The organism is Bradyrhizobium sp. I71 (assembly GCF_022354745.1).
GTDB lineage: Bacteria > Pseudomonadota > Alphaproteobacteria > Rhizobiales > Xanthobacteraceae > Bradyrhizobium > Bradyrhizobium liaoningense.
In genome coordinates this window covers 839,519-949,707 of the sequence record NZ_CP059398.1, presented here as the reverse complement: position 1 = coordinate 949,707, position 110,189 = coordinate 839,519, and the positions used below count along the sequence as shown (strand labels likewise).

Annotated in this window: 115 protein-coding genes (1 of these 115 cut by a window edge); 59 read left to right on the top strand and 56 right to left on the bottom strand. The window is 65.0% G+C overall.

Annotated features, from left to right (window positions below; genetic code table 11):
- Positions 1-51: 51 nt before the first annotated feature.
- Complete coding sequence (locus FJV43_RS04780) at positions 52-1,266, bottom strand: NADP-dependent isocitrate dehydrogenase (RefSeq protein WP_239625011.1); 1,215 nt, start codon at positions 1,264-1,266, stop codon at positions 52-54.
- Between the two features lie 334 nt (positions 1,267-1,600).
- Between FJV43_RS04780 and FJV43_RS04775 the strand changes: the two genes are divergently transcribed.
- Both FJV43_RS04775 and FJV43_RS04770 read left to right on the top strand, forming a co-directional pair.
- Positions 1,601-2,809, top strand: a complete 1,209-nt coding sequence (locus tag FJV43_RS04775) for a TrmJ/YjtD family RNA methyltransferase (RefSeq protein WP_239625010.1) — start codon at positions 1,601-1,603, stop codon at positions 2,807-2,809.
- Between the two features lie 199 nt (positions 2,810-3,008).
- On the top strand, positions 3,009-3,452 hold the full coding sequence (locus FJV43_RS04770; protein ID WP_239625009.1) for a DoxX family protein: 444 nt from the start codon (positions 3,009-3,011) through the stop codon (positions 3,450-3,452).
- A 6-nt stretch (positions 3,453-3,458) separates the two neighbouring features.
- Here the strand turns inward: FJV43_RS04770 and FJV43_RS04765 are convergent, their stop codons facing one another.
- Together FJV43_RS04765 and FJV43_RS04760 are read right to left on the bottom strand one after the other, a co-directional pair.
- The gene (locus tag FJV43_RS04765; RefSeq protein WP_239625008.1) at positions 3,459-3,608 is read right to left on the bottom strand and encodes a hypothetical protein; all 150 of its coding nucleotides are present in this window, start codon (positions 3,606-3,608) and stop codon (positions 3,459-3,461) included.
- 303 nt (positions 3,609-3,911) lie between these two features.
- Positions 3,912-4,565: a TetR/AcrR family transcriptional regulator gene (locus FJV43_RS04760; protein WP_239625007.1), complete on the bottom strand. Its 654-nt coding sequence runs from the start codon at positions 4,563-4,565 to the stop codon at positions 3,912-3,914.
- Between the two features lie 247 nt (positions 4,566-4,812).
- On the opposite strand from FJV43_RS04760, the gene FJV43_RS04755 reads away from it, so the two are divergent.
- From FJV43_RS04755 to FJV43_RS04745, 3 genes are read left to right on the top strand one after another with little or no spacing between them, the layout of a single operon-like run.
- Positions 4,813-5,355 carry an OsmC family protein gene (locus FJV43_RS04755; protein ID WP_239625006.1) on the top strand — a complete coding sequence of 181 codons (543 nt, stop codon included), beginning with the start codon at positions 4,813-4,815 and terminating at the stop codon, positions 5,353-5,355.
- Positions 5,356-5,390: 35 nt separating this feature from the next.
- On the top strand, positions 5,391-6,524 hold the full coding sequence (locus FJV43_RS04750; RefSeq protein ID WP_239625005.1) for an acyl-CoA dehydrogenase family protein: 1,134 nt from the start codon (positions 5,391-5,393) through the stop codon (positions 6,522-6,524).
- A 52-nt stretch (positions 6,525-6,576) separates the two neighbouring features.
- Positions 6,577-7,455 carry a sulfurtransferase gene (locus FJV43_RS04745; RefSeq protein ID WP_239625004.1) on the top strand — a complete coding sequence of 293 codons (879 nt, stop codon included), beginning with the start codon at positions 6,577-6,579 and terminating at the stop codon, positions 7,453-7,455.
- Between the two features lie 203 nt (positions 7,456-7,658).
- Here the strand turns inward: FJV43_RS04745 and FJV43_RS04740 are convergent, their stop codons facing one another.
- Entirely contained in the window at positions 7,659-9,593 is a 1,935-nt protein-coding gene (locus FJV43_RS04740; RefSeq protein WP_239625003.1) for a sigma 54-interacting transcriptional regulator, read from the bottom strand.
- Positions 9,594-9,753: 160 nt separating this feature from the next.
- Here FJV43_RS04740 and FJV43_RS04735 point away from each other — a divergent pair, with 160 nt between their 5' ends.
- The 4 genes from FJV43_RS04735 (at position 9,754) to cynS (ending at position 13,580) form a co-directional block, all read left to right on the top strand.
- A complete protein-coding gene (locus FJV43_RS04735) occupies positions 9,754-11,136 on the top strand; it encodes a CmpA/NrtA family ABC transporter substrate-binding protein (RefSeq protein WP_239625002.1) in 1,383 nt (460 codons plus the stop codon).
- Between the two features lie 172 nt (positions 11,137-11,308).
- Complete coding sequence (gene ntrB / locus FJV43_RS04730) at positions 11,309-12,148, top strand: nitrate ABC transporter permease (RefSeq protein ID WP_239625001.1); 840 nt, start codon at positions 11,309-11,311, stop codon at positions 12,146-12,148.
- Positions 12,149-12,153: 5 nt separating this feature from the next.
- Positions 12,154-13,077: an ABC transporter ATP-binding protein gene (locus tag FJV43_RS04725; protein WP_239625000.1), complete on the top strand. Its 924-nt coding sequence runs from the start codon at positions 12,154-12,156 to the stop codon at positions 13,075-13,077.
- 14 nt (positions 13,078-13,091) lie between these two features.
- The gene (gene cynS / locus FJV43_RS04720; RefSeq protein WP_239624999.1) at positions 13,092-13,580 is read left to right on the top strand and encodes a cyanase; all 489 of its coding nucleotides are present in this window, start codon (positions 13,092-13,094) and stop codon (positions 13,578-13,580) included.
- 98 nt (positions 13,581-13,678) lie between these two features.
- Here cynS and FJV43_RS04715 read toward each other — a convergent pair whose 3' ends face one another.
- On the bottom strand, positions 13,679-14,002 hold the full coding sequence (locus tag FJV43_RS04715) for a DUF1476 domain-containing protein (RefSeq protein WP_239624998.1): 324 nt from the start codon (positions 14,000-14,002) through the stop codon (positions 13,679-13,681).
- Positions 14,003-14,325: 323 nt separating this feature from the next.
- On the opposite strand from FJV43_RS04715, the gene purC reads away from it, so the two are divergent.
- Complete coding sequence (gene purC, locus FJV43_RS04710; protein ID WP_173015815.1) at positions 14,326-15,093, top strand: phosphoribosylaminoimidazolesuccinocarboxamide synthase; 768 nt, start codon at positions 14,326-14,328, stop codon at positions 15,091-15,093.
- A 14-nt stretch (positions 15,094-15,107) separates the two neighbouring features.
- Entirely contained in the window at positions 15,108-15,350 is a 243-nt protein-coding gene (purS, locus tag FJV43_RS04705) for a phosphoribosylformylglycinamidine synthase subunit PurS (protein ID WP_007602264.1), read from the top strand.
- Between the two features lie 158 nt (positions 15,351-15,508).
- On the opposite strand, the gene FJV43_RS04700 is transcribed toward purS, so the two are convergent.
- On the bottom strand, positions 15,509-16,525 hold the full coding sequence (locus FJV43_RS04700; RefSeq protein ID WP_239624997.1) for a magnesium and cobalt transport protein CorA: 1,017 nt from the start codon (positions 16,523-16,525) through the stop codon (positions 15,509-15,511).
- 169 nt (positions 16,526-16,694) lie between these two features.
- Between FJV43_RS04700 and purQ the strand changes: the two genes are divergently transcribed.
- From purQ to FJV43_RS04685, 3 genes are all read left to right on the top strand, one after another.
- On the top strand, positions 16,695-17,396 hold the full coding sequence (gene purQ / locus FJV43_RS04695) for a phosphoribosylformylglycinamidine synthase subunit PurQ (protein WP_061882961.1): 702 nt from the start codon (positions 16,695-16,697) through the stop codon (positions 17,394-17,396).
- The gene (locus FJV43_RS04690; RefSeq protein WP_239624996.1) at positions 17,393-18,367 is read left to right on the top strand and encodes a tripartite tricarboxylate transporter substrate binding protein BugD; all 975 of its coding nucleotides are present in this window, start codon (positions 17,393-17,395) and stop codon (positions 18,365-18,367) included. The genes purQ and FJV43_RS04690 overlap by 4 nt, the downstream gene beginning before the upstream one ends.
- Before the next feature lie 191 nt (positions 18,368-18,558).
- Entirely contained in the window at positions 18,559-20,607 is a 2,049-nt protein-coding gene (locus FJV43_RS04685) for an FG-GAP-like repeat-containing protein (RefSeq protein WP_239624995.1), read from the top strand.
- A 220-nt stretch (positions 20,608-20,827) separates the two neighbouring features.
- On the opposite strand, the gene FJV43_RS04680 is transcribed toward FJV43_RS04685, so the two are convergent.
- The 3 genes from FJV43_RS04680 to FJV43_RS04670 all read right to left on the bottom strand — a co-directional run bounded on the left by FJV43_RS04680 (position 20,828) and on the right by FJV43_RS04670 (position 22,832).
- Positions 20,828-21,253, bottom strand: a complete 426-nt coding sequence (locus FJV43_RS04680; RefSeq protein ID WP_239624994.1) for a GFA family protein — start codon at positions 21,251-21,253, stop codon at positions 20,828-20,830.
- A gap of 59 nt (positions 21,254-21,312) precedes the next feature.
- Complete coding sequence (locus FJV43_RS04675; RefSeq protein ID WP_239624992.1) at positions 21,313-22,278, bottom strand: DMT family transporter; 966 nt, start codon at positions 22,276-22,278, stop codon at positions 21,313-21,315.
- 74 nt (positions 22,279-22,352) lie between these two features.
- Positions 22,353-22,832, bottom strand: coding sequence for a PaaI family thioesterase (locus FJV43_RS04670; RefSeq protein WP_239624991.1), 480 nt, complete (start codon positions 22,830-22,832; stop codon positions 22,353-22,355).
- Between the two features lie 185 nt (positions 22,833-23,017).
- Here FJV43_RS04670 and purL point away from each other — a divergent pair, with 185 nt between their 5' ends.
- Positions 23,018-25,228, top strand: a complete 2,211-nt coding sequence (purL, locus tag FJV43_RS04665) for a phosphoribosylformylglycinamidine synthase subunit PurL (RefSeq protein ID WP_239624989.1) — start codon at positions 23,018-23,020, stop codon at positions 25,226-25,228.
- Positions 25,229-25,382: 154 nt separating this feature from the next.
- Here the strand turns inward: purL and FJV43_RS04660 are convergent, their stop codons facing one another.
- On the bottom strand, positions 25,383-26,573 hold the full coding sequence (locus FJV43_RS04660; RefSeq protein WP_239624987.1) for an acyltransferase: 1,191 nt from the start codon (positions 26,571-26,573) through the stop codon (positions 25,383-25,385).
- A 154-nt stretch (positions 26,574-26,727) separates the two neighbouring features.
- On the opposite strand from FJV43_RS04660, the gene FJV43_RS04655 reads away from it, so the two are divergent.
- Complete coding sequence (locus FJV43_RS04655; RefSeq protein ID WP_061883064.1) at positions 26,728-26,901, top strand: DUF1328 domain-containing protein; 174 nt, start codon at positions 26,728-26,730, stop codon at positions 26,899-26,901.
- Positions 26,902-27,017: 116 nt separating this feature from the next.
- Here FJV43_RS04655 and FJV43_RS04650 read toward each other — a convergent pair whose 3' ends face one another.
- Positions 27,018-27,377, bottom strand: coding sequence for a DUF427 domain-containing protein (locus FJV43_RS04650; protein ID WP_239624985.1), 360 nt, complete (start codon positions 27,375-27,377; stop codon positions 27,018-27,020).
- 199 nt (positions 27,378-27,576) lie between these two features.
- Between FJV43_RS04650 and FJV43_RS04645 the strand changes: the two genes are divergently transcribed.
- Both FJV43_RS04645 and FJV43_RS04640 read left to right on the top strand, forming a co-directional pair.
- Positions 27,577-27,813, top strand: coding sequence for a BolA family transcriptional regulator (locus tag FJV43_RS04645; RefSeq protein WP_008139419.1), 237 nt, complete (start codon positions 27,577-27,579; stop codon positions 27,811-27,813).
- A gap of 24 nt (positions 27,814-27,837) precedes the next feature.
- Positions 27,838-29,031, top strand: a complete 1,194-nt coding sequence (locus FJV43_RS04640; protein WP_239624983.1) for a low temperature requirement protein A — start codon at positions 27,838-27,840, stop codon at positions 29,029-29,031.
- Between the two features lie 9 nt (positions 29,032-29,040).
- Here the strand turns inward: FJV43_RS04640 and egtD are convergent, their stop codons facing one another.
- Both egtD and egtB read right to left on the bottom strand, forming a co-directional pair.
- Entirely contained in the window at positions 29,041-30,012 is a 972-nt protein-coding gene (egtD, locus tag FJV43_RS04635; protein WP_239624981.1) for an L-histidine N(alpha)-methyltransferase, read from the bottom strand.
- Positions 30,013-30,146: 134 nt separating this feature from the next.
- Positions 30,147-31,445, bottom strand: coding sequence for an ergothioneine biosynthesis protein EgtB (gene egtB / locus FJV43_RS04630; RefSeq protein ID WP_239624979.1), 1,299 nt, complete (start codon positions 31,443-31,445; stop codon positions 30,147-30,149).
- Positions 31,446-31,682: 237 nt separating this feature from the next.
- On the opposite strand from egtB, the gene grxD reads away from it, so the two are divergent.
- The 3 genes from grxD to FJV43_RS04615 all read left to right on the top strand — a co-directional run bounded on the left by grxD (position 31,683) and on the right by FJV43_RS04615 (position 33,953).
- Positions 31,683-32,009 carry a Grx4 family monothiol glutaredoxin gene (gene grxD, locus FJV43_RS04625; protein WP_194393118.1) on the top strand — a complete coding sequence of 109 codons (327 nt, stop codon included), beginning with the start codon at positions 31,683-31,685 and terminating at the stop codon, positions 32,007-32,009.
- A 3-nt stretch (positions 32,010-32,012) separates the two neighbouring features.
- Complete coding sequence (locus tag FJV43_RS04620) at positions 32,013-32,582, top strand: O-acetyl-ADP-ribose deacetylase (protein WP_239624977.1); 570 nt, start codon at positions 32,013-32,015, stop codon at positions 32,580-32,582.
- A gap of 108 nt (positions 32,583-32,690) precedes the next feature.
- Positions 32,691-33,953: a serine hydrolase domain-containing protein gene (locus FJV43_RS04615; protein ID WP_239624975.1), complete on the top strand. Its 1,263-nt coding sequence runs from the start codon at positions 32,691-32,693 to the stop codon at positions 33,951-33,953.
- Here FJV43_RS04615 and FJV43_RS04610 read toward each other — a convergent pair whose 3' ends face one another.
- The 9 genes from FJV43_RS04610 to FJV43_RS04570 form a co-directional block, all read right to left on the bottom strand.
- Positions 33,954-35,021 (bottom strand): threonine aldolase family protein, encoded by a 1,068-nt coding sequence (locus tag FJV43_RS04610; RefSeq protein ID WP_239624973.1) that lies wholly within the window; start codon positions 35,019-35,021, stop codon positions 33,954-33,956.
- A 12-nt stretch (positions 35,022-35,033) separates the two neighbouring features.
- Positions 35,034-35,291 (bottom strand): type II toxin-antitoxin system RelE/ParE family toxin, encoded by a 258-nt coding sequence (locus tag FJV43_RS04605; protein WP_239624971.1) that lies wholly within the window; start codon positions 35,289-35,291, stop codon positions 35,034-35,036.
- Between the two features lie 31 nt (positions 35,292-35,322).
- On the bottom strand, positions 35,323-35,538 hold the full coding sequence (locus FJV43_RS04600) for a hypothetical protein (protein ID WP_239624969.1): 216 nt from the start codon (positions 35,536-35,538) through the stop codon (positions 35,323-35,325).
- 69 nt (positions 35,539-35,607) lie between these two features.
- Positions 35,608-36,225: a 30S ribosomal protein S4 gene (rpsD, locus tag FJV43_RS04595; protein ID WP_239624967.1), complete on the bottom strand. Its 618-nt coding sequence runs from the start codon at positions 36,223-36,225 to the stop codon at positions 35,608-35,610.
- Between the two features lie 236 nt (positions 36,226-36,461).
- A complete protein-coding gene (locus FJV43_RS04590; protein WP_239624965.1) occupies positions 36,462-37,229 on the bottom strand; it encodes an acyltransferase in 768 nt (255 codons plus the stop codon).
- Positions 37,230-37,551: 322 nt separating this feature from the next.
- Entirely contained in the window at positions 37,552-38,325 is a 774-nt protein-coding gene (locus FJV43_RS04585; protein WP_239624963.1) for an aldolase/citrate lyase family protein, read from the bottom strand.
- Positions 38,326-38,388: 63 nt separating this feature from the next.
- Entirely contained in the window at positions 38,389-39,186 is a 798-nt protein-coding gene (gene murI, locus FJV43_RS04580; protein WP_239624961.1) for a glutamate racemase, read from the bottom strand.
- A gap of 108 nt (positions 39,187-39,294) precedes the next feature.
- Positions 39,295-40,101 carry a cyclic nucleotide-binding domain-containing protein gene (locus tag FJV43_RS04575; protein ID WP_239624959.1) on the bottom strand — a complete coding sequence of 269 codons (807 nt, stop codon included), beginning with the start codon at positions 40,099-40,101 and terminating at the stop codon, positions 39,295-39,297.
- A 253-nt stretch (positions 40,102-40,354) separates the two neighbouring features.
- Entirely contained in the window at positions 40,355-41,437 is a 1,083-nt protein-coding gene (locus tag FJV43_RS04570) for a preprotein translocase subunit SecD (protein ID WP_239624957.1), read from the bottom strand.
- A 228-nt stretch (positions 41,438-41,665) separates the two neighbouring features.
- On the opposite strand from FJV43_RS04570, the gene FJV43_RS04565 reads away from it, so the two are divergent.
- Positions 41,666-43,573: an acyl-CoA synthetase gene (locus FJV43_RS04565; RefSeq protein WP_239624955.1), complete on the top strand. Its 1,908-nt coding sequence runs from the start codon at positions 41,666-41,668 to the stop codon at positions 43,571-43,573.
- A gap of 211 nt (positions 43,574-43,784) precedes the next feature.
- Positions 43,785-45,587: a caspase family protein gene (locus FJV43_RS04560; protein ID WP_239624953.1), complete on the top strand. Its 1,803-nt coding sequence runs from the start codon at positions 43,785-43,787 to the stop codon at positions 45,585-45,587.
- 103 nt (positions 45,588-45,690) lie between these two features.
- Here FJV43_RS04560 and FJV43_RS04555 read toward each other — a convergent pair whose 3' ends face one another.
- On the bottom strand, positions 45,691-46,863 hold the full coding sequence (locus FJV43_RS04555; RefSeq protein WP_239624951.1) for a M20 aminoacylase family protein: 1,173 nt from the start codon (positions 46,861-46,863) through the stop codon (positions 45,691-45,693).
- Between the two features lie 113 nt (positions 46,864-46,976).
- Complete coding sequence (gene purB / locus FJV43_RS04550) at positions 46,977-48,284, bottom strand: adenylosuccinate lyase (protein WP_239624949.1); 1,308 nt, start codon at positions 48,282-48,284, stop codon at positions 46,977-46,979.
- Between the two features lie 581 nt (positions 48,285-48,865).
- Here purB and FJV43_RS04545 point away from each other — a divergent pair.
- A complete protein-coding gene (locus FJV43_RS04545; protein ID WP_239624947.1) occupies positions 48,866-49,453 on the top strand; it encodes a TetR family transcriptional regulator in 588 nt (195 codons plus the stop codon).
- A gap of 452 nt (positions 49,454-49,905) precedes the next feature.
- Here FJV43_RS04545 and FJV43_RS04540 read toward each other — a convergent pair whose 3' ends face one another.
- Positions 49,906-50,559, bottom strand: a complete 654-nt coding sequence (locus FJV43_RS04540; protein WP_239624946.1) for a response regulator transcription factor — start codon at positions 50,557-50,559, stop codon at positions 49,906-49,908.
- Between the two features lie 7 nt (positions 50,560-50,566).
- Positions 50,567-51,934, bottom strand: coding sequence for a histidine kinase (locus FJV43_RS04535; protein ID WP_239624944.1), 1,368 nt, complete (start codon positions 51,932-51,934; stop codon positions 50,567-50,569).
- A 199-nt stretch (positions 51,935-52,133) separates the two neighbouring features.
- Between FJV43_RS04535 and FJV43_RS04530 the strand changes: the two genes are divergently transcribed.
- From FJV43_RS04530 to FJV43_RS04510, 5 genes are all read left to right on the top strand, one after another.
- A complete protein-coding gene (locus FJV43_RS04530; RefSeq protein WP_239624942.1) occupies positions 52,134-52,904 on the top strand; it encodes a MotA/TolQ/ExbB proton channel family protein in 771 nt (256 codons plus the stop codon).
- Complete coding sequence (locus FJV43_RS04525) at positions 52,901-53,587, top strand: hypothetical protein (protein ID WP_239624940.1); 687 nt, start codon at positions 52,901-52,903, stop codon at positions 53,585-53,587. The genes FJV43_RS04530 and FJV43_RS04525 overlap by 4 nt, the downstream gene beginning before the upstream one ends.
- Positions 53,580-54,185, top strand: a complete 606-nt coding sequence (locus FJV43_RS04520) for a hypothetical protein (protein ID WP_239624938.1) — start codon at positions 53,580-53,582, stop codon at positions 54,183-54,185. Before FJV43_RS04525 ends, FJV43_RS04520 begins: the two co-directional genes overlap by 8 nt.
- A gap of 115 nt (positions 54,186-54,300) precedes the next feature.
- Positions 54,301-55,041, top strand: coding sequence for a metallophosphoesterase family protein (locus FJV43_RS04515; protein WP_239624937.1), 741 nt, complete (start codon positions 54,301-54,303; stop codon positions 55,039-55,041).
- Positions 55,042-55,046: 5 nt separating this feature from the next.
- On the top strand, positions 55,047-56,486 hold the full coding sequence (locus tag FJV43_RS04510) for a bifunctional serine/threonine-protein kinase/universal stress protein (protein ID WP_239624935.1): 1,440 nt from the start codon (positions 55,047-55,049) through the stop codon (positions 56,484-56,486).
- 26 nt (positions 56,487-56,512) lie between these two features.
- Here the strand turns inward: FJV43_RS04510 and FJV43_RS04505 are convergent, their stop codons facing one another.
- From FJV43_RS04505 to rpe, 5 genes are all read right to left on the bottom strand, one after another.
- Positions 56,513-56,710: a hypothetical protein gene (locus FJV43_RS04505; RefSeq protein ID WP_239624933.1), complete on the bottom strand. Its 198-nt coding sequence runs from the start codon at positions 56,708-56,710 to the stop codon at positions 56,513-56,515.
- A 10-nt stretch (positions 56,711-56,720) separates the two neighbouring features.
- Positions 56,721-56,900, bottom strand: a complete 180-nt coding sequence (locus tag FJV43_RS04500; protein ID WP_239624932.1) for a hypothetical protein — start codon at positions 56,898-56,900, stop codon at positions 56,721-56,723.
- A 4-nt stretch (positions 56,901-56,904) separates the two neighbouring features.
- Entirely contained in the window at positions 56,905-57,039 is a 135-nt protein-coding gene (locus FJV43_RS37135) for a hypothetical protein (RefSeq protein ID WP_256456900.1), read from the bottom strand.
- Between the two features lie 131 nt (positions 57,040-57,170).
- Positions 57,171-57,731, bottom strand: a complete 561-nt coding sequence (locus FJV43_RS04495; protein WP_239624930.1) for a hypothetical protein — start codon at positions 57,729-57,731, stop codon at positions 57,171-57,173.
- 49 nt (positions 57,732-57,780) lie between these two features.
- A complete protein-coding gene (gene rpe / locus FJV43_RS04490) occupies positions 57,781-58,482 on the bottom strand; it encodes a ribulose-phosphate 3-epimerase (RefSeq protein WP_239624928.1) in 702 nt (233 codons plus the stop codon).
- A 250-nt stretch (positions 58,483-58,732) separates the two neighbouring features.
- Here rpe and FJV43_RS04485 point away from each other — a divergent pair, with 250 nt between their 5' ends.
- On the top strand, positions 58,733-59,518 hold the full coding sequence (locus FJV43_RS04485) for an EF-hand domain-containing protein (protein ID WP_239624926.1): 786 nt from the start codon (positions 58,733-58,735) through the stop codon (positions 59,516-59,518).
- 13 nt (positions 59,519-59,531) lie between these two features.
- Here the strand turns inward: FJV43_RS04485 and FJV43_RS04480 are convergent, their stop codons facing one another.
- The 3 genes from FJV43_RS04480 to FJV43_RS04470 are packed head-to-tail and all read right to left on the bottom strand — an operon-like array spanning position 59,532 to position 63,684.
- A complete protein-coding gene (locus FJV43_RS04480) occupies positions 59,532-59,744 on the bottom strand; it encodes a KTSC domain-containing protein (protein ID WP_239624924.1) in 213 nt (70 codons plus the stop codon).
- Between the two features lie 60 nt (positions 59,745-59,804).
- Positions 59,805-60,800, bottom strand: a complete 996-nt coding sequence (locus FJV43_RS04475; RefSeq protein WP_239624922.1) for a P1 family peptidase — start codon at positions 60,798-60,800, stop codon at positions 59,805-59,807.
- Between the two features lie 58 nt (positions 60,801-60,858).
- Positions 60,859-63,684, bottom strand: coding sequence for a PAS domain S-box protein (locus FJV43_RS04470; RefSeq protein ID WP_239624920.1), 2,826 nt, complete (start codon positions 63,682-63,684; stop codon positions 60,859-60,861).
- A gap of 238 nt (positions 63,685-63,922) precedes the next feature.
- On the opposite strand from FJV43_RS04470, the gene FJV43_RS04465 reads away from it, so the two are divergent.
- A complete protein-coding gene (locus FJV43_RS04465; RefSeq protein WP_239629313.1) occupies positions 63,923-64,309 on the top strand; it encodes a response regulator in 387 nt (128 codons plus the stop codon).
- Between the two features lie 82 nt (positions 64,310-64,391).
- Here the strand turns inward: FJV43_RS04465 and FJV43_RS04460 are convergent, their stop codons facing one another.
- From FJV43_RS04460 to FJV43_RS04440, 5 genes are all read right to left on the bottom strand, one after another.
- Positions 64,392-65,510 carry a branched-chain amino acid ABC transporter substrate-binding protein gene (locus tag FJV43_RS04460; RefSeq protein ID WP_061882924.1) on the bottom strand — a complete coding sequence of 373 codons (1,119 nt, stop codon included), beginning with the start codon at positions 65,508-65,510 and terminating at the stop codon, positions 64,392-64,394.
- 158 nt (positions 65,511-65,668) lie between these two features.
- Positions 65,669-66,412: an ABC transporter ATP-binding protein gene (locus FJV43_RS04455; protein WP_239624919.1), complete on the bottom strand. Its 744-nt coding sequence runs from the start codon at positions 66,410-66,412 to the stop codon at positions 65,669-65,671.
- Positions 66,409-67,242, bottom strand: coding sequence for an ATP-binding cassette domain-containing protein (locus FJV43_RS04450; protein ID WP_061882922.1), 834 nt, complete (start codon positions 67,240-67,242; stop codon positions 66,409-66,411). Before FJV43_RS04450 ends, FJV43_RS04455 begins: the two co-directional genes overlap by 4 nt.
- On the bottom strand, positions 67,239-68,540 hold the full coding sequence (gene livM, locus FJV43_RS04445; RefSeq protein WP_239624917.1) for a high-affinity branched-chain amino acid ABC transporter permease LivM: 1,302 nt from the start codon (positions 68,538-68,540) through the stop codon (positions 67,239-67,241). The genes FJV43_RS04450 and livM overlap by 4 nt, the downstream gene beginning before the upstream one ends.
- Before the next feature lie 27 nt (positions 68,541-68,567).
- Positions 68,568-69,485 (bottom strand): branched-chain amino acid ABC transporter permease, encoded by a 918-nt coding sequence (locus tag FJV43_RS04440; RefSeq protein WP_028179275.1) that lies wholly within the window; start codon positions 69,483-69,485, stop codon positions 68,568-68,570.
- A gap of 290 nt (positions 69,486-69,775) precedes the next feature.
- On the opposite strand from FJV43_RS04440, the gene FJV43_RS04435 reads away from it, so the two are divergent.
- Positions 69,776-69,961 carry a hypothetical protein gene (locus FJV43_RS04435; RefSeq protein WP_239624915.1) on the top strand — a complete coding sequence of 62 codons (186 nt, stop codon included), beginning with the start codon at positions 69,776-69,778 and terminating at the stop codon, positions 69,959-69,961.
- 201 nt (positions 69,962-70,162) lie between these two features.
- Entirely contained in the window at positions 70,163-70,717 is a 555-nt protein-coding gene (locus tag FJV43_RS04430; RefSeq protein WP_239624913.1) for a hypothetical protein, read from the top strand.
- Here FJV43_RS04430 and FJV43_RS04425 read toward each other — a convergent pair.
- The 3 genes from FJV43_RS04425 to FJV43_RS04415 form a co-directional block, all read right to left on the bottom strand.
- A complete protein-coding gene (locus FJV43_RS04425; RefSeq protein ID WP_212288797.1) occupies positions 70,679-71,071 on the bottom strand; it encodes a carboxymuconolactone decarboxylase family protein in 393 nt (130 codons plus the stop codon). The two genes, FJV43_RS04430 and FJV43_RS04425, sit on opposite strands and share 39 nt — an antisense overlap.
- 108 nt (positions 71,072-71,179) lie before the next feature.
- Positions 71,180-71,962 (bottom strand): 3-oxoadipate enol-lactonase, encoded by a 783-nt coding sequence (gene pcaD, locus FJV43_RS04420; RefSeq protein WP_239624912.1) that lies wholly within the window; start codon positions 71,960-71,962, stop codon positions 71,180-71,182.
- 27 nt (positions 71,963-71,989) lie between these two features.
- Positions 71,990-73,345, bottom strand: a complete 1,356-nt coding sequence (locus FJV43_RS04415; RefSeq protein WP_239624910.1) for a 3-carboxy-cis,cis-muconate cycloisomerase — start codon at positions 73,343-73,345, stop codon at positions 71,990-71,992.
- A gap of 171 nt (positions 73,346-73,516) precedes the next feature.
- On the opposite strand from FJV43_RS04415, the gene FJV43_RS04410 reads away from it, so the two are divergent.
- The 11 genes from FJV43_RS04410 to adhP all read left to right on the top strand — a co-directional run bounded on the left by FJV43_RS04410 (position 73,517) and on the right by adhP (position 82,665).
- Positions 73,517-73,963 (top strand): carbon monoxide dehydrogenase subunit G, encoded by a 447-nt coding sequence (locus tag FJV43_RS04410; protein WP_200455919.1) that lies wholly within the window; start codon positions 73,517-73,519, stop codon positions 73,961-73,963.
- Between the two features lie 134 nt (positions 73,964-74,097).
- Positions 74,098-74,583 carry a (2Fe-2S)-binding protein gene (locus FJV43_RS04405; protein WP_014494194.1) on the top strand — a complete coding sequence of 162 codons (486 nt, stop codon included), beginning with the start codon at positions 74,098-74,100 and terminating at the stop codon, positions 74,581-74,583.
- Positions 74,584-74,610: 27 nt separating this feature from the next.
- Entirely contained in the window at positions 74,611-75,417 is an 807-nt protein-coding gene (locus tag FJV43_RS04400; RefSeq protein ID WP_239624908.1) for a xanthine dehydrogenase family protein subunit M, read from the top strand.
- Between the two features lie 62 nt (positions 75,418-75,479).
- Positions 75,480-76,403, top strand: coding sequence for a MoxR family ATPase (locus tag FJV43_RS04395; RefSeq protein ID WP_061882914.1), 924 nt, complete (start codon positions 75,480-75,482; stop codon positions 76,401-76,403).
- 99 nt (positions 76,404-76,502) lie between these two features.
- Positions 76,503-77,705: a VWA domain-containing protein gene (locus tag FJV43_RS04390; RefSeq protein ID WP_239624906.1), complete on the top strand. Its 1,203-nt coding sequence runs from the start codon at positions 76,503-76,505 to the stop codon at positions 77,703-77,705.
- 9 nt (positions 77,706-77,714) lie between these two features.
- Positions 77,715-78,038 (top strand): XdhC family protein, encoded by a 324-nt coding sequence (locus FJV43_RS04385; protein ID WP_007602422.1) that lies wholly within the window; start codon positions 77,715-77,717, stop codon positions 78,036-78,038.
- Between the two features lie 2 nt (positions 78,039-78,040).
- Complete coding sequence (locus FJV43_RS04380) at positions 78,041-78,742, top strand: XdhC family protein (RefSeq protein WP_239624904.1); 702 nt, start codon at positions 78,041-78,043, stop codon at positions 78,740-78,742.
- Entirely contained in the window at positions 78,739-80,343 is a 1,605-nt protein-coding gene (locus FJV43_RS04375) for a molybdopterin-binding/glycosyltransferase family 2 protein (RefSeq protein WP_239624902.1), read from the top strand. The genes FJV43_RS04380 and FJV43_RS04375 overlap by 4 nt, the downstream gene beginning before the upstream one ends.
- Before the next feature lie 196 nt (positions 80,344-80,539).
- Complete coding sequence (locus tag FJV43_RS04370; protein ID WP_239624901.1) at positions 80,540-80,929, top strand: DUF4189 domain-containing protein; 390 nt, start codon at positions 80,540-80,542, stop codon at positions 80,927-80,929.
- A gap of 162 nt (positions 80,930-81,091) precedes the next feature.
- Positions 81,092-81,502: a DUF2000 family protein gene (locus FJV43_RS04365; protein ID WP_239624899.1), complete on the top strand. Its 411-nt coding sequence runs from the start codon at positions 81,092-81,094 to the stop codon at positions 81,500-81,502.
- Positions 81,503-81,639: 137 nt separating this feature from the next.
- A complete protein-coding gene (gene adhP / locus FJV43_RS04360; protein ID WP_239624897.1) occupies positions 81,640-82,665 on the top strand; it encodes an alcohol dehydrogenase AdhP in 1,026 nt (341 codons plus the stop codon).
- Positions 82,666-82,669: 4 nt separating this feature from the next.
- Here adhP and FJV43_RS04355 read toward each other — a convergent pair whose 3' ends face one another.
- From FJV43_RS04355 to FJV43_RS04345, 3 genes are read right to left on the bottom strand one after another with little or no spacing between them, the layout of a single operon-like run.
- Positions 82,670-83,083, bottom strand: a complete 414-nt coding sequence (locus FJV43_RS04355; RefSeq protein ID WP_239624895.1) for a GFA family protein — start codon at positions 83,081-83,083, stop codon at positions 82,670-82,672.
- A gap of 15 nt (positions 83,084-83,098) precedes the next feature.
- The gene (locus FJV43_RS04350; RefSeq protein ID WP_239624894.1) at positions 83,099-83,560 is read right to left on the bottom strand and encodes an SRPBCC domain-containing protein; all 462 of its coding nucleotides are present in this window, start codon (positions 83,558-83,560) and stop codon (positions 83,099-83,101) included.
- On the bottom strand, positions 83,557-83,892 hold the full coding sequence (locus FJV43_RS04345; RefSeq protein ID WP_239624892.1) for a metalloregulator ArsR/SmtB family transcription factor: 336 nt from the start codon (positions 83,890-83,892) through the stop codon (positions 83,557-83,559). The genes FJV43_RS04350 and FJV43_RS04345 overlap by 4 nt, the downstream gene beginning before the upstream one ends.
- A gap of 109 nt (positions 83,893-84,001) precedes the next feature.
- On the opposite strand from FJV43_RS04345, the gene FJV43_RS04340 reads away from it, so the two are divergent.
- The 6 genes from FJV43_RS04340 to FJV43_RS04315 all read left to right on the top strand — a co-directional run bounded on the left by FJV43_RS04340 (position 84,002) and on the right by FJV43_RS04315 (position 90,050).
- A complete protein-coding gene (locus FJV43_RS04340; protein ID WP_239624890.1) occupies positions 84,002-84,697 on the top strand; it encodes a TetR/AcrR family transcriptional regulator in 696 nt (231 codons plus the stop codon).
- Entirely contained in the window at positions 84,694-85,482 is a 789-nt protein-coding gene (locus tag FJV43_RS04335) for an efflux RND transporter periplasmic adaptor subunit (RefSeq protein ID WP_239624889.1), read from the top strand. Before FJV43_RS04340 ends, FJV43_RS04335 begins: the two co-directional genes overlap by 4 nt.
- On the top strand, positions 85,479-86,411 hold the full coding sequence (locus tag FJV43_RS04330; protein ID WP_239624887.1) for an ABC transporter ATP-binding protein: 933 nt from the start codon (positions 85,479-85,481) through the stop codon (positions 86,409-86,411). Before FJV43_RS04335 ends, FJV43_RS04330 begins: the two co-directional genes overlap by 4 nt.
- Positions 86,408-87,571, top strand: coding sequence for an ABC transporter permease (locus FJV43_RS04325; protein WP_239624885.1), 1,164 nt, complete (start codon positions 86,408-86,410; stop codon positions 87,569-87,571). The genes FJV43_RS04330 and FJV43_RS04325 overlap by 4 nt, the downstream gene beginning before the upstream one ends.
- 104 nt (positions 87,572-87,675) lie before the next feature.
- Entirely contained in the window at positions 87,676-88,983 is a 1,308-nt protein-coding gene (locus FJV43_RS04320) for an adenylate/guanylate cyclase domain-containing protein (protein WP_239629312.1), read from the top strand.
- A gap of 152 nt (positions 88,984-89,135) precedes the next feature.
- The gene (locus FJV43_RS04315; protein ID WP_239624883.1) at positions 89,136-90,050 is read left to right on the top strand and encodes a PhzF family phenazine biosynthesis protein; all 915 of its coding nucleotides are present in this window, start codon (positions 89,136-89,138) and stop codon (positions 90,048-90,050) included.
- A 109-nt stretch (positions 90,051-90,159) separates the two neighbouring features.
- Here FJV43_RS04315 and FJV43_RS04310 read toward each other — a convergent pair whose 3' ends face one another.
- Positions 90,160-90,621 carry a DUF488 domain-containing protein gene (locus FJV43_RS04310; RefSeq protein WP_239624882.1) on the bottom strand — a complete coding sequence of 154 codons (462 nt, stop codon included), beginning with the start codon at positions 90,619-90,621 and terminating at the stop codon, positions 90,160-90,162.
- Positions 90,622-90,628: 7 nt separating this feature from the next.
- A complete protein-coding gene (locus FJV43_RS04305) occupies positions 90,629-91,450 on the bottom strand; it encodes a DUF72 domain-containing protein (protein WP_239624880.1) in 822 nt (273 codons plus the stop codon).
- Positions 91,451-91,564: 114 nt separating this feature from the next.
- Here FJV43_RS04305 and FJV43_RS04300 point away from each other — a divergent pair, with 114 nt between their 5' ends.
- The 4 genes from FJV43_RS04300 (at position 91,565) to FJV43_RS04285 (ending at position 95,190) form a co-directional block, all read left to right on the top strand.
- On the top strand, positions 91,565-91,945 hold the full coding sequence (locus tag FJV43_RS04300; RefSeq protein ID WP_239624878.1) for a hypothetical protein: 381 nt from the start codon (positions 91,565-91,567) through the stop codon (positions 91,943-91,945).
- 165 nt (positions 91,946-92,110) lie between these two features.
- Positions 92,111-92,308: a hypothetical protein gene (locus FJV43_RS04295; protein WP_239624876.1), complete on the top strand. Its 198-nt coding sequence runs from the start codon at positions 92,111-92,113 to the stop codon at positions 92,306-92,308.
- A 239-nt stretch (positions 92,309-92,547) separates the two neighbouring features.
- Positions 92,548-93,681: a glycosyltransferase family 2 protein gene (locus tag FJV43_RS04290; RefSeq protein ID WP_028177350.1), complete on the top strand. Its 1,134-nt coding sequence runs from the start codon at positions 92,548-92,550 to the stop codon at positions 93,679-93,681.
- 6 nt (positions 93,682-93,687) lie between these two features.
- Positions 93,688-95,190: a glycosyltransferase family 39 protein gene (locus tag FJV43_RS04285; RefSeq protein WP_239624875.1), complete on the top strand. Its 1,503-nt coding sequence runs from the start codon at positions 93,688-93,690 to the stop codon at positions 95,188-95,190.
- A 6-nt stretch (positions 95,191-95,196) separates the two neighbouring features.
- Here FJV43_RS04285 and FJV43_RS04280 read toward each other — a convergent pair whose 3' ends face one another.
- Both FJV43_RS04280 and FJV43_RS04275 read right to left on the bottom strand, forming a co-directional pair.
- Complete coding sequence (locus FJV43_RS04280; RefSeq protein ID WP_239624873.1) at positions 95,197-97,086, bottom strand: adenylate/guanylate cyclase domain-containing protein; 1,890 nt, start codon at positions 97,084-97,086, stop codon at positions 95,197-95,199.
- Between the two features lie 60 nt (positions 97,087-97,146).
- Complete coding sequence (locus tag FJV43_RS04275; RefSeq protein WP_239624871.1) at positions 97,147-97,671, bottom strand: FecR domain-containing protein; 525 nt, start codon at positions 97,669-97,671, stop codon at positions 97,147-97,149.
- Positions 97,672-98,292: 621 nt separating this feature from the next.
- Between FJV43_RS04275 and FJV43_RS04270 the strand changes: the two genes are divergently transcribed.
- Positions 98,293-99,381, top strand: a complete 1,089-nt coding sequence (locus FJV43_RS04270) for a tlde1 domain-containing protein (protein WP_239624869.1) — start codon at positions 98,293-98,295, stop codon at positions 99,379-99,381.
- A gap of 31 nt (positions 99,382-99,412) precedes the next feature.
- Here the strand turns inward: FJV43_RS04270 and FJV43_RS04265 are convergent, their stop codons facing one another.
- From FJV43_RS04265 to FJV43_RS04255, 3 genes are all read right to left on the bottom strand, one after another.
- Positions 99,413-100,765: a caspase family protein gene (locus FJV43_RS04265; protein ID WP_239624867.1), complete on the bottom strand. Its 1,353-nt coding sequence runs from the start codon at positions 100,763-100,765 to the stop codon at positions 99,413-99,415.
- A gap of 108 nt (positions 100,766-100,873) precedes the next feature.
- Complete coding sequence (locus FJV43_RS04260; RefSeq protein ID WP_239624866.1) at positions 100,874-101,512, bottom strand: glutathione binding-like protein; 639 nt, start codon at positions 101,510-101,512, stop codon at positions 100,874-100,876.
- 11 nt (positions 101,513-101,523) lie between these two features.
- Complete coding sequence (locus FJV43_RS04255; protein WP_239624864.1) at positions 101,524-102,117, bottom strand: cysteine hydrolase family protein; 594 nt, start codon at positions 102,115-102,117, stop codon at positions 101,524-101,526.
- Between the two features lie 131 nt (positions 102,118-102,248).
- Between FJV43_RS04255 and FJV43_RS04250 the strand changes: the two genes are divergently transcribed.
- Positions 102,249-103,088, top strand: a complete 840-nt coding sequence (locus FJV43_RS04250) for a LysR family transcriptional regulator (RefSeq protein WP_239624862.1) — start codon at positions 102,249-102,251, stop codon at positions 103,086-103,088.
- 129 nt (positions 103,089-103,217) lie between these two features.
- Positions 103,218-103,964, top strand: a complete 747-nt coding sequence (gene lepB / locus FJV43_RS04245) for a signal peptidase I (RefSeq protein ID WP_239624860.1) — start codon at positions 103,218-103,220, stop codon at positions 103,962-103,964.
- Positions 103,965-104,295: 331 nt separating this feature from the next.
- On the opposite strand, the gene groL is transcribed toward lepB, so the two are convergent.
- Entirely contained in the window at positions 104,296-105,936 is a 1,641-nt protein-coding gene (groL, locus tag FJV43_RS04240) for a chaperonin GroEL (RefSeq protein WP_035696468.1), read from the bottom strand.
- Positions 105,937-105,981: 45 nt separating this feature from the next.
- On the bottom strand, positions 105,982-106,296 hold the full coding sequence (locus tag FJV43_RS04235) for a co-chaperone GroES (protein ID WP_028137285.1): 315 nt from the start codon (positions 106,294-106,296) through the stop codon (positions 105,982-105,984).
- A 376-nt stretch (positions 106,297-106,672) separates the two neighbouring features.
- On the opposite strand from FJV43_RS04235, the gene FJV43_RS04230 reads away from it, so the two are divergent.
- On the top strand, positions 106,673-106,960 hold the full coding sequence (locus FJV43_RS04230; RefSeq protein WP_239624858.1) for an usg protein: 288 nt from the start codon (positions 106,673-106,675) through the stop codon (positions 106,958-106,960).
- Positions 106,961-106,971: 11 nt separating this feature from the next.
- Here the strand turns inward: FJV43_RS04230 and FJV43_RS04225 are convergent, their stop codons facing one another.
- Positions 106,972-109,101, bottom strand: a complete 2,130-nt coding sequence (locus FJV43_RS04225) for a tetratricopeptide repeat protein (RefSeq protein ID WP_239624857.1) — start codon at positions 109,099-109,101, stop codon at positions 106,972-106,974.
- Between the two features lie 219 nt (positions 109,102-109,320).
- Between FJV43_RS04225 and FJV43_RS04220 the strand changes: the two genes are divergently transcribed.
- Positions 109,321-109,848 (top strand): cupin domain-containing protein, encoded by a 528-nt coding sequence (locus FJV43_RS04220; RefSeq protein WP_239624855.1) that lies wholly within the window; start codon positions 109,321-109,323, stop codon positions 109,846-109,848.
- A gap of 136 nt (positions 109,849-109,984) precedes the next feature.
- Here FJV43_RS04220 and FJV43_RS04215 read toward each other — a convergent pair whose 3' ends face one another.
- On the bottom strand, positions 109,985-110,189 hold the 3' end of the coding sequence (locus FJV43_RS04215) for a nucleoside transporter C-terminal domain-containing protein (RefSeq protein WP_239624853.1). The gene runs 1,046 nt beyond the window's last position; the window shows 205 of its 1,251 coding nt (coding positions 1,047-1,251); the start codon falls outside the window, past its right edge; the stop codon is at positions 109,985-109,987.

The window sequence follows — 110,189 nt, the reverse complement described above, 5'->3', positions numbered from 1 at the left end:
GCGCGGCCCGTGATGATGTCTGGCCCAGTCGGGCGAAATTGCGGATGGCGGCTAGGCCGCCAGCTCTTTCGTCAGGTTCTCGGCAACCTTGTCGAGGAAGCCGGTGGTCGAGAGCCAGCGCTGGTCGGCGCCGACCAGGAGTGCGAGGTCCTTGGTCATGTAGCCGGCCTCGACGGTGTCGACGCAGACCTTCTCCAGCGTGTTGGCGAACTTCGCCAGCTCGGCATTGTTGTCGAGCTTGGCGCGGTGGGCGAGGCCACGGGTCCAGGCGAAGATCGAGGCGATCGAGTTGGTCGAGGTCTCCTTGCCCTTCTGGTGCTCGCGGTAGTGCCGGGTCACCGTGCCGTGGGCGGCTTCGGCTTCCACCGTCTTGCCGTCGGGCGTGAGCAGCACCGAGGTCATCAGGCCGAGCGAGCCGTAGCCCTGCGCGACGGTGTCGGACTGCACGTCGCCGTCGTAGTTCTTGCAGGCCCAGACATAGCCGCCGGACCATTTCAGCGCCGAGGCCACCATGTCGTCGATCAGGCGGTGCTCGTAGGTCAGGCCCTTGGCGTCGAACTCCTTCTTGAACTCGCGGTCGAAGATGTCCTGGAAGATGTCCTTGAAGCGGCCGTCATAGACCTTGAGGATCGTGTTCTTGGTCGACAGGTACACCGGGTAATTACGGAGCAGGCCGTAATTGAGCGAGGCGCGGGCGAAGTCGATGATGGAGTCGTCGAGATTGTACATCTCCATGGCGACGCCGGCGCCGGGCGCCTTGAACACTTCCTTCTCGATCACGGTGCCGTCCTCGCCGACGAACTTCATCGACAGGGTGCCCTTGCCCGGGAACTTGATGTCGGTGGCGCGGTACTGGTCGCCATAGGCGTGACGGCCGATGATGATCGGCTTGGTCCAGCCGGGAACCAGGCGCGGCACGTTCTTGCAGATGATCGGCTCGCGGAAGATCACGCCGCCGAGGATGTTGCGGATGGTGCCGTTCGGCGACTTCCACATCTGCTTGAGGTTGAACTCCTTCACCCGGGCTTCATCCGGGGTGATGGTGGCGCACTTCACGCCGACGCCGACCTTCTTGATCGCCTCGGCGGCGTCGATGGTGACCTGATCGTTGGTGTGGTCGCGGTATTCCATCCCCAGGTCGAAATAGAGCAGCTCGACATCCAGGAACGGGGTGATCAGCTTGTCCTTGATGTACTGCCAGATGATCCGGGTCATCTCGTCGCCATCGAGCTCGACGACGGGATTGGATACCTTGATTTTTGCCATGATCGGGGAAGCCTCTTGGGAACGGCGCTTGTGGTGCGCCACGGGAATATCCGCCGCCTCTTAGCATCGCCGCGCGGCGGGCGAAAGCCAAGGGATTATGCACTTTTAGCTCATCAAGCTTCCGCAGATGGGGGCGGCCGGCCGGGCCTCGGCCGGGCCCGGGCTCGCGTTCCCAGCGAGATTCAAAAGTCGAATCCAACCCGTTATTTCCCTTGAGAATTTCGTCAGGACAGGCAAACGACAGGCGGGCGGGGCCGGCCGGAAGGCGCGGCTTGAATCAATTCCTGAGAGCGCCTGGCCAAGGCCTTGAGAGATAGTGTGAAAGCGAAGCGAGATGTCGGGGACTGACAAGAGCAAGGCGGGTCTATCCCTCGACGGTCCCATCGTGATCCTGGTCGAGCCGCAGCTCGGCGAGAACATCGGCATGGCCGCGCGCGCCATGGGCAACTTTGCGCTCGGCCGGCTTCGCATCGTCAACCCCAGGGACGGCTGGCCCAACATCGCTGCCCAGCGCGCCGCGGCCGGCGCCGACCACATCCTGGAAAAGGTCGAATTGTTCGACACGGTGGAGCAGGCGGTCGCCGACCTCGATCTTTTGTTCGCCACCACGGCGCGCCCCCACGACCAGGCCAAGCCCGTGGTCGGGCCGGAAGCCGCAGCCAGCGAGATCGCCGGGCACGTCGCGACCGGCGGCAGGTGCGGCATCCTGTTCGGCCGCGAGCGCTGGGGCCTGACCAACGAGGAGGTCGGCCTTTCCAACCGGATCATCACCTTCCCGGTCAATCCGGGCTTTGCCTCGCTCAACCTCGCCCAGGCCGTGCTGCTGGTCGGCTATGAATGGTTCAAGCTGGCAACCTCGGGCGCGCTGCCCCACGCCATGCCGGAGCGCTCCGAGCGCGCCTCCCAGCACCAGATGCAGGCCTTCTTCGACAACCTCGTGCGCGAGCTCGACAAGGTCGAATTCCTGCGCCCGGCCGAGAAGCGCGACACCATGCTGGTGAACCTGCGCAACATCTTCGCCCGGATGGAGCCGACCAAGCAGGACATGCACACCCTGCATGGCGTGGTGATGGCGATCGCCGAGGGACGCAAGGGCCCGGCCAAGGGCGGCGTGCTCGACGGCGAGCAGGCCACGCGCCTGCGCGCGCTGCTGGCCGAGCATGGGCAGGGTGGCGGCGTCTCCGACAGCGGCTCGACCGTGCGCGGCCTCGCCCGGCTGCTTCGCCGCAATCCAACCGATGCCGAGCGCCTGCTGTGGCAGGCGCTGACGCGCGACCGCCGCTTCGCCGGCCAGTTCAAGCGCCAGACCCCGGTCGGCCGCCACATCCCGGATTTCGTCTCGTTCCCGCACCGGATCGCGATCGAGCTGGTGAACCCGGGCGAGGGCGAGGCGATTGCGGCAGATCGCGCGGGCCGGCGGACCTGGCTGGAGGCGCGGGACTATCGGGTGATGGACATGCGGGCGGCAGACGTCGAGCGCGATCTGGAGGCGGAGCTGGTGCGGCTTGCGGGGATGATGGCCGAACGATCGAGCGCTCCGTAGCAGCAGGCTCAAGGCGCGTCGTACACCACTAAGTCCCACGACTAAGTCCCACGAATATGCGTCAACTCCGCTGACACTCGTGAGCGGCAGTTCGGCCTGCGCGCGGTCTGAGCGCTTCGTGCGATCCGCCAATCGTGATAGGCTGGCTCTCGCCGTAGACGTGTTCAGCCGGTCGTGGACAGCAAGGGGGATTCTTTCAGTGAAATCCCAATTGGAGTCGCGGACGCTCGACGAGTTCGCCACAAGGAGAGCGGGCGTGCTGATCTTGATCGGCCGCATTCTGCTTGCGTGGGTATTCGTCGGAAGCGCGTACGGAGCGCTATCCAATTTCGGCGGCTCGGTGGGCTATTTCAGATCGTTGAACCTTCCAGCACCTGAGCTGTTCACCATCATCAACATAGCGGTCGAGGTCCTCATATCCCTTGGTCTGATATTCGGTCTCGGCACGCGCTACTGCGCAGTTCTGATGTTCGTGTTCGTGCTGATGGCGACAGTGATCGCGCACCGCTACTGGGAATATCCCGCCGGGGCGCAGCAGATTGGTCAATACAACAATTTCCTGAAGAACATCTCGATCATGGGAGGCGCGATGTTGATCTTCGTCACCGGGCCAGGCCGCTTCAGCTTGGACCGGGCAACATAGGCGGCATCACTTCACATGGGGCTTGAATGCGTCCTCGATCGCTCGACGGATGCTCCTTGTGAACGGCTTCAAGGCGTCGCCCAAGAACGCGAAGAGAAGCATCAGCCACGTCGCAAGCGCGGCACACCACAGCATGACTTCCAGTATCTCGGGCATGACGCCCTCTCGAAAAATACGTTCTCTGAAATACGGCCAGTGTCGCCCAAAGGAGCCGACACGGCAAGTCGTCTTCTGAGTGGCAACGCGCCGGAACACACGCAATATGCACTCGGAGCAGCTTGCTGGTTGCGGACACCCCTTGTCTCAATGAAGAACGCCGCCTCCGTGGCGACGACGAGTGCGCAGGTCGAGGAGTCGGTAAGCCTGGCTGCCCCACTGGACGCGGACACCATCATTCGAATACCCGCGTGACGCTGAAGGGACGGGATCGGTTGCGTTTCCCTAACCGTCCCTACGGACTCACACCGCCTCGAGCTGCTCCGCCGCCCGCTTCTTCTTCGCCTTGGACTGGCCGAGCAGGGGGCCTGCCGTGAGTGCCGCCGTATCAGCCACGCCCGGGTCGCGCGAGATCATCGCTGCGACGATCGCGCCGTCGATGATCAGGCCGAGCTGATGCGCGAGCACCGCAGGCTCGGTCGAGCCGAGCTCGCCGGCGAGCTTCTCGATATGGCCGAGCACGATCTTCTTGTGCTTGAGCGCGATGTTGCGAAACTGCTTGGCGTCCTTGTCGTGCTCGCCGACCGCGTTGATGAAGGGGCAGCCGTAGAAGCGCTCCTCCGCGAACCAGCTCTTCAGCGCGGGAAAGATGCGCGTGAGCTTCGCCTGCGCATCGCCGCCGCCTTGCTCCATGGCGCCGATGAACCATTCGCGCCACTGCTTGCCTTCGCTTTCCAGCACGGCGTTGACGAGATTGGTCTTGGAGCCGAACAATTTGTAGAGCGTGGTCTTCGCGGTGCCGGCTTCCTCGATGATCGCATCGATGCCGGTGGCGTTGATGCCGTTCTTGCAGAACAGATGCGTCGCGGCACTGAGCAGGCGCCCGCGCGCGGATTCGTCGTCGCCTGCACCAGCGTGGGGCGAGTTCGCGTTCTTCTTCAATGACGTCTTTGCCATGGGCTGCAACTTAATCGCAGCTGCATCACATCAGCAAGCCGCATCTGGTTGGCGCTGAAAAGATTCGCATCCGCTCGGTCATCTGCTCCGCCTTTGAGCAGGAGGGGGCTGACCAATCGGCAGGCAGCGACGCTTAAGCGGCTCCAATGCTTCGCATTTCGCTTTTGGCCGCTTCTGGCACGCTCCATGCAAGGAAACAGACCGTTCGGTATCCTACCGATTTCCACTTCTGCCAGGGAGAAGACTGATGACTGCCGTCGTTCAAAAGACAGTGCTGACGGGGTGCCTCGCGCCCATCGACAAGAATGGGCTCGAGCAGCTGATCGCCAACGGCAAGGCGAATCCGAAGGTCATCAAGACCTTGAAGTGCAAGACGGTCGCGGAAGGCAAGTTCCGCCACGCCAACTACATCCGCAACCTGCCGCCCTACATCGTCGACGAGCCGCCGGGGCTGCTGGGCGACGACACCGCGCCCAATCCGTCCGAAGCCTCGCTCGCCGCGCTCGGCTCCTGCCTCGCGGTCGGCCTGCACGCCAATGCGGTGCATCGCGGCTGGATCGTCAACAAGCTCGAGCTGGAGCTCGAAGGCGATCTCAACATCACCGCGGTCTGGGGCACCGGCGACACCTCCGACAAGCCGGTCGGATTCACCGATGTCCGCGTCAAGGTCGAGATGGAATGCGAGGGCGTCTCGCAGGACGAGATCAATGCGCTGGTTGCCCATGTGAAGAAATGGTCACCGGTCGCCAACACCTTCACCCGGCCGGTCAATCTCGAGGTCGGCATCTAGCAGACGGCAATCAGGACAAGGTGCGGGAGACGATCATGGGTTCACTGGCTTTATCGCGGGCCGAAGTTATGGATCAGCCCGCACCGTCCATTGCGGGCGAGGTGGCGCGGATCGCGCGCGAGCAGCTCGCGCCGCTCGCCGCGGGCATCGACGACGGTACGGTCTATCCGGCCGAGGTGCTGCGCAAGTTCGGTGCGGTCGGGGCGTGGGGCAGTCACGTGCCGCACGAAGGCCCGGCCGATCTGCGCTGCGCCATCCAGGCGATGGCCGCGATCGGGGAAGTCTGCGGCGCCACGGCCTTCATGGCCTGGTGCCAGGACACCCTGGTCTGGTACGCGGCGAACTCGACCAACCTGAAGCTCGCCAAACGCTTCGGCGATGCCTTCTCGACCGGGCGCGTGCTCGGCGGCACCGGGCTCTCCAACCCCATGAAGAGCTTCTTCGGCATCGAGAAATTGAAGCTGAAGGGGCGCAAGGTCGAGGGCGGCTATATCGTGCGCGGCGCGCTGCCCTGGGTCTCCAATCTCGGTCCCGACCATTATTTCGGTACCATCTTCGAGCGTGAGGACGATCAGGGCACCGCAAGCGGCGAGCCCGCCACGGTGATGTTCCTGGCCGACTGCTCGGACCCTGCGATCACGCTGACGCCGTGCAAGCCGTTCCTCGCCATGGACGGCACCGGCACCTACGGGGTGCAATTCCGTGACGTGTTCGTGCCGGACGAGCTGATCCTGGCCGATCCGGCCGGGCCCTTCGTCAAGAAGATTCGCGCCGGCTTCATCCTGCTCCAGGCCGGCATGGCGCTCGGCCTCATCAAGGATTGCATCAACATCATGGACGAGGTCGACAGTCCCCTCGGCCATATCAACCGCTATCTGCCGCAGCAGCCGGTGCATTTCCGCGATCTCGCCGCCGAGCTCGAGGCCGAGACCATGGCGCTGGCACGCGATCCCTACAACGAGGAGGAAACTTACTGGCGCAAGGTGATCGCACTGCGGCTTCGCGCCGGCGAGGCCAGCGTCGCGGCGGCGCATGCGGCGATGCTGCATTGTGGCGCGCGCGGCTACCTCAAGAGCCACCGCGCGCAGCGGCGCATGCGCGAGGCCTATTTCGTCGCGATCGTCACGCCTGCCACCAAGCAGTTGCGCAAGATGCTCGCCGACACCTGAGCTTCACGAGTCCACCCTGAAGTCCACCTAACCTCAACGGAGAGGCTGCCAAATGACGGACGTTCTGATCTCTGCCAGCGAACTTGCCGATCTCTTGAAGCTAGAGCCGTGTGTCGTGATCGACACCCGCAATCCCGACGCCTACGGCGCCGGGCACCTGCCCAATGCCGTGAACGTGCACGACATCTTCACGTTCCTTGCGACCTCGACGCCCGAGGGCATCAGCGAGCTGAAGACCAAATTCGCCGACGCCTTCGGCGCGGCCGGCCTCTCCGGCAAGGAAACGGCCGTGGTCTACGAGCAGTCGATGAATTCCGGCTTCGGCCAATCCTGCCGCGGCTATTATCTGCTCACCATGCTCGGCTATCCCAAGGTGAAGGTGCTGCACGGCGGCTTCGATGCCTGGGCAGCCGCAGGCTTGCCGGTGACCAAGGACGTTCCGACCCCGGTGAAGGCCTCGTTCCCGATCGTGCCCGAAGCGGGCGAGATCCTGATCGACGCGAAGACCATGCTCGCCGCCGTCGGCAAGCCCGGCATCGCGATCCTCGACGTGCGCGACGTCGACGAGTGGATCGGCGACAGCTCTTCTCCCTACGGGAAGGATTTCTGCCCGCGCAAGGGCCGCATTCCCGGCGCCGTGTGGCTGGAATGGTACCGCATGATGAAGCCGACCGCCGAGGGCCCGCGCTTCAAGTCCAAGGACGAGATCCTGGCGGAATGCGCCACCGTCGGCATCTCGCCGGCGACGCCGGTCTACCTCTACTGCTTCAAGGGGGCGCGCGCCTCGAACACGTTCCTCGCGCTCAAGAATGCCGGCGTGAAGGACGTGCGGATGTATTTCGGCTCCTGGAACGAATGGTCGCGCGATCCGTCGCTGCCGATCGAGCAAGGGTTGCCGATTGCGACTGGTGTCACGACCAAGGCGGCGTGAGTGTTGCGCGTCGACCGTAGGGCTGGGTTCACCTCTCCCCGACGGGGAGAGGTCGGATTGCGGAGCAATCCGGGTGAGGGGCCGCCGCGTTCGGTGAGCCTGTAACCCCTCACCCGGACCGCATCTTTCGATGCGATCCGACCTCTCCCTACGGGAGAGGTGTCGCCTCGGCTCGCATCGATTCAACCAAAGCTCAACCCTGATCAACTGTTCATGCCTGGTCGCGGACGAGGCGCAATCCCCAGCGCCTTGATCCGCGAGGCCAGCGTGGTCGGCTTGATATCGAGCATCTCGGCCGCGCCGCCGGGGCCAAAGACTTTTCCCGCGCAGGCCTCGAGTGCGGCGAGAATGTTGGCGCGCTCGTGCTCGCGCATCTCGGATGAGGTCATGACCGCCGGGCGCGCATCGGCCTTCGGGCGTGCGGTGCCGGACAGAACCTGCGCGCCGGAGCCGTCAGGCAGATCGATGCGCAGACGGCCGTTCTGGGACAGGATCGCAGCGCGCTCGATCACATTCTGCAATTCGCGGACATTGCCGGGCCAGTCGTAGCGGGTCAGCCGCCGCGCATCGCCCTCGGACAGACGCAGGTTCGACTTCAGCGCCTTGCCCTCTCGCGTCAGGAAGTGCTGGGCGAGCAACGGAATATCCTCGCGCCGCTCGCGCAAGGGGACGGTCTCGATCGGGAACACGTTGAGGCGGAAATAGAGGTCCTCGCGGAAACGGCCGCGCTGGACTTCCTGCTTGAGGTCGCGATTGGTCGCGGCGATGACGCGGACGTCGACCGCGCGCGTGCGTGCTTCGCCGACGCGCTCGAAATGGCCTTCCTGCAATACGCGTAGCAGCTTGCCCTGGAGCTCGAGCGGAATTTCGCCGACCTCGTCGAGAAACAGCGTGCCGCCGTCGGCGAGCTCGAAGCGGCCGATGCGGTCGCGCATTGCGCCGGTGAAGGCACCGCGCACATGGCCGAAGAACTCGCTCTCGAACAATTCGCGCGGGATCGCTGCGCAGTTGACGCGGATCAGCGGCCGGTCGCTGCGGGTCGAGTCCTCGTGGATGGCACGCGCGATCAGCTCCTTGCCGGTGCCGGATTCGCCGGTGATCATCACCGCCGCCGTGGTCGGCGCCACCAGCTTGACCTGGCGCAGCGTCTTCTGGATCGCCTCGCTTCCACCGATGATGCCGCGCGGATTGGTCTCGATGCGGATCTCCTCTTGCAGATAGGCGTTTTCCAATTCGAGCCGCTCGCGCAGGCGATCGACTTCGGCAAGCGCCGCATGCAGCTTCTCGTCGGCCTCGCGGCGCTGGCTGACGTCGCGAAACACGACGACCGCGCCGACCACGACGCCGCGGTCGCGGATGGGCGTGGAGGTGTATTCGACCCAGGCCGGCGAGCCGTCCTTGCGCCAGAACACCTCGCCATCGACCTGATGCACGGCGCCGTCACGGAACGCCGCGTAGATCGGGCAGTCGTGATCGGGGTAGTGGCGGCCGTCGTGGTGGGTGTGGTGCACGATCGGGTGGATCTCCTTGCCGACCAGCTCTTCGGCGGTCCAGCCCAGCATCCGCTCCGCCGCGGGGTTCACGAAGGTGGTCTTTCCTTCCGCGTTCACGCCATAGATGCCTTCGCCGGCGGCGCGCAGGATCAACTGGTTCTCGCGCTCGATGTCCTGAAAGACGCGCTCGACCCGCTGCCAGGTCGATATGCCGCTGCGCATGTGATCCTCGGCGGCGGCATCGACATTGCGCCGGCGGCGCGCGTCGAGATCGGTCAGCGTGAGCAGCAGCAGCGTGCGGCCGTCATGCGGCAGCACGCAGCCTGCATATTCGAGCTGGAGATCCTGCCCCGTCGCGTGGCGGGGAGTGAGCGCCGTGGTCCAGTAGGCGCCCTTGTGCAGCACGGCCTGGGTGAAGACGGTGAGGGCCGGAAGCTCGCCGGCGTGGAGCGTGCTGGGCCTGGTCTGCCGCAGCAGCGCGCGGTCATAGCCGAGCAGGGAGCAGGCGGCCGGATTGGCATCGACGATCTGGTCGCTGAAGGGATCGACCAGCAGTGTCGCCTCGACCGAGGATTCGAACGCTGCGACACGCGGATCGATCGGGGGAGCCACATCGTCGTGGACGGGCATTGGCGTCGGTGCCATTGCGAAATCTCGTAATTGAACTACGAAATCTCGTTTATCACGAATTTTCGTAGTCACCAAGCTCGATCGAAAGTACTGCGTCGTCAAGGCGCTGGCGGATCTGGAAGCCGTGGCATGCTCCTTGCGTAATTCTTCCTCGCAACGACGCGCAGGAGGGCCGATGTCCACGTTCGACAATCCGTTTGATCCCGACCGCAACCTTCGGGCCGGCTGTGCCTGTGGCCAGCACCGATCCGCGGCAGAGCATGACCAGGCAGCCGCGGCGCTGCGTTGCGAGCCGGTCGAGAGCGAGGAGAAGCGCTACGAGGGCGTCGTCGCCTCTGCCGTGATGCGCGCGATGTTTCCGCAGGACGTGGCGCGCCGCGCCTTCCTGAAATCGGTCGGTGCGTCGACCGCGCTCGCGGCGCTGTCGCAATTCTTCCCGCTCAAGACGGCCACGGAGGCCTTCGCCGCGACCGGCGCGCCCGAGAAGAAGGACCTCAAGGTCGGCTTCATTCCCATCACCTGCGCGACGCCGATCATCATGGCGGCGCCGATGGGCTTCTATGCCAAGCACGGCCTCAATGTCGAAGTGGTCAAGACCGCCGGCTGGGCGGTGATCCGCGACAAGACCATCAACAAGGAATACGACGCCGCGCACATGCTGGCGCCGATGCCGATCGCGATCTCGCTCGGCCTGGGTGCCAACGCCATTCCGTTCGCCGTGCCTGCGATCGAGAACATCAACGGGCAGGGCATCGTGCTCGCGACCAAGCACAAGGACAAGCGTGATCCGAAGGACTGGAAAGGCCTGAAGTTCGCGATCCCCTTCGACTATTCCATGCACAATTACCTGCTGCGGTATTATCTGGCCGAACACGGGATCGATCCCGACACCGACGTGCAGCTGCGCTCGGTGCCGCCGCCGGAGATGGTCGCGAACTTGCGCGCCGACAACATCGACGGCTTCCTCGCGCCGGACAACATCTGCCAGCGCGCGATCTACGACGGCGTCGGCTTCATGCATCTGCTGTCCAAGGAGATCTGGGACGGCCATCCCTGCTGCAGCTTCGCCGCCAGCCGCGAATTCATCACGACGGCGCCGAACAGCTTTGCGGCGCTGACGCGGGCCATCGTCGATGCCACCGCCTATGCGTCGAAGGCGGAGAACCGCAAGCAGATCGCGGAGGCGATCGCACCGGCCAATTACATCAACGCGCCGGTCACGGTGCTGGAACAGGTCCTGACCGGCACCTATGCCGACGGCCTCGGCGGGGTGAAGACCGATCCCAAGCGGGTCGATTTCGATCCGTTCCCCTGGCAGTCCTTTGCAGTGTGGATGCTGACGCAGATGAAGCGCTGGGGCCAGATCAAGGGCGACGTCGACTACAAGGCCGTGGCCGAGCAGGTGTACCTCGCCACCGACACCAAGAAGCTGATGACCGAGATGGGGCTGTCGCCGCCTGCAAGCGCCTACAAATCCTTCGCGGTGATGGGCAAGACGTTCGATCCGACCAAGCCGGAGGATTACGTGGCGAGCTTCAAGATCAGGAAGGCGTCCTGATGGCGAGCGCTCTCGTGTCCCGGACGCGGTGCAGCACGGAGTGTTGCATCGCTGAGCCGGGACCCAATGGGGCCGCATGGGTCCCGGTTCTGCGTCGCATCACGCCGGACGATGCTCCGCATCGCCGGTGGCGCTGCGCCGCGCCCGGGACACGATACCGGGAATATGCACAATGACATCATCCCTCCGCCTCCGCGCCGGCCTCGTCTCCATCGTGCTGCTCGCCGCGTTTCTCGGCATCTGGCATCTCGCCACGCGCTCGACCGCCCCGGTCGCCACGATGAGCCCGGAATACGCCAAGCTGATGGGCCTGACCGCGACGCAGGGCAAATCGGCGATGCCCGGGCCGCTCGACGTCGGCGCCAAGCTCTGGGAGCATCTGAAGCGGCCGTTCTACGACAACGGGCCGAACGACAAGGGGCTCGGCATCCAGCTCGGCTATTCCATCGCGCGCGTCGGCACCGGCTATCTGCTGGCCGTGCTGGTCGCGATCCCGCTCGGCTTCCTGATCGGCATGTCGCCGCTGCTCAGCAAGGCGCTCGATCCCTTCATCCAGGTGCTGAAGCCGATCTCGCCGCTGGCCTGGATGCCGCTCGCGCTCTACACCATCAAGGATTCCTCGGTCTCCGCGATCTTCGTCATCTTCATCTGCTCGATCTGGCCGATGCTGCTCAACACCGTGTTCGGCGTCGCCAGCGTGCGCAAGGAATGGATCAACGTCGCGCGGACGCTGGAGGTCGGCACCGTCAGGCGCGCCTTCACCGTGATCCTGCCGGCGGCGGCGCCGACGATCCTGACCGGCATGCGCATCTCGATCGGCATCGCCTGGCTCGTGATCGTCGCCGCCGAGATGCTCGTCGGCGGCACCGGCATCGGCTATTTCGTCTGGAACGAGTGGAATAACCTCTCGATCACCAACGTCATCATCGCGATCCTGCTGATCGGGGTCGTCGGCATGCTGCTCGACCAGATCCTCGCGCGCTTCACGCGCATGGTCACGTTTCCGGAGTAGGGCAAGTGACCGACAAATTCGTCTCCATCGAAGGCATCGCCAAGCGTTATCCCGGCGCGGGCGGCGCCACGACAACCGTGTTCGAGAACCTGTGGCTTTCGATGGCGCGCGGCGAGTTCTGTTGCGTGATCGGCCATTCCGGCTGCGGCAAGACCACCGTGCTCAACATCCTCGCCGGCCTCGATGCGCCGAGCGAGGGCGCCGTCATCGTCGACGGTCAGGCGATCTCGGGCACCAGCCTCGACCGCGCCGTGATCTTCCAGAGCCACGCGCTTCTGCCCTGGCGCACCGTGCTCGGCAACGTCGCCTATGCCGTCAGCTCGAAATGGCGGAGCTGGGATCGCGCCAAGGTGAGGGCGCATGCGCAGACCTTCATCGATCTCGTCGGTCTCACCGGCTCCGAGCACAAGCGCCCCTCGGAACTGTCGGGCGGCATGAAGCAGCGCGTCGGCATCGCGCGCGCGCTGTCGATCACGCCGAAGATGATGCTGATGGACGAGCCGTTCTCGGCGCTGGACGCGCTGACGCGCGGCACGCTCCAGGACGAGGTGCGGCGCATCTGCCTGGAGACCGGGCAGACCGCGTTCATGATCACCCATGACGTCGACGAGGCGATCTATCTCGCCGACAAGATCTTCCTGATGACGAACGGTCCCGGCGCGGTGCTGGCAGAGGTCGTCGAGAACCCGCTGCCGCGGGATCGCGGCCGCACCGATCTGCACCGCCATCCGCTCTACTACGCCTTGCGCAACCACATCATCGATTTCCTGGTGACGCGCAGCAAGACCTTTGCCGCCGAGACACCCGATCACGATCCTCGCAACGTGCCGATGGTGCACATCGGCAAGCCCGGATTGACGATCGCCTCGAACGGCGAGGAGCCACGCCAGACCTGGACCCCCGGGACCAGTCCCGGACTGACTGCCTGACACGGAGACCCCTGATGAAACGCGAAGATCTCACCGAGAAGCTGCTCGACATCAAGCGCGAGAAGGGCTGGAGCTGGAAGCACATCTGCGAGCAGATCGGCGGCTATTCCGAAGTGCTGATCGTCGGCGCGATCCTCGGCCAGATGAAATTGACGAAGCCGCAGGCCGCCAATGCCGGCGAGCTGTTCGGCCTGTCGAAGGCCGAAGTTGCGATGCTCAACGAGGTGCCGATGCGCGGCACCGGCACGCCGATGCCGCCGACCGATCCTCTGATCTACCGTTTCTACGAGATGGTGATGGTGAATGGCCCGGCCTGGAAGGCGCTGATCGAGGAGGAGTTCGGCGACGGCATCATGTCGGCGATCGACTTCGACATGGGAATCGAACGCGTCGCCAATCCGAAGGGCGACCGCGTCAAGATCACCATGAGCGGCAAGTTCCTGCCGTACAAATATTACGGCGCCAGCGGCAATGTGCCGGAATACGGTTTCAAGGAAGAGTGAGCCAGACCCCCGTCATTCCGGGGCGATGCAGAGCATCGAGCCCGGAATCTCGAGATTCCGGGTCCGCGCTGGCGCGCGTCCCGGAATGACACTTCGTGTCACTTCCCCGCCTTCACCTCGGCGGCCGCGACCGCGAGCAGCTCGCTCATCTTGGCGCGAATCGCCTGTTCGGTGACGGCGACGTTCTTGGCGGCGAAATCGGCCGCCAGCTTGCGCACGACGTCGGCATCGCCGGCCTCCTCGAAGTCGGCCGCGACGACCTCCTTGGCATAGGCGGTGGCGGCATCGCCGGACATGCCGAGCTTTTCCGCCGCCCACAGGCCGAGCAGCCGGTTGCGGCGGGCCTCCGCCTTGAACTTCTGCTCCTCGTCGAGGGCGTATTTCTTCTCGAAGCCTTCCTGGCGCTTGTCGAACTCGCTCATGCCTTGTTCCAAATCCCCTGCTGAATGGCGCGGGAGCCTTCCGTTGCGGCGACCCGGCTGCATGCCTACATAGATAGCACGAATCGGCAAAACAACGGGCCGTTAAGCCGCAGGCAAGATGGTATAAGTTGGCGCCGGACGGCCGGATCGATTGTGCTGGGACAGCCAATCGGATAGGTTGCCTGAAGGCTTGGTTCCCGTTCTGTTTCCAAGGGTTTATAGATGGGTTCCCAGCCGTTCACGGCAGCTCCGCTGTGGGTCGTAATCCTAGTCAACCGGAGCACACCAAATTCATGGATTTCAACAAAACACGGTACATCCCCATGAGCCGTCGGCGTCGCATTTATGAAGGCAAGGCAAAGGTTCTTTACGAAGGCCCGGAGCCCGGTACCCTGATCCAGCACTTCAAGGACGACGCCACCGCGTTCAATGCGAAAAAGCATCAGGTGATCGAGGGCAAGGGTGTCCTCAACAACCGGATCTCGGAGTACCTGTTTCAGCACCTCAACGACATCGGGGTGCCGACCCATTTCATCCGCCGGCTCAACATGCGCGAGCAGCTGATTCGCGAGGTCGAGATCGTGCCGCTCGAGGTGGTGGTGCGGAACGTCGCCGCCGGTTCGCTGTCGCAGCGCCTCGGCATCGAGGAGGGCACGCAGCTGCCCCGTTCGATCATCGAATTCTACTACAAGAACGACCAGCTCAACGACCCCATGGTGTCGGAAGAGCACATCACCGCCTTCGGCTGGGCCACGCCGCAGGAGATCGACGACATCATGGCGCTCGCCATCCGCGTCAATGATTTCCTCACCGGCCTCTTCCTCGGGATCGGCATCCGCCTCGTCGACTTCAAGATGGAGTGCGGGCGCCTGTTCGAGAACGAGATGATGCGCATCATTGTCGCCGACGAGATCTCGCCGGATAGCTGCCGTCTGTGGGACATCAAGTCGAACGAGAAGCTCGACAAGGATCGTTTCCGCAGGGATCTCGGCGGCTTGCTCGAGGCCTATACCGAGGTCGCAAAGCGTCTCGGCATCCTCATGGAGAACGAGCGTCCGCAGGGCTCCGGCCCGGTGCTGGTGAAGAGCTGAGAGAGGTTTTTGACGTGAAGGCACGTGTCACCGTTACCTTGAAGACGGGCATCCTCGATCCGCAAGGCAAGGCCATCGAAGGCGCGCTGAAGTCGCTTGGCGTCGACGGTGTCGCCAGCGTTCGCCAGGGCAAGGTGTTCGACATCGAGCTCGCCGGCGCCGACAAGGCCAAGGCCGAAGCCGCGCTGAAGGACGCCGCCGACAAGCTGCTGGCGAACACCGTGATCGAGAATTATCGGGTGGAGTTGATCGGCTGAGCTGCCACTCCTCATCCTGAGGAGCGCGCTGTTCGCGCGCGTCTCGAAGGATGGAGGCCGAGCTGTAAGAGCTGGGCCTGCATGGTTCGAGACGGCGCTTGCGCGCCTCCTCACCATGAGGGTCTATTAGCTGAGCTGCTGTTGGCTGAACGCTTTGCTCACAGCCACCCGACGCTGCGAAAACGCCAGTACAGCGTGGTGCACGCCGCCAGCATCAAGCCGAGCAGCATGTAATAGCCGTACTCCCATTCCAGCTCCGGCATGTACTTGAAGTTCATGCCGTAGATGCCGGCGAGCGCGGTCGGGATCGCGATGATCGCGAGCCAGGAGGCGAGCTTCTTGGATACCGCCGTCTCCTGGGCCTGGCCGACCAGCAGGCTCGCCTCGAAGGCGAAGGCCAGCACCTCGCGCATGGAATCGATGCGCTCCTGGATGTTCCTGACGTGGTCGGTGACGTCGCGAAACAGCGGCTGCATGGCCTGCCGCACCATCGACAGCTCGTCATGCTCGAGCCGGCGGCAGACCTCCACCAGCGGGCCGATTGCGGTCCTGAGCCGCAGCAGGTCGCGGCGCAGCATGTAGAGCCGCTCGATCTGGGCCTTGCTGAGGGGCTTGGAGAGCACGTCGTCCTCGATGCCCTCGACCTCCTCGTGAATGCTCTCGAGCACGGGCGAGTAATTGTCGACGATGAAATCGAGGATGGCGTAGAGGATGTAGTCCTCGCCGCGGGCGAGCGCCCGCGGGCAGCTCTCGCAGCGTTCGCGCACCGGTGTGTAGGACGTCGAGGCGCCGTGGCGCACCGAGACCAGATAGCCTTCGCCCACGAAGATGTGCGTCTCGCCGAAGGCGATCCGGCCCTCGATCAGTTGCGCGGTGCGCGCCACGATGAACAGGGCCTCGCCATATTGCTCGATCTTGGGCCGCTGATGGGCGTGGTTGGCGTCCTCGATCGCGAGCTCGTGCAGGTCGAACTGCTTCTGGACCGCGCCGAGCAGCGTCATGTTCGGCTCGTGCAGGCCGATCCAGACCACGTGGCCTGGCTTGGCCCGCCAGCTCGAGGCCTCACTGATGGCGATATTGGCGACGCGCCGGCCGTCGACATAGGCACCGGCGGCGACGACGCCCTCGGTGGGCACCGGCTCGGAGGGGGATGCGGGCAGCGACGGGACGTTCATGGCTTCAATCCCGGGCGAAACGACTGGCCGATCGGCATGCGACTGTCGCCTGTGTACAAGGCGCTCGACCAAGGCTAGCACTGGTAAAATCCCCGTCAAATGGTTATGTCTCTTCACGAATTGGCCCGTCGGCCAGCCCCGATTCCCGCCCACCGTCGGAACCTCTGTCATGAAAGCCGCCATCCTCGTCTTTCCCGGAATCAACCGCGAGCGCGACATGGCGCGTGCGTTGAGGCTGATCTCGGGCAGCGAGCCCGCGATGGTGTGGCACGCCGAGACGTCGCTGCCGGCGGGCACCGATCTCGTGGTGGTGCCGGGCGGATTTTCCTACGGTGACTATCTGCGCTGCGGCGCGATTGCGGCGCGGGCCCCGGTGATGGATGCGGTGCGCGACTATGCCGCCAAGGGCGGGCTCGTCCTCGGCGTCTGCAACGGTTTTCAGATCCTCTGTGAATCCGGCCTGCTGCCGGGCGTGCTGATGCGCAATGCGCGGCTGAAATTCATCTGTCATGACGTGCATCTGCGCGTCGAGCGTTCCGACACGCCGTTCACCCGTGGCTACAATGCCGGGCAGGTGATCCGCGTGCCGGTCGCCCATGGCGAAGGCAATTACGAGGCGGACGAAGAGACCATCAAGCGGCTCGAAGGCGAGGGGCGGGTGCTCTATCGTTATTGTTCGCCTGAAGGTGTGGTCGACGAGGCCCACAACATCAACGGCGCGGCGCACTCCATCGCCGGCATCGTCAACGACAAGGGCAACGTGCTCGGCATGATGCCGCATCCGGAAAACCACGTCGAAGACATCATGGGCTGCACCGATGGCCGCGGCCTGTTCGCCGGCCTCGTCCAGCACCTGGAAAAGGCTGCGTGATTTCGCTCGTAGTGAAGCGTGCTCTCGCCGCGGTCGCGGCGCTGGCGTTCGCGACGGTCGCATCAGCGCAGGATTATCCCAAGCGTCCCATCACCATGATCGTGCCGTTCGCCGCAGGCGGCACATCGGACGTGATCGCTCGCGCGGTGGCCGAGCAGATGGGGATTGCGCTCGGCCAGACCATCGTGATCGAGAACGTTGCCGGCGCCGGCGGCTCGACCGCGCTGGCGCGGGCCTCCCGCGCCGAGCCCGATGGTTATACGATTGCGATCGGCAATGCCGGCACCAATGCCGCGACCTACACGATCTATCCAAAATTGCCGTTCACGCCTGATTCCTTCGTGCCGATCGCCATGGTGGCGAAGACGTTCGGCATCATCGCGCTGCGCAAGGACTTTCCGGCGAAGGATCTGAAAGAGTTCATCGCCTATGCCAAGGCCAATCCGGGCAAGATCAATCTCGGCCATGCCGGCGTCGGCTCCTCCAACTATCTGATCTGCAAGAGCTTCGTCACGGCCGCCGGGATCGACGCGACGCTGGTCGGCTATCGCGGCGCAGCGCCGGCACTGACTGACGCGGTCGGCAGCCAGATCGACGGCGTCTGTGACGCGGCCGCCTCGGTTTCGCAAGCGATCAACGAGAAGCTGGTGAAGGGCCTCGTGGTCGGCTCGACCGTTCGGCTTGCCACGCTGCCGGATCTGCCGACCTCGGCGGAAGCGGGCCTGCCTGAGTTCGAGGCACAGGGCTGGAACGGCCTGTTCGCGCCCAAGGGCACGCCGCCGGCCGTGATCGCCAAGCTGAATGCAGCGGCGCGCACGGCCGTCGAGACGGAGGCGGTGAAGAAGCGCTTTGCCGACCTGTCGACCGTCGCGCCCGATACCGACGAGCACGCGCCCGAAGTGCTGCAAAAGCTCGTGACGCGCGACGTCGAGAAGTACCGCAAGATGCTGGCAGACGACGCCAACAAGTAGCGGCGCTCCTTCCGTCCATATCATTCATTTCTCGCAGGCGCCGCGGCTGCCGCGGCGCCTTGATGGCGTCTGACCAAAAATCCGGTCGATCAGGGTTGTCGGATGCGCCCGTGCACGAAAGTGGTCGCAATCTGTGGGTACATTCGTGGCGGCTGAGGAGGTGAACCACTCGACAACATGGAAACATCCTCATGCACTTCGGCTCTGCCTGGCGTTGGAGGTTCTCTCACGCCGTCAATCATCACGCCGTCAATGACGTTTTCGGACTGACCGAGGATCAGGCGCAAGCCGAACGGCTCACGACTGGTATCCTGTCGCTGGACGTCCTCGCAAATGATCGCGCGAGCCATGCCGCAAGGCTCTATTCAATCGACGACGGTGGCGGCTGGCGGTTCGATTGGGCGCTTTTGGCAAAGGACGTTGGTCCCGACGGGGCTTCGCCTTGGGAAACCACCGATAACGGCAATCTGATCCGCATCAGTCACAGCCAGATCGAACTCGATCTCGGCCATTCGCTGTCCGCGCTCGGGGCGACCGATTTCAACTCCATGGCGGCCGGGGACGTCATCGACGACGATTTCGTGTACGCGATCCGGTGGGGATACGGAAGGTTGAGTGAGGCTCATGTCCACGTACATATCGACGGCGTCAACGATGCAGCCACGATCAGTGGCACGTCGATCGGAACGGTCGCGGAGGACAGCGCGATGCAGACCGCACATGGCGCGCTGACCGTCACCGACCCCGATCACGGTCAGAGTCAGTTCCAGGTGCCTGCTTCCTTGGCGGGCACCTATGGGACCTTCGCATTCGAGCCAACGACCGGCGTCTGGGGCTATACGCTCGACAATGGCGCGGCCAATGTCCAGGCATTGACCGCCAATGATGTCAGGCACGACCAACTGACGGTCAGCTCCGCGGACGGCACGGCGTATCAAGTCATCGATGTGACTATCCATGGCGCCGACGAACCGAGGCACCTCGATATCGTGGCGGGGGCGGAGTTCACGGACATCGTGGCGGACCCGGGCTCCCTTGCCGTTGTGCTCCATGACGAAACCGGTGAATTTCAGGCTCCGGCCCTCTATCACAACGGGACGAGCTATTATAACGCCACGCTCGAATACACGACCGCGATCGGAATCGCCGATCTCAATGATGACGGCTTGTCCGATATTGTGACCACCGGCCTTGCCGGCCTCGGCACCAACTCGAGCGCCAGCGTCGGGGTGCTGCTCGGGCAAGGCGGCGGGACCTTTGGCTCGGGATCCGCTTATCATGATGGCACATCATGGGGGCCCAACCACGAATACACACTCGCGCTCGATATCGCCGACTTCAACGGAGACGGTGTGCCCGACATCGCGACCGCAGGGGTGAGCGGTGACCCGTCCGTCGGCAGCCTGGGTGTGCTCCTTGGAAACGGTGACGGCACCTTCCAGGACGGCAAGCCCTATAGCACCGGGACCGTCTACGCCACGCGGTCGCAGATCACCTACGCGCTGGCGAGCGGCGATTTCAATGGGGACGGCAAGCTCGACATCGTGACCGTCGGCGCGGCAGGGTCGTCGACGGCCGACAACTCGACCGACAGCGTCAGCATGCTGCTCGGGAACGGCGATGGAAGTTTTGGGAAGGCCACGATCTATTCGACGGGAAACATCGTCGTCGAGCACGAAATGACCGATGCGGTTGCAGTCGGCGACGTCAACGGTGACGGCAGGCTCGATGTCGTCACCGGGGGATTTGACGACAACAACCTCGCGCCGGGCAAGTCACCCCACTCCATGAGCGTGCTGCTGGGCAACGGCGACGGCACCTTACAAACGGCTATATCGCTCTCCAGCGGTATTCCGTTGAATTCAATTTCCTATCAGTCGGAGGAAACCACCGACCTGATCCTGGCCGACCTGAATGGCGATGGCAAGCTCGACATCGTCGGCGCGACGCACGACGTGAATAGCAGCGTCTTCACCATACTGGGCAACGGTGACGGTACGTTCCAGCCGCAGTCCAATTGGTCCAACGGTGCTTCACCGAACGGCGATCAAACGACTATTTCGATAGCGGTCGGTGACATCAATGGCGACGGCCGCCTCGATATTGCCGCGCTCGACAATGGCGGTTCTGCCGGCGTGCTCTATGGAAACGGCAACGGAAACTTTCAATCAGCCCAGATCGTGCAGACGGGGATTCACGACGCTCTCGCCATCCAGCTGGGCTATCTCGTATCGGCTTGATCGAGGCCAGTTGAGCAACTGCGGCCCGTAACCTCTCCCGCTCGCTTGCGGGAGAGGGATGGGGAGAGGGTATTTCCGCAGTGGGATAGTCCCCAAGAGGAGACAGCCCCCACCCGGCGCACGGGACGAAGCTTCGCTTCGCCCGGACGCGCCGACCTCTTCCGCACGCGGGAGAGGTGAACGGCCCACGGCGATCGATTCAACCTAAGGCCATTCCGCTTTAGTCAGCCGGGATATACCGGAGTGTGCCTGCTCGACGCGTTGGCTTGCCGGTATCGTTGGTGTGATTGACGCCATCCATGACGGGCACCTCGGCAAAGTCGAATGGGCTTACCCCGTCCAGGCAGGCCACGTTGACGGCATATGATGTCGTGTCAGATCGTCGTTGATGGTGCGTGTATATTCCGCAGCGAGAACAGAAGAAGTGTTGCGCCGATCCGGTATGGAAGCGGTAGGTTGTGAGCGCGTCCTCGCCCTGCAGGAACTTGAACCCACTCATTTCCGCCATGGCAATGACGGCGCCTCGCATCCGGCAGTAAGAGCAAGTGCAGCGGCGGATCGAATTGAAGCCGTCGCTGAGCGTCACCTCGAAGCGCACCGCACCGCAATGGCACTGGCCAGCCCAAACGTTCGTGTCGCTCACCATGTTGTCTGCTTCTCCTGTTCAGATTGATTCCACGGCCACAGCTTGGTTGAGTCCAGACCCTAGCGCAGCTTGAGCTTCTCCGCAGGCACCGTCATCGCGGCAACGCCGGCCATCACCAGCAGCAGGCCCAGCGCCAAATTCGACGGCACGCTCTCGCCGAGCAGCAGCACGGAGAGGCCGACGCCGATCGGGATGCGCAAATAGCCTTGCGCGTTCGTCGTCAGCGTGCCGAGCCGGCCGAGGCAGACGTAGAACAGCATCAAGCCGAGCGCGCTGGAGACGATGCCCATGACGATGGTGGCGACGAACGCGGTCGGCGTCGGGTGCAGTGTCCAGGGCTGGTCGATCAGCAGCGAGGGCGGCAGCAGGATGATGCCGCCGAACAGCAGCGAACCGGCCGCCACCACCATCGGGTCGTAGTCCGACAGCCTGAGGCCGAAGATCGTCGCGCAGGCAAAGGAGATGGTGGCGAGCAGGATCGCGATCTCCGCCACGATCTCGCTGCCGAAGCCGCGCAGCGCATCGAGGCCGACGATGACGGTGGTCCCGGCAAGTCCGAGGATCGCGCCGGCGAGCTTGAGCAGCGTTGCCGGCTCGTGTCGCGTGATCAGCGAGGTGATCAGGAAGGCGAAGATCGGCGTCGTCGAGGCCAGCACCACCGTGTTCGAGGCCGGCACATATTGCTGCGACCAGGTGATGATCAGGAACGGGAAGGTCGAGTTGATCAATTGCTGGGTTGCGAACAACTTCCAGGCTTTCGCGTCGGTCGGGATGCTGACCCCGCGCATCCACAGGATCGCGAACAGGAAAGCGGCCGCGATCAGCGAGCGCGCCGAGATGAAGGTGATGGGCGGGATCGTGTCCAGCGCCAGCTTCGCCAGCGGATAGGTGGAACTCCAGCAGCAGGCCAGCGCCAGCAGCAGCGCGTAGTCGCGCCAGCTGCGCGCGCCGGTGGCGGGCATGGACGGCAACGGCTTTGATGCGGACGCCGCCGCGCGACCCGCCTCCGATGTGCTCTGCGGCACCTTGTTTCTGCTCCCCGGCGCAAAAGCGCTCGGCCAAGTGTGGGCGAGGGGGCGCAAGAATGGAAGCTGCCGAGCTATGCGTTTGGCTGCGGTGCCGGTTTCCGCTTCACCCGCTTGATCGTGCCGGAGAAGGTGAACAGCGGCCGTCCGCCGGAGGTCAGCCTGCCGCGCAGGAAGATCAGCGAGCCGCCGGCCCGAGACACTTCGCCGACGCATTCGACCAACTCGCCCTCGCGGGCGGCGTCGAGAAAATCGCAGGCGAAGTTGGTCGTCACCGCCGGCCCATCCAGCTCGTGGGTGGCGATTGCGAACAGGCAATAGTCGGCAAACGCCATGAAGCAGCCGCCGTGGACGTTCCCGGAGCCGTTGAGGTGCTTTTTCTCGACCCGGAAGGCGCTGCGGACACTGCCGTCAGCCTCGATCCGGTGCCAGAAGGGGCCGACATGGGACTCGAAACTGTCCCGAATCCAGGTCCGCCAGCCCTGAAATTCACCCTCCGTGGCGACGTGGAGGTCAGGACGGCGCGGCGGGGGTGATTTGGTCAGTTCGTGCAAGGGAAACAGGCCTTCAATTGCGGGTCTTGAACCCTTAAATCCGATCTGTCCGCGCCGTGCAATTCCTGTTCCCGCGGAGCGCCCGGCGCAAAACGTGGGACAGCGGGAAAATGCGCCATAAAGGGCTTTTCCAAGCCGCCTGATGTTCCTAAGAACGGCCAACCGCCGCCGAAAGCCCCGAATCCATGAAGAATGAACCCAAGATCACCCCCGAACTGGTTGCCGCCCACGGGCTCAAGCCCGACGAATATGAGCGCATCCTGAAGCTGATCGGGCGGGAGCCGACCTTCACCGAGCTCGGCATCTTCTCGGCGATGTGGAACGAGCATTGCTCGTACAAGTCCTCGCGCATCCATCTGCGCGGCTTGCCGACCAAGGCGCCCTGGGTGATCCAGGGCCCCGGCGAGAACGCCGGCGTGATCGACATCGGCGACGGACAGGCCGTGGTCTTCAAGATGGAGAGCCACAACCACCCGAGCTATATCGAGCCGTATCAGGGCGCGACCACCGGCGTCGGCGGCATCCTGCGTGACGTCTTCACCATGGGCGCGCGCCCGATCGCCTGCCTCAATGCGCTCAGCTTCGGTGCGCCCGAGCACCCGAAGACGAGGCATCTCGTTTCCGGCGTCGTGGCGGGGGTCGGCGGCTACGGCAATTCCTTCGGCGTGCCGACGGTCGGCGGGCAGGTGCGCTTCCACACCCGCTATGACGGCAACATCCTGGTCAACGCGATGGCGGTCGGCCTCGCCGATGCCGACAAGATCTTCTATGCGGCTGCCTCCGGCGTGAACATGCCGATCGTCTATCTGGGCTCCAAGACCGGCCGCGACGGCATCCACGGCGCCTCGATGGCGTCGGCCGAATTCGACGACAAGTCCGAGGAGAAGCGCCCGACCGTGCAGGTCGGCGATCCCTTCGCCGAGAAGCTGCTGCTGGAAGCCTGCCTCGAGATCATGGAGAAGGGCTGCGTCATCGCGATCCAGGACATGGGCGCGGCGGGCCTGACCTGCTCGGCGGTGGAGATGGGCGCCAAGGGCGATCTCGGCGTCGACCTCGACCTCGATGCGGTGCCGACCCGCGAGACCGGCATGAGCGCCTACGAGATGATGCTCTCGGAGAGCCAGGAGCGCATGCTCATGGTGCTCAAGCCCGAGAAGGAGAAGGAAGCCGAGGCGATCTTCAGGAAATGGGGCCTCGACTTCGCCGTCGTCGGCTACACAACGCCGAGCAAGCGTTTCGTGGTCAAGCATGGCGGCGACGTGATGGCCGATCTGCCGATCAAGGAGCTCGGCGACGAGGCGCCGCTCTATGACCGCCCGCACGTCCCCTCCGCCGGGCTGCCGGTCGTGCACGCCCGCGACGTGCCGGCGCCGATGGGCCTCGGTGCCGCGCTGGAGAAGCTGATCGGCACGCCCGACATGTGCAGCAAGCGCTGGGTCTGGGAGCAGTACGACCACGTCATCCTCGGCAACACCATGCAGCGCCCCGGCGGCGATGCCGCCGTGGTGCGCGTGCAGGACGGGCCGAAGGGCCTGGCGCTGACCGTCGACGTCACGCCGCGCTATTGCGAGGCCGATCCGTTCGAGGGCGGCAAGCAGGCCGTCGCCGAAGCCTGGCGCAACATCACCGCGGTCGGCGGCAAGCCGCTTGCGATCACCGACAATCTCAACTTCGGCAATCCTGAAAGGCCCGAGATCATGGGCCAGTTCGTCGGCTGCCTGAAGGGCATCTCGGAAGCCTGCCGCACGCTCGACTTCCCGGTCGTCTCCGGCAACGTCTCGCTCTACAACGAGACCAACGGCCGTGCGATTCTGCCGACTCCCTCGATCGGCGGCGTCGGCCTGCTCGACGATTTCACCAAGTCAGCTTCGCTCGCCTTTAAGGCCGAGGGCGAGGCGATCCTGTTGGTCGGCGAGACCCATGGCTGGCTCGGCCAGTCCGTGTACCTGCGCGACATCTGCGGCCGCGAGGAGGGCGCGCCGCCGCCGGTGGATCTCGCCGCCGAGAAGCGCAACGGCGATTGCGTGCGCGGGATGATCCATGCGGGCACCGCGACCGCCGTGCACGACCTCTCCGACGGCGGCCTCCTGATCGCGCTGGCCGAGATGGCGATGGCGGGCGGGATCGGCGCCAAGCTCTTGGCGGCGCCGACCGCGCTGGTGCCGCACGCCTATTGGTTCGGCGAGGACCAGGCGCGCTACCTCGTCACGGTGCCCGAAACCGAAGCCGGTCGCGTTCTCGCCAAGATGCGCGGCTGCGAGGTGCCCTGTGTGCGGATTGGGACCACCGGCGGCGATGCCATCGCGATCGCCGGCGAGGCGCCGGTGTCGATCGACAGCTTGCGGGCATCGTTCGAGCGGTGGCTACCGGAATATATGGGCGGCAAGGCGGCGTAAGGCGCTGCGACACACGCTGTCATTGCGAGCCAACGGGTCCGCGCGCGCGGCCCGATGACAGGCTCCGCGAAGCAATCCAGAATCTTACTGCTGAGACAGTCGGGATTGCTTCGCCGCAAGGGCTCCTTGCAATGACGAACGAGGAGGCCTGGCCTCACAACACGCGTGACGCGCCCGGGATCTGCCGCAACGCTCGCGTCAGTGCCCAGCTCGCCGCGACAGTCAGTACGAACCCGATCGTTGCCTTGACGATCGCCGGCAGGTCATAGTCGAACAGCCAGTATTGCAGCCACAATGCGATCGGATAGTGCACCAGGAACATGCCGAACGCGTCGCCCTGCATTGGATCGAGCAGCCTGGCCGGGCCTGATTGCTTGAATCTCTGAAAGAAGGCCAGGATCAGAAACATGATGGCCACGCTGAAGATAGTGAAGCAGATGGCATAGAGCGCTTCATACCAGTCCGGCAACGGCGACGGGTTGCCCAATATTTCGCGCTTGATGAAGATCAGCCCCCACAAGAGGCAATACGGAACGATCGCCAGGACCATCCAGTCCCAGCTGACCTTTGCCATGCGGCCGTCGACAGAGAGCAGCCCGCGATCCATTTGCGCAACGCCGATGCCGGCACCGAAAAAGAAATAGGTCGCATACAGCATCACGCGCCCGTGCTGGACCGAGAACGGCCCGAACTCGAACCAGCTGCTCGGTCCGAAGTGAACCAGCCCGGGAATGTAGAACGCGGCGGTGACCGCCAGCATGACCGCGAAGAACACGGCGGGCCGACGCCGACCATGCAGCGAGAGGCGATTGATCGGATCGAGCAGATTGGGTGACAGCCGGTACAAGAGGCAGGCCATCAGGTCGAAGGCGAACAAGACCCAGAGGAACCAGATCGGCCCGCTCGGCCACGGGCCCTTCGTGACCATATTCCACCAGAATTCCGAAAAGCCGATCTCGGGATGCTGCCGCAGGGAGATCGCATAGTAGGCGAGCGGAATGACGGTAAGAGCGCAGATCGCGAAGGGTAAGCCAAGCCGAAGCAAGCGATCTGCCAAATAGCTCCGCACTCCCTTCCGGGCGATGCCAGACCAGACGAACAGTCCCGACAGGAAGAAGAACATCGCCATGAAGAAACTGTCGGTGGCGAGCACGATCATGTCGAAGCCGAAGAAATATTTCGGATCGGTATGACCGAAATAGGTATAGGGGAGCACCGCGTGATGCAGCAGCACCACGAGGGTCAGGAAGGTGCGGGCGCGATCGATCGCCATATTGCGCACCTTGCTCGTGGGCGCGGCATGCACGTCCGCGCCGATCGTCGCTGAATGTGACATCGTCATCATGGCCGCCCCACACTTTCTGTCTCGGCCGGACTCTGCCGCCGGGAACCTGATTCAGCAAGGGCCCCGGACTACCTCTAGGAACCAGTTCCGCGCAACGACGTTGGCATCCGCCGGAGGGCGAGGGCCGCACGAAAACGGCAGTTTGGAGCTGGCCATGACGATCCTGAAATGGGCGCTGATCTTCCTGCTTGTCTCGATCGTGGCCGGCGTGCTCGGCTTCACCGACATTTCGGCCGCCTCCGCCGATATTGCCCGCTTCCTGTTCTACGTCTTTGTCGTGATCTTCCTCGTCCTGCTGATACTGGGCCTCACGATCTTCAGGGCTTAGCGGGGCCGCCGCCCAACACGCTCAGTCGTGACAGCGGCCTTGACCCGGGCATCCATCGATTGCGTCCAAGGAGGCCGGGAAGAAGCCCCGGCCATGACGGCGGCATACGGAGCGCGCTACCCCACTTCTTCGATCTTAACCTTGTCCGGATAGAAGGCGAGATGGCCGGCAATCTCGGTCATTGCGGGGAAGGGCGTCTCATAGGTCCAGATTGCGTTGTCCAGCATCTTGCCGTCGGCCTTGACGCTGAAATAGCTCGCGTCCCCCTTGTACGGGCAGTGCGTGACACGATCGGTGCGCTCCAGCAGGGCCATGTTGGTGTCCTCTCGTGGCACATACTGCACCGCCGGATATTTGGCCTCCTTCAGGGTCAGCGCCTTGCGGGTCTCGGCGATGACGATGTCGCCTGCGGTCACCCGGACGCGCCGGGGATTTGGGGTGATGGTGATGGGGTGGTCGGGCCCTGGAAGCTTCATGATTTCACGCCTTTTCGATCAATCTGCCGCGCGCGGCACTTTGTCGTGCCTTTATCCTGATGGGATCACGGATATAGTGCCGGAAGGCGTGACGGAGAAGGCCGTTCACGCTAAGTTTGAGCTTGCCGGCGAGGGGACCCCGGCAACGATTCGAACGCTTGGACCAGAAAACGCTTGGACCAGAAGGAGCAAGACCCGAATGCCCATGGACGCCCACGATATCGAGGCGATGATCAAGGCAGCGATCCCCGATGCCGAGGTGACCATCCGTGACCTCGCCGGCGACGGCGACCACTATGCCGCGACCGTGATCTCGGAATCCTTCCGCGGCAAATCGCGCGTCCAGCAGCACCAGATCGTCTACCAGTCCCTGCAGGGCCAGATGGGGGGCGTCCTGCACGCGCTGGCGCTGCAAACCGGCGTGCCCGGCACCTGACCTGATCGTGCCACGGGGGCGATGATGGCTGCGGACAATCCTCGCGGCGCGATGTTTCGCGTTATCGTGCCGAGCCAGCACAGCCGCGTCACCTTTGTCGAGCTGTTCTTCGACCTCGTCTTCGTCTTTGCCGTCACGCAAGTCTCGCACTCGCTGCTGCATCATTTCACGCCGCTCGGCGCGGTGCAGGTCGCGGTGCTGTTTCTCGCGGTGTGGTGGGTGTGGGTCTACACCGCCTGGGTCACCAACTGGCTCAATCCCGAGCTGACGCCGGTCCGCCTCCTGCTCTTTTTTATGATGCTGGGCGGCCTCGTGCTGTCGACGACGATCCCGACCGCGTTCGAGGGGCGCGGCCTGTGGTTCGCGATTGCCTACGCGACCATGCAGGTCGGACGGACCGCATTCTGGCTGCTCGCAACGCCGCGGCATCGAACGGCCGTGCGGCACAACGCGATCCGCATCCTGACCTGGTTGTCGATCTCCGCGGTCCTGTGGATCGCAGGCGGCCTGTCCGAGGGAGACACGCGGCTATGGCTGTGGATCGCGGCGGTGGCCTGGGAATACATCTCGCCGGCGGCACGCTTCTGGGTCCCGAAGCTCGGGTTTTCCTCGATCGAGGCGTGGGCCGTCGAAGGCGGCCACATGGCCGAGCGCTGCGCGCTGTTCGTCATCATCGCGCTCGGCGAAGCCATTGTCGTCAACGGCGCCACCTTTGCCGAGCTCGAGTGGACCGCGAACAACATCCTGGCCTTCGTCTCGGCGCTGGTCGGCGCCATCGCGATGTGGTGGATCTATTTTCACAAGGGTGCGGAGGCCGGAGCCGAGCGCATCTCGAAGTCCGCCGAATCCGGCCGCCTGGCCCGGCTCGCCTACACCTATCTGCACACGCCGATCGTGGCGGGCATCATCCTGACCGCGGTCTCGGACGAGCTGGTGCTGAAGCACCCGACCGGCCATTCCGACACCCGCACCATCGTGAGCACGGTCGGCGGGCCCCTGGTGTTCCTGGTCGGCACCATCCTTTTCAAGTACGCGATCCGCGGCTTCCTCCAGCTCTCGCACGGGATCGGCATCACCCTGCTGCTGGTGCTGTGGTGGTTCGCAGCCGACCTCTCGCCGCTCTGGCTGTCGGTCGCCACCACGATGATCATGATCGTCGTGGCGGTGTGGGAGTCGGTGTCGCTGGGATCCGAGCCGGAAGAAGCGGCGGAGCATTGAGCCCCGGCGCTACTCCGCCACCTCGAGCGCGTGCACCGAGAACATGTTCGCCGCGTCCGTCCAGCTCTCGCGGACGCGCCAGCCCGCGCCCTGCGCCAGCGCGGCGAAACGCTCGATGCTGTATTTGTAGCTGTTCTCGGTGTGGATGCTCTCGCCCGGGCGGAACGAGAAGCTGGTGCCGAGCAGCCGCACAGTCTGGCTCTTCTTGCTGATCAGGTGCATCTCGATCCGGTGCCGCTCGCGATTGTAGATCGCGCGATGGGTGAAGGCGGAGAGATCGAAATTGCCGCCGAGCTCGCGATTGATGCGCACCAGCACATTCAGGTTGAAGCGCGCGGTGACGCCGGCGGCATCGTTGTAGGCGTCAAAGAGGATCCGCTCGTCCTTTTCGAGATCGGCGCCGATGATCATCTGCGCGCCCTTGCCGAGAATCTTGCGGGCGCTCCTCAGGAAGGCCTGAGCCTCTTGCGGCTCGAAATTGCCGATGGTCGAACCGGGGAAGAATCCGACCTTCGGCATGGATGCGACCGCTGCCGGCAGCTCGAACGGCGTGGTGAAGTCGGCGGCGACCGGATAGATGCCGAGCGTCGGGAAGTCCCGCTTCAGCCCGTTCGCCTGCGCCTTCAGGAAGTCGCCGGAGATATCGACGGGGACATAGGCCGCGAACCTGCAATGATCGAGCAGCAGGCGCACCTTCGTGGTCGCGCCGGCGCCGAACTCGACGAGGGCCGCGTGCTCCGGAATGATGTTTGCGATCTCGCCCCCGCGCTCTCTCAGGATCGCAAGCTCTGTGCGCGTCGGATAATATTCCGGCAGGCGTGTGATCGCCTCGAACAGCTCCGATCCCGTCGCGTCATAAAAGTATTTCGGCGACAGCTTTTTCGGTTGCTGCGAGAGGTCCTCGATGGCCTCGCGGGCAAAGGAGGTGGTCTGCTCGTCGGGAAGATGGGCCTCGGCCAACGCGCTGGCGTGCACATTCATGATACTCTCCTGAACGCGCTGTCCGGCGCGCATTGATCGTCGGATGAACCTGAAGCGCGATGAGACCGCGCTTCAGGCTGTCGTTTGAGCATGAGCTTTTCGGGAAACCGCTGCACACCTCTCCGGATCATGCTCTAGTCGTAGTCGGCGAGCCGCAGTCCGGTGAACTGCCAGCGATGGTGCGGATAGAAGAAGTTGCGATAGGTGATACGGCTGTGGCCTTGCGGAGTTGCAAGCGAAGAACCGCGCAGCACCAGCTGGTTGACCATGAACTTGCCGTTGTACTCGCCGAGCGCGCCTTCGACGGCGCGGTAACCGGGATAGGGTGAATAGGAGCTGCGGGTCCATTGCCAGACGATGCCGAAGGCGTCGTTGAGCTGGCCAGCGCGGGCCGCGACCTCCCATTCCATCTCGGTCGGCAGGTGTTTTCCGGACCAGCGCGCGAAGGCGTCGGCCTCATAGTAGCTGATGTGACAGACGGGCGCGTCCGGATCGACCGGCTTGAGGCCGGCCAGCGTCATCACGTGCCATTGGCCGTCGATCTCGCGCCAATGACCCGGCGCCTGCCAGTCCTCCTTGCTTGCCGCGGCAAAACCGTCCATCAGCCACAGCGTTGCGCTCCGATAGCCGCCGTCGTGCATGAAGGCGAGCCACTCGCCATTGGTGACGAGGTTGCGTGCAATGCTGACGGGCCCAACGAGGGCGCGGTGCGCCGGCTTCTCGTTGTCGAAATGGAAACTGTCGTCGACATGGCCGACGGTGTGGATGCCCTCGTTCAGCGCCAGCCAATCCTCGCCGCCGCGGGTGGAAGCCGGAAAGTGCCAGTCCGGATCGTAGGCCGGCGAGACCGGATTCTGCGCGAAGGCATGCAGGATGTCGGTGAACATCAATTCCTGATGCTGCTGCTCGTGGTTGAGCCCGACCTCGACCAGCGGCGCGATCTCGCGAAGCTTGTCCGCGCCGGCCTCGCGGAAGAATTTGCTGACGGCCGCATCGACGTATTTGCGATAGGCGCCGACCTGATCGGCGCTCGGTCGGGTGATGTCGCCGCGATGATTGCGGGCATGTCGCGGGCCGGCGCTGACGTAATAGGAATTGAACAGGAACGCGAAATCGGGGTGGAAGGGCCGGTAGCCCGCAGCGTGCTCGCCGAGCAGGAATTGCTCCCAGAACCATGTGGTATGGGCCCGGTGCCATTTGGTCGGGCTGGCATCGGGCATGGACTGGATCTGCTGGTCCTCCGGTGACAGCGGTGCTGCCCGCCGTTCGGTCTCATTGCGGACGGCAAGAAACGCTGCCTCCAGCCGCTGGGCGAGGTCGTCCGGATGCGAGGACGGTGACGAAAGCTGGGGGGCGGCCGTAGCTGAGGCTTGTTTCGTCACGTTTTTCTCCAGACAGGACAAGAGAACGTTGTTTGCGCGACCCGGTTCCATAACGAGGGTTCGTCCTAGATAGGGGCTCCGGTACGGTATGAAAGTCCTCTCCGGCGATGATATTGATGTCATCAGCCTATGGACCTGTTGGGCTCTGCACGGCCGCCAGGAGCCTGTCGCCGCCATTTTACTTTGGATGCACAACGGTTTGGGCTACATATATAGGTAGGTATCGGGTTAAATCGGTCGAGCCGGCCCGAAATGACTGGTGAGGGCTCGGCCCAGAAGGACATGGATATGAGCATCGAGGAATTCATCGCCAACGAAGTGAAGTCGAACGACGTGGTCCTGTTCATGAAGGGCACGCCGCAATTTCCGCAGTGCGGATTCTCCGGCCAGGTCGTCCAGATCCTCGATCATCTCGGCGTCGGCTATAAGGGCCTCAACGTCCTCGAATCCGCCGAACTGCGCAACGGCATCAAGACCTTCTCCAACTGGCCGACCATTCCGCAGCTCTACGTGAAGGGCGAGTTCGTCGGCGGCTGCGACATCGTCCGCGAGATGTTCCAGGCCGGCGAATTGCAGCAGCTCTTCTCCGAAAAGGGCGTCGTCGTCGCGGCCTGATACGTGACCGTGCTGACGCGCCGGATCGGCGGCGCCAGGCTTGAGGTCATCGTTGCCGACATCACGACACTCTGCGTTGACGCCATCGTCAACGCCGCCAACACGTCGCTCCTTAGCGGGGGCGGCGTGGACGGTGCGATCCATCGGGCGGCCGGGCCCGAGCTCGTCGCCGAATGCCGCATGCTCCACGGCTGCAAGACGGGTGAGGCGAAGATCACCAGGGGTTATCGGCTCAGGGCCGCACATGTGATCCACACCGTCGGTCCGGTGTGGAATGGCGGCACGCTCGGCGAGGACGATCTGCTCGCCTCCTGTTATCGCCGATCGATGGAGCTGTGCGGTCGGCACGAGCTGACCTCGGTGGCATTCCCCGCGATTTCGACCGGCATTTTCCGCTTTCCTGCCGACCGGGCGGCCGATATCGCCGTGCGCACGACGATCGAAGCGCTCGCCGCTGCGCCGTCCGTTGCTCACGTGGTGTTCTGCTGCTTCGCCGAGCCTGGCGCCGAACGTCATGCCGAGGCGCTTGCGCGACACGGCGGCCCCAACGATATCGGCGGTGCTGTTTCGTGATCGATCCGAGGCAGGAAAAGTTCCTCGTCCTCCTGAAGCAGATCCCGACCGAGTGCGAGCGCGTGCAGCAAACATTGAAGCAGTCGGTTCAAGCCATGGAGAAATGACATGCGTGGACGCAGCGCGTTCATCGCGGGGCTCGTTCTTCTCGTTGCCGTCGTCGGTGCGAAGGCCGGCGCCGAGGGACGCGCTGCCCGCACTCTCTCCGCGGAAGGGCTGGCGAAGGTTTCCGACTACATCCGGAACGAGGTTGCCACCGGCAAGATCCCCGGCGCCATCCTGCTGCTCCAGCAACACGGCAAGCCCGTCTACTACGAGAATTTCGGCGTTCGCGATGTCGGCACCCGGATATCGATGAGCGCGGATACGATCTTCCGCCTCTATTCGATGTCGAAGCCGATCACATCCGTCGTGGCGATGATGCTGGTCGAGGAAGGCAGGCTTTCGCTCGACGATCCCGTGTCCAAATACATTCCGGCCTTTGCCTGCATGAAGGTGGGCATCGAAAGGAAAGCAGCGGACGGCAAGGTTTCTCTGATGCTGGAGCCGCAGCAGCGTCCGATCACGATCAAGGACCTCTTGCGCCACACCGCGGGACTGCCTTACGGCTTTCGTGGCGGTGGACTGGTGCGCGAGGTCCATGCCGCGGCGGACCTCTTCAACAGCGATCTCTCCAATGCCGAGTTCGTCGCGAAGCTCGCCACGCTGCCGCTCGCCGAGCAGCCAGGCACGGTGTGGGATTACGGTTTTGGCACCGACGTGCTCGGCCGCGTGGTCGAAGTGGTCTCGGGCAGGACGCTGCTCCAGTTCGAGAAGGAGCGTCTGCTCGATCCGCTCGGCATGAGCGAGACTGCGTTCTACGTTGCCGATCCCGCCAGGTTTGCACGTATCGCCGAGCCGATGCCGGAGGACCGCAACATCAGCCCGACGACTGCAGTCCGCGACATCAGGCGGTCCGTGAGATGGGAATCGGGCGGCGCCGGCATGGTCGGCACGATCGGCGACTACGCCCGCTTCGCGCAGATGCTGCTGAATGGCGGCACTTACGAGGGCCGTCGCTATCTGAAGCCCGAGACCATTGCGCTGATGGTTTCGGACCACATCGGACCCGAGACGAAGATCGTCCGCGACCAGATGTACTATCCGGGTGGAAGCTCGGGCTTCGGCCTCGGCTTCGCGGTGCGCACCTCGGTGCCTCCGGGCACGTCCTGGCCTACAGGCGAATATCGCTGGGACGGGGTTGCCGGCACGTTCTTCTTCGTCGATCCCGAGGACGATCTGTTCGGAATCTTCATGGCGCAGACCCCGTCGCAGCGCGGCCGGATCCAACTCGAACTGAAGACGCTGATCTATCAGGCGATGGGGCGGTGATCAGGCGCCGCGCACGATCTCGCGCACGTATCCGATCGTCTCCTCGATCTGGCTCGCATTGACGTCGAGATGGGTGCAGGCGCGGATGCGGCCGTCCATCATCGCAAGCGTCACGCCGCGTTGACGGAGCGCGGCGACCATCTTGTCGCCGGGAATGCCAGCGCCGTCCGGCTTGAAGAACACGAGATTGGTCTCGGGCTCCTGGACCTCGATGCCTGAGATCTGCGACAGTCCGCGGGCAAGCGCCCGCGCATTGGCGTGGTCGTCGGCCAGGCGCTCGACGTGATGGTCGAGCGCGTAGATGCAGGCCGCCGCGCAGATCCCGGCCTGCCGCATCGAGCCGCCGAGGCGCTGCTTCCACTGCCACACCGCGTCGATGAAGGCGCGTGAGCCCGCGAGCACGCCGCCGATCGGTGCGCCCAAGCCCTTGGAGAAGTCGATCCAGGCCGAATCCCAGCCCGCGGTCATGTCGCGCGGAGAGATGCCGCTTGCTACGGTGGCGTTGAGCAAGCGCGCGCCGTCCATGTGGGTGACGAGGCCGTGTTGCCTGGCGATCGCGACGATCTCGTCGAGCGCGGTCTTCTTCCAGATCGTGCCGCCGCCGATATTGGCGGTCTGCTCGACGCTGATGACGGTCTGCGGCGGCTGGTAGCGCGTGCGCGGATGCAGCGCCTTGCGAAGAGTCTCCGGCGTGAACTGGCCGCCCTCGCCCTTGAGCTGCGTGACCTGGAAGCCGCCGATCGCCGCATGCGCGCCGCCCTCGCGCGCGATGATGTGCGCGGTCTCATGGGCGAGGATCTCGTCGCCGGGACGGCAATGCACCAGCGTCGCGGTCACGTTGCACATCGTGCCGGAGGGCATGTAGACCGCCGCTTCCTTGCCCAGCAGATCCGCGACGCGCTCGCACAGCGTATTGACGGTCGGATCGTCGCCGACCTGCTCGTCGCCGACCTCCGCCCGCGCCATCGCCTCGCGCATCGCGGCCGTCGGCCTGGTCTGCGTGTCCGAGAGCAGGTTGATTCGGACAGGTGGCGCCTTGGGATCGATCGGGGGAGGGGTGTAGAGCATGACTGGTCTCGTCTAGTCGAACAATTGCGGCCTGATGTCTTGCGCACCGTGGAGAATGGCGCGGATTTCGACGTGGTCGGATTGCACCGTGTAGAAAATCAGATGTGATTGGAAGCGGAAACGCCGATAGCCAGCCGCGAGTTCATCCACCTGTTGGCCAATGAGAGGGAAATCGGCCAGAAGCCCGAAGGACCGGATCAAACCTGCATAGTAAGCCTCAGCCTGATATTTGCCGAACCGGCTCTCGGTGAAGTCGTAGATGTCGATCAAATCGGCTCGGGTACGCTCCGATAACCGGTACTCAGCCATGGCGGCGTTGAGCAACGCGTTGGCGTGCGGCAGCCAGAATGTCGTCCGGCGTGTCCGAGGTGAACTCGTTGCAATCGGGCTGCGCAAACAATGCTTGATATCGGCGGACCTGTTCGTCGCGGGACAGCTTGGCCCACGCCTCAAGCTCCGCCTCGCTAGGCGTGGCTGATGGGGTGATTTTGGCGAACTGGTCGGTCGTCCGGGACATCGACAGCACGTTACCACAACAAAAAGGCCCCGGATACCGGGGCCTTTGTACGTCGATCTGCCGAAATTATCAGCGCGAATAGAATTCGACCACCAGATGCGGCTCCATCTGCACCGGGAACGGCACGTCGGAGAGGTTGGGGATGCGCGTGTACTTCGCGGTCATCTTGCCGTGGTCGACTTCGAGATAGTCGGGCACGTCGCGCTCCGGGAGCTGGCTGGCTTCGAGGACGTGGGCGAGCTGCTTGGAGGCTTCCTTGACCTCGACGACGTCGCCGACCTTGAGCTGGTAGCTCGAAATGTTGACCTTGCGGCCGTTCACCTTGACGTGGCCGTGGTTGATGAACTGGCGCGCGGCGAAGATCGTCGAGACGAACTTGGCGCGGTACACCACCGCGTCGAGACGGCGCTCGAGCAGGCCGATCAGGTTCTCGCCGGTGTCACCCTTGAGGCGGCTCGCCTCGACATAGATGCCGTGGAACTGGCGCTCGCTGATGTTGGCGTAATAGCCCTTCAGCTTCTGCTTGGCACGGAGCTGCACGCCGAAGTCGGAGAGCTTGCCCTTGCGGCGCTGGCCGTGCTGGCCGGGGCCATATTCGCGGCGGTTCACGGGGCTCTTCGGGCGGCCCCAGATGTTCTGGCCCATACGGCGATCGATCTTGTACTTCGCCTCACTGCGCTTAGTCATCGCGTCCTCTTCGGTTGCATGGTTTGAGGAAACGCGCCCTCCTGTGTGACGGGCCTGGCCCGGCACCGACAGGTCCGATCCCCAAAGCTTAAGGGATTTGACCACGGGTCGCGAAACGCTTCGCGGGCCGAAATCGGCCCGCGAGCAGGCGGCTTTTAGGGGAGTTTGGGGCTGGCTGTCAATTCTTTAGCGGTCATTCCCGGGCGGTACGCAGCGCTGGGATGGCCGCCGCGCGTTCAGGTCCCGACCGCCCGGATCGGCTTAGAACCGGCCGCCCGCAATTCGGCAGCGATTTCAGTGTTCAGGACCTGCTCCAGCCGGCTCAGGACCCGGGCAATGGGGGCGGCGTCGGTGACCCGGTGGTCCCAACGGATCACGACATGGATGGTCTGGTCGGTCTCGACAAGCCCATAGCTGATGATAAAGGGGCCCGGCGTGATGGGGTGGAGCTCGCCGCCGCCATAGGCGGCTACCGAGCTCACCGCGAAGCTGCCGAACCAGTTGCCGCGCTGGCGGCCGAAATTCAGGCCGATGGCCCATGACAGCCGCCGGAGCGGCAACGGCAGCCGGGTCGCCCGCATGATCTTGCGGAACATCGGGACGTCCTCAACTGGGGCCGTCTTGCCGCGTCGGATCTCGGCATCGATCGCCGCCAGCGACAGGGCCTCCGGGGCCGCGATTCGCTGCGGCATCACGCATTCCTCGCCGGCCTCGACCCGGGCGATCGCCACCAGCGCCACGCTCTTCGGCAGCTCATAGAGGGTCGGCCAAGGCCATTTGGCGTAGACGGTGCGCAGGATCGGCTCGTCTCGGGCAACCAGGGCGAAGGCTTTGACGAAGATCGCGGCCCAGCCGGCGGGTGCCGCCGCGCCTGCGCGGGCATCCAGCAGGGGGCGGATATTGAGCGAACGGGAGAGCGAAACGAAGGGCACGCCCATCGAGGCGTGCATGAGGTCGCAGATCAGGCGGCGCCGCAGCGAAATGGTCTTGGGCGTCCCGCGCATCGCTCTATAATTCCTGGGATAAGATTAAAATATGTGCAACCAGCGGGTCGTCCGCTCGTCCCGTGCTCTAGCATGAACCAACCGGCTTGGGACCGTTGGGTTCGCCGCTTTCAGGGCGCCGGTGAAGCCAGCGGTTCGGCCTTGTCGACCGCGCAAATTATTAATATTTTCAATTGCTTGTCGCCAAAGGCAGGGCCTGTTGAGGCAAGGCTGGCCAAGGATTGCGCGAGGAAAGTCGTCTCGAGCATGTTTCCCCTCTGAACTACGGACCCCTAGCAGCGCCGCAGTTCCCGGCAAGGCCGGCCACACGCGTTGCGGCGATTCAGCGCTTGATGCCCTCGAACGCCGCCATGATGCCGCGCTGGAACAGCGACCAGTCGAAGCCCAGCGCGATCGCGCGGTAGCCGCGGTCGATCAGGGCGTTGGCCTGGTCGGCGGTGCGCGCCACGCCCCCGATCGGCACGCCACTTCTGAGGATGCCGGCCTCGGCGCGCGCGATCAGTTCGAGCAACTCCGGATCGTCCATCTGGCCGCGCTTGTTGATGGAGGTGGCGAGATCGCCGGGGCCGATGACGGCGACGTCGATGCCCGGCGTCGCCATGATCTCGTCGATGCGATTGACCGCGTCGACATGCTCGATGGTGATCATGCAGATCATCTCGTCGTCGGCGCTCGCCATGTAGTCCGGCATCGACTGGCCCCAACGGAACGGGGCGTGGAACGGACCCCAGAGCCGGTCGCCGCGTGGCGGGTAGCGCACGCTACGGACCGCTTTCTCAGCCTCCGCACGATTGGTGATCATGGGGAAGTTGATGCCGAAGGCGCCGATGTCCATCGGTGCCTTGGCAAGCCATGGCTCGTTCGCCGCGATCCGCACCAAGGGAGTGCAGGGCGTGCCGGTCGTGGCGGCGATCATCGCATGCGCTTCGGTCAATCCGATCGGGCCGTGTTCGAGATCGACGATGATCCAGTCGAGCGAGCGCGCCATGATCTGCACGGTCTGCACGCTCGGGATCGTCGCGATGGCGCCGAAGGCAGGACGACCCTCGCGCCACATTTGGCGGAGGCGGTTGAGCGGCGTGGACGGGACCGACATGGAAATGGCCTGCGGGAAAGATGACGACGGCGGAGCCTAGCAGCGGCTCGTTGCCGCGCAAAGTCAGGCCAGCGCGCGCCCGCCGAAGAACGGCGTCAGCGTGGCCGACAGGCCGTGCGCGCGGTTTGAGGTGAAGATCATCTCAGCGCCCGACTGCGCGAGTGCGCCGATCCGCGGGCCAAGCAGATCGGAGACGCGGCGGGCGATCGCCGGGGCCGGATCGATCCAGTCGACCGGCCAGGGTGCGAGCCGCCTCAGCCGATCGAGCAGCAGCGGATAATGCGTGCAGGCGAGCACCACCGTGTCGGTGCGCGACGTCGCGTCGGCGGGATCGCCGACGAAGCACGGCGCGAGTTCGGCGGCGAGGGCCTCGTCGCTGACCGGCGCGCCGCGGAGCTCGGCTTCGGCCAGCGACGCAAGCTCGGGCGAGCCGACCAGCGTCACCTCGCAGCCTTGCGCGAAATCGCGGATCAGCGCCTTCGTGTATTCCCGCTTCACCGTTCCCTTGGTCCCGAGCACCGAGACGCGGCGGGTCCTCGACTGCGCGCAGGCCGGCTTGATCGCCGGCACCGTGCCGACGAAGGGCAGGGAATATGCGGCGCGCAAGTGCGACAGGACCAGGGTGGAGGCCGTGTTGCACGCAATGACGACGAGGTCGGGATCATGCGTACCGATCAACTCGCCCATCAGCGGCACCACGCGGGCGATGATCTCAGCCTCGTCATGGTGCCCATAGGGGAAGAAGGCGTCGTCGGCGACATAGACGTAATGGGCACCCGGGCGCGCGGCCACGACCTCACGGAGCACCGTGAGCCCGCCAAGGCCGGAATCGAACACCAGGATGGTTTCAGAATTGGTCACGCCAATACCCTAGCCCGTCATGGTTACCATTCGGTTTTTAGGGCGATTTTGCGGCGGGGCCCCGCAAAGTCCCGGACGGAGGCCGACGTCACGTGGCCCGCGCGGCGGTCATGCGATCCTGTTCGTCGTCGCCGCGCGCTCCGCCGCCAGCTGCTTCTGCAGGCGATCGATGTTTTGCAGGAGGCGCTGGCTGGTCAGCACCAGGAAATAGTAGCCGAACTGCGGGTCCTGGAAGTAGATCTCGAGCAACCGGTCATAGGTGATCGTCAGCACCTGGCCGTCTTCGATGCATTCGACCGTTCCCGTGCGCCGGTTGTCCGGCGTGAGGAAGCCGAGCTCGCCCATCAGCGCTCCGGGCCCGATCTCGACGTTGATCTCCTTGACCAGGAACTTGCCGGTGACCGTGAGGAACATCTCCTTCGCGGGATCGCGCAGCTTGAACAGCGTGTCGCCGCGCCGATATTTGCGCTCGGTCATGAACGGCTTGAGCCATTCGATCGACATGTCGCCCTCGGCCGCATGGCGCGCCTTCCTGACCAGCTTGAGCATCTGCCGCAGGCGCAGGGCGTTGATCGGAAGCAGCAGGAGATACAGGAGGAACGTCGCGACGTTGGCGGAGAGCGCGCCGAAGACGGCGAAGAACCCGCAGCCGATCATGTTGGCGACACGCAGCGGCACCATCGTCCGCATCAAGAGCGTGGCGACGAAGAAGCCGGCGCCCACCGCGGCGAACAGATTGGCCAGCGTGATGTTCTGGACAAAGATCTCCAGCAGCCGGTTGAAGATCGCGTCGTAGGTGACGTTGTTCGGGTCGAGGCCCATCTGGACCAGGATCTTGGCGATCCTGAGGTTATCGGTTGCCGCATCGAGAATGCGGTCGAGGATCGACGAAATGTCTGCGCTGCCGGACGGCATGATCTGGTCCTCGCGTAAGGCCTTCAATCCTGGTCGGCACCCGTATAGCCGAAATCGAATGACGACCGCTTGAATGACGCTTCCGGCCGTCATGCTGCAAGAGGCAAATTTTAGCTTGATCGGGCGTTTCGGCAATTGCCTCTTGGTTGCCCGCCTGGCCGCGGCGCGGCCGTGATTCGGGGCAGCCGTGCGGGCTGCGGCGTCGCGGACCGGCCGGGATGCCGGTGCAGCCGGGGCGTGGCGCGACTGTCGCTTAAGGCTTGGTGGCGGGTTGCACGACCTGCTGCTCGGCGAGGCCGAGGCGCCCTGGCAACGAGCCGGCGCGCAGCAGCATCGCGACGCTGTTGGCCTCTTCCAGGGTGAAGTTGCCGGCGATCTGGCCCGAGCCGCCGGTGATGGGCTCGCGGATCACGGGAGCGGAGATTACCTTGTCGTCGAGCACGATGGCAAAGGGCTTCCCGACGTTCTCTGCAGTGATGTGGGCGAAGCGCCGCGTGCCGCGGCCGTTGAAACGGAACGAGGCGATCGGCTCTTTCGTGTCGCTCGTAAATCCCGGACCGGCATAGCTGATGTCGTCGCCCTCGAGCGCGCTGTCCTTGGCGACCAGATAGGGGCGCCTGTCCTTGAAGCCGAGCAGGACTTCGGTGCCTGCCGGAGGCGCGCCGGATTGCGCCTGCTCCGCGGACATTGAGAGGTCGATCAGGCGGAAGCCGACCTTGACCTTCCTGGCGAAGATCGCGGTGACATGCTCGGGCTCCATCACGCCGGGCAGGAAGATGCGGATGCGGTCCGTCCCATCGACTTGAACACTGGCAAGCTTGACGCCGGCATCCTTGAGGCGCTGCTCGATCATGGCGATGGAATCTTCGACGAGGTCGCGCAGCCGCTCGGCGGATGCGGCGTCGGTCGGTGCAAGCCTGATCAGACCGTCTCCGCCATCAGTCACGGTGAACGCATGCGCCGGCAGTCCCTCGGCTGCCGACGCGAGTTTGCGCGTGAGCTGTTCGCGGCCCTTCGCGTCCGCGATCTTCACGTCGACGCCGCCGTCGCGGATCGCAAGGCCGGAGAAGGCGATCCGGCCCTCGCGCAAGGTCTTGTAGACGTCGTCGCGCAGATCGGTGACGACGGCCACCCGCAAGCCGTCGGTGTCCACCCTGTAGATGATGCGGGATCCGCCCAGCTTCTCCATCTTGTCGGCGACGAAGGCTGCGACCTTGGCGCGCATCTTGTCGAACTGGGTGTCCGCGCCGAGAGTGGCAGAGGGCAGAGCGATTGCGAATACCGTCGCGAACGCTGCAATCAGCCATGTGATGCGATTCCGCGGGGGCGTCGTCATGATGACCTCAAGTCTTGCGGCAGGACGCTGGCGAGCGAATTCAGTGCCAGTTCTTGGTCCCCGGATCAGCCGCAGAGGTTCAAGCGCCACGGCCGGTAGGCGATGGACGAACGCTCAATCATCCATCATTCTGTCCGCGCTCGGCCGGCGATCGGCCGGGGCCTCGCCGAACCAAGATGTCAGAAGATACGGGGGCGGGGACATGCATCTGAGGGAGGACGGAATTTCATGGCGGGCATCCACGCGCTCGATCGGTTCATCGGCAACGACTATCCGGATCTTTTGACGGACGAGGATGTCGGGGCGTTCGAGCAGGTCCCTTACGCCGACCGCGTCGCGGCCGAGAGCACCTATGACGCGATCAGGCTAGGTGCGGCGCGCAATCCCGACGGGGCGGCGATCCAGTTCCTGCAAAACGCCGATCCCGCCGATACGCCGCTGGTCGTCACCTATCGCGATTTCATCGCGCGCGTCACGCAGGCCGCCAACATGTTTCACGCGCTCGGCGCCGAGAAGGGCGACGTCATCAGCTTCATGTTGCCGCTGGTGCCCGATGCCTTCGTCACGCTGTTCGGCGCGGAGGCCGCCGGCATCGCCAATCCCGTCAACCCGCTGCTCGAGCCACACCAGATCGCCGAGATCCTGGAGGCCGCGAACACCAAGATCCTGGTGGCGCTCGGACCGATGCCGGGCACCGACATCTGGCAGAAGGTCGAGCAGATCCGCCCGCAGCTCAAGCACCTCAAGGCCATCGTGCAGGTGTTCGGCGGCGGCGATCCCACCAAGGGCATCTTCGCCTTCGGCGACCTGATCAAGCAGCAGCCGGCGGACCGGCTCGTCAGCGGACGCCGGATTCTCGGCAGCGACATCGCTGCTTATTTCCATACCGGCGGCACCACCGGCACGCCAAAGCTGGTACGGCACACGCATGCCAACCAAGTCTATCAGGCCTGGGCGCTCAATCTGCTGCTGAAGGCGAAGCCCGGCGCAAACCTGCTGTTCGGAATGCCGCTGTTCCACGTCGGGGGCTCGCTGACGCAGGTCCTGCTGACGCTGTCGAGCGGCGGCTCGCTGGTCGTGTTGTCGCCGAGCGGCTGGCGCAATCCGAATGCAGTGAAGAACATCTGGCAGCTGGTCGAGCGCTTCAAGCCCGAAGCGCTGTCGAGCGTGCCGACGGTGCTTGCCGCCACCCTCGCGGTGCCGCCTGATAACGCGGACATATCGAGCCTGAAATATGCGGCAGGTGGCGGCTCGGCGATTCCGGTCGCGGTCGGTTCGGCGATTCAGGAGAAGCTGAAGCTGCCGGTGGTCGAGGTCTACGGCATGACCGAGACCTCGAGCGTGCACACGCTGGCCTATCCGTCGCGGCCGATCCGGCTCGGCTCGGTCGGCCTTCCCATGCCTTATGCGCGCGTGCGAATCGTGCAGCTCGATGCCGAGGGACGCCTGATCCGCGACTGCGCGACCGACGAGATCGGCGTCGTCATCATGGCCGGGCCCGGTGTGTTCGGCGGCTATCTCAACGACGAGCACAACAAGGGCGCCTTCGTCGACGAGGTCTGGGTCAACTCCGGCGATCTCGGCCGGCTCGATGCCGACGGCTATCTCTGGATCACCGGCCGCGCCAAGGATCTCGTGATCCGCGGCGGCCACAACATCGATCCGGCGCCGATCGAGGAGATCATGTTCCGTCACCCCGCGGTCGGCTTCGCCGCGGTGGTCGGCCAGCCCGATGCCTATGCCGGCGAGCTGCCGGTGGGCTACGTGCAGTTGAAGCCGGGCGCCAAGGTCGAGCCGGGCGAGCTGGAGGCGTGGGTGCGGGAGCGCACGCCGGAGCGCGCGGCCGTCCCGGTGCAGGTCATTCCGATCGATCCGATGCCGGTGACCGGTGTCGGAAAGGTGTTCAAGCCGCAGCTGCGCTGGGACGCGGCGCAGCGCGTGTTCACCAAGGTGCTGGCGCCGCTGGTCGAGCGCGGCATCGATTGCAAGGTGAAGGTCGGCGCCCATGGCAGCCATGGCTCGATCGCGACCGTGACGCTGACGGGATTGCCGGAGGATCAGCGCGAGGTAGTTGCGAGCGAAGTGCATGCGCTGCTTGCACCGTTCGTGATGCGCCACGAGGTGGTGCAGAGGTAGCGAACGCAGGCAGGACCGGGTTTGGGCTCACTTTCGATTAGGAGGGCGACGCTTCGCCGCGTTATCCATATCGCTGAGCGACAGCCGCTATGTGATCGGTATCACATAGTAAGAATTGGCAATCGGCGACGCTACCGAATAGTCTCATGGAATTGCATCCGGGGGGACGCAAGTGATTCCGTTTCGGCTATTTGTTTGGCTCATATTGGCGATGGGTTTTGCTTGCGGTCCGGCACATGCCGACCGGCGGGTGGCGCTTGTCATCGGCAATTCCGCCTACAAGAGCGCGCCGAAGCTCGGTAACCCCGTCAACGACGCCACGCTGGTCGGCGGCATGTTCAAGAAGGCCGGCTTCGATTCCGTCGACGTGAGGCTCGATCTCAGCGCCAGCGAGATGCGGCGCATGCTGCGCGAGTTTGCCGGCAGGTCGCGCGATGCGGAGATGGCGGTGATCTACTACGCCGGTCACGGCATCGAGCTCGACGGCAATAATTATCTCATTCCAACCGACGCGACGCTGGAGACGGATGGCGACGTTCTCGACGAAACCATTCCGGTGGAGCGCGCGCTGTTCGCGGTCGAGCCGGCCAAGCAATTGCGCCTGATCATCCTGGACGCCTGCCGCGACAACCCGTTCGCGAAGACGATGAAGCGCACGCTGGCCTCACGTGCGATCGGGCGCGGCCTGGCCAAGGTCGAGCCGACCACCCCCAACACCATGATTGCCTTCGCGGCAAAGGCGGGATCGACGGCCTCCGACGGCGATTCCAGAAACAGTCCGTTCGCCACCGCACTGGTCGAGCATCTGCCGAAGCCGGGACTCGACCTGCGCAAGGCCTTCGGCTTCGTGCGCGACGACGTGCTCAAGGCGACCGGCTACAAGCAGGAGCCGTATGTCTACGGCTCGCTCGGCGGTGACGACGTGCCGCTGGTCGCAAGGCCAGCCGCGACCGGCCCCCAGGCAAACCCGCAGGAGGCGATTCGCAGGGATTATGAGCTCGCGCTCCAGCTCGGCACGCGGGACGGCTGGGAAGCGTTCCTGGCGCAATATCCGGAGGGGTTCTATGCCAATCTCGCCAAGGGCCAGTTGAACAAGATCGCTGCGGAAGAGACGCGCGCTGCAGCCGAGCAAAAGGCCAGGGCGGCCGAGCAGGAGAAGGCGAGGCTGATTGCCGAGCGCGCCCAGAAGGCCGAGCAGGAGAAGGCGGCCGCGGCGGCCAAGGCGGCCGAGGAGGCGCGGATCGCCGCGGAGAAGCAGAAGCAGATCGAGCAGGCGAGGGCTGAAGCGGCCGAGCGCCAGCGCAAGGCTGCCGAGGCGGCAGCAGCGAAGGCACTGGCCGAGAAGCAGGCGGCGGAGAAGGCCAGGGCCGAGCTTGCGGCAAAGCAGGCGGCGGAGAAAGCGGAGCAGACCACAAAGCCGGCCGCCGACCGGCAGATGCCCGAAGCAGAGACCCAGAAGGTGGCCGCGCTCTCACCGGCCCCGACATCAACGTTATCCGCAGCTGACCTCGCCAAGTCGGTGCAGAGCGAGTTGCGCCGCGTTGGCTGCCTGACATCTGCCGCCGAAGGCGAATGGACGTCGGCCGCGCAGCGTTCGCTGACGCTGTTCAACAAATATGCCGGCACCCAGTTCGACGTGAAGCTCGCCAGCGTCGACGCCCTCGATGCGCTGAAGGCGAAGCCGGGCCGGATCTGCCCGCTCGTCTGCAATTTCGGCTTCAAGGCCGACGGCGATCAATGCGTAAAGATCACCTGCCGTGCCGGCTATCGCGTCGGTGACGACAACGAGTGCGAGAAGATCCCGGAGAAGAAGCCGGTCGCGACGCGGGAAGATTCGAAAAGACGGGATCAGGATCGAAGACAAACGGAAGCCGCGCCGTCAGCGCCGCAAGCTTCGGGGCAGGTGATCTGCACCAGCGCCGGTTGCAGGCCGATCGCTAAGGGGTGCCGGCTCGGGACAGCCAATCATCCTTCCAATCCCGCGGTCAAGATACCAGCCGAAATCTGCAACTGACGACGAGGTACGCTCCGCCTTCGCTGTTCGAGCTACGGCCGACGAGTCGGTCATCCGGGCGGCCGGCCCCGTTACCTCATCTGCAAGTGCGACAAATTCGGCTTCAGTCCGCCGGCATCCGCGTTTCGACGAGGCGCGCCCAGAACGACGCGCCGTGGCCCAGGATGTTGTCGTTGAAGATGTAACCCGGGTGGTGGCATTCGTTGCCGTCGCCCATGCCGACAAGCACCATTGCTCCTGGGCGCGCTTCCAGCATGAACGAGAAGTCCTCGGCGCCCATCATCGGGACGAACTTGTCGTTGACGCGCTCAGCGCCGACGATGTCGCGGGCGACCTCGGCGGCCATGCCGGCCTCGCGGGCATGGTTCATCGTCACCGGATACATCCGCGTGTACTTCGTCTCGGCCGAGCCGCCATAGGCGCGGGCGATGCTGTCGGCAACTTCGCCGATGCGGCGCTCGACGAGATCGCGCACCTCGGGGTCGAGCGTGCGCACGGTGCCGGCGAGCTCTGCGACCTCCGGGATGATGTTGAAGGCGGTGCCGGAATGGAACTGCGTGACCGAGATCACCGCCGATTTCAGCGGATCGACGTTGCGCGCGACGATCGATTGCAGCGCATTCACGATCTGCGAGCCGATCAGCACGCTGTCGACGGATTTGTGCGGGCCCGCGCCGGCGTGGCCGCCCTTGCCGCGGACGGTGATCTGGATGTTGTCGGAGGACGCGAGCATCGGGCCGGGCGTGGTTGCGAAATGGCCCTCGGGCAGCCCCGGCATGTTGTGCATGCCGTAGACCTCCTGGATGTTCCAGCGCGTCATCAGCCCGTCCTCGACCATCGCCTTGCCGCCGCCGCCGCCTTCCTCGGCGGGTTGGAAGATCATGATCGCGGTCCCGTCGAAATTGCGCGTCTCGGCGAGATATTTGGCGGCGCCCAGCAGCATGGCGGTGTGGCCGTCATGCCCGCATGCGTGCATCTTGCCGGGGACCTTGGAGGCATAAGGCACGCCCGACGTCTCCATGATCGGCAGCGCGTCCATGTCGGCGCGCAGGCCGATGGCCTTGCCGGAGGCCGACTTGCGGCCGCGGATCACGCCGACCACGCCGGTGCGGCCGACGCCCGTCACCACCTCGTCGCAGCCGAACTCGCGAAGCTTGTCCGCGACGATGCCGGCGGTGCGGTGGACTTCGTAGAGCAACTCGGGGTTCTCGTGGAAGTCATGGCGCCAGGCGGCCATTTCGTCGGAGAGGGCGGCAACGCGGTTGACGATGGGCATGAGGAATCCGTTCTTGATTGGTTGTAGCCCGGATGAGCGCAGCGACATCCGGGATCTTTCGCGAGAGAGTTCCCGGGTAGCGCTGCGCTCACCCGGGCTACGAAAGCGACGCTTCAGCTCTCGCCGAACACGCGCTTGAAGATCGTGTCGACGTGCTTGAGGTGATAGCCGAGGTCGAACTGCTCCTCGATCTCGGCGTCGGTGAGATACTTCTTCACCTCGATGTCCTTCTTCAGGAGCTGGAGGAAGTCGCCTTCGCCGCGCCAGACCGGCATCGCGTTACGCTGCACGAGCTTGTAGGCGTCCTCGCGGCTCGCGCCCTTCTGCGTCAGCGCCAGCAGCACGCGCTGCGAATGCACGAGGCCGCCGAGGCGGTCGAGGTTCTTCTGCATGTTGGCAGGGTACACCAGCAGCTTGTCGATCAGCCCGGCGAGGCGCACCAGCGCGAAGTCGAGCGTCACGGTGGCGTCGGGGCCCATCATCCGCTCGGCCGAGGAATGCGAGATGTCGCGCTCGTGCCAGAGCACGACGTTCTCCAGGGCCGGCGTCACATAGGCCCGTACCATGCGCGACAGTCCGGTGAGGTTTTCCGACAGCACCGGGTTGCGCTTGTGCGGCATCGCGGACGAGCCCTTCTGCCCCTCCGAGAAGAACTCTTCGGCCTCCAGTACCTCGGTGCGCTGCATGTGGCGGATCTCCACGGCGATCCGCTCGATCGAGGAGGCGATCACGCCGAGCGTCGAGAAATACATGGCGTGGCGATCGCGCGGGATCACCTGGGTCGAGATCGGCTCCGGCACGAGCCCCATGGCTTTCGCGACATGCTCTTCGACGCGCGGATCGATCTGCGCGAAAGTGCCGACCGCGCCGGAAATGGCGCAGGTCGCGACCTCCTTGCGCGCCGCGATCAGGCGCTCCCTGGCGCGCGAGAACTCGGCATAGGCGTAGGCGAGCTTGAGGCCGAAGGTGACAGGCTCGGCGTGGATGCCGTGGCTGCGGCCGATGGTCGGCGTCATCTTGTGCTCGAACGCGCGCTTCTTCAGCGCGGCGAGCACCTTGTCGAGGTCGGCGAGCAGCAGGTCGGCGGCGCGGGTGAGCTGGACGTTGAGGCAGGTGTCGAGCACGTCGGAGGAGGTCATGCCCTGGTGCACGAAGCGCGCCTCGGGACCGACGATCTCGGCGAGGTGGGTGAGGAAGGCGATGACGTCGTGCTTGGTCTCACGCTCGATCTCGTCGATGCGGGCGACGTCGAACGTGGCGTCCTTGGCCTTGGCCCAGACCGTCTTGGCGGCGTCCTTGGGGATGGTTCCGAGCTCGGCGAGCGCGTCCGCCGCATGCGCCTCGATCTCGAACCAGATCTTGAACCGGGTCTGCGGTTCCCAGATCGCGGCCATTTCCGGGCGGGTGTAGCGGGGGATCATCTGACGGCTCCAGCAAGGTAGGCGGGCCGCCCAAGGGGGGCTGTGCCGGCCAAAATGTTTTTTACGCCGTGATTTAGCAGAGCGGGGAGGGCTAAACAAACGGCGGGCGCAAGCTAGCGGGGGATGATTGCACCGAGCAGGCAGCCAGCGCCAAGGTTCGGCCGGCACCGGTATCCGGCGAGGGGGGCGCCCGGCCGCAGAAATCAGCGGTCAATCACGGATCATTGACTGACAGATATTGAAATCTGTCATCTGGACGTGTATATCCGTCTCCGGACGCTCCGATTGGGCGTCCCGCGATAAACCCCGGAGAGCCCGACATCCGAAACAAGCTCGGATCGGAGGGCGGATCGAAGAACGGGGACCGCGGACGAATGGAGACTTAAGAAATGACGACCGAAATCCTCAATCTCACCGGCGTGATTGGGCATTGGCTCAATTTGCTGGTGGCGCGCCAGATCGCGGCGCAGGCTGCAAAACTGCCTCATTAAGGCATAGGCTTTCCGAACGACCGGCAAGGGCGCTTCGGAAGCAGCCCTACTGCCGGGTAACTGAGCCCCAAACGGGAACATGGTGCTGGCATGAATGAAGCCGTTGTCTTGACGCCGGAGCGGATCCTCGAAGTCACCGAGGACGTGCTCAGGCGCTACGGGCTTGCCAAGGCCACCGTGGTCGACGTTGCCCGCGCGCTCGATGTGAGCCACGGCAGCGTCTATCGCCATTTCCCCAGCAAGGCCTCGCTGCGCGAGGCCGTTGCCAAACGCTGGCTGGACCGCATCGACGCGCCGTTGCTGGCGATCGCCAACGAGCAGGGGCCGGCGCCCGACAGGCTCGACCGCTGGCTGCGCACGCTGTTCGCAGCCAAGCGTTCGCGTGTGCTCGACGATCCCGAGATGTTCGAGACCTACCTGACGCTGGCACGCGAGGCCTGCGCGGCCGTCAAATGTCACAAGGACACCATGATCGACCAGATCGCGGCGATCCTGACCGATGGCGTGAAGCGGGGCGAATTCGCCGTGGGCGACGTCAAGGCAACCGCGCGCGCGATCTTCGATGCGACCGTCCGCTTCCACCATCCGGCCCATGCCGACGAGTGGAAGGACGCTGATCTCTCCGCGCGCGTCGATGCGATGCTCGCTCTGCTGCTGCGCGGGCTGAGGACAGCCTAGGGCCGTAGGTCCCATTGAATCGCGGGTGCGGCCAATCAACCTTTCGCCTTCTGGAGAGCGGCGCCATCGCGAAGCGAGGGCGAGGAAGCCGAATGTTTTCGCGTGTGGAAGACAGGATCGGAGGACGGCACGACCGGCGGGCTATGCGGGTATGCATTGACTGCGATCTCGACGGAGTCCTTTGACCGCTTTCGAAGGCGGTAGAACGTCAGGTCCTGATCGAACATGGGGCAGCGAAAGTGGACGACGGCTGTGTCCGGCAGGCGGCAAAGTTCGTCGATGAGCTCGCCTACTGTGATGATCGGGGGATGGTCGACTGCCTTGTGGTGACCCTTAGTCATGACCCTTTACTCCTTCTCTGGCGTACTAACCGGAGCCGGATCGGCTCCGTTCCAATTTCGTTCAGCAGATTGAGAAGCTTCAAGGGATAACGCAGTGCGGCAGCCTGGCTGCTAGATTCTGGTCAGCCCACAGGTCGCGGCCAGCCGCACGAGTTGCGCATCCGTGCGCGCGCCGGTCTTGGTCTTGATCAGGTAGTGATAGTTCTGCACCGTCTTGACGCTGAGATTGAGATGCGTCGCGATCTGCTCGGTGGTGGCGCCGCCGGCGAATTGGCGCAGGATCTCGATCTCGCGCTCACCCAGCTGGTCCAGCGCCGAACCCCTCGGCGACAGGCTGTCCTCGGCCAGAATATGCGCGATGTCGTCGCTCATGGCGCGCTCGGCGCGCGCCACGCTGCGGATGGCGTGCACAACCGCGGACGGCTCGCTGCTCTTGGTGACGAAGCCGGAGGCACCGGCGCCGAAGGCGGCCTTCACCAGCACGGCTTCGTTGTGCATGGTGAAGACGAGAATCCGCGCCCGCGGGCTGCGCGCGCGGATGTTGCGGATCGCCTCCAGCCCGCTCGCGCCGGGCATCGAGATATCGAGCACGACGACGTCGGGATCATGCGCCTTGAACGCGCTGTAGGCGTCCGCGGCGTTCTCGGCCTCCGCCACGACGTGCAGATCGCCCTGGCTTTCCAGCACGCGCCGGTAGCCCTGCCGGACGATCGGGTGATCGTCGACCAGCAGCACGGAGATGCCTGTTGCTGCAACCTCGCTCATCCCGGCCTCACGCAGCGAGCGGGATGGTGGCGGCAACGCTGAGGCCGCCGCGGGCCGGCAGGATTGACAGCGATCCGCCGGCTGCCGTGACGCGCTCGCGGATGCCGGTCAGACCGAAACCGGCCGACTGCGCGACACGGGCCGCGTCGCCGCCGCCGTCGTCCTCGACGCGGATCAGCAGCGCATCGTCCTCGCCGGCACGGCGTTCGACGCGCAGGCTGATCTCGCGCGCCACGCCGTGACGCAGCGCGTTGGTCAGGCATTCCTGTGCCACGCGATAGGCCGTGGTGGCGGCCGGACCGCTGATGTCGGTGAGGTCACCCCTGAGATCGAGCTGGATCGTCGGCCGCGCCGCGCTCTGCGATCGCCAGCTGTCGACGAGATTGACGAGGCTTGCCTCGAGCCCGAGCTCCTCGGGCAGCGGATTGCGCAGGCGCTTCAGTGCATCGCGGAGCGAGGCCATCAGATGATGGGTGGCCTGCGAGATCATGCGCGCATCCTGAGCGATTCCGGTGCTGCGGTCCTTCGTGCTCGCTGTCTCGATTGTGTTGGCGAAGGCGAGAATGGCGGAGAGATTCTGCCCGAACTCGTCGTGCAGCTCGCGGGCGAGGGCGCGGCGCTCGTCGTCGCGGATTTCGATCAGGCGCCGCGTCAGGGCGGCGCGCTGCTCGGTAGCTTCCTCCAGCCGGTTGCCGAGCTCGCCGACGGCGGTGCCGATCATCGCCAGCTCCATCGAGCGGAAACGCGGCAGTTTCGTGCGATATTGACCGCGCGCCATGCGCTGCAAGGCGGTCACGATCGTGCGCGCCGGCGCCAGCGCATGTGCGATCGCGAGCGAGGCGAGCAGCGCAATTGCCGCCGCCATGAGCAGCGCGACATCGATTACATTGAGGATGTACTCCCAGGCCAGCGAGACGGCCGCCGCGCCGTCCGGCGTCGCAACCACCGTGCCGGCAGCCGCTGCGCGGGGGCTGACGGGCCGGATGACCTCGGCGTGGCTGCCGAGGAAGGTGGGCACAATGGCGGCGAACCAGCGCGGCGGCGCCTTGCCCAGCCCCTCGCTCTGGCCGCAGAGCGGCTTCTCGAATGCCACAGCCGGCTGGAACTCGACGCAGACGCCGGGCGAGATCAGCTTCATCGTCTCCAGCGTGCGCCAGTCGGGAACCGGCAGGAGATGCTCGCGCGCTCTGCTGCTGCGCAACAAAAGCTCGCGCCAATACAGCGCCTGGAGCGCCTGCGCGACCCGCTGCGCCGAGGCCGCGGTCGCCCGATCGATGCTGCGATAGGCGTCGAATGTGGCCCACACGGTCGCGGCTCCGAGGCAGAGCACGACGATGAGCAGCAGACGGGCGACAAGCTGAAGCACGAGGCGCATGCGATCACCCCCGACGTTTGGTAAGGTCAGCCTAACAACGCCGCCGCGTCTTGCCAATTGCAGGGGCGGGCCGGAGTGCAGCTCGGGCAAATTTCCCAAGCCGGATTGGGCATGGGTCTTTGGACCTGATACGGCGGCTTTGATCTATTCGGTGGGGACACGCTGCAGGCCATTGCCTGCAATCCAGGAGCGGTGCAGCATGAGTTCGATCACGATTGGACCGATCGCGGGGACTGCGACCGACCCGTCCGAGCGCAGTGCGCTCCTGTTCTGGATGATCTTCACCGGGCTCTCGATCTTCGCCGTCGTGCTGCTGTGGCGCTTCGGCCTGATCCACCTGATGCTGACCTCGGACCGGACCTACATTTCCAGCGTGATCGCGCTGCTTTATGTCCTCACCTGCGGCCATTGCTTCCTGCGCACGCGGGCGATTGCGCGTGAAGGCGCGGCGGCGCGGCGCTGCCGGGCGGTGCTGGCGGCGCCGGACGGCAGCAAGGCGCTGGATGCAAGCGCGGCGGTGCTGCCGCGCGGCCTCGTGCGCGACCACATCCAGAGCCTGGTGACGAAAGCCGCGGCGCAGGACTACCGGGCGGTCGACCAGACGCTGCTGTTGCGAAATCTCGCCGATCGGTTGCGCGGCTCCAACGGCTTCGGTGCTTTCGTCTCGGACACGCTGATGAAGCTCGGCCTGCTCGGCACCATCATCGGCTTCATCATCATGCTGGCGCCGATCGCGGGGCTGGATGCCGCCGACAAGGTCGCGATGCGCTCCTCGATGGGCCTGATGAGCGACGGCATGGCGGTCGCGATGTACACGACGCTCGCCGGCCTCGTCGGCTCGATCCTGGTCCGCATCCAGTACTACATGCTCGACGCCGCGACCCAGCGGGTGTTCTCGGATGCGGTGCTGCTGACGGAGACCTATGTGACGCCGGTGCTGGAGCGCAAAGGTTCCGGTGCGCCGTCATGATGGATGATTTCGGTCTCTATCCGCGCGAGGAGCCGTTCGATCCGCTCGGCGTGATGCTGTTCAAGGCGCTCCAGGTGATCGCGTTCCTGTTCTTCCTGGCGCTGCTCGCGGTCTCGCCGGACGCAAAGGAAGGCAAGATCGACTCCAAGGCGGAGTTCATCATCACGATGGACTGGCCGGACAATCATCCGGACGATCTCGACCTCTTCGTGCAGGATCCGGCCGGCAACATCGCCTGGTATCGCCACCGGGAGGCCGGCTTCCTGACGCTCGACCGCGATGATCGCGGCGGAGCCAATGACTTCATCATCGTCAACGGCAAGAAGATCGCCTCGCCGATCCGCGAGGAGATCGTCACCGTGCGCGGCATCGTCGCCGGCGAATACACCGTCAACGTCTCGCATTTCGTGGCGACGACCGGCGAGCCCGTCACGGCCAACGTGAAGGTGCAGAAGCTCAATCCGACGGCGCAGGTGGTGTTCGACAACAAGTTCACGCTCGACCACACCGGCGACGAGAAGACCGCGGTGCGGTTCCGGATCGATGAGGAGGGCAAGGTCATCAATGTCGACCAGCGGCCGAAATCGCTGCTGGAGACGTTCCGCAGCGGTTGGCGCAACGGCGCCGATCTCGATCCGAGGACCGGTGTGAGCGGGAACCCTATGAGGATACGCCGTGACTAGCCTGCAGACGGTCATCCTGACGCTGTCGGTCGCCTACGCCGTGATCGGCGCGCTGCTGCTGGTCGTGCTGGTCTATGCGCGCCTGCACTGGTCGCTGAAGGCGGTCGCGGTGATCGTGACCAGCGCCTTCTATGTCGTCAGCTTCACCGAGATGCGCGGGCTGCTCGGCTGGGCCAGTTCCGACCGGCTGCCTGCCGCCTTCAAGCTGTTGAAGGCCCGCATCGTCGAGCCGCATTCGCTTCAGGGCGATCCCGGCTCGATCTATCTGTGGGTCGAGCAGCTCGACGAGGACAATCGTCCGAGCGGCATCCCGCGGGCCTTCCGCGTGCCCTACAACGACAGACTCGCCGACAAGACCCATGCCGCGGAGAACGAGATCGCGGCCGGACATCCTCAAGGCGGGCGCGCCGCGGATTTCGGCGGCGGCGACGGCAGCCTGATCGACATGGTCCGCGAATATGTGACCCCCAAGACGATCATGGAGACCAGCGGCGGCGATTCCTCGACCGGCGAGTTCAATGCGCCGCCGGCCGGCGCGCAAGGCGCCGTGTTCACGCCGCTGCCGCCGCCGCGGATGCCGCCCAAGGACGAGCAGTAGGCTCTTCACCGGCCGCGCGGGCACGCTGGTAAACGGCGCGGTCCCGGCGCATGGTCTTGACCTCCCTCAATTTGGCCTTATCGGCCTTCAATAAGATTTGGAGGGTGGAGGGTGCGTGCTGCTAGCTGTCTTCTCGGATATCCACGGCAACCGGCAGGCGTTTGAAGCTTGCCTGAAGATCGCCCGTGCGAAGGGCGCGGAGCGCTTCGTCCTGCTCGGCGATTTCGTTGGTTATGGTGCCGATCCCGAGTGGGTGGTGGATACCGCGATGGAGCTCGTTGCGCAGGGCGCCGTCGCCGTGCGCGGCAATCATGACCAGGCGGTCAATTCCTCGGCCGAGACCATGAACGCCGAGGCGCAGATCGCGATCGAATGGACCCGCGGCCGGCTCGACACCGCGCAGCGGCGGTTCCTGGCTGAATTGCCGATGCTGGTAGAGGACGAGGGCCGCCTGTTCGTGCACTCCGAAGCCTCTCATCCCCAGCGCTGGCACTATGTCCGCTCGACGGTGGACGCCGCCAAGAGCCTGATCGCGACGCCCGCCCATGTCACGTTCTGCGGCCACATCCATCGCCCCGCGCTCTATTCGATGTCGGTGACGGCCAAGATGACGAGCTTCGTGCCGAAGACCGACGTCCCCGTGCAGCTCCTGCGCGGACGGCAATGGCTCGCCGTGCTCGGCTCGGTCGGCCAGCCTCGCGACGGCGATCCTTCGGCGTCCTTCGTGCTGTTCGATACGGTCTCATGCCAGGTCACCTATTGCCGCGCACCCTATGACATTGCGACCGCGGCAAGCAGGATCCGCGACAACGGACTGCCGCCCTGGCTGGCCGACAGGCTGTCGCAGGGGCGCTGACCGCGATGCCGAAACCCCTGGTCAAGTCAGGCGCGGAGATCGACGGTTACACCATCGGTGAATGCGTGCATGCCGGCGGCATGGCGACGCTGTGGACCGTCACCCATCCGGGCATCGACGTGCCCTTGCTGATGAAGATCCCGCGGGTGTCGGAGGGCGAGGATCCCGCCGCGATCGTCTCCTTCGAGATGGAGATGATGATCCTGCCGCGGCTCGCGGGTCCGCACGTGCCGGCCTGCTTCGGCACCGGTGATTTCGCCCACCAAGCCTATGTCGTGATCGAGCGCATCCCAGGCGCCACGCTCTACAAGCGGCTCCCTGACCTGCCGCTGCCTTATGACGAGGCGCGGCAGCTCGTCGCCAAGATCGCAACCGCGCTCGCTGATCTGCACCGGCAGAACGTGATCCATCACGATATCAAGCCCAGCAGCATCATGTTCCGCGATTCCGGCGAGGCGGTGCTGATCGACTACGGGCTGTCGCAGCACAACCACCTGCCGGATCTCCTGCAGGAGGAATTCCGCCTGCCTTACGGCACCGCGCCCTACATGGCGCCCGAGCGGCTGTCAGGGGTGCGCGACGATCCGCGCAGCGACCTGTTCTCGCTCGGCGTGCTGCTCTATTTCTTCACGACCGGCGAGCGGCCGTTCGGCGAGGGCGAGACGCTGCGCGCGATGCGGCGCCGGCTCTGGCGCGACCCGCATCCGCCGCGCAAGATCCGCGCGGACTATCCGCCCTGGCTTCAGGAGGTGGTGTTGCGGTGTCTCGAGATCGAGCCGGTGTGGCGCTACCCGACGGCGTCCCAGCTCGCCTTCGATCTCGCCCATCCGGACCAGGTCAAGCTCACCGCGCGCTCGGAGCGGGTGAAACGCGATCCTCTCAGCGTCGCCTGGCGGCGTCGTTTCAACCTTGGCGCCATGGCGCCGCGCGCGAAATCGGATGTCGCGGCCCAGATCGCATCGAGCCCGATCCTCGCTGTCGCGCTCGACACCGTGGAGGGCGCACCGGAGCTGAACGAGGCGCTGCGCGTGACCACCGAGCGCATCCTCGCCACCTTGCCGTCGGCGCGGCTCGCCTGCGTCAACGTGCTCAAGCTGAACCGGATCGCGATCGACCGGACGCTGGACGAGCAGGGCTCCAACAAGCATATCGACCGCCTGGTCGCGCTCAGGCATTGGGCGACGCCGCTCAAGCTGGATGAGAGCCGGCTGACGGCTCATGTGCTGGAGTCGGTCGATCCCGCCGCCGCGATCCTGGAATTCGCCGAGGCCAACCAGGTCGACCACGTCATCATCGGGGCACGGCAGAGCTCGTTCAGGCGAACGCTGCTCGGCAGTGTCTCGGCCAAGGTGGCCGCGGAAGCGAGCTGCACCGTCACCGTGGTGCGGCCGCAGCGGCTGGCCGGCAATGTCGGCGGCTCAGATGCCGGCGACAGGGCAGGATAGGCCGACTGGCGTGTTGCGGGCTTGGATCAGGCCGCGTGGACGGAGCGCTTGCGGCGGATGGGCCAGGAGAATTGCGGGCCGGGTTCGCCGTGATCCGCGCCGCCGCCAAAATACTGGATGATCTCGCGGCAAGGCTCGCAACTGAACAGGTTACGCGACGCGGACGCCTTGGTCATTTCCTTCAGGCAGTTCGGGCAATGCGGCTTCATCAGTATCGAGTCCAATCCAGAATCTTCAATGCCGGTTCGGCGACCGGAGCGGGTAGTCCAGGTCTGCCGCTTCCTCTCCCGGATCGTCCCGCATCTCGCCTTCGGCAAGTTCGAGCCGACCGAAGAAGTAGTCGAGGCCCGGATGCGGACGACGCGGGATACGGCACCTGCGCTTCGGCTGGCGCTTCACGAGCGCGAATTGCACGGTGTCAGATCCGGTTGCGACGGACGCTGCGCGCCGAACGTGCCGGGACTTGCACCGGTCCGGTCGAAGGACCGAACAGAATAAACGCACTGAAACCAAGCCACAACGCCACGCCAGTCCAGACCAGGGTCGTCGTCATGATGTGCTCCCGTGAAAAACAGGCAGGAACCACTAGCAGTGATTTGCGCGAATCAGGGAAGTCCGGAGGAGTACGGAACGAGGTTGCAATTTTCAGCAATTGCCCACTGCAGCGCCTGGAGGCGCCCCCGTTTATTGCGCGGGCGACCGCCGCACTTTTCCGGCGCGTGCGCCCTCGAGGATATCCCGGATGCGCGGAGCGTTTCGAACACAGCGAAACCCGTAGCGGCCGGTGTAGTCGGTATCGGGCGAACGGGTCGATCGCCCTGACGCGAAGTTGAGGTGGCCGGCGCCGCCGCCGATGTCGAGGATTTCGAACGCAGTGTCCATCGCCCGGAACGGCGTCTGGCTGACGGTCCGTCTGCCCCAGGCCGTTCGCAGGATCAGCGCGCGGCGATCGGTGATCACATAGAGCGTCTGCAGGTCGTGCAGCAGCATCACCAGCGGAGCCGCAACCATCGCGACGCCAACCATCATGAGAGGTTGGGCCGCTTGGTCGATCCAATCGTTCCCGGCGGCGACGGCGGTCAGCAACAGCCAGGGGAATCCGATCCACCACAGCAATCGCCACATGATCATCCGGGCAACGCCGTCGGGCTGGCCCTGCCAGACCACCTGCTCCCCGTCCTGCAAGGTCTCGGCGAGCAGGCGCCACAAGCCTGCCAGGAAGGGAGTGGCACGGATCTCATCCATTCCCATTGGTCGCTGCGGCCATAAGGCCGGTTCGGCGCTCGAATGGAGGTCAGATGGCCTCGCCGCGGGCTCCCAGCGCGGCGTTGCGGATCGCGGCGATGTTGGCCTTGTAGGCGTCCTGCGTGCCGCCCCTGAACACGGAGGTGCCGGCGACGAAGGCGTTGGCGCCGGCCGCCGCGAGCGCGCCGGCAACGTCGGGGCCGACGCCGCCGTCGACCTCGATGTCGATCGGACGGCCCGCCGTCATCGCGCGGATATCGCGGATCTTGCCGATCGCCGAGGGGATGAAAGCCTGGCCGCCGAAGCCGGGATTGACCGACATCACCAGCACGAGGTCGACGAGGTCGAGGACGTATTCGAGCGCGCTGATCGGCGTCGCCGGATTGAGCGAGACGCCGGCCTTCTTGCCGAGCGCGCGGATCGCCTGCAGCGAGCGGTGCAGGTGCGGACCGGCCTCCGCATGCACAGTGATGTGGTCGCAGCCGGCTTTCGCGAAGGCCTCGAGATAGGGATCGCAGGGCGAGATCATCAGATGCGCGTCGAAGATCTTCTTCGTGTGCGGACGCATCGCCTTGATGATGTCGGGACCGTAGGAGATGTTCGGAACGAAGTGCCCGTCCATCACGTCGAGATGGATCCAGTCGGCGCCGGCGGCATCCACCGCGCGCACCTCCTCGCCGAGCCTGGAGAAGTCCGAGGCCAGGATCGAGGGCGCGATGGCCAGGGGGCGGGGGGCGAAGGCTTGGGTCATGGCGCTTTTTCCCGTGGCGGCCGTGAAAGATGGCCTCGCCTAACATGGGCCTCCGTGGCGGGCAATGCAGGGAAGCCGCGCTTCCTGTGGGCGGAAATTTCTGCCGCGGCCGGCACGAATTGCCGGTGCTCCCCGGCGGTGCCGAGCGCGGCGGAGGCGGATTTCATTGAGCTTTTCACGATGGCACGACGCTTGCTGACGTCAGTCCGGAACATTGGCCGCGGCATGCCGCATCGGTTGGAGTTGTGCAATGTTGTTCGCCCTTGGTGCGGTATCGAGTGCGCTCGGCGCGATCCAGTCGCTGACGAACTCGAAATCGTCCTCATCGACGCAGAAGACGGGATCGACGCAAGGCGCGACCAACCCGTTCGCGATCGACAGCGGCAGCAGCACGACCAGCGGCGCAGCCTCGTCGGTCAACTCGGGCAGATATCCGCAGATCTCGCCGGAGACGATGAACGCGCTGTTCGCGGCACAGGGCCAGTCGACGGACACGAGCGGCGCGACCAGCTCATCCTCGACCGGGTCGGCGTCTTCGGCATCGAAGAGTCCCGAGGATGCGCTGAAGGACCTGTTCTCGCAGATCGATGGGGACGGTGATGGCAAGATCACCAAGTCCGAGTTCGAGGACGCCCTCGGCGCGGGCGGCACCAATCTGGCCAAGGCCGACGAGGTGTTCTCGAAGATGGACGCGAATGCGGATGGTGACATCAATCTCGGAGAGATGACGAAGGCGCTGCGGGGCGGCCACGGCCATCACGCAGAGGGTGCCGGCGGCTCGGGCGGTGGTTCGGACTCCTCGTCGCAATCCGGCGGCGGCTCGACGTCGACCACGACGACCAATGCCGACGGCTCGACCACCACCACCGTCACCTATGCCGACGGCTTCAAGATGTCGACCACGGTGCCGGGTGCCTCCAGCAGTTCGAATGCCAACGGCGGCGGCAATTCGCCTTATGACTGGTTCGGGCAGATGATGCAGCGTCAGGCGCAGGCTTCGGCGGGGTCGGCTTCATCAATGTCGATGAGCGTGTGAGCGCGCCCCAAGGCTAACCCGCATATTCGTGCGTGATGTCACGATAGGCATAACGGTCGCGGATCTCGCGATTGAAGAACGTCCCTTTTGAGCGCGCTTGACTGAATGCAGCGGCGGCCTCCGGCGGAACGTCCTCGTAGAGGTAGATCCTTCCGCTGACGAAAGTCACCTTCAGCTCGCGCGTGCCTGGCGCATATCGAAAGAAGCGGACCACGGACGACGGCATGGCGGAACACCTCGGTCCGCCGGGACAACGCCGTGTCCGCCGTTTCGTTTCTCGCCTAGACTAGCCGAACTTGTCTTTCCACGCCGGCAGCGCCCCCGGGAACGGCAGCGCGGTCGCATTGTACACGCCGCTTGCGATCGCGCGTGCGACCACGTTGGCGGCGACCATGCCGAGCTCGGTGAGCTCCACCAGCGCCTCGATCGGCTTCTCGCAGGTGGCCGCGGCAAACAGCACGTCGCCGTCGAGCGGAGCGTGCACCGGATAGATCGCGCGGGCAAATCCGGTCTGCGCGATCATCGCGAGCCGCTTGGCCTGCGCCTTGCTCAGGATCGCGTCGGTGACGACGAGGCCGATCGTGGTGTTCTCGCGCTCACGCGCGGCCGGCCCGCCCTTGATGCGCATCGCCAGCATGTCGGGCGTGAACGCGGGCGGCAGGCCCCGTCCGCCGAACTCGCCGTTCTCCTCGAACGGCGCGGCCCAGAACCAGGGACCGTTGCCCACGGTGACGCTGCCGACCGCGTTCACCACCATGATCGCGGCGACCTTGACGCCGTTCGTCGTGACGGCCGACGCCGAGCCGATCCCGCCCTTGAAGGTGGCGGTGGTCGCACCCAGGCCCGCACCGACGCTGCCGAGTGCGAAGTCGGTGCCGGCGGAGGCAGCGGCGGCATAGCCGAGATCGCGATAGGGCGAGAAGCGACCCCAGGCCTTGTTGCCGCCGTTGAGCAGGTCGAACACGATCGCGCCCGGAACGAGGGGGACCACGGCCTCCCGGACCCTGAAGCCGCGGCCCTGTTCGGCGAGCCAGGCCTGCACGCCGCCGCCGGCATCGAGGCCGAAGGCGGAGCCGCCGGAAAGCGCGATCGCATCGATCCGCTCGACGGTATTGGCGACGTCGAGCAGCGAGGCCTCGCGCGTACCTGGGCCGCCGCCGCGGACGTCGATCGCCGCGACGGCCGGCTGGTCGAAAATGATGGCGGTCGTGCCGGAGGCCACTTCCGTATTCTCGGCATGGCCGACCCGGACGCCGGCGATATCGGTGAGAAGGTTTTTCAAGACGGCCTCGTCGTTGAGAGCATTTCGCGGTCTGCGATAGCGCAGCGATGCCGCAGGCTCAACCGGCGAGCGCGGTCCTGAGCATCTTGGCGAGCTCGGACTTGCGGTAGGGCTTGGCCAGCAGCAGCACGCCGGAATCGAGCCGGCCATGATGGACGATGGCATTTTCGGTATAGCCCGAGGTGAACAGCGTCTTCAGGTCGGGGCGGCGCCGGGCCGCTTCGTCGGCAAGTTGGCGGCCGTTCATGTTGCCGGGCATGATGATGTCGGTGAAGAGCAGGTCGATGGTCTCGTCGCTGTCGATGATGTTGAGGGCCTCGGTGCCGCTGGCAGCCTCGAGCGCGGTATAGCCGAGGCTCTTGACCTGCGTCACGACATACTGCCGCACCAGCGCATCGTCCTCGACGATCAGGACCTTCTCGTCGCCGCCGGCGATGGGCGCGTTCTGGAGCGCCTCGAACTCGGCATCCTGCACCCCGCTCGAGCGCGGCAGGTAGATCTTCACGCTCGTGCCGTGGCCTTCCTCGCTGTAGATCTTGATGTGGCCGCCCGACTGCTTGACGAAGCCGAACACCATGCTCAAGCCCAGCCCGGTGCCCTTGCCGACCTCCTTGGTGGTGAAGAAGGGATCGAACACCCGGTCGATCAGCTCCGCCGGGATCCCGCTGCCGGTGTCGCTGACCGCGATCATCACATAATTGCCGGCAGTGACGTCGGGGTTCATGCTGGCATAGCCGTCGTCGAGGAAGATGTTGCGGGTCTCCAGCACCAGGGTGCCGCCATCGGGCATGGCGTCGCGCGCATTCAGCGCGAGATTGAGGATCGCGGTGGACAGCTGGCCGGGGTCGACCAGCGTTGGCCAGGCATCCTCGGTGAGCTGCGGCATGATGGTGATCTGCTCGCCGAGCGTCGGATGCAGCAGCTTGGCGGCTTCGAGCGCCAGCGCATTGACGTCGATCTCGCGTGGCTGGAGCGGCTGCTTGCGGGCGAAGGCGAGCAGATGCCTGGTCAGCTGCGCGCCACGCTCGGCGGCATCGTCGATCAGCTTGGTGATGGCGGCAAGCTCGGGCCGGTCGGCGACCGCGTCGCCGAGAATGCCGATCGTGCCGGTGATGACGGTCAGCACGTTGTTGAAGTCGTGGGCGACGCCGCCGGTCAATTGCCCGATCGAGTCCATCTTCTGGATCTGCCTGAGCTGGGCTTCGGCGGCCTGCTTGTCGGTGAGGTCGCGGCCGATGAAGTAATGGCGCTTCACCGGCTCGGACCAGGTGCCCATCCAGTTCAGCGTGACCTCGTGACCGTCGTAATGGTAGTAGCGCGCCTCGAAGCTGCGCTTGACCGCACCGCGACGGGCTGCGCGCATCTCGTTCCGCGTATTCTCGAGATCGTCGGGATGGATGAACTCGGTCGCGCTGTGCCCGACCATGTCCTCGGGGTCGTAGCCGAGAATGTTCTTCACGCTCGGGCTGACCTGGACGAAATTGCCATAGCCGTCGGTGACCAGGATCAGGTCCTGCGACGTCTCGAAGATGCGCTGGCGTTCTTCGGTCTCCCGGCGCAGCTTCTCTCTCGCCTGCTTCTCTTCGGTAATGTCGTGGGCGATCTTGGAGGCGCCGATGATCTCTCCCTCATCGGTCCGCAGCGGCGTAACGTTGAGGACGACGTCGAGCGGGCTTCCGTCCTTCCGGATCCGGATCGTCTCGTGCTGGGCGATCGACTCATTGCCGGCGATCCGGTTGAGGATGCTCCTGACCTCGCCCTTGAGATCCGGCGGCACGATGATGTCGATCGGCTTGCCGATGGCCTCGGCAGCGGAATAGCCGAAAAGATGTTCGGCGGCCTTGTTCCAGCCGGTGATGATGCCATCGAGCGATTTCGTGATGATGGCATCGTTGGACGACTCGACGACCGCGCCGTACAGCGCGAGCCGCTTGCCGTAATAGTCGCGTTCCGAGGCCGATTGCTGCCGCAGCCTGCCGACGAGGCCCACCGTATGTGCCTGGAGGCGGACATTCTCGATGAGAAGCACTGCGAGCACGAAGGTCGCCGCAGCGAGACCGTAGAGCCGTCCGGCATAGAAGCCGAGATCGAAGCGTGCGACGTTGACGATCGCCGACAGCGCGATGTCGAACAGCCAGGCGCACATGACCACCATGAGCCAGACGTCGATCACCGTATGCGGCTTGCGGAACCAGAGCGAGACCAGTGCGGCAAAGCTCAGCGACCACACGAAGGACACGACTCCGATCATGGTTGGCGTGTACCGGCCGTCGCGCAACAGGACCGGCAGCAGATCGTGCTGCGCGGTCACGATCCAGGCGAACACCGCCACCGCGGCGATGACGCCGAGCACGCTGGCGTAAATCGCCCGGCTTGCCGCGCCGCGGATCCGGGGGCCACCGTCCTTTTCTTTCAGCCAGGCATAACCCATCACGCACAGCGGAAAGACGGCGTGCCAGATCATGTAGAGCCAGACCGTGGTCTGCCGGCCCGCGCCGAAGAGCCCGGCGGGTGCGAACAGTCCGGGGAAGGTGAGGGCATGAACCAGCGCCGCCGCAGCGGTGAAGAGATAGCCGGTCGCGAGCCACAGCAGCGCGCGGGTCCGCAAGATCGCAAACTGCGACAGCAGCAGCACCGCCGTGACGATGTCGCTCACGGCGAGCGCCGATTGATAGCTCGCGACGAAGGCCGGTACCGGCAGGAGCGGGGTACCCGCGAAGGGCACGGCCGCTGCGAACAGGAGCGAGGACACGCCGACGATCGTCGACGCTGCGGCGCGGTCGGCCGAAGTGGCCGGCAGGGTCGAGAGAAATGTGCTCCGGTCGACCGTCGCAGGCACATCCACCTCTCGCGGGTTGGTCTTGGGCTGGTCGGGTCTGAGCATCTCCGCAAGTCTCATTCGGCCGGCAGTCCGTTCATGGTAGCGGTTCTGGGCGCGGATCGTGAACAGGACCGGCCACGACTCAACCGAAGGTTACAGCTTTCTTAATCTCGGTGGGAACACGGAATGGGGCCTGGGTAAGGTGCCCTTTACCGGGGCGATGCCACAATGCAACTCCGCCGTGGCGGGTTCCAGGTTCGAACCTGGCGATTCGGATCTCGATATCGGGAGTTGTTCCCCCATGCCCCGCGTTCTCATCATCGACGACCAGAAGGACGTCCGTGCGATGGTCGCGATCGTGCTTCGGGTCAATCATTTCGAGGTCGTGGAGGCCGAAAGCGGCGCGGCGGGGCTGAAGGCCTTCGCGGAAAGCCCCTTTGACGCGGCGATCGTCGACATTTTTCTCGGCGACACCAGCGGCGCCGACGTCATCGCGACCCTGCGCGAGCGTGCACCGACGCTCCCCATCATTGCGGTCTCCGGGATGACGGCGCTCGATTTCGTGGACCAATCGCCCCACCTCGCCAACGTGGTCTGCCTGCAAAAGCCGTTTCGGCCGAACGACCTGCTGCAGGCCTTGCGGAAGGCCCAGGCCGCGGCCGGCGGCAAGCTGGCCGCAGCCGTCTGATCCTGCCGCAAGAAGAAACGCCCCGGGCTAGGCCGGGGCGCGATGATGATTGGATGGCGGCCCAAAGGCCCGGCAAGCGCGCTCAGGTGCCGTTGCCGCTGATCTCGGCGTAGCCGCCCTTGGCGTCCCACTTGTAGACGACGTAGTCGATCTGCTTGATGTCGCCCTTGGCGTCATATTCGACCGGGCCGATCACGGTGTCCCACTTGCCGGCCTTCATCGCCGCCATGACCTTCTTGGCGTCGGTGGTGCCGGCCTTCTTGGCCGCCTGCGACCACACCTGCATCGCTGCGTAGGTGTAGAGGGTGTAGCCCTCGGGGTCGATGTTCTTGGCCTTGAATGCCTCGACGATCTTCTTGGCGGTCGGCTTGTTGCGCGGGTCGGGGCCGAAGGTGAACAGCGTGCCTTCGCCGGCGGGGCCGGTGATCGAGGCGTACTCCTTGTCGGCGAGCGCGTCGCCGGCCATCAGCACGGTCTTGAGGCCCTGGTCCCGCATCTGGCGCAGGATCAGGCCGCTTTCCTGATGATAGCCGCCGACATAGACGAGGTCGATGTTGTCGCGCTTCAGGCGGGAGACGATTGCGTTGAAGTCCTTGTCGCCCTTGTTGTACGACTCGTACATCTTCTCGGTGACGCCGGCCTTGTTCAGCGCCTTCTTGGTCTCGTCGGCAAGACCCTTGCCGTAGGTGGTCTTGTCGTTGAGAATCGCGATGTTCTTGCCCTTGTAGTTCTTGGCGATGTACTGCGCGGCGATCAGGCCCTGCTGATCGTCACGGCCGCAGACGCGCGCCACGTTCCAGAGCTTGCGCTCGGTGAACAGCGGGTTGGTCGAGGCCGGCGTGATCTGGAGCACGTTGCCGTCGGCATAGGCTTCCGAAGCCGGGATCGACGACGACGAGCAATAGTGCCCGGCCACGAACGGGATTTTCGCGCCGGCGATCTTCTCGGCGATCGAGCGCGCCTGTTTCGGATCGCAAGCGTCGTCTTCGACGGAGAGCGCGAGCTTCTTGCCGTTGACGCCGCCGGCGGCATTGATATCGGCCACGGCCATCTCGGCGCCGTTCTTCATCTGGCGGCCGAAGGCGGACTCGCCGCCGGTCATCGGGCCTGCGACTGCGACGGTGACATCCTGCGCGAATGCCGCGCCCGACAGCGCGAGCGATGCGCCGAATGCCAGACCGATGAGCTTCAGTGATTTCATGAGATACCTCGCGGGTGGTCGCCTGTGGAAGTTGCCGGGCATGCCCGGTTCAAACCGGCGCCATTCTTGAATGAATTCGAGGAGAAGTCACCGGCAAAATACGGGCATTTGCGGAGATATCTCGCCACATTCGGCCGCACTTGTCGGTCTTGGCTCGGTCAGCCGTGGCGGCCGCCTTCCAGATAGGCGGCGCGAATCTCCGGGCGCTGCAGCAATTCGGTGCCGGTCCCGGCCAAAGTGATCAGGCCATTGACCATGACGTAACCGCGATGGGCGAGCTTGAGCGCATGGTTGGCGTTCTGCTCGACGATCAGGACGGTCAGACCGTCCTGCCGGTTCAGGGTCCGGATCGCATCGAAGATCTGGCGTGCGATCAGCGGTGCGAGGCCGAGCGATGGCTCGTCGAGCAGGAGCAGGCGGGGGCGGCTCATCAGCGCGCGGCCGATGGCCAGCATTTGCTGCTCGCCGCCGGACAGGGTTCCACCGCGCTGGGCATAGCGTTCCTTCAGCCGCGGAAACAGCGCGAACACGCGTTGCAGCGTCGCCTCGCGCTCGGCGTCGGTGCATTCGGTCGAGTCCGCCCCCATCTGAAGATTTTCCGAAACGCTCATGCGCGGGAAGATGCGGCGGCCCTCCGGCGATTGCGCGATGCGCAAATGCGCGATCTCGTGGGTGGGAACGTCGGTGATGTCGCGGCCTTCATAGAGGATCTGGCCGGCGCGGGCGCGCGGCTTGCCGAAGATCGTCATCATCAGTGTCGACTTGCCGGCGCCGTTGGCGCCGATCAGCGCGACGATCTCGCCGGCATTGATCTCGATGTCGACGCCCTTCAGCGCCTCGATCTTGCCGTAGGCGGCGCGAAGACCGTGGATCGCGAGCAGGGGAGTGGGCGCCGATGTCACGTCCCGTTCTCCATCACGGCCACGGCCTCGTCCTCGTCGGCGCCGAGATAGGCGGCGATCACCTTCGGATCGTCGCGGACCTCGCGCGGCGTGCCTTCCGCGATCTTCACGCCATGGTCCATCACCACGATGTGGTCGGAGATTTCCATCACCACCGACATGTCGTGCTCGATCAGCAGGATCGAGGTGCCGAGTTCGTCCCGGATCGAGAGCAGGAGCTCGCTCAGGGCCGCGCTCTCGCGCGCATTGAGGCCGGCCGCGGGTTCGTCCAGGCACAACAGGGCGGGCTCGGTGCACATTGCGCGGGCGATTTCCAGCCGGCGCTGGTCGCCATAGGCGAAATTGCCGGCGGCGTCGTCGGCGCGGTCGAGCAAATTGACCCGCTTCAGCCAGTCGGTGGCCAGATCGATCGCACGCTTTTCGGCGTCACGGTAGGTGGGAACGCCGAGGAGACCGAGAAGGGTGTAGCCGGAGGCGCGCATCAGCGCGTTGTGCTGCGCCACCATCAGGTTCTCCAGCGCGGTCATGCCGGGAAACAGGCGGATGTTCTGGAAGGTACGCGCGACCTTGGCCTGCTTGGCGATGCGGAAATCGTTCAGCCGCTCCAGCGCCATCACCCTGCCGTCGTCGTGGGTGAGGCGAATGGTGCCGCCGCTCGGCTTGTAGAACCCGGTGATGCAGTTGAAGACCGTGGTCTTGCCGGCGCCGTTCGGCCCGATCAGCGCGGTGATCTTCTTCCGCTCCGCCGAGAATGACAGGTCCTGCACGGCAACGATGCCGCCGAAGCGCATGACGAGCCGGTCGACGCTCAGAATCTGGTCGGCGCTCATCCGTGCCCTTCCTTGACGAGGTCGGACGAGATCGCCTCCGCCTTGGTCAGATACACGGTGGGTGCGCGATGGCCGATCAGACCGCGCGGCCGCCAGATCATGATCAGCACCATCGACATGCCGAACACGAGCATGCGGTAGGTCTCGAGGCCGCGGAACAGCTCGAAGCCGCCGATCATGGCGAGCGCGGCAAGCGCCACGCCGAGCTGCGAGCCCATGCCGCCGAGAACGACGATGGCGAGCACCAGCGCCGATTCCTGGAAGGTGAAGGATTCCGGGCTGATAAAGCCCTGGCGGGTGGCGAAGAACGCGCCAGCGAAGCCGCCGAACATGGCGCCGGTCGCGAACGCCGTGAGCTTGGTGGTCGTGGTGTTGATGCCGAGCGCACGGCAGGCGACTTCGTCCTCGCGCAAGGCCTCCCAGGCCCGCCCGATCGGCAGGCGGCGCAGCCGGATCGTCACCCAGTTGGTGAGGAGCGCCAGCGCCAGGATCAGGTAGAACAGGAAGACGATGCGGTGGGTCGGCGAGTACTCGATGCCGAGCCTTGCGGCGAGCCCTTCGTCGCTGTTGTCGAGCGGGATGCCGAAGAAGGAGGGGCGTGGAATGCCGGAGACGCCGTTCGGACCGCCGGTCAGCTCCTGCCAGTTGATGATGACGAGGCGGATGATCTCGCCGAAGGCGAGCGTCACGATGGCGAGGTAGTCGCCGCGCAGGCGGAGCACGGGGAAGCCGAGCAGCACGCCCCAGAACGCGGCGAGGATGCCGGCGAGCGGCAGGCAGATCCAGAACGACCAGCCGAAATTGGTGGCGAGCAGTCCGTAGGAATAGGCGCCGACCGCATAGAAGGCGACGTAGCCAAGATCGAGCAGGCCGGCGAGCCCGACCACGACGTTCAACCCCCAGCCCAGCATCACATAGGTGAGCACGAGGATCGCGAGGTCGAGGATGTAACGCTGGTCATAGAAGATGACGGGCACCAGCACCGTAAAGACCAGAAGTGCCGGCGCGAGGTAGCGGCCGATGAAGGACATGCCGCTCTGCACCGCCGGCGGCACCAGCTTCTCGGCGCCGGTCGGGCCGATCCATTGCCGCAGCAGCTCGATCACGATCGAGCCGCCGAACACCGCCCCGACGAGGGAGGCGAGTTCGCCGAAGCGCGTCCAGTAGGTGAGCTGGCCGTCGGAGCCCGCCTCGGTGCGGATACCGACCATCAACGAGAACAGCACCAGCGCGATCAGCGCGTTGATGAAGGCCGTCTTCAGGAGGGAGGTGAGGCCTGTTGCGGGTTTTGCCGTCATGGTCGAGGGAGCTGCCACGCGTGACCGTCAGACTTTTTCGACTTCGGGACGACCGAGCAGGCCGGTCGGCATGAAGATCAGCACGACGATCAGGATCGAGAACGCCGCGACGTCCTTGTATTCGACCGAGAAATAGGCCGACCAGAACGTCTCGATCAGGCCGATCGCAAGCCCTCCGAGCATGGCGCCGGGCAATGAGCCGATGCCGCCGAGCACGGCAGCGGTGAACGCCTTGATGCCGGCGACGAAGCCCATGAAGAAGTCGACGAGGCCGTAATAGAGCAGGTACATCAGGCCGGCCACCGCAGCGAGCGCGGCGCCGATCACGAAGGTCATGGAGATGGTGCGGTCGACGTTGACGCCAAGCAGGGCCGCCATGGTCTGGTCCTGCTCGCAGGCGCGCATGTCGCGTCCGAGCCGGGTGCGGGAGACCAGCCAGGTGAAGATCGCCAGCAGCACGATGGTCGTGACGACCACCATGATCTGGATGTTGGAGAGCTGGATCACGAAGCCGTCCGCGCTCTCATGCAGCGTGTAGCCGCCGGTGATGAAGGGCGGGATCGGCTTGACGCGCGCGCCTTGCGCCACCTGCGAATAGTTGGTGAGCACGAAGGACATGCCGATCGCCGACAGCATCGGGGCGAGACGGAAGGAATGGCGCAGCGGCCGGTAGGCGATTCGCTCGATGGTCCAGCCATAGAGCGCGGTGATCGCCATCGAGACCAGCAGCACGACGAGCAGGATCACGGGGATGGCGGTCAGCCCGAGCGAGATCAGGATCACGAAGGTGATGAGTGCGATGAAGCCGCCGATCATGAAGACGTCGCCATGGGCGAAGTTGATCATGCCGACGATGCCGTAGACCATCGTGTAGCCGATCGCGATCAGGCCGTAGATCGAGCCCAGGACGAGACCGTTGATGAGCTGCTGGGCGAAATAATCCATGGGCTGCCGTTACCAAACCTGACGCCGCTCAAAGGGAGCTATTCGAGAGAGAGTCTTGAGTTTCTTCTCGGGCCCCGGCAGCCCTTGAGCATTCTTCGGGTTTTGTAACAGGAGGGAACTGGCGGCTGCAACTAGCGAAGCCGCGGCAGACGGGCTTGTACAATGGTCATTTCGTTACGACTGTCGTCTTTTCCGGTTCCTCAACTGCGAGGAACCGGGTTCCCTCAGGCAACCAAAGTGGATGCCCGCCGTTGTCTCGGCTCTGACGTCCAACAAGGGAGTTTCCCGAAATGACGAAGCAGCAGAATCAGAATCCGGGCCAGCAGAGTCAGAACCCCGGCCAGCAGCGCCCCGGTCAACAGCCCGGGCAGCAGCAGGGCGGCGGCCAGAAACCCGGACAGCAGCAGCAGAACGATCCGATGCGCCAAGGTGAGCGTCCAGGCCAGCAACAGGGCGGCCAGCGCGATCAGGAATAGCGAGTTTGGGAGCCCAGGAGTGAGGAGGCCCTGCCGAGAGGCGGGGCTTTCCTTTTGCCGCCCAGGTCCCTGGGACAGTTCCCCGTCCCCAGGGCAGTTAAGGTAAACAGAGAGTTTAAATTGCCGCCACGGTCTGATGCGAGTTAGCTCGGCGAAGCCGCGGCCTTTTCGTCGAAGGCCGGCAAACAGGCGGGAAGCGGCATGTTCGGGAATTGGCGGATCGGTTCGGTCAACGGCGCGCTGCTGGCGGCCTATTTCATTCCGGCCTGGGCGATGGTTGCCTTCAACATCATTGTCGCCCCGGTGCACGGCCTCTACGAGCGCCCGAGCGTTGCGGTCGCGCTGTTCCTGAGCGACCATCTCCAGATGGCGGGGATGGACACGGTGCGCGCCGCCTGGCTGCTTGCGCTGGGCCGGCTGACGGTCGTGGCGTTCTTTGCGATCTTCCTTGTGCTGCTGTCCGTTCCCCGAATCCGCAAGAACGGCGGCTGCGACGAGGCGCTCGGCATCGCGCTGGCGATCGGCAGCCTGATCTCGTTTGCCAGCATGGTGATGGCCTCGAAGGTCGGCGAGATGGCCGCGCTCCGGCTGCATGCCACCGAGCTCCTGCTCTTGCTCGGTGCCGCGATCGTGGTGGTGATCGAGAAGCCGGCGGCAGCGCCGAAGACGTCGGAGATCGCCGCGACGCCAAGCCTTGAGCCGCTAGGCCTTGAGCCGCTAGGTCTTGAGCAGGCCGAGCTCCTGCACAATCGCTGAGGCTTCCTTGACGGCGTGGTTCACCGCCGGCACGCCGCAATAGATCGCCTGCTGAAGCAGGATTTCCTTGATGTCGTCAGGCGTGAAGCCACCCTCGGCGAGCGCAGCGCGCACGTGCAGGCGGAATTCGTCCCATTGCCCGAGCGCGACCATGGTGCCGATCACCAGCACGCGCCGTGTGCGCTCGTCGAAATGCGGCCGCGTCCAGATCTCGCCCCAGGCATAGCGCGTGATCATGTCCTGGAAGTCGGTGTTGAACGCGTTGCGGTTCGCGATCGACTTGTCGACCCAGGCATTGCCGAGCACTTTTCGGCGCACGTTCATGCCGGCATCGCGGCGCTTCTGGTCGTCCATGATGTTTCCTCCTTCGTCATGCGAGCGCAGCGAAGCAATTCAGAAAATGTGTCCGAGGAGAGAGTCTGGATTGCTTCGTCGCTACGCTCCTCGCAATGACGGCTGCGGTTAACGCTGCGTCAAAAAGCCCACCACCGCATCCGTGAATGCGTGCGGCTGCTCGACGTTGGAAATGTGCGCGGCGTCGATGATGGTCATGCTCGCGCCCGGAATGTTCGAGCGGATCAACTCGGCCGCCGAGATCGGCGTCGCCACGTCGTGGCGACCGGCGATCACCAGCGTCGGGCTCTTGATCCTGGGCAGCAGCTCGCGCTGATCGAGCGTCGACAGCGCCTCGCAGCAGGCAAGATAACCCTCGACCGGCGAGGCGAGCAGCATCGATTTCATCTTCGCGGTGATCTCCGGCTCGCGTTCACGGAAATCCTGGGTCAGCCAGCCCGCGATCACGGCATCGGCGACGGCGGTGATGCCGCCCTCCTTCACCGCCTTGATGCGGTTATGCCAGTTTGTAGGATCGGGATAGTAGCAGGACGTATTGGCAAGGATGAGCTTGCCGAACCTTTCAGGCGCGTTGGCGCCGAGCCATTGCCCGACCATGCCGCCCATCGACAGGCCGCACCAATGCACCTTCTCGATGTTGAGATCGTCGAGGATCGCCAGCACGTCGCGGCCGAAACGCTCCATCGTGTAGGGGCCGGGCGGGACGCTGGACTTACCATGGCCGCGGCGGTCGTAGCGGATGACGCGGAACACCTGCGTCAGCGCCTTCATCTGCGGCTCCCACATCTGCAGCGTGCAGCCCAGCGAGTTGGATAGCATCAGGGTGGGCCCGCCGTCGCGGCCCTCGACGGAGACGTTGAGCAGGCAACCGTCGGCATCGATCATGGGCATGCGGCGTCTCCGTCGTATTTGCGGTTCTTATTCGCGGTCGAGGCTGTCGAGCAGCCGGTCGATCAGGGCTTGGGAGGCTCCTTGATAGGCCATCGGCTCGAACAATGCCGCAATTTTTTCCGGAGAGAGGTGCGCGTTGACCTGCGAATCGGCCGACAGCACCTCGCGCAAATGCTTCCTCTCGGCGACCGCGCGCTTGCTCGCGGTCTCGATCAGATGATGCGCATCGCTCTTGCCGATCTTTTCGGCCAGCGCGAAGGTGACCGCTTCGGCCATGATCAGCCCCTGCGTCGCATCGAGATTGCTGCGCATGCGCACCGCATCGACCTCGAGGCCTTCGGCGATGTCGACGATGGCCGCAAGCGCGCCGGAGGTGACCAGCATCAGTTGTGGCAGCGTCGGCCATTCCGCGTGCCAGGGGCCGGCGCTGCGCTCGTGGTCCTGCACCTGCGCGGCGAAAATCGTCGCGGCGAGCTGCGGGGCCATGGTGGCGGCGCCCAGCGCGGTCGCAGCGGCGACCGGGTTGCGCTTGTGCGGCATGGTCGAGGAGCCGCCGCGGCCTTCGCCGGCGGGCTCGAACGCTTCGGCGACGTCGGTCTGCATCATCAGCGAGACGTCGCGCGCGATCTTGCCGCAGCTGCCGGCGAGAATTGCGAGGCAGGATGCAGCCTCGGCGATGCGGTCGCGATGGGTGTGCCAGGGCGCCTCCGGCAGCGGCAGACCGAGCTCCTGCGCCAGCCGTTCGGCAACAGCGATCCCCTTGTCGCCGAGCGCGGCGAGGGTGCCGGCGGCGCCGCCGAATTGCAGCGCGAGGCCCTCGCGGGAGAGCCGCCGCAGGCGGCAGCGGGCGCGGGCAAGGCTCGCGGCATATTCGGCCGCCTTCAGCCCGAACGGCATCGGCAGCGCATGCTGGAGCCAGGTCCGCGCCACCATCGCGGTGTTGCGATGGCTGCGCGCCAGTGCGGCAAAGCCCTTGATGGCGCGGCTGAGGTCGACATCCAACGCATCGATGCCGGCACGAAGCGTCAGCATGGTCGCGGTGTCGATGACGTCCTGGCTGGTCGCGCCCCAATGCACGTAGCGCGCGGCCTCCGCGTCGGTCTTGCCGACATTGGCGGTCAGCGTCTTGACCAGGGGAATCGCGAGATTTCCCGATCGCGTCGCGGCCTCGGCCAGTGCGGCCATGTCGAAGGAATCGGCCTTGCACGCGGCCTCGATCGGGCCGATGGCGGATGCCGGAATCACAGCCGTGGCGGCCTCGGCGCGTGCCAGGGCTGCCTCGAAATCGAGCATGTTCTGCAGGGTAGACCGGTCGTCGCAGACCGCGCGCATGGCGGCGCTCGACAGCATCGGCGCGAGCAGGGGGGAGAGGGATGTGCTCATGTTGCGCGCGACCTAATCATCATGGCCCGGCTGTGCCAATCCCCTACCGGCCCCACACGTTTTTTTGCAGTTGCGAATATGCATTGCACGTGACCCGGCCCCGCCCTTTCCTTTGCCGCGCCGCTGCGTTACTTGATCAGCACTATAGTTGTCCGATCCGGGAGGCACCTCATGGCCATGACGATGAACGGCGAAGTCCAGCTTGCGGCGCCGCGCGAGGCCGTGTGGGCCAAGCTCAACGACCCCGAGGTGCTCAAGGCCTGCATCCCCGGCTGCGAAGAGCTGGAGAAGACCGACGATGGCGGCTTCCGCGCAACGGCTAAAATGAAGGTCGGCCCGGTGTCGGCGCGCTTCAAGGGCAAGGTCACGTTGTCCGATCTCGACCCGCCGAACGGTTACAAGATCTCCGGTGAGGGCGAGGGCGGGGTGGCCGGATTCGCCAAGGGCGGCGCGGTGGTCAAGCTCGCGGAGAAGGACGGCGGCACGCTGCTGTCGTACGACGTCGAGGCGCAGATCGGCGGCAAGTTGGCGCAGCTCGGCCAGCGCCTGATCAACGGCGCCGCCAAGAAACTGGCCGACGAATTTTTCGCGAACTTCGCCAAGGCGGTACAAAGCTGACACCTATCGCTTTCGGCATGGCGCCTTGCGTTCCGGGCGATGTTGCCCCCGGGCATATTGGCCCATATGATGGGTTGGAATAATTATAAGAACCGCTTCGACGGGACCCGTCGGGGCGCTGATAGAGAGTGCTTATGGCAAAAATCTCCCTCATCGTGAACGGCAATCCTGTGACGGCCAATGTCGATCCACGCACGCTTCTGGTGCAGTTTCTGCGCGAGAATCTGCGGCTGACCGGCACCCATGTCGGCTGCGACACCTCGCAGTGCGGCGCCTGCGTCGTGCATCTCGACGGCAAGGCCGTGAAGTCCTGCACCACGCTTGCGGTGATGGCCGATGGCCACGAGGTCAAGACGATCGAGGGGCTGGCCGCCGACGGCGCACCGCTGCATCCGATGCAGGAGGCCTTTCGCGAACACCATGGCCTGCAGTGTGGCTTCTGCACGCCGGGCATGATCATGACCGCGATCGACATCGTGCATCGCAAGGGCCACGAACTCGACGACCACACGATTCGCGAGGAGCTCGAAGGTAATCTCTGCCGCTGCACGGGCTATCAGAACATCGTCGCCTCGATTTCCGCCGGCGCAAAGGCGATGGCGAAATCCGACCTCGCGTAACGCGCATCCCGCGATCAGGACATCCAGATGTACGAATTCAAATATCATCGCCCTGGGACGGTTCGCCAGGCGGCCAACCTCCTGGTGAAGAACGAAGACGCCAAGGTGATCGCCGGCGGCCACACGCTGATTCCCGTCATGAAGCAGCGCCTCGCAAGCCCTCCGCATCTGGTCGACCTCTCCCATATCGAGGGGCTCAACGCGATCGAGATGAAGGGCCGCTCGCTGGTGATCGGTGCCACCGCCAGGCACGCCGAGGTCGCGACCTCCGCCATCGTCGGTGAGGCGATCCCGGCGCTGGCGGATCTCGCCAGCCAGATCGGCGATCCGGCCGTGCGTCACAAGGGCACGATCGGCGGCTCGCTCGCCAACAACGATCCGACCGCCGACTATCCGGCCGCGGTGCTGGCGCTGGGCGCCACCATCGTCACCAACAAGCGCCGCCTGAAGGCCGAAGAGTTCTTCCAGGGCCTGTTCACCACGGCGCTCGAAGCCGATGAGATCATCACCAAGGTGATGTTTCCGCTGCCGAAAAAGGCAGCCTACATCAAGTTCCGCAACCAGGCCTCTCGTTATGCGCTGGTCGGTGTGTTCGTGGCGCGGCGTCCTTCGGACGTGCGCGTTGCCGTCACCGGCGCAGGCTCCGAAGGCGTGTTCCGCGTCACCGCATTCGAGGAGGCCCTGAAGAAGCGCTTCGCCTCGAAGGCGCTGGAAGGCATCGCGGTGCCGGCGGAAGGTCTCAACAGCGATATCCACGGCAGCGCCGAATACCGCGCGCACCTCATCGGGGTGCTGACGCGGCGTGCCGTCGATGCCGCCAACGCCAAGGCGTGAGGTGACCTCACGCATCGGCCCCGAACATGTCCCGATGAGGGCGTAGTAAGACTGGCTTTCTCATGACTTCAACGCCCAATTCGTCCGGTGCTTTGCCGGCATCGGTCGATGCGATGCTCGAACTTCTGACGTCGCGGGGCTACCTCGCCGAGCGGTCGCTTGCGACGGTGACCTACCTCTCCTTGCGCATGGGCCGGCCGCTGTTTTTGGAGGGCGAGGCCGGCGTCGGCAAGACCGAGATCGCCAAGGTGCTCTCGGCGGCGCTGGGGCGGAAGCTGATCCGCCTCCAGTGCTATGAAGGCCTCGACGTTTCCTCCGCGGTCTACGAGTGGAACAGCGCCGCGCAGATGATCGCGATCCGGATGGCGGAAGCCGCCGGCGACACCGATCGCGACCAGCTCTCGAGCGATATCTTCGCCGACCGCTACATGATCAAGCGGCCGCTGCTTCAGGCCCTGGAGCCCGACGTCGCCGGTCCGCCGGTGCTGCTGATCGACGAGCTCGACCGCGCCGACGAGGCGTTTGAGGCCTACCTGCTCGAGATCCTCAGCGACTTCCAGGTGACCATCCCCGAATTCGGCACCGTGAAGGCGCCGCATCCGCCGATCGTCATCATCACCTCCAACCGCACCCGCGAGATCCATGACGCGCTGAAGCGGCGCTGCCTCTATCACTGGGTGGATTATCCTGCCGCCGAGCGTGAGCTTGCGATCGTCAAGACGCGCGTGCCCGGCATCTCCGCCAAGCTGTCGCAGCAGGTCGTGCGCTTCGTGCAGGCGCTGCGCAACCAGGATTTCTACAAGTCGCCGGGTGTCGCCGAGACGATCGACTGGGCCACCGCCCTGTCCGAGCTCGATGCCCGGTCGCTGACCCCGCAAGTGGTTGGCGACACGCTCGGTGCGCTGCTCAAGTATCAGGACGACATCACCCGGATGCAGGGCGATGCCTTGCAGAAGGTGCTGAAGGAAGCGACGAGCGAGAATTAGTTGGGTCGTTCCGGGGCGATGCGTAGCATCGAACCCGGAACCTCGAGATTCCGGGTTCACGCTACGCGTGCCACGGAATGACGGCAGGGGCGACAGACCATGGCCATCAACCACCTTGCCCCGGAGCAAACCGAGCAGTTCGCCGACAACATCGTCGGCTTTGCCCGCGCGCTGCGTGCCGCCGGCATTCCCGTCGGGCCGGGTGCGGTGATCGATGCCATGAATGCGCTGGAGGTGATTGACATCGGCAACCGCGCCGACGTCTTCACGACGCTGGAGGCGATCTTCGTCAAGCGTCACGAGCATGCGCTGATCTTCAAGCAGGCCTTCAACCTGTTCTTCCGCGCCTCGGAGGAATGGAAGCACATGCTGGATTCGGTGCCGCTGCCGGAGCAGGCCAAGAAGAAGCCGCAGGCGGGTGCGCGCCGCGTGCAGGAGGCGATGTCGCAGCCGCGGATGACCGAGACGCCGCAGCACCAGGAGCAGGATCTGCGCCTGTCCGTCTCCGACAAGGAGATCCTTCAGAAGAAGGATTTCGCGCAGATGAGCGCGGCCGAGATCACCGAGGCGCTCCGCGCCATCGAGCGGATGCACCTGCCGCAGGCGGAGCTTCTGACGCGCCGGCGCCAGCCCGACGCCCGGGGCTTGCGGCTCGACCTGCGCCGCACGCTCCGCGCATCGCTCCGCACCGGCGGCGACATCATCGACATCCATCGCCTCGGGCGGATCCAGAAGCCGGCGCCGATCGTCGCGCTGCTCGATATCTCGGGTTCGATGAGCGAGTATACCCGCCTGTTCCTGCACTTCCTCCACGCCATCACCGACGCGCGCAAGCGCGTCTCGGTGTTCCTGTTCGGCACCCGTCTCACCAACGTCAGCCGCGCGCTGCGCCAGCGCGACCCCGACGAGGCGCTGGCGAGCTGCTCGGCCTCGGTCGAGGACTGGGCCGGCGGCACCCGGATCTCGGCCTCGCTGCACAACTTCAACAAATTGTGGGCGCGGCGGGTGCTGAGCCAGGGCGCCATCGTGCTGCTGATCTCCGACGGGCTGGAACGGGAAGCCGATTCCAAGCTGGCCTTCGAGATGGACCGGCTGCACCGGTCCTGCCGGCGGCTGATCTGGCTCAACCCGCTGTTGCGGTTCGGCGGTTTCGAGGCCAAGGCGCAGGGCATCAAAATGATGCTTCCCCACGTTGACGAATTCCGCCCGGTACATAATTTGAGTTCGATCCAGGAGCTGATCACGACGCTCTCCCGGCCGCTGCCGCCGCATCACCGCAGCCTGATCCGCTCCGCAGCTTGAGAGGCACCCATGCTCGATCGCGACGAGGATATCCTGAAGGCGGCGGAGGACTGGCAGAAGGCCGGTCGTGGCGTTGCGCTCGCCACCGTTGTCGAGACCTGGGGTTCGGCGCCGCGCCCGGCGGGCTCGAGCCTCGTCATCAACGACGAAGGCACCTTCCTCGGCTCGGTCTCCGGCGGCTGCGTCGAGGGCGCCGTGGTGACCGAGGCCATGGATGTGATCCAGAGCGGTAAACCGAGGATGCTGGAGTTCGGCGTAGCCGACGAGACCGCCTGGAATGTCGGGCTGTCCTGTGGCGGCACCATCCGCGTCTTCGTCGAGAAGGTCGGTTAATCGTGAAGCTCGAGATCCTGCACGAACTCAATGCCGAGCGCGCCGCGCGCCGGCCGGTGATCCTGGTGACCGACACCGAGAGCGGCGAGCAGCGGCTGGTCAAAGCCAAGGATTTTGCCAGGGATCCGCTGCGCACCGAGCTGGAGAAGCAGCTTCGCATGGGCAAGAGCGCCAGTGTCGAGGCTGGCGGCAAGAAGCTGTTCCTCAACGTCTACGCGCCGACGGCAAAGCTCGTCATCGTCGGCGCGGTCCATATCAGCCAGGCGCTGGCGCCGCTGGCGCGCTCGCTCGGCTACGACGTCACCGTGGTCGATCCGCGCACGGCCTTTGCAAGCCCGGAGCGCTTCCCGGACATTCCGCTGATCGCCGAATGGCCCGACACGGCGCTGCCGCCGCTCAACGTCGATGCCTACACCGCCTTCGTCGCGGTGACGCACGATCCCAAGATCGACGATCCCGCGCTGCTGCACGCCTTCGAGCGCAACTGCTTCTATATCGGCGCGCTCGGCTCGCGAAAGACGCATGCCAAGCGGGCCGACCGGTTGCGGGCGCAGGGCGCCAGGGAAAGCGACATCGCGCGCATCCACGCGCCCATTGGCCTTCCGATCGGCGCGGTGTCGCCGTCCGAGATCGCGGTGGCGATCATGGCCGAGATCACGGCCGTGCTTCGGCTGCCTCCGAAAGAAAAAGAAGAGGCGGCATGAAATTCGGACCAGCGAGCCCGAGGGATGCGATTGGCGGGGTGACCGTCCACACCCTGCGCCAGGGGCCGCTGGTGCTGAAGAAAGGCACGAAGATCGGCGCCGCCGAGGTCGAGGCGCTGGAGCGTGCCGGCATCAAGGACATCGTCGTGGTGCGGATGGAGGCGGGCGACGTCTCCGAGGACGTCGCGGCTGCCAGCATCGCGCTCGCCGTCGGCGGCGAGGGTATCCATGTCGAACGCGCCTTCACCGGGCGCGCCAATCTGTTCGCTGCGCGCCCGGGCGTGCTGGTGATCGATCGCGCCGCGGTCGACCGCATCAACAATGTCGACGAGGCCATCACCTTCGCGACGCTCACCGCCTACAAGCCGGTGGTCGAGGGCGAGATGGTCGGTACCGTCAAGATCATCCCGTTCGGCGTCGAGGGCGCGTTGCGCGATGCGGCGGTGAAGGCGGCCGGCAAGGACGTGCTGAAGGTCGCGCCTTACGTGATCAAGCGCGTCGGCGTCGTCTCGACGCTGCTGCCGGGCCTGTCCTCCAAGGTGATCGACAAGACCCTGCGCGTCACCGCCGAGCGGCTGGCGCCGGCCGGCGCCGGCATCATCGCCGAGCGGCGTGTCCCGCATGAGGAGCACGCGCTGTCGGCCGCGATCAAGGAAGTGCTGGGCCTCGGTGCCGAGCTCGTCATCGTGTTCGGCGCCTCTGCGATCGCCGATCGCCGCGACGTGATCCCCGCGGCCGTTACCGGCATCGGCGGCGAGATCGAGCATTTCGGCATGCCGGTTGATCCCGGCAATCTGCTGCTGATCGCCCGCGCCGGCAGCGTCCCGGTGCTGGGCGCGCCGGGTTGTGCGCGCTCGCCGGTCGAGAACGGTTTTGACTGGGTCTTGATGCGGCTCCTCGCCGGCATCAAGGTGACGCGGTCCGAGCTGATGGGCATGGGCGTCGGCGGTCTCCTGATGGAGATCGTGACGCGGCCGCAGCCGCGCACACAGCCGGAGACGGAGGGCAACAGCCAGGTCGCGGCCATCGTGCTCGCGGCGGGCCGTTCGACCCGCATGGGCGGCCCGAACAAGCTGCTCGCCGAGCTCGACGGCAAGAAGCTGGTGCGCCTTGCCACCGAGCAGGCGCTGGCCTCGAAAGCATCCGAGGTGATCGTCGTGACCGGGCACCAGGCGGAGCTCGTCGAGCAGGCGCTGCAAGGCCTAAAGGTGAAATTCGTCCGCAATCCGGATTTCGCCGGTGGTATCGCCAGCTCGGTCAAGGCGGGCATCGCGGCCGTGCCGGAGACCTGCGGCGGCGCCGTGGTGTGCCTCGGCGACATGCCGCTGATCGATGCCGGCCTGATCGACCGCCTCATCGACAGCTTTGCGCCCGACCGCGGCAATCTCATCGTCGTGCCGGTCAGCGAAGGTCGCCGCGGCAATCCCGTGCTGTGGTCGCGCCGCTTCTTCAAGGAGCTGATGACGCTCGACGGCGACGTCGGCGCGCGCCATCTGATCGCCAAGCACACCGAGGCGGTCGCCGAAGTGCCCGTCGAGGGCGAGAGCGCCTTCCTCGACATCGACACGCCGCAGGCGCTGGAAGCGGCAAGGGGCGGATGACGCTGCCGTAGGATGGGCAAAGGCGCGCAGCGCCGTGCCCACCATCTCTTCGTTGCGATCTACAATTGGTGGGCACGCTTCGCTTTGCCCACCCGACGGCATCTCCCAAGCCCGCCGATTTCAACCCTCCGTTCACCATCTGGAAACGACCGCCGCTTAGAGTCGCCTCGACCTGCCTTGGGGGGAGGGGTTTTTCATGCCTTCGAACGTCGTCGCGCGCCGTTGCGCGATGTTTTTCTTTGCGCTGTCCGTCTGTGTCGCCGGTGCCCGTTACATCACCGAAGCCCATGCCGCCGGCGCCTTTGCGGTCGGCAAATGCGGTGCTTATGGCCAAGCCTTCGATTATGGTCACGAGCATGAAGCGCGCGCCGCGGCGCAGAAGCAGTGCAAGGGCGATTGCACGACGGTCACGATGAAGCGCGCCTGCGCCGCGATGTCGGTCGATCTCACCAATCCCTGCGGTGCCTACGGCTATGCCGTCAAGCCGAAGATATCGGCTTCGCTCAATGCCGCCACGCGCGAATGCTACAAGTACGGCGGCAAGGAATGCGTGATCCGCGCCTGGGCCTGCGACGCCAAGGGTTGATTCCATCCATCTCTCTTGCTGTCATTCCGGGGCGATGCGTAGCATCGAACCCGGAATCCATTCGTCCACTTGCTCGGTAGCGCGATGGATTCTCAGGTGCGCAATTGCGCACCGTAGCTCGCGCCAAAATGGCGCGCCCCGGAATGACAGCTGAGGAACCCCATGCAGTTCGACACCAAGATCGCGGTCGTGATCCGCACCGATCTTCAGACCTGGCAGAAGCTCAACGTCGCGTCCTTTCTCACCAGCGGCATCGCCGCCGCTTTTCCCGAATGCATCGGCGAAGCCTATGAAGACGCCTCGGGCACGAAATATCACTCGCTGATCGGCCAGCCGATCCTGATCTATGGCGCCGACGGTCCGGCGTTGTCGCGCGCGCTGGACCGCGCGCTCGCGCGCAACGTCATGCCGGCGGTCTATACCGAGGACATGTTCAGCACCACGCACGATGCCGCCAACCGCGAGGCGGTGAGGGCAGTGGCGCGCACCGAACTCAATCTCGTCGGCATCGCCATGCGCGCCGAGCGCAAGGTGATCGACAAGATCGTGGACGGCCTGAAGTTCCATAGCTGATGTCCACCTGCGGAAGTCCTGTCACCGCACTGTCATGACGGCGGCAGGTTGCGCAATGATTGGGCGGTTTGACCCGGATCAAGTGGCGGCCGCGCGCGGCCGCTACTCTGCCGCTCGCAATGCGAAGGAGCAGAGATATGCCGACCATGAAAGCCGCAATCGTCAAGCAATTCGGCAAGCCGCTGGTGATCGAGGACGTGCCGGTGCCGCAGCCCGGTCCCGGCGAGGTCCTGGTCAAGGTCAAGGCCTGCGGCGTCTGCCATACCGATCTGCACGCCGCCTCCGGCGACTGGCCGGTCAAGCCGGTGCCGCCCTTCATCCCCGGCCATGAGGCCGCCGGCATCGTCGCCGCGCTCGGGCCCGGCGTGAAAAATCTGAAGGTGGGAGATGCCGTCGGCGTCGCCTGGCTGCATGATGCCTGCATGGCTTGCGAATATTGCGAGACCGGCTGGGAAACATTGTGCGAGCACCAGCACAATACCGGCTATAGCGTGAACGGCGGCTTCGCCGAGTATGTCATCGCCTCGGCCGCCTTCGCCGCGAAGCTGCCGGCGACGGTGGACTTTGCTGCCATCGCGCCGATCCTGTGCGCCGGCGTCACTACCTACAAGGGATTGAAGGAGACCGAGGCCAGGCCCGGCGAGTGGGTGGTGATCTCAGGCGTTGGCGGGCTCGGCCATGTCGCGATCCAGTACGCCAAGGCGATGGGGCTCAAGGTGGCCGCGGTCGACATTGCCGAGGACAAGCTCGCGCTTGCACGTGAGGCTGGCGCCGATCTTGCGGTCGATGCGCTCGCAGCCGGCGCTGTTGACAAGGTGCTGGCCGCGACCGGGGGCGGAGCTCATGGCGTGCTGGTGACGGCCGTCTCGACTGCCGCGTTCGCTCAGGCGCTGAAGATGGTGCGCCGCAAGGGCACCGTCAGCCTCGTCGGCCTGCCGCCGGGCGAATTCCCGACGCCGATCTTCGACGTCGTGCTCAAGCGCATCACGGTGCGCGGCTCCATCGTCGGTACGAGGCGCGACCTCGACGAAGCCATCGCGTTTGCCGCCGACGGCAAGGTGAAGGCCGAGGTGGCCAAGGTGCCGCTCGCGCAGATCAACGACGTCTTCGATCGGATGAAGGCCGGCAAGATCGAGGGCCGCATGGTGCTGGACTTCGGCTGACGCTTCATCCCGGCGGCATGCCCGCGAACGTCGCGAGGCCGTGGTCGAGGCGATCCCAGTCATGACCGCGCGCGGCGAAGGTGACTGCCTGCGGCCTGTAGCGGGCGGGCTCGTCGAGGCTTCCGGCGCGGATCGTGAACACGTCGGGATGCGCTGCGAAGGTCAAGTAGACAGGCGCACCGCATTGCGTGCAGAAGCCGCGCGTCTTGACGTTGCCGCTGTCGGCGACCATGTCCCAATGCTTCGCTTCGCCGGTCAGCGTGACGCCGGCGCGCGCGAATGTCGCGTACGAGCCATGGCCGCTGCCGCTTTCCCGCTGGCAGTCCCGGCACTGGCAGTGATTGCTGAACAGCGGCTCGCCGGAAATCGAATAGCGGATCGCGCCGCAGGCGCAGCCGCCGGTATAGGGCTTGTCCATCGCGATATCTCCCACTCACTCTTCGCCGCTGATCTCGTCGAGCTTGCGCACAACCTTCTTCCAGCCGCCGCTCATGACCGTGTAGGCCGACTCGTTCCTCGGCAGGACGAAGCCCGCATGGACCAGGCGGATCCGCGTGCCGCCTTCGACCGGCGTGAGCAACCACGTCACGACGGTGTCGAGCGGTGCGCCATAGCCGGCGTTGCGTTCATCGCCGCCCTTCCAGGCGTAGACAAGGCGGCGGTTTGGTACGACCTCCAGAACCCGGCAATGGATCACGCCGTCCCAGTTGCCGCCCGGCGTGGTCTGGAACGTGAAGCTGTTGCCTTCGACGGCCTCGAAGCCGGTCGGCTGCATCAGCCAGCGCGCGATCAACTGCGCGCTGGTCAGTGCCTTCCAGATCGTCTCGGGCGTGTGAGGGAAGACTTCGTCGATGACGATGTCCCTTGTTTCGGCTTTCAACGCGGCAGCACTCACGGATCGATCTCCTTCAAGAGGTCACGCAGGGTCTGGAAACGCTCGCGCCAGAAGACGCCGTAATGATCCATCCAGGTCACCAGGGGTTCGAGACCTTGCGGTGCGGCGCGGTAATAGACGTTGCGGCCCTCTGCGCGCTCGGCGACGAGACCGGCCTGCTTGAGGGACTTCAGGTGTTGCGAGATCGCGCCCTGAGTGACGCCGCTGCCGCGCGTCAGTTCGGCGACGCTGATCTCCGTGCTTTCGAACACGCGCTCGAACACGGCGCGCCGTGTCGGGTCGGCGAGGGCGCGCATCACGGTGGTGACGGGGTTTTGGGCGGCGTTGATCATGCCAATCTATTAGCATTAACTAATGCATTAGTCAATACTAATCTAATCGCAAGGGGCGGTCGCTCTCGTCGGGCTTGACTATGACTGACCAGTCAGTCATATATTTCGAATGACCAGGAAGCCGACCAAAGCCGCCTTGCCGCCAGCAACTCGCGCCAGTGCCGAGGGCCCTGCGCCCGCTCGCGGCGAAGAGGCGCCTGCCTCGAACCGCGCTACGCGCGCGGCGGAGCGGCGTGCGGCGATCGTGGAAGCGGCGATGGAGGAATTCATCGCGCGCGGGTTTGCGGCGACGCGGCTCGACGACATCGCCAAGCGCGCCGGCGTGGCAAAGGGCACGATCTACCTGCACTTCAAGGACAAGGAATCGATGTTCGAGGAGCTGGTGCGTATCGTCATCGTTCCCGTGGTCGCACGGCTGACAACGCTGCCGCCGCCGGCGGGCTCGGTGCGCGACCTGATCGAGGCTTTCGCGAGCAACTTCCTGAACGAGGTGATCGGCACGAGGCGCGGCGATCTGGTGCGCCTGATCGTGGCGGAGGGCCCGCGCTTTCCGTCCGTCGCCGACTTCTACTACCGCGAGGTCGTCTCGCGCGGGATCGCCGCCATGCGCGCGCTGATCGAGCTCGGCATCGCCCGCGGCGAGATCCGGCAGAAGGACCTCGCGCGCTATCCGCAGATCCTGGTCGCACCCGCGATGATCGCGGTGATCTGGCAGAGCCTGTTTGCGAGGCACGCGCCGCTGGACGCGCAAGAGATGCTGCGCGTCCATCTCGATCTGATTTTTGGCGAACGGAGCACGACATGACGTCGTCGCAGGCAATTTCAGTCTTGGCATTGGTCGTCGTGCTCGCAACCGGGCTTGCCGGATGCAAGGAAAGGCGCGATCCCGGCTTCCAGGGCTGGGTCGAGGCCGACATGATCTTCGTCAGCCCGGACGAAGCGGGGCGGGTCACCAAGCTCAACGTCCGCGAAGGCGACGAGGTCAAGGTCGGTGATGCCCTTTATTCCGTCGACGACGATCTCCAGCGCGCCGATCTCAACCAGAACAAGGCGACACTGGCGAACGCGCAGCAGACCTACGACCGGGCGGCCTCGCTGAGCAAGACCGGCTCGGGCACGCAGGCCAATCTCGATGCCGCCGTGTCGGCCTTGCGCGTCGCGGAAGCGCGGGTGGCGACGTCGGAGACGCGGATGGCGCGGCGCAAGGGCTTTGCGCCCGTCGCCGGCACCATTCAGCAGATCTATTTCCGCGAGGGCGAGATGGTGGCGGCGCAGCGTCCGGTGCTGTCGATCATGCCGCCCGGAAACATGAAGCTGCGTTTCTTCGTGCCGGAAGCCGAATTGCCCAAGCTCGCGATCGGCGACACGGTGCGCGTCTCGTGCGACAATTGCGCGGCCGACCTCACCGCAAAGATCTACTTCATCGCAACCTCGGCCGAATACACCCCGCCTGTCATCTACAGCCTCGATGAGCGCAGCAAGCTCGTCTATCTGATCCAGGCGCGGCCCTCTCGTCCGGATGCCTTGCGTGTGGGACAGCCGATCGACGTCTATCTCAATCCGAAGACACCCGTGGCGGACAAGCGATGAGTAGCGGCAACGGCATCGCGATCGACGTCAAGGGCCTGACCAAGTCGTTCGGCGGCCGCGAGGTCGTGCACGATCTGTCGATGCAGGTGAAGCGCGGCTCGATCTACGGCTTCCTCGGACCCAACGGCTCGGGCAAGACCACGACCATCCGCATCCTCTGCGGGCTGCTCACGCCCGATAGCGGCGAGGGCACCTGCCTCGGCTACGACATCCGTCGCGATGCCGAGAAGATCAAGCGCCAGGTCGGCTACATGACCCAGCGCTTCAGCCTGTACCAGGACCTCTCGGTGCGCGAGAACCTCGAATTCGTCGCGCGGCTCTATGGCGTCACTGACGCGCGCGGCGCCGCACGCGACATGATCAGGCGGCTCGGGCTCTCGGGGCGCGAGGAGCAGCTTGCGGGCGAGCTCTCCGGCGGCTGGAAGCAGAGGCTGGCGCTGGGGGCCTGCACGCTGCCCAATCCGCAATTGTTGCTGCTCGACGAGCCCACCGCCGGCGTCGATCCCAAGGCGCGGCGCGATTTCTGGAACGAGATCCACGCACTCGCCGCCGAAGGCCTCACGGTGCTTGTCTCGACCCATTACATGGATGAAGCCGAGCGCTGCCACGAGATCGCCTACATCGCCTACGGCTATCTGCTGGCGCACGGCACGGTGGAGGAGGTGATCGCGAAATCCGCGCTGACGACCTACACCGTCACGGGCGAAGCACTGAACGAGCTTGCGGCCGCGCTCGCGGGCAAGCCCGGGATCGACATGGTGGCGCCGTTCGGCAGCTCACTGCACGTTTCCGGCCGCGACGTCGCGGCGCTCGAAGGCAGCATCGCGCCCTGGCGCGAGAAGGGCGGACTGCGCTGGCAGAAGTCGCAACCGTCGCTCGAAGACGTGTTCATCGAGCTGATGGGGCGCTCCAAGGACAACTTCCAATGAGCGCCGTCGACCATCCCGCACCCCGACGCGAGATCCGCGAGCGCTTCGGCTTTCTGCGGCGCTCCTATGCGATGCTGGTCAAGGAGTTCATCCAGCTCAAGCGCGATCGCGTCTCGTTCGCGATGATCGTGATGTTGCCCGTGATGCAGCTGATGCTGTTCGGCTATGCCATCAACACCACGCCGCGCCATCTGCCGAGCGCCGTGCTGCTCCAGGAGGACTCCGATCTCGCCCGCTCGATCCTGAAGGCACTGGAGAACACCGCCTATTTCCGCTTCCTCTATGAAGTGCACGACGTCGACGATTTCGACAACCTGCTGAAATCCGGCAAGGTGCTGTTCGGTGTCGAGATCCCGCGCGGCTTCGAGCGGGCGGTGCGGCGCGGCGACAAGCCGGCGCTGCTGGTCGCCGCCGATGCCACGGACCCGGTCGCGGCGAGCGCGGCGATCGGTTCGCTCGGCATGGTCGTGCAGACCGCGCTCAAGCACGATCTCTACATCGGCGATCCCCCGGAGATGCCGTTCGAGATCCGCGCGCACGCGCGCTACAATCCGGCCGCGGCCTCCAGCCTCAACATCGTGCCGGGGTTGGTCGGCACCATCCTGACCATGACTATGCTGATCTTCACCGCGCTGTCGGTCACGCGCGAGGTCGAGCGCGGCACCATGGAGAGCCTGCTGTCGATGCCGATCAGGCCGGTCGAGGTGATGCTCGGCAAGATCATCCCTTACGTGCTGGTCGGCTTCGTCCAGGCCTTCCTGATCATCAGCATCGGCGTCGGCCTGTTCGGCGTGCCCGTGCTCGGCAACCTCGTCCTGCTGGCGCTGCTCTCGACGCTGTTCATCACCACCAATCTGTCGATCGGCTACACCATCTCGACCCTGGTGCAGAACCAGCTCCAGGCGATGCAGATGTCGATGATGTTCTTCCTGCCCAGCATCTTGCTCTCCGGCTTCATGTTCCCGTTTGCCGGCATGCCGGCGTGGGCGCAATATCTCGGCGAGGGCCTGCCGCTGACCCACTATCTGCGCATCGTCCGTGCCATCATGCTGAAGGGCGCGACCATGCAGAACCTGCACTTCGACACGCTGGCGCTGGCGGCCCTGATGCTGCTCGCCATGACCATCGCCGTGACGCGCTTCCGTCGCACGCTGGATTGAGGCAAACTGTCCTCGATGTCATTCCGGGACGCACGAAGCGTGAACCCGGAATCTCGAGATTCCGGGTTCACGCTGCGCGTGTCCCGGAATGACAAGGGGGGATGATGGTTCGTTTTGCGAGCAGGAAGACACGGCAGCATGCCGTCCTCTCAAAGGATTTCGAGCGCGAGCTGACGCGGGAAGTGCTGCGCACCGAGCTGTTGCGGGTGCGGGCGCTGATCCTGACGGGGTGCGTCATGATGTTGTTCCTCACCGCGATCTATTTGCTCGATCCCACTGTGGTGAACCGGGTCTGGCGCGGGACGGAAGGGATCATCCATGTCTACGGCCTTCTCCTCGGCTTCATCCTGTTCGAGGTCTGGGTCCACACCCAGATCAGGAAGAATCTCCGCCTCGATCGCGACCTGCCGGTGATCAGGCGCTATATCGGCGCGCTGATCGAGACCTCGCTGCCGACCGTCATCCTCATCCTGCAAATCCGGTCCATGGGCGCGAGCCAGGCTCTCGGTTTCGCAGTACCGCTCATGTACTTCATCTTCATCATCCTCTCGACTCTGCGGCTTGATTTCTGGCTTTCCACATTCACGGGTTTCGTGGCTGCCGCCGGGCTTCTGACGGCCGCGCTGTACTACAATCCGACGAGCGAGACCGGCGAGCCCCTGATCTACTTCCACGCCGTGCGCAGCGTGGTCATCCTGATCTGCGGCGTGCTGGCGGGTGCCGTCGGAGCGCAATTGCGGCGGCAATTCGCCGCGAGTATTGCGGCAGCGACCGCGCGCGACCGCGTGACGAACCTGTTCGGGCAGCACGTCTCCCCCCAGGTGGTGGAGCGGCTGATGGCCGCCGGAGCCAGCGCGGGCGGCGATCTCCGCCGTGTCGCGGTGATGTTCGTCGATTTCCGCGGCTTCACCGCCGGCGCGCAGTCGCGCACCCCGCAGGAGGTGGTCGATCGGCTCGACGGCGCCTTTGCGGTCCTGGTCGACATCCTCGATCGTCACGGCGGCATCGTGAACAAGTTTCTGGGCGACGGCTTTCTGGCGTTGTTCGGCGCGCCGCTGGAGGCCTCCGATGCCGCCCAGCGGGCGGTCGCCGCCGGCCGCGAGATGCTGATCGCGATGGACCGCATCAACGCACAGACGAGTTGGCCGCTTCGCATCGGCATCGGCATCCATTTCGGCGAGGTCGTTGCCGGCAACATCGGCTCGCCCCGGCGCAAGGAATACACCGTCATCGGCGATACCGTGAACTTCGCCTCGCGCCTGGAGGCGCTGAACAAGGAGTTCGGTTCGCAGCTCCTGATCTCCGCATCTGTGCGCGAGGCGCTGGGCGAGGACGGCAGCGACGCCGTCGCGCTCGGTGAAGTCGAAGTGCGCGGCTACGTGCAGAAGATGCGGGTGTTTCAGCTGGGGTAGCGCGCATCATGTGTCGCCGCACGCAGGTCTCTTCCATCATCGGCGATTGCTCCGATTGCTCCGAATTTTGGGACATGACGAGCGATGCAGCCGGCTTGTAGAGTGCCGGCGAAGCGGCCGGTCGCGGCCGTCACTTGCATGAGGAAGAGACGATGCAGCGCCGCTACATCACCGTCGACGTGTTCACCGATCGCGCCTTCGGCGGCAACCAGCTCGCCGTGGTGCTCGATGCCGGCGGGCTCTCGACCGCGCAGATGCAGTCGATCACCACCGAGTTCAACTATTCCGAGACGACATTCGTGCTGCCGCCGCGCGACAAGGCCAACGACGCGGAGGTACGCATCTTCACCCCGGTCCGGGAGCTGCCGTTCGCAGGCCATCCCAATGTCGGCACGGCCTTCGTGCTGGCGACGATCGCGAAAGAGTCGAAGCCGCGGCTGCTGTTCGAGGAGAAGGCCGGTCTGGTCCCGGTCGATATCGTGCGGGAGCAGGGCAGGGTGACCAGCGCCGAGCTCACCGCGCCACAGAAACTGGCGAGGCTTGCGCAGCTGTCCGCGGCCGACGTCGCTGCCTGCATTTCCCTGGCGGCGGATGACATCAAGACCGATCATCATGCGCCGCAAGTCGTCGGCGTCGGAACGCCTTTCGTGGTGGCGGAGGTGGGATCGCGCGAAGCCGTGCGCAGGGCCAAGCCCGACGCGGCAGCGTTTGGCCGGATGCTCCCGTGCGACGGCGCTTTCTCGGTCTACTTCTACACGCGCGACGTGCCGGCAGCGGAGGCGCCCTGCGAGCGTCAGGCGCGGATGTTCTTTCCCGGCGCAAGCGGCCTGATCGAGGACCCCGCCACCGGCAGCGCGACGGTCGCCGCCGCCGCGCTGTTCGCCGATCTCGATCCCACGCGTGACGGCGAATTGAAGCTCACCATCGGCCAGGGCTTTGACATGGGCCGTCCGAGCATGCTTCTCACCCGCGTGCGCAAGCAGGACGGCAAGATCGTCTCCGCCCATGTCGGCGGGAGCTGCGTGCAGATGATGGAGGGGACGTTCCGGCTGGTGGGGGAGGGTTGAGACTCCGTCCATCGTCATGCCCGGGCTTGTCCCGGGCATCCACGTCCTGACCACTGGGAAGAAGAACGTGGATGGCCGGGACGAGCCCGGCCATGACGGAGAAAGTCGTTCAGGCCTGCCGTCCCGCCAGATTCTTCACCGCCACCCCGTCGCGCTCCTCGATGATTTCCGCGATCATCTGGCGGTGGCAGTGGGTGTGGTCGCGCTCGTAGCAGAGCAGGCAGACGGGGCCGGCCTTCTTCACCAGCGCCGAGAGCTCGTCCATCTCTTCCCGCGCCTGCGGCGTTTTCAGGTGCTTTGCGTAGATTGTCTCCAGCACGTCGTACTGTCCGCTGCGGGCGGCGAGGCGGCCCTCTTTCGGCGTGCCGAGCGCGGCGAGATGGACATAGGCGATGCCGCGCTCGTCGAGGCCTGCCGACAGCTGCTTCTTGGAAAAGCCCGGCCGGCGCGATGACGTCACCGCGCGCACGTCGACCACGAGCTTGACGCCGGCCTCTTCCAGTTCGTCCAGCACGGCCTTCGGCGGCGTCTGCTCGTAGCCGATGGTGAAGAGCTTCCTCGCCTTTGCCATGTAGCCCTCAGCTCACCCGCGCGATCAGTTCCATGGCGCCGGCGGGCGCGCGCACCTTGCCCTCGTGGATGACATAGGCGAACACGTCCCGCGGCTCCTTCTTCGGCTTGCCCTTGTCGACCTTCGGAAGGTCGTCGGGTTCACCGCCCGAAGCCCAGTCCTGCAAGCGCTTGGCCCAGGCATCGAGCTGCTTCGGCGGATAGCAGGTCTTGATCTCGTCATTGCCCTTCTGGAGCCTTGCATAGACGAAATCGCCGGCGACATCGGCGATGGCCGGATATTTGCCGTGCTCGGCGAACACCACGGGCGTCTCGAACTCGCGGATCAGCGCGACGAAGTCCGGCGTGCAGAAGCTGTCATGGCGCACTTCCACGACATGGCGCAGCGCGCGCCCGTCGAGCTTGCGCGGCAACAGCTCGAGGAATTTTCCAAAATCGGCGCCGTCGAATTTCTTGGTCGGGGCGAACTGCCAGAGCACCGGCCCGAGATGGTCGCCGAGTTCCAGCACGCCGGAATCATAGAACCGCTTGATGGAATCGCCGGCCTCGGCGAGCACGCGGCGGTTGGTGGCGAAGCGCGGTCCCTTCACCGAGAACACGAAACCATCAGGAACTTCGCTCGCCCATTTGCGAAAGCTCTCCGGCTTCTGCGAGCCGTAATAGGTGCCGTTGATTTCGATCGAGGTCAGCTTCGAGGCGGCATAGGACAGCTCCTTCGCCTGCGCCAGCTTGTCCGGATAGAACACGCCGCGCCAGGGCTCGAAGGTCCAGCCGCCGATGCCGATGAAGATGTTGCCGGATTTTTTTGACGCGGTTTTTGCTTTGGCCACGGAATTTCTCGCATCGACGGGGAGGGACCCCATCCTAGTCAAACCAGTTGTGATTGGCCAGTTGGTCCACCCCGTCTAAGCTTGCGCCCGGACCCGCGAAAAAAGGAGAACAAGATGCGGATGCTGTCGGTGGGAGCCGCGCTCGTCATGATGACATCTGCTGCCATGACATGGCCCGCCTTGGCCGATGACGACGACGCGCGAAGCGCACAGAAGCTTGCCCAGCAGGGCCGCGACGATTACTGGCATTGCCTGGCGCGGGAATATTCGCGCGACTCCAATCAAGGCCTGTCGGAGCAGGATTTCGGCCGCTCGGTTGCGGGTGCCTGTCCATCGGAGCGGCAATATTACCGGGTCGCGCTGCTCGACTATCTCACCACGCAGTATCCGAACATCGATGCCGGCGCCCATCTCGCCACCGCGAACAGGGCGGTGGAGGCGGCGCAGAAGGACATCGTGATGGCCTTCGTCAAGCACCGGCCGCCCGCGAGATAGCGAGCAGGGAGTGGCGAATAGCGAATAGCGAATAGCGAATAGGGGCAGGAGGCCGGTTTCCCGACTCGCTACTCCCCATTCGCTATTCGCGCTTTTCGGCAGCTCTTCCGGCCGCGCGCTGATCCATGGTATCACTCGCCGCATCTGGAGCAGGGAAGGACTTGCATGTCGTCTGAGTCGATGGGGGGCATTCTGGGGGCGATCGTGGCGGCGATCGTGCTTGCGGCTGCCGTCGTGTTCGGGCCGATCGGCCAGTACGGCAAGCCGCCCAGGCCGGCGAAAGTCGAGCCGGCGGCGGCACCGGCCGCTCCCGCCGCGCCCGCGCCGCGCGGCCCGATAATCCGGGAAGTGCCCAACCAATAGGGCAGGAAACGAGCTTTCTGCCCCTTGCGAAGCGCTTCTGCCGTCCCCATCTAGCCTGTAACGGCGACGTCGAGCGAAGAGCTCCGTCGCTGGGACGACCTTGGAATAGCTCAGACCTGCGCCGGATGTACGCGCAGGTCCGCCGTTCCGGGGTCGTTGGCATTTTAGAACCCCTTTTCGGCCGTTCCCCAGAGACCCCGGCTTGGCAGCGCAGGACGCGGCGGATATACGCTGCCGTCATGAACGAAGCGATCAGACCCGGCGCCGACATCCCGCCGCAGGCTCAAGAGGGGCCGGAACTGTCGGTCATCGTCCCGACCTTCAACGAGCGCGACAACGTCACGGTGCTGTACCGGCGGCTGGAGGCGACGCTCGCCAATATCGCGTGGGAAGTCGTGTTCGTCGACGACAACTCGCCCGACGGCACCTGGGACGTCGTGCGCGCGCTGGCGCAGCGCGACAGCCGCGTGCGCTGTGTCCGCCGCATCGGCCGTCGAGGCCTCTCGGGCGCCTGCATCGAGGGCATCCTCGCCTCGAGCGCTCCCTATGTGGCCGTGATCGATGCCGACCTCCAGCACGACGAGACGCAGCTGCCGAAGATGCTGTTGCTCCTCGCCAGCGATCAGGCCGACCTCGTGGTCGGCAGCCGCTACATCGAGGGCTACAAGAGCGAAGGCTTCAACAAGCAGCGCGCCGGAGCCAGTGCGCTCGCGACCGAGGTCGCCAGGAAGATGCTGCGGGTCGAGATCGCAGATCCCATGAGCGGCTTCTTCATGATTCGCCGCGACCGTTTCGAGCAGCTCGCGCCAAAGCTCTCCGTGCACGGCTTCAAGATCCTGCTCGACGTCGTCGCGAGCGCGCACGGCAGCTTGCGCGCTGTCGAGATCCCCTACACGTTCGGCGCCCGCCAGCACGGCGAGAGCAAGCTCGATTCCATGGTCGCACTCGATTTCCTGGGTCTCGTGCTGGCCAAGCTGACCAACGACATCGTCTCGCTGCGCTTCATCCTGTTCGCCATGGTCGGCGGCATCGGCCTCGTGGTGCACTTGACCACGCTGTTCATCGCGCTTCAGCTGTTCAACGCGCCGTTCGCGGAGGCGCAGGCCGCCGGCGCCATCGTCGCCATGACCAGCAATTTCATCCTCAACAACTTCCTCACCTATCGCGACCAGCGGCTGAAGGGCTTTGCGCTGCTGCGCGGTCTCATCGCCTTCTACATCGTATGCAGCGTCGGCCTGCTCGCCAATGTCGGCGTCGCCTTCTCGGTGTACGACCAGGAGCCGATCTGGTGGCTGGCCGGCATGGCCGGCGCGCTGATGGGCGTGGTGTGGAACTACGCGATGTCCGGACTGTTCGTCTGGCGCAAGAAATAGCACGCGATGGGCGGGGTCGACGCGCGGATCGTCCGCAACACCGCGCTGCTGATTCTCGCGCTGATCGGATTGCGGCTCGTTGCGGCCGCATTCACGCCGATCACGTTCGACGAAGCCTATTACTGGATGTGGTCGAAGAATCTGGCGGGCGGTTATTACGACCACCCGCCGATGGTCGCCTATGTGATCCGCGCCGGCACCATGATTGCCAGCGATACCGAGCTCGGCGTCCGCCTCGTCTCGATCCTGCTGGCGCTGCCGATGAGCTATGCGGTCTATCGCTCTGCCGCGATCCTGTTCGGCGGCGCGCGCGTGGCCGCGACCAGCGCCATCCTGCTCAACGTGACGCTGCTGGCCTCCGTCGGCACGCTGATCGTCACGCCCGATGCGCCGCTGCTGGTCGCCTCCAGCTTCGTGCTGTTCTTCCTCGCCAAGGTGCTGGAGACCGGCCGGGGCGCCTGGTGGCTCGCAGTCGGTGCGGCGGTTGGCGCGGCACTGCTGTCGAAATACACCGCGATGTTCTTTGGGCCGGCGATCCTGATCTGGCTCGCGGCCGTGCCGAAGCTCAGGCGCTGGTTTCTCTCGCCCTGGCCCTATCTCGGCGGCCTCGTTGCCTTGGCGCTGTTCTCGCCGGTGATCCTGTGGAATGCGGACCATCAATGGGTCTCGTTCACAAAGCAGCTCGGCCGCGCCAGGATCGAGGACTTCCGCCCCGTCTTCATCGCCGAACTGATCCCGACCCAGATCGCGTTCGCGACGCCGCTGGTCTTCATCCTCGGCGCGATGGGCCTGCACGCGCTGACCTGGCGGCGCGCCGGCGCGCTGGCCTCGCGCGTGCTGATCGAGACGATGTTCTGGACCATCGTCGTCTATTTCATCTGGCATTCGCTGCATGCCCGCGTCGAAGCCAACTGGTTTGCGCCGGTCTATCCGCCTTTCGTCATCGCCGCGGCGGCCGCCGCCAACCTCGTGCAGTGGAAGCCACGCCAGCGGCGCCTGGTCGATTTCTGCCTGCGCTGGGCGGCGCCAACAGGCATCGTGATGTTTGCAGCCCTGATCGTGCAGGCCAATACCGGCTGGCTGTCCGGATATCGCCGCGATGCCACGGTGCGCAGCGTCGGCGTCGGCTGGCGCGAGCTTGCCGCCGAGATCGAAGCGGTGCGCGTGCGCAGTGGTGCGACCTGCGTGCTGGCGCAGGACTACGGCACCACGGGCTGGCTCGCATTCTATCTGCCGCGCGGCACCTGCGTTGCGCAGCAGACCCAGCGCATCCGCTGGGTCAACATGCCCGAGCCCGATCCCAGGCTGCTCGCCGGCAAGCTGCTCTATGTCGACGAGCTGCGCCATGAAGGCCATCCAGCCCTCAATGCCCTCTTTGCGCAGGTGACGCAGATCGTGCAATTGCAGCGCAAGCGCGGGCCGCTCGTGGTCGAGACCTACGGCATCGACCTGCTCGAGGGCGCCAAGGGCGAGGTGCTGGATCGCTCGCCGCCGCCGGAAGCGCGGTAGCGGGCCTCAGCCGATCATCTCGGCCTTGGTCGAGGCCTGACCCGGCCCATCCCGGTCGCGCCAGAACCAGACCGTCACGATGCCGGAGCGGCCGCGGACCTGGGCGAGCAGGGGGCCGGACAGGACGCCGTCGGGAGCGCCGCTGAAATCGGCAGTGTCGAGCAGCGTATCGCTCAGCGCGAGCTGCGCATCGTTCTGGGCGGCAATCTCCATCAGACGGCTTGCGACATTGACGGTATCGCCTGTCGCCGTGATGTGCTGATGGCTTTCGCCGAGCCGGGACGCGACGATCGGGCCGCAATGCGCACCGATCTTGAAACCGAGCTGACCTGCGATCGCCGGCGGCAGCGAAGCGATCCAGCGTTCGAGGCCGCGATGCAGATCGATCGCGCATTTCAGCGCGCGCGCCGCGTCGTCGGGCATCGCGTGCGGCAGCCCGAACAGGATCATGGCGCCGTCGCCGAGAAAGCCGGTGATCATGCCGTCGCAAGCGATCGCGGCCTTGTCGATCAGTGCATGAAACGCCTTCAGGAGAGTCCTGAGTTCGTCCGGATCGATCCGCTCGCTCAGTCCGGTGAAGCCGGAGAGATCGACGAAGACCACGGCTGCATCCTGCCGGACAGGCTTCGACAGGAAGTTCGGATCTCGCGCCAGCCACTCCTGCAGCGCCGGAGCCTGGAATTGCGCAAGCGACCTGCTCTTGGCGGCAAAATATTGCGTGCGGCGGCCCCCGGCCCACAGCTGCACGCCGGCAAAGACCGCAACCGGCGGCATTGCCGCGGCGAGCGTGGTTGCGGCGTTCAGCCAGACACCGTGCGTGAACGCGAACAGGTTGACCCCGGCCCAGGCGATCATCACCGCGGCCGCCGTCATGATGCCCAGCGCGCTACGCCGCCAGGCGAGCAGCCCGACCAATAGCATCGGCAGCAGGATCGCAGTGAGCGCGTCGGCAATACGGACCCTGCGGTCGCGCACCATGGCATCGCCGGCGACGAGATGCGTGATCGCGGTCGAGACCACCTCGACGCCGGGCATCAGGGAATCGAAGGGCGTCGGATAGAAGTCTCCGCCGCCGGCGACCGAGGCGCCGATCACGACGATCCGGTTCTCAATCGCCGCGCGATCGAGCGTGCCGTCGAAGATGCTCTGTGCGCTGACGGTACGGATCGTGCGGCGCGGGCCGTAATAGGTGATCGGCAATGCCAGATCGCCGTCGGTCGGCACCGCGCGATCGCCCAGCATGAGATGGTCCGGCGCGACCGTCAGCGGCTGGTCGAGCGCGCGGGCCGCGACGCGCAAGGGGAAGGACAGCTCGACCTTGTCGCGCGTCCGGAACAGCATCGGCACCGAGAGCGGTGAGCCCGATTGTCCCGTCGCGACGTTGACGACGCCGACCTCGGCGTGTTCGGCGAATGCGGGCAACGGCTGCAGGAAGCGCTCGGCCTGCGGCAGAACGGTGAGGGGACCTTCGCTGCTCGGATCCACGGTTTCGCTGGCGGAGGGGAAGATCGCCGCGGCGGCGAGCACCATGGGACCGGTGGCGAGCGTGCTGGCGAGCGTGGCATCGCCGATCGCAGCGCTGCGGTCGACGAGCAGGAGATCAATCCCGATGACCTTCGGCTTGAACTGCACGATGGTATCGACGACACGGGCGAGATCGGCGCGCGGCAGCGGATAGCTGCCGCCGCGCTTCACCACGGTGTCGTCGATCGCGACGATGGTGACGAGGTCGGGTGGACGCCGCACGCCGCGGGCTTGCGTGCGCCAATCCGTCAGCGTGGCTTCGAGGCGGTCGAGAAAGCGCAGACGGCCGTTGGCGTGCGCGGCAAAAATGCCCGCTCCCCACAGCGCGGTGAGGACGAGTGCCACCAGGATCTGAACGCGTCGGCTGCGCATGCGCTCGTTCTGCAATCTTCTATCGTCCAAATCTCGTAGGCGAGCGTCGTTGACCCGGTCTTATTGTCCGAGTCTTGCCATGAGCGCGTCGACGCGCGGCTGGCCCCAGGTCTTGACGGTCAACGGGCCGGTTGCCTCGACATCGACGCCTTCGCCGGGTCCAAGCACGACGCCGCGTCCACGAGCCCTTCGGGTCACGCCGACCCGGCCGTCTGCGACGAACACTGAGGTCTTGGCGTCAGCGACATCGACCGCCCATTTCGTGCCGCGCACCGCGGCGATCGCTTGCGGCGTCAGCACCTTGAACGGATTGCCCCGCAGCTTCCGGGGCACCTCGACCAGCAGGGCTTTGCTGCTCAACTCCACGGAGTCTATATGTCCGTCGCGGTTGGCGTCCTTAAGTTCAAATCTGGCGCCATTTTCCGCAACGATGGTGATGCCGTTGTCGCAGCGCCAGGTCTGCGTCCCGGCAGCCGACGGCGATGCCGTACAGCCCAAATTGGCACCAGGCTGCGCAGTCGCAGATCCAATCAACAGAAACAACCCCGCCAGGGCGAAAACCCCTGAGCGCGCGATCCCTCTCATGCCAGCCTCCGTTTGCGTGCACGGCACAGTTCAGGGCAAATCGATACGGTACCGTATGACGCGCAGAGGCTGCTGAAAAGTGCCGAGGTAGGAGCTACTTTCTCGCGGCGGCGATTACCAGAACCGACGTGATCAACTTTCGGTCACGGCGCCGTGCCGCGTGAGGGCGCAGGGCCGATGGACGCCGGGCCCACCAGCCTCGCGCAACGCTTCCGCGCTACGGTCAGGGCCGGTTGGCGACCACGAAAATGACGTTGTTGGGTGTCTCGTGGTTGCGGCCGCAAGCGTCGAAGTCCTGACGTAAACCGGTCGAGAAACATGGTTAACAGATGCGACTAAGTCCGTAGTTCTGCGGGCTTTTTTCTCAAAACGGGACAGCGTTGACGCGCTGCCCCATATCCGCCCGAACTTAATCTGCATTTAACTAAAAGTCGCCTTAATGACGCTCCGACCCTCTGCGAGATGCTGTTCCCGGATCGTGACCAGCGGCACTTTGAAGGGGGACCGAGTGACACCGTCCTGGACGCAAGGCGAATGAGTACGAGTATCGCTGCGCAAAGTATCGCGGCACGGAAGTCCAAAAATCCTGGCAAGAATTCTCTTCGGAAGCCTTCCCGGAAAATGACCACGGCCAATTGGCTGGGCACCGCGGCGGTCGGCTGCGTCCTGATGGGCGCCGGCTGGATCGTTTACAGCAACATTCTCGGCGCGAGCGTCTACCCCACCGTCGGCAGCATCGGCTACGACGAGCCGGTGGTCAGGCGCGCGCCCAAGGTCGTGCTGCGCGAGGCCGGCGAGGCCATCAGGGAAACCTTCGCGCTGCTGCCCGACCGGCTCCAGGTCGCAGTCCCGATCTCGCGCGAGATGTTCAACGAGCGCTTTGCCGCGGCCGCGACGCAGGGCGTGCCGTCGAATGCGGCGAGCGCAGTGCCCCCGACCCAGGTTGCGCTGGCCAAGGAGACGTCGAAGGACGCCCCGAAGCAGAGCGTGGTCGCGAGGGTCGCCGACGCGCTGAAGCCGGCGGCCAAGACGGCTGACAAGACCGCTGACAAGACCAAGCGGGCGCCGGATGCCCAGATGCAGCTGGCCTCGGCCGATCCGGCCCAGATCGTGCCGGCGCCCGAGGCGCAGCCGAAGTCGTTCGCCGATCGCGCCAAGGCCGCGGTGATGTCGATCACCGGACCGCGCCAGTCGATGGTGGAAAAGCTCTGGGGCAAGCGCGAGCCGTCCGGCGGGCTGCTCGCCTACGCCTCGGCGGATGCCAGCGTGACCGCGTCCATCGCTCCGAAGGAGCAGAATCCGATGTTCGGCGGCGCGCCGCCCTATGAGCGCGATACCGCGGTGTACGACATCACCGCCAAGGCGGTGTATCTGCCCGACGGTACCAAGCTCGAGGCGCATTCGGGCCTCGGCTCCAATCTCGACGATCCGCGCTCCTCGAAGATCCGCATGCGCGGCGTGACGCCGCCGCACATCTACACGCTGAAGCCGCGCGAGGCGCTGTTCCACGGCGTGCCGGCGCTGCGCCTGACCCCGATCGGCGGCGAGAGCGCGATCCACGGCCGCGACGGCCTGCTCGCGCACACTTTCATGCTCGGGCCGAACGGCGACTCCAACGGCTGCGTGTCGTTCAAGGACTATTACGCGTTCCTCGACGCCTATCGCAACAAGGGCATCCGCAAGCTCGCGGTGCTGGCGCGGGTGGAGTGAGGCGCAGCGCGCCTCACCGCTTTCTGCACGATCAGCGCTTGACGAAAACAAGATTGCAGGGGCGCGCCTCGTTGCGCTTGCCGCTGCCGCGGGTGCGATCGAACTGCGCATCGACCGTGAAGGCGTAAGGCGAGCCCGGCGCGAGGTTGTTGAGCGTGTACGCGCTTGCTCCGGTCGTTCCGCGCGCGCTCAACGTCGTCTTGCCGTCGGCCGGGATCTGGCCGTCGATCTCCAGGCGGTTGACGTCCTTGCCCTGAGCCTCGGCGTGAAACACGCCGTTGGCGACGGTGGCGACCAGGGGCCTGGTGAAACCCTGCGCTTTGCCGGTGGGCGGGCAGTTCAGGGTCACGTCCCAGTGGCCGTCGAAATCATTGCTGCCGGTGGTTCTGGCATTGCCGCTCGGTGCTACCGCCACCTTCTGCTTCAGGCTGTCGATCCGCGCCTTGGCGAGGCCGGCGAAGCTGCAACTCGAAAATCGCGCCAGATGATCCTCGAAGACGCTGACGGTGCCGATGCCGTCCGCTGCCTTCCAATGGGCCTCCGCGGCCGCGCAAGGGTCGGGCCGCGGCGCGGCTTGCGGCGCCGCGGGGGCGACTGTGACCGCGACCGGACCGTTCAGATAGAACTTGCCGATGATCGACAGTGACAGCTCCGGCAGCTGGGTCTTGCCGCTGGCATCATAGACGTCGCTGCTGATGTCGCGAAAGACGTCGCCGATCTCCTGCGGCTCCTCGATGTGCTTCAGGAACGCCGTCGTGTAGGGGCTGTTGCGGCCGACGCCGTCGGCGGCGACCTGGCCTGATTGCGTCGAGAACGACACGATGGTGCCGCGCGGCGCCTCGACCTTCGACAGACCGCGTCCGATCGAGGCGGCCCGCGTCGTGCCGGCGGAGCGTTTGAGCGTTTCTGCCAGTGGATTGTCGCGGCAGGAATCGAGCACCAGGATGCGCAGGTTCTTGGCCTGCTGCAGGTCGTTCACGATGTCGTCGACCCGGACGAAACGCTTGAGGTCCGCTTCATCGGTCAGCGAGGCGTCGACGGGCATCAGATAGTTCACGCCGTTGTACTGCATCGCATGGCCGCTGTAGTAGAACAGGGCGACGTCGGCTCTGCTCGCCGCGCGCGCGAAGCGGATGGTCAGGTCCTGCATGTCGGCCTGGCGCAAATCGACGCCTTGGATCACCTCGAAGCCGCTGCGCCTCAGCGAAGCCGCCACGTCCTCGGCATCGTGCGACGGGTTGGGGAGCCGCGCCGTCGAGGCATAGGCGCCGTTGCCGATGACGAGCGCGACCCGCGTCTCGGCTGATGCAGGACCAAGGCCGAGCCAGCAGGCGAGGAGGGCCAGGGAGAATCCGGGCAGGTGAAGACCTGAAAGAGCGCGCATGAAAACCGTCCGGGAAATATTGAAAAATATCTCCCAGATTAGTGCATGCCGCGCCGGCATCAATGCCCTCGCGACGGGGCGATCGGATCCGCCGGCCGTGACATCCTGTCACGCAGCGCTGGCCGCGACGGTCTTGCGCAGCGCCATCTCGGTCGCGATCGCCTCCCGCACGGCGGGGCGCGCCTGCATGCGCGCGAGATAGGCCGACAAGGACGGCCATTGCGCGATGTCGACTCCCGCGGGACGCAGCAGCAGCAGGGCCCAGGTGAGGTGCGCATCGGCCACCGTGAAGCTGTTGCCGACGAGGAATTCGCGCTGCGCCAGATGCGCAGATGGCACCGACAAGGTCTGCATGATCCTTGCGCGCGGCTTGGCGAGCGAGCCGTCGTCCTTGTACCAGAAGGTCGGAAACAGGAATGCCTTGTGAATCTCGGCGCCGACGAAGCTCAGCCATTCCTGGAGGCGATAGCGATCGGGATCGCCGTTGTCAGGCGCAAGGCCTGCCTGCGGCTTCAGGTCCGCGATGTATTGCAGCACGGCCGCGCTCTCGGTCAGCCGTTCGCCGTTCTCCAGCACCAGGACCGGCACCGCACCCTTCGGCGACAGGTCGCGGAAATCGCTGCCGTCGTCCACGATCCGCTTGGTCCAGATATGGGCGAGGTGATACTGCGCCTCGATGCCGGCCTCCATCAGCGCGATGCGGCTCGAGAGCGAGCAGGCCATCGGGAAGAAATAGAGCTGCAGCATCGCATGCTCCATCAAGTCAGTGCTTCGGCTTGCGCGATGATCGCGAAGCGGTCCGACAATTCGGCCAGCGCGACCTGATGGATCGTCCGGGCGTCCAGCGTGCCGCCGCGGCCGTCGGGCAGGTCGCGGGTGGCGCAGGCATCGGCCGCGATCGTCGTGCGCAGGCCGAGATCGAGCGCGGCGCGGGCGGTCGAGGAGACGCACATGTGGGTCATGAAGCCGGCCAGCACGATGTTCTTGCGTCCGGTTGCGGCAAGGTGCGCTTGCAGATCGGTGCCGGCGAACGAGTTCGGCAGCGCTTTCTCGATCACGGGCTCGCTCGCGAGCGGTGTCAGGCGCTCGACGATCGCGCCGCGCGCGGCCTCGCGGTCGAACAGGCCGCCGGCGCGGCCCTTGTGCGCGACATGGAAGATCGCCGCGCCGCTCTCCCGTGCCCGTGCCAGCAGGCGCGCCGCCGCGGCGATCGCGGGCTGTGCATCGGGCAGGGCCAGCGGACCGGCGCAATATTCGTTCTGGAGGTCGATCAGCACGAGGCAGGCCTCTTTGAGCTTCGGCGGATTGAGATCGGCGCCGGCAAGTTCGAGCAGGGTCTTTGGAGCGGTCATGGCGGTCAGCCTTTCTCAGGATGTCGGATGACGTAACCCTAGCGCAGCCGTGACCTGCCATTGTGCAGGAATATTGTGCGGCATATGGCTGCAAATTTGCAGGATACGCCATCGCCTGCTAGGCTCGCGGAATGAACTGGGACGATCTGCGCATCATTGCCGCGGTGAGGGACGAGGGCACTTATGCCGGCGCCAGTGCGCGGCTGCGCATCGACGAGACCACCGTCGGCCGCCGGCTCGCGCGCATCCAGCGCGATCTCGGCGTGCCACTGTTCGATGCGGTGGACGGCCAGCGCCGGCCGACGCGCCACTGCGAGGCGGTGCTCGAACATGTCGGCGCGATGGCGGCGCATGCGGCGGCGATCGACCGCATCAAGGACACTCAATCCGGCCCGGTCGGCCGGCTGCGCATCGCCTCGACCAATGCGGTCGCCGAAGAGCTGCTGGCGCCGCATGCGGCCAGCTTCCTGCGCGATCACCCGGGGCTGACGCTGCAATTCCTCACCTCCAGCGGCAACGTCAAGTTCTCGCGCTGGCAGGCCGATCTCGCCATCCGCCTGCGCAAGCCGGAGAAGGGCGACTTCACCATCTCCAAGCTCGGCGACGTCAGGCTGTATTTCTTCGAGCCCGCGGACCGCTCGGGCGGCGAGCCCATCGCCTGCGTCTATCCGGACGAGCTCGACACCATTCCGGAGGCGCAGTTCCTGCGCGCGAAGCGGCTGACGAACGTGCGCTGCGTCACCGACAATGTTCGGATCATCCGGACCATGATCCAGTCGCATCAGGCCATCGGCGTGCTGCCGGAGCACAGCTGCACCGCGTTGCTCGCCGACCGCAGCCTGCGTGCCACGCTGCTGTCGAAACGGCGCGACGTCTGGCTCCTGGTGCAGAACCACCTCAAGCGCGACGCAGCGACCCGCGTGACGATCGACTGGGTCAGGCACTGCTTCAAGGACGTCCCGCAGCTCTGAGGCCGGACGACGTTCAAGGCCTTCGCATTGAACGCAGTCCGCGCGACGTGCGACAAAGATCGCGGAGCCGGGATTGCGCGCGCGCCAAGGTTGCGCAATCTCGTGACGAGACTTGACCGGGGCAAGCGCATGACCACTCTTTCGCAGACGATCCGGCCCTCGACAGCCCAGTCGCGGGAATGGAAGGCGATTCTCATCCTGATCCTCATGGTCCCGGTGCTGTGGTCGCCGCTGCTCCTGTTTCGCTTCGTCCTGTACCAGCCGTTCAGCATCCCCTCGGGTTCGATGACGCCGGCGCTGGTGGTCGGCGACTACGTCTTCGCCGCCAAATACGCCTACGGCTACGGCCGCTATTCCTTCCCGTTCGCGCCGTCCTGGATCTCGGGTCGCGTCCTTGCCGCCGATCCGGAATACGGCGACATCGTCGTGTTCCGGACGGCGAAGGACAATTCGGTCGACTACGTCAAACGCGTGGTCGGGCTGCCCGGCGACCGCATCCAGATGCGGCAGGGCCGGCTCGTCCTCAACGACCGTCCGGTGACGCGCGTCGCCCTGGAGACGAAGCTCGCCGGCTCCACCTGCGGCGTCGACGAGGGCGCCACCGTCAAGCGCTGGCGCGAGACGCTGCCGAACGGCGCGTCCTATGTCACCCACGACTGCGCCGACGACGGTTTCCTCGACAACACCGCCGTCTTCACGGTGCCGCCGGGCCACTTCTTCGTGCTCGGCGACAACCGCGACAATTCCACCGACAGCCGCATGTCGACGTTCGGCTTCGTGCCTATGGACAACCTGATCGGCAAGGTGACGCGGATCATCTGGTCGCTCGACGAGGACGGCGAGCCGCACTTCGAGCGGCTGGGAAAGGTGGAGTGAGGCTTGCTCCGTCATTCCGGGGCGGCGCGCAGCGCCGAGCCCGGAATCCATAACCACAGGCGGACGGAATGGCCCGCTGTGCCTGTCGCCCGTAAGAACGAGTGCAAGAAGTGGCGGCGGGATTGGAAGACTCGGTAGTCGAGGATCGGAATTTGGACCGGGCTGATTTCCATCCCGGATAACCAACTGAGGTTCGTGATTATGGATTCCGGGCTCGCGCCCAAGAGGGACGCGCCCCGGAATGACGAAGGGAGAGGGTTTGCCACAAACAAAAACCCCGGCATCGCTGCCGGGGTTTCGCATGTCTCGACTGTGCCTGAGAGGCTGGACCTTAGAAGTCCATGCCGCCCATGCCGCCGCCGGGGGGCATCGCCGGGCCGGCGCCGCCCTTCTTGGGCAGCTCGGCGACCATGGCTTCCGTGGTGATCAGGAGCGCGGCAACGGAGGCAGCGTTCTGGATCGCGGTGCGGACCACCTTGGTCGGGTCGATGATGCCCTTCTTGACGAGGTCGGCATATTCGCCGGTCTGGGAGTCGAAGCCGTAATTGTAGGCCTTGTTCTCCAGGATCTTGCCGACGATCACCGAGCCGTCTTCACCGGCGTTGATCGCGATCTGGCGGGCGGGAGCCGACAGCGCCTTGCGCACGATCTCGACGCCGGTCTTCTGGTCGTCGTTCTTGGTGCGCAGGCCCTTGAGCTGCTCGGAGGCACGGAGCAGGGCGACGCCGCCGCCCGGGACGATGCCTTCCTCGACAGCCGCGCGGGTCGCATGCATCGCGTCATCAACGCGATCCTTGCGCTCCTTCACCTCGACCTCGGTCGCGCCGCCGACGCGGATCACCGCGACGCCGCCCGCGAGCTTGGCCAGACGCTCCTGGAGCTTCTCACGGTCGTAGTCCGAGGTGGTCTCCTCGATCTGCGCCTTGATCTGGGCCACGCGCGCCTCGATGTCGGCCTTCTTGCCGGCGCCGTTGACGATCGTGGTGTTCTCCTTGTCGATCATCACCTTCTTGGCGCGACCGAGCATGTTGAGCGTGACGTTCTCCAGCTTGATGCCGAGATCTTCCGAGATCGCCTGGCCGCCGGTCAGGATCGCGATGTCCTGCAGCATGGCCTTGCGGCGATCGCCGAAGCCCGGAGCCTTGACGGCCGCGACCTTGAGGCCGCCGCGCAGACGGTTCACGACCAGGGTCGCGAGGGCTTCGCCTTCGACGTCCTCGGCGACGATGACCAGCGGCTTGCCGGTCTGCACCACGGCCTCGAGCAGCGGCAGCAGCTCGTTCAGCGAGGAGAGCTTCTTCTCGTTGATGAGGATGTAGGCGTCGTCCATCTCAACGCGCATCTTGTCGGCGTTGGTGACGAAGTAGGGCGAGATGTAGCCGCGGTCGAACTGCATGCCTTCGACGACGTCGAGCTCGGTCTCGAGCGACTTGGCTTCCTCGACGGTGATGACACCCTCGTTGCCAACCTTCTTCATGGCGTCGGAGAGGAACTTGCCGATCTCCTGGTCGCCGTTGGCCGAGATGGTGCCGACCTGGGCGATCTCGTCGTTCGAGGTGACCTTCTTGGAGTTCTTCTGGAGGTCCGCAACGACCGCCTCGACCGCGAGGTCGATGCCGCGCTTGAGGTCCATCGGGTTCATGCCGGCGGCGACCGACTTGGCGCCTTCACGCACGATCGCCTGGGCCAGCACGGTGGCGGTGGTGGTGCCGTCGCCGGCCGCGTCAGCGGACTTGGAGGCGACTTCGCGCACCATCTGGGCGCCCATGTTCTCGAACTTGTCCTCGAGCTCGATCTCCTTGGCGACGGTGACGCCGTCCTTGGTGATGCGGGGAGCGCCGAACGACTTGTCGAGCACGACGTTGCGGCCCTTCGGGCCGAGCGTGACCTTCACAGCGTTGGCGAGAATGTCGACGCCGCGCAGCATCTTGTCGCGCGCATCAACCGAGAATTTGACTTCTTTGGCTGCCATCTGGATTTTTCCTTGGAATGATTTGACTGGAGGGAGAGGGGGCTCTTAGGCCGCCTTCTTCTTGGACTCGCTGACTTCGAGAACGCCCATCACGTCGCTCTCCTTCATGATCAGCAGGTCCTGGCCGTCGATCTTGACCTCGGTGCCGGACCACTTGCCGAACAGCACGCGGTCGCCGACCTTCAGGTCAATCGGGATCAGCTTGCCGGACTCGTCGCGGCCACCCGGGCCAACGGCGACGATTTCGCCCTGGGAGGGCTTTTCCTTGGCAGTGTCGGGAATGATGATGCCGCCAGCGGTCTTCTCTTCTGCGTCGATGCGCTTGACCACGACGCGGTCGTGAAGCGGACGGAATTTCATGCAGTCCTCCTAAGCAATTGCACGTGTTGAGGATTTTGAGATTGTTAGCAGTCGTTGCCCGCGAGTGCTAGCACAGGCGAGGCTGAGATAAGCCAGGAATTTTGCGGGGGCAAGGCCTTCTAGCAGAAAAATTAGCACCCGAAAGCACGGACTGCCAGAATCTCTTTGCCATCGTTAACCGGCGTCGGGCCCGTATTAGCACGGAGCTGCATCTGCTGCTAAAGCATTGAATTTCAACAGCTTGTTAAACTTTTAGGCTTGAGATGGGTTGTCAGTTTGCGTCACATTTCTCTCATGTGAGCGCATCGTTTCCGGGTGGCTCCCGGGGCACCGAGCAAGCCACCCCCCGAATGCGCTCCTGCAAAGGAGGTTTGGCATGGGACTGCGGAGTGGGGGCGTTTCCGAGGATTTCCGGAAACAGATGCTGGGCTACGGACTGACGACGGCGCAAATTCTCTATCGGATGCCGGATCATCCGTCGCTGCTCCAGACCTACGTCTGGCAGAACTACGACATGTTTCCGAAATTTCCGGCGCTGAAGGATTTCCTGGCGTTCTGGCAGGAAAAGCTCGACGGCCCCCTGCATTCGGTCACGGTGGCGCATTCCAAGCTGATCAAGCCGGCCGAGCTGTGCGCCGTGGACGGCGTGTTCCGGCTGCATTGAGTGAGCAGAGATTAGCCGCCGCCGCTGCAGTAGCGTGTCCACATCGCGCGATAGGCGTCGTCTACGGCTTGCGCATATGAGATGGGGTTGCCGGCGGCCGCAGCGTTGATCTGTGCGGGCAGTTCGCGGCGCAATCGATCGAGATCGCCGATCCGCGCCGCGCGGCCGACTGCGATCTCGACATATGCCTCATCGCTGTCTGCGACCCAGTCCGGCAAGCCAAGCGCGGTGAGGATGGCGCCGGCGGCACGGCTGGGCAGACTGTTCCCGAGCTTCGCCACCACGGGCACCCCCATCTGCAGGGCTTCCAACGTGCTGACGCCGCCGTTCTGCGGGAACGGGTCGAGCGCAATGTCGATGCGATTGAACGATGCCAGATGTTCGCTCCGCAAGGTGGCTCCGAGCAGATCGACGCGTTCGGCCGTCAATCGACAAGCCGCAAATCGCGCCAGCAGCTTGTCGCGAACCAGCTGATCGTCCAGCGCAACATCCTTGATCAGCAGTCGCGAGCCAGGGAGCCGCGCGAGAATCCTGGACCAGACTTCCGCGGCCTCGTCCGAAATCTTGCTGATGCGGTTGAAGACACCGAACGTGACGAAGCCGTTCGAGACAGCCGGCGCCTGCGCCCGCGCAATCCCGGCCGGCAGCGGCGCCAGCGTCACGAAGCATGGCAGGTCGACGACGGTCTCCGCAAACAAATGCCGAACCGCGGCAGGAATCGCGACCGGGTCCGAGAACAGATAATCGATCGTCGGCAGCCCGGTGCCGGTGCCGTGGCCCCAGCCGTGCACCTGGATCGGTGCCGGCTTGCGCGCAAACACGCCGAGGCGGTTTCCTCTGGTGTGGCCGGACAGGTCGATCAGGATATCGACGCGATCGGCGCGAATCTGAGCGGCGAGGCGCTCGTCGGTCCATTGCGCGGCGTCACGCCAGCGATCGGCGATCCCCTGAAATTCGCTCGTCGTTGCATCCGCTTTGGACGAGCAGGAGTAGCACACGATCTCGAACTGCGCGCGGTCATGGTGTTGCAACACCGGCTTGAAGATGAACGCGGCCGAATGCGCGTTGAAATCCGACGAGACATAGCCAAGCACCAGACGCCGATCCGGATCGCGGCCGTTGTCATGAGATGCCGCCGCTTCTGCAGCGATCTTCGCGCCGATCCGCTCCCACCACACTTGCCGCGCTTGCTGATGCTGTTCGACGCTGGCGTCCGCGACGAAATCGAGCGTGAATATCTTGCTGGAAATCGCGCTCTGGAGGTCAGGCCGGATGTCGAGAGCTCGGTCGAAGCTGGCGAGGGCTTCGTCGACCCGGCCAAGTCCGGCGAGACAAAGGCCCAGCACCAGGTGAGCTTGAGCGGAATCGGGAGCGATCGCGAGAGCCCTCTCACAATCGGACAATGCCTCGGCAATTCGATGGGTCTGGAGCAGGACATTGGCGCGCCAGAGCCACCCGTTCACATCCTCGGGTGCCAGGGCGATTGCCCGATTGCAATCCGCCATGGCCTCGTCAAATCGCTGAAGCTCCCGCAATGCGACGGCGCGGTTCGCCAGTGCTGCGGCATAGTCGGGCTTGATCGAGAGCGCGCGATTCAGGCTTGTGAGAGCCTCGTCATAGTTGCGCAGACGGCAGAGCGCAGAGCCCCGGCCGTTGTGGGCTTCGGCGAGGTTTCCGTCCATTGCGAGCGCCCGATCGTAGCTCTCGAGCGCTTCGAGGTGCAGATCAAGCGCCGCGCTTGCATTGCCGAGATTGGACAGGGCCAGGGCGTAGTTGGGCTTTAGGGCGAGTGCCTTTCGATAGCTTGCTCGGGCCTCATCGTGGCGTTTCAGCCCGTTGAGCGCGACGCCCAGGCCCATGTGAGCTTCGGCAGATCGTGGATCCACGGCAACCGCCCGGCTCAGTAGAATTTCAGCCTGCTGATAGTTCCTGGCATCGGACTCCAGAATGCCGAGCATATGCAGCGCGATGAATTGATCGGGCGCGATCTGCAGCAGTTGTCGATAGGCGGCCCGAGCCTCGGACAGAAGTCCCTTCTTGTGCAACTCGAGTGCGCGCCCGAGCAATGGCAGCACTTCGGCCTTCTGCCGTTTCTGAAGCCGGGCATTCTGAAATGCACGCTGACCGACGCTGCTGCCCATGAATCAATTCCCCCAGATACCCGGGCGAGATTAATTCAGCGAGAGAGTGAATACGAGACGATGGCCGCTCGCCACGACAGCCTGGGACAAGCTACGGCCGGTTGGGTTCGTCGAACTCATTGCCCCAGGCCCAGCAATTGCTGCCTCGCCCAAGACTGGGTAATCTGCCTTCGGGTTGGCCCCGTCGGGCGGGCGCGGCTCGGATCAGGGAGGCAGACAATGGCCAAGCAAAAGGCATCAAGACCCGCAACGAAGACCGCGGTGAAGAAGCGGAGCGGCGTGAAGGCAGCGGCGCGATCCCCGGCACGCAAGGCGGTGAAGGCGAAGGCGCGCACCGTCGCTCCGAAGAAGCCCGTGCGGCCAAAGCAGCGTATCGCCGTCAGCCATCACCGCGAGGAAGACTTCAAGGCCGACGGCCTGCGCGCCTATGCCAAGTACCGCGATCTCGGCATCGCCGAGGCGACCCATGGCCTCGCGCAGGCACATGTGATCCGCTTGCAGGGCCCCTGCAATCCGGCCGAGGTGTCCAAGCTCCACTATCACGACGTCGAATTCCAGATGGTCTACGTGCTCAAGGGCTGGGTGAAGACCTACATGGACGGGCAGGGCGAGACCCTGATGAAGCAAGGCAGCGCCTGGACCCAGCCACCGAAGATCAGGCACATGATCCTGGATTATTCCGATGATGTGGAATTGCTGGAGGTGATCCTGCCGGCGGAGTTCAAGACGGTGGAGTTGAAGGCGTAGGGAGCTGTCTGAAACGCGCATACATCTCTGTCCACTCGTCATTGCGAGCGAAGCGAAGCAATCCAGAAATGCATCTGCGGGGAACGGTCTGGATTGCTTCGTCGCAAGAGCTCCTCGCAATGACGGGCGAAGAGACCTACGCCACCACTCCCACCATGGCGCCCATCAAGCACGTCGTCAGCGTCCCCGACACGATCGACTTCAGCCCCAGCGCGTTGATCTCCTCGCGCCGTTCCGGCGCCATCACGCCCAGGCCGCCGATCATGATGCCGAGGCTGGCGAAATTGGCGAAGCCGCACATCGCATAGAGCATGATCAGGCGCGAGCGCGGATCGAGCGCG

What these genes read in the sequence shown, in the direction of transcription:
- FJV43_RS04655 (WP_061883064.1), top strand. Translation starts at nt 26,728, where the DNA reads ATGACGATCCTGAAATGGGCGCTGATCTTCCTGCTTGTCTCGATCGTG.
- FJV43_RS04375 (WP_239624902.1), top strand. Translation starts at nt 78,739, where the DNA reads ATGAAATTCGGACCAGCGAGCCCGAGGGATGCGATTGGCGGGGTGACC.
- FJV43_RS04460 (WP_061882924.1), bottom strand. Translation starts at nt 65,510, where the DNA reads ATGAAATCACTGAAGCTCATCGGTCTGGCATTCGGCGCATCGCTCGCG.
- FJV43_RS04365 (WP_239624899.1), top strand. Translation starts at nt 81,092, where the DNA reads ATGCAGTTCGACACCAAGATCGCGGTCGTGATCCGCACCGATCTTCAG.
- FJV43_RS04235 (WP_028137285.1), bottom strand. Translation starts at nt 106,296, where the DNA reads ATGAAATTCCGTCCGCTTCACGACCGCGTCGTGGTCAAGCGCATCGAC.
- FJV43_RS04745 (WP_239625004.1), top strand. Translation starts at nt 6,577, where the DNA reads ATGACGGACGTTCTGATCTCTGCCAGCGAACTTGCCGATCTCTTGAAG.
- purB (WP_239624949.1), bottom strand. Translation starts at nt 48,284, where the DNA reads ATGATCCCCCGCTACACCCGCCCGGAAATGGCCGCGATCTGGGAACCG.
- FJV43_RS04385 (WP_007602422.1), top strand. Translation starts at nt 77,715, where the DNA reads ATGCTCGATCGCGACGAGGATATCCTGAAGGCGGCGGAGGACTGGCAG.
- FJV43_RS04470 (WP_239624920.1), bottom strand. Translation starts at nt 63,684, where the DNA reads ATGCTCAGACCCGACCAGCCCAAGACCAACCCGCGAGAGGTGGATGTG.
- FJV43_RS04700 (WP_239624997.1), bottom strand. Translation starts at nt 16,525, where the DNA reads ATGAACGTCCCGTCGCTGCCCGCATCCCCCTCCGAGCCGGTGCCCACC.
- FJV43_RS04255 (WP_239624864.1), bottom strand. Translation starts at nt 102,117, where the DNA reads ATGACCGCTCCAAAGACCCTGCTCGAACTTGCCGGCGCCGATCTCAAT.
- purL (WP_239624989.1), top strand. Translation starts at nt 23,018, where the DNA reads ATGAAGAATGAACCCAAGATCACCCCCGAACTGGTTGCCGCCCACGGG.
- purC (WP_173015815.1), top strand. Translation starts at nt 14,326, where the DNA reads ATGAGCCGTCGGCGTCGCATTTATGAAGGCAAGGCAAAGGTTCTTTAC.
- livM (WP_239624917.1), bottom strand. Translation starts at nt 68,540, where the DNA reads ATGACGGCAAAACCCGCAACAGGCCTCACCTCCCTCCTGAAGACGGCC.
- FJV43_RS04585 (WP_239624963.1), bottom strand. Translation starts at nt 38,325, where the DNA reads ATGTCGGTCCCGTCCACGCCGCTCAACCGCCTCCGCCAAATGTGGCGC.
- FJV43_RS04740 (WP_239625003.1), bottom strand. Translation starts at nt 9,593, where the DNA reads ATGGCACCGACGCCAATGCCCGTCCACGACGATGTGGCTCCCCCGATC.
- FJV43_RS04260 (WP_239624866.1), bottom strand. Translation starts at nt 101,512, where the DNA reads ATGCTGCAGCTCTATTTCTTCCCGATGGCCTGCTCGCTCTCGAGCCGC.
- FJV43_RS04525 (WP_239624940.1), top strand. Translation starts at nt 52,901, where the DNA reads ATGATGGATGATTTCGGTCTCTATCCGCGCGAGGAGCCGTTCGATCCG.
- FJV43_RS04735 (WP_239625002.1), top strand. Translation starts at nt 9,754, where the DNA reads ATGTCCACGTTCGACAATCCGTTTGATCCCGACCGCAACCTTCGGGCC.
- FJV43_RS04340 (WP_239624890.1), top strand. Translation starts at nt 84,002, where the DNA reads ATGACCAGGAAGCCGACCAAAGCCGCCTTGCCGCCAGCAACTCGCGCC.
- pcaD (WP_239624912.1), bottom strand. Translation starts at nt 71,962, where the DNA reads ATGCCCATGATCGATGCCGACGGTTGCCTGCTCAACGTCTCCGTCGAG.
- FJV43_RS04335 (WP_239624889.1), top strand. Translation starts at nt 84,694, where the DNA reads ATGACGTCGTCGCAGGCAATTTCAGTCTTGGCATTGGTCGTCGTGCTC.
- FJV43_RS04415 (WP_239624910.1), bottom strand. Translation starts at nt 73,345, where the DNA reads ATGAGCACATCCCTCTCCCCCCTGCTCGCGCCGATGCTGTCGAGCGCC.
- FJV43_RS04325 (WP_239624885.1), top strand. Translation starts at nt 86,408, where the DNA reads ATGAGCGCCGTCGACCATCCCGCACCCCGACGCGAGATCCGCGAGCGC.
- FJV43_RS04755 (WP_239625006.1), top strand. Translation starts at nt 4,813, where the DNA reads ATGACTGCCGTCGTTCAAAAGACAGTGCTGACGGGGTGCCTCGCGCCC.
- egtB (WP_239624979.1), bottom strand. Translation starts at nt 31,445, where the DNA reads ATGGAACCGGGTCGCGCAAACAACGTTCTCTTGTCCTGTCTGGAGAAA.
- FJV43_RS04410 (WP_200455919.1), top strand. Translation starts at nt 73,517, where the DNA reads ATGGCCATGACGATGAACGGCGAAGTCCAGCTTGCGGCGCCGCGCGAG.
- FJV43_RS04225 (WP_239624857.1), bottom strand. Translation starts at nt 109,101, where the DNA reads ATGGGCAGCAGCGTCGGTCAGCGTGCATTTCAGAATGCCCGGCTTCAG.
- FJV43_RS04425 (WP_212288797.1), bottom strand. Translation starts at nt 71,071, where the DNA reads ATGGACGACCAGAAGCGCCGCGATGCCGGCATGAACGTGCGCCGAAAA.
- FJV43_RS04780 (WP_239625011.1), bottom strand. Translation starts at nt 1,266, where the DNA reads ATGGCAAAAATCAAGGTATCCAATCCCGTCGTCGAGCTCGATGGCGAC.
- FJV43_RS04290 (WP_028177350.1), top strand. Translation starts at nt 92,548, where the DNA reads ATGAACGAAGCGATCAGACCCGGCGCCGACATCCCGCCGCAGGCTCAA.
- FJV43_RS04300 (WP_239624878.1), top strand. Translation starts at nt 91,565, where the DNA reads ATGCGGATGCTGTCGGTGGGAGCCGCGCTCGTCATGATGACATCTGCT.
- FJV43_RS04590 (WP_239624965.1), bottom strand. Translation starts at nt 37,229, where the DNA reads ATGCGCGGGACGCCCAAGACCATTTCGCTGCGGCGCCGCCTGATCTGC.
- adhP (WP_239624897.1), top strand. Translation starts at nt 81,640, where the DNA reads ATGCCGACCATGAAAGCCGCAATCGTCAAGCAATTCGGCAAGCCGCTG.
- FJV43_RS04680 (WP_239624994.1), bottom strand. Translation starts at nt 21,253, where the DNA reads ATGGTGAGCGACACGAACGTTTGGGCTGGCCAGTGCCATTGCGGTGCG.
- FJV43_RS04650 (WP_239624985.1), bottom strand. Translation starts at nt 27,377, where the DNA reads ATGAAGCTTCCAGGGCCCGACCACCCCATCACCATCACCCCAAATCCC.
- FJV43_RS04495 (WP_239624930.1), bottom strand. Translation starts at nt 57,731, where the DNA reads ATGGATGAGATCCGTGCCACTCCCTTCCTGGCAGGCTTGTGGCGCCTG.
- FJV43_RS04370 (WP_239624901.1), top strand. Translation starts at nt 80,540, where the DNA reads ATGCCTTCGAACGTCGTCGCGCGCCGTTGCGCGATGTTTTTCTTTGCG.
- FJV43_RS04355 (WP_239624895.1), bottom strand. Translation starts at nt 83,083, where the DNA reads ATGGACAAGCCCTATACCGGCGGCTGCGCCTGCGGCGCGATCCGCTAT.
- FJV43_RS04220 (WP_239624855.1), top strand. Translation starts at nt 109,321, where the DNA reads ATGGCCAAGCAAAAGGCATCAAGACCCGCAACGAAGACCGCGGTGAAG.
- rpsD (WP_239624967.1), bottom strand. Translation starts at nt 36,225, where the DNA reads ATGACTAAGCGCAGTGAGGCGAAGTACAAGATCGATCGCCGTATGGGC.
- FJV43_RS04485 (WP_239624926.1), top strand. Translation starts at nt 58,733, where the DNA reads ATGTTGTTCGCCCTTGGTGCGGTATCGAGTGCGCTCGGCGCGATCCAG.
- FJV43_RS04715 (WP_239624998.1), bottom strand. Translation starts at nt 14,002, where the DNA reads ATGAGCGAGTTCGACAAGCGCCAGGAAGGCTTCGAGAAGAAATACGCC.
- FJV43_RS04750 (WP_239625005.1), top strand. Translation starts at nt 5,391, where the DNA reads ATGGGTTCACTGGCTTTATCGCGGGCCGAAGTTATGGATCAGCCCGCA.
- FJV43_RS04765 (WP_239625008.1), bottom strand. Translation starts at nt 3,608, where the DNA reads ATGCCCGAGATACTGGAAGTCATGCTGTGGTGTGCCGCGCTTGCGACG.
- FJV43_RS04775 (WP_239625010.1), top strand. Translation starts at nt 1,601, where the DNA reads ATGTCGGGGACTGACAAGAGCAAGGCGGGTCTATCCCTCGACGGTCCC.
- FJV43_RS04230 (WP_239624858.1), top strand. Translation starts at nt 106,673, where the DNA reads ATGGGACTGCGGAGTGGGGGCGTTTCCGAGGATTTCCGGAAACAGATG.
- FJV43_RS04295 (WP_239624876.1), top strand. Translation starts at nt 92,111, where the DNA reads ATGTCGTCTGAGTCGATGGGGGGCATTCTGGGGGCGATCGTGGCGGCG.
- FJV43_RS04265 (WP_239624867.1), bottom strand. Translation starts at nt 100,765, where the DNA reads ATGCGCGCTCTTTCAGGTCTTCACCTGCCCGGATTCTCCCTGGCCCTC.
- FJV43_RS04315 (WP_239624883.1), top strand. Translation starts at nt 89,136, where the DNA reads ATGCAGCGCCGCTACATCACCGTCGACGTGTTCACCGATCGCGCCTTC.
- FJV43_RS04530 (WP_239624942.1), top strand. Translation starts at nt 52,134, where the DNA reads ATGAGTTCGATCACGATTGGACCGATCGCGGGGACTGCGACCGACCCG.
- FJV43_RS04575 (WP_239624959.1), bottom strand. Translation starts at nt 40,101, where the DNA reads ATGCCGTCCGGCAGCGCAGACATTTCGTCGATCCTCGACCGCATTCTC.
- egtD (WP_239624981.1), bottom strand. Translation starts at nt 30,012, where the DNA reads ATGAATGTGCACGCCAGCGCGTTGGCCGAGGCCCATCTTCCCGACGAG.
- cynS (WP_239624999.1), top strand. Translation starts at nt 13,092, where the DNA reads ATGAAACGCGAAGATCTCACCGAGAAGCTGCTCGACATCAAGCGCGAG.
- FJV43_RS04405 (WP_014494194.1), top strand. Translation starts at nt 74,098, where the DNA reads ATGGCAAAAATCTCCCTCATCGTGAACGGCAATCCTGTGACGGCCAAT.
- FJV43_RS04275 (WP_239624871.1), bottom strand. Translation starts at nt 97,671, where the DNA reads ATGAGAGGGATCGCGCGCTCAGGGGTTTTCGCCCTGGCGGGGTTGTTT.
- FJV43_RS04440 (WP_028179275.1), bottom strand. Translation starts at nt 69,485, where the DNA reads ATGGATTATTTCGCCCAGCAGCTCATCAACGGTCTCGTCCTGGGCTCG.
- FJV43_RS04760 (WP_239625007.1), bottom strand. Translation starts at nt 4,565, where the DNA reads ATGGCAAAGACGTCATTGAAGAAGAACGCGAACTCGCCCCACGCTGGT.
- FJV43_RS04535 (WP_239624944.1), bottom strand. Translation starts at nt 51,934, where the DNA reads ATGCGCCTCGTGCTTCAGCTTGTCGCCCGTCTGCTGCTCATCGTCGTG.
- groL (WP_035696468.1), bottom strand. Translation starts at nt 105,936, where the DNA reads ATGGCAGCCAAAGAAGTCAAATTCTCGGTTGATGCGCGCGACAAGATG.
- FJV43_RS04435 (WP_239624915.1), top strand. Translation starts at nt 69,776, where the DNA reads ATGACGAAGCAGCAGAATCAGAATCCGGGCCAGCAGAGTCAGAACCCC.
- FJV43_RS04610 (WP_239624973.1), bottom strand. Translation starts at nt 35,021, where the DNA reads ATGCTCTACACCCCTCCCCCGATCGATCCCAAGGCGCCACCTGTCCGA.
- FJV43_RS04395 (WP_061882914.1), top strand. Translation starts at nt 75,480, where the DNA reads ATGACTTCAACGCCCAATTCGTCCGGTGCTTTGCCGGCATCGGTCGAT.
- rpe (WP_239624928.1), bottom strand. Translation starts at nt 58,482, where the DNA reads ATGACCCAAGCCTTCGCCCCCCGCCCCCTGGCCATCGCGCCCTCGATC.
- lepB (WP_239624860.1), top strand. Translation starts at nt 103,218, where the DNA reads ATGACCACTCTTTCGCAGACGATCCGGCCCTCGACAGCCCAGTCGCGG.
- FJV43_RS37135 (WP_256456900.1), bottom strand. Translation starts at nt 57,039, where the DNA reads ATGACGACGACCCTGGTCTGGACTGGCGTGGCGTTGTGGCTTGGTTTC.
- FJV43_RS04510 (WP_239624935.1), top strand. Translation starts at nt 55,047, where the DNA reads ATGCCGAAACCCCTGGTCAAGTCAGGCGCGGAGATCGACGGTTACACC.
- FJV43_RS04565 (WP_239624955.1), top strand. Translation starts at nt 41,666, where the DNA reads ATGGCGGGCATCCACGCGCTCGATCGGTTCATCGGCAACGACTATCCG.
- FJV43_RS04330 (WP_239624887.1), top strand. Translation starts at nt 85,479, where the DNA reads ATGAGTAGCGGCAACGGCATCGCGATCGACGTCAAGGGCCTGACCAAG.
- FJV43_RS04615 (WP_239624975.1), top strand. Translation starts at nt 32,691, where the DNA reads ATGCGTGGACGCAGCGCGTTCATCGCGGGGCTCGTTCTTCTCGTTGCC.
- purQ (WP_061882961.1), top strand. Translation starts at nt 16,695, where the DNA reads ATGAAAGCCGCCATCCTCGTCTTTCCCGGAATCAACCGCGAGCGCGAC.
- FJV43_RS04320 (WP_239629312.1), top strand. Translation starts at nt 87,676, where the DNA reads ATGGTTCGTTTTGCGAGCAGGAAGACACGGCAGCATGCCGTCCTCTCA.
- FJV43_RS04570 (WP_239624957.1), bottom strand. Translation starts at nt 41,437, where the DNA reads ATGACGACGCCCCCGCGGAATCGCATCACATGGCTGATTGCAGCGTTC.
- FJV43_RS04250 (WP_239624862.1), top strand. Translation starts at nt 102,249, where the DNA reads ATGAACTGGGACGATCTGCGCATCATTGCCGCGGTGAGGGACGAGGGC.
- FJV43_RS04450 (WP_061882922.1), bottom strand. Translation starts at nt 67,242, where the DNA reads ATGAGCGCCGACCAGATTCTGAGCGTCGACCGGCTCGTCATGCGCTTC.
- FJV43_RS04545 (WP_239624947.1), top strand. Translation starts at nt 48,866, where the DNA reads ATGAATGAAGCCGTTGTCTTGACGCCGGAGCGGATCCTCGAAGTCACC.
- FJV43_RS04270 (WP_239624869.1), top strand. Translation starts at nt 98,293, where the DNA reads ATGACCACGGCCAATTGGCTGGGCACCGCGGCGGTCGGCTGCGTCCTG.
- ntrB (WP_239625001.1), top strand. Translation starts at nt 11,309, where the DNA reads ATGACATCATCCCTCCGCCTCCGCGCCGGCCTCGTCTCCATCGTGCTG.
- FJV43_RS04400 (WP_239624908.1), top strand. Translation starts at nt 74,611, where the DNA reads ATGTACGAATTCAAATATCATCGCCCTGGGACGGTTCGCCAGGCGGCC.
- FJV43_RS04645 (WP_008139419.1), top strand. Translation starts at nt 27,577, where the DNA reads ATGCCCATGGACGCCCACGATATCGAGGCGATGATCAAGGCAGCGATC.
- FJV43_RS04560 (WP_239624953.1), top strand. Translation starts at nt 43,785, where the DNA reads ATGGGTTTTGCTTGCGGTCCGGCACATGCCGACCGGCGGGTGGCGCTT.
- grxD (WP_194393118.1), top strand. Translation starts at nt 31,683, where the DNA reads ATGAGCATCGAGGAATTCATCGCCAACGAAGTGAAGTCGAACGACGTG.
- FJV43_RS04640 (WP_239624983.1), top strand. Translation starts at nt 27,838, where the DNA reads ATGGCTGCGGACAATCCTCGCGGCGCGATGTTTCGCGTTATCGTGCCG.
- FJV43_RS04555 (WP_239624951.1), bottom strand. Translation starts at nt 46,863, where the DNA reads ATGCCCATCGTCAACCGCGTTGCCGCCCTCTCCGACGAAATGGCCGCC.
- FJV43_RS04345 (WP_239624892.1), bottom strand. Translation starts at nt 83,892, where the DNA reads ATGATCAACGCCGCCCAAAACCCCGTCACCACCGTGATGCGCGCCCTC.
- FJV43_RS04465 (WP_239629313.1), top strand. Translation starts at nt 63,923, where the DNA reads ATGCCCCGCGTTCTCATCATCGACGACCAGAAGGACGTCCGTGCGATG.
- FJV43_RS04480 (WP_239624924.1), bottom strand. Translation starts at nt 59,744, where the DNA reads ATGCCGTCGTCCGTGGTCCGCTTCTTTCGATATGCGCCAGGCACGCGC.
- FJV43_RS04600 (WP_239624969.1), bottom strand. Translation starts at nt 35,538, where the DNA reads ATGTCCCGGACGACCGACCAGTTCGCCAAAATCACCCCATCAGCCACG.
- FJV43_RS04390 (WP_239624906.1), top strand. Translation starts at nt 76,503, where the DNA reads ATGGCCATCAACCACCTTGCCCCGGAGCAAACCGAGCAGTTCGCCGAC.
- FJV43_RS04540 (WP_239624946.1), bottom strand. Translation starts at nt 50,559, where the DNA reads ATGAGCGAGGTTGCAGCAACAGGCATCTCCGTGCTGCTGGTCGACGAT.
- FJV43_RS04280 (WP_239624873.1), bottom strand. Translation starts at nt 97,086, where the DNA reads ATGCGCAGCCGACGCGTTCAGATCCTGGTGGCACTCGTCCTCACCGCG.
- FJV43_RS04685 (WP_239624995.1), top strand. Translation starts at nt 18,559, where the DNA reads ATGCACTTCGGCTCTGCCTGGCGTTGGAGGTTCTCTCACGCCGTCAAT.
- FJV43_RS04285 (WP_239624875.1), top strand. Translation starts at nt 93,688, where the DNA reads ATGGGCGGGGTCGACGCGCGGATCGTCCGCAACACCGCGCTGCTGATT.
- FJV43_RS04660 (WP_239624987.1), bottom strand. Translation starts at nt 26,573, where the DNA reads ATGATGACGATGTCACATTCAGCGACGATCGGCGCGGACGTGCATGCC.
- FJV43_RS04430 (WP_239624913.1), top strand. Translation starts at nt 70,163, where the DNA reads ATGTTCGGGAATTGGCGGATCGGTTCGGTCAACGGCGCGCTGCTGGCG.
- FJV43_RS04310 (WP_239624882.1), bottom strand. Translation starts at nt 90,621, where the DNA reads ATGGCAAAGGCGAGGAAGCTCTTCACCATCGGCTACGAGCAGACGCCG.